Origin of the sequence: Pseudomonas sp. Mn2068, assembly GCF_049319725.1 — a bacterium.
Classification (GTDB): domain Bacteria; phylum Pseudomonadota; class Gammaproteobacteria; order Pseudomonadales; family Pseudomonadaceae; genus Aquipseudomonas; species Aquipseudomonas gingeri.
Genome location: NZ_JBMOUG010000018.1, coordinates 56,499 through 138,973, shown reverse-complemented (window position 1 = coordinate 138,973; position 82,475 = coordinate 56,499). Strand labels below are relative to the sequence as shown.

The following is an 82,475-nucleotide window of genomic DNA, read 5'->3' as shown; positions in this document are numbered from 1 at the left end:
GTAGTGTTTGGTGTGGTGCTGGTTTGTTTACGGTGTGTTTTCCCCACGATCGGCCCCACCACCCTCCCGCGTTTCCATCCCCCCCCCCCGCTCCCACAAAAGCGCCTCATAAAGGCTTACATAGCAAACAAGCCCATTCCTACATACGAACAGCTCAATTCAATCGAGGGTGGAACCGCTGACCACGGGCGATCCGCGCTCCGGGAAGAACAGTCGCTGCAGCTCGTCGCCCGGGCTTTCCGCGCGCATGAACGCTTCGCCAACCAGGAACGAGTACACCTCGCTGATTTCCATCAGCTCGACGTCGGCACGATTGAGGATACCGCTCTCGGTAATCACCAGGCGGTCGCGCGGCACGATCGGCAGCAGGTCGAGGGTAGTTTCGAGGCTGACTTCGAAGGTATGCAGGTTACGGTTGTTGATACCGATCAGCGGCGTATCGAGGTGCTTCAGCGCCCGTTCCAGTTCGGCGGCGTCATGGGACTCCACCAGCACATCGAGGCCGACGCCCTTGGCGACCGCGGCCAACTCGGCCATCAACCCGTCGTCCAGTGCCGCGACGATCAGCAGAATACAGTCGGCGCCCATCGCCCGGGCCTCGACGATCTGGTACGGATCGACCATGAAGTCCTTGCGGATCACCGGCAACTTGCAGGCCCCGCGGGCCTGTTGCAGGTACAGGTCCGAACCCTGGAAGTAATCGACGTCGGTGAGTACCGAAAGACAGGTCGCCCCACCCTTCTCGTAGCTCCTGGCGATATCGGCAGGGATGAAGTTCTCGCGAATGACGCCCTTGCTCGGCGAGGCCTTCTTGATTTCGGCAATCACCGCCGGCTGCTTCAGCCGAGCCTGCTCGATCAGCGCCTTGGCGAAGCCACGCGGTGCGTCAGCGGCCCGGGCCAGGTTCTCCAGCTCGGCCAGGCTCACGCGAGCGCGACGCTCAGCCACTTCCTCGGCCTTGCGGGCGAGGATCTTCTCCAGAACGGTCGGCACACTCATGCTTCATTCTCCTGCTTGAACACGGCGGTGAACGCGCCCAGCTCTTCGAGCTTCTCACGGGCCAGGCCGGTGTGAAGTGCGTCGTGAGCCAGGGCAACGCCCTCTTTCAGGCTGCTGGCATGATCGGCGGCATACAGCGCGGCACCGGCATTGAGCACGATCATTTCCGCAGCTTTCTGGCCATTCTCGGTTTTGCGGCGACCCAGCGCATCGCGGATCAACTCCAGGGACGCCGCCGGACTATCCACCACCAGGCCGAACAGACTCTGGCTTTTTATACCCAAGTCTTCGGGCTGAACCCAATATTCTGTTATTGCATCGTTTTTCAGCTCGGCCACATAGGTCGGCGCCGCCAGGCTGAATTCGTCCAGGCCGTCCTGGGAGTGCACCACCAGCACATGCTTGCTGCCCAGGCGTTGCAGGACTTCAGCCAATGGACGGCAGAGCGCCTGGGTGAAAACGCCCACCACCTGATGCTTCACGCCGGCCGGATTCGTAAGCGGGCCGAGCATGTTGAACAAGGTGCGCAGGCCGAGATCACGGCGCGGACCGGCCGCGTGCTTCATCGCACGGTGATGGGTCTGGGCAAACATGAAGCCGATGCCGACATTGTCGATGCAGCGTGCCACCTGGACCGGTGTCAGGTTCAGGTAGATGCCGGCCGCCTCGAGCAGGTCGGCGCTGCCGCTCTTGCCTGAAACCGCGCGGTTGCCGTGCTTGGCGACGGTACAGCCGGCCGCCGAGACCACGAAGGCCGAGGCGGTGGACACGTTGAAGATATTCGCGCCATCGCCGCCGGTGCCGACCACGTCGACCACGCCGTCGAGGCTCTTGAGCTCGACCTTGTCCGCCAGTTCGCGCATGACCGATACCGCGCCGACGATCTCGTCGATGCTTTCGCTCTTCATGCGCATGGCCATCATGAAGGCGCCGATCTGCGCCTCGGTGCATTGCCCGGTCATGATTTCACGCATGACATCGCGCATTTCTTCGGTACTCAGGTCCAGATGGCCGACGATACGGCTCAGGGCAGTCTTGATATCCATGAAAAGTCCTTAGCGCGTGCCGCCGGTCTGCTTGAGAAAGTTGGCGAACAGCTGGTGGCCCTGCTCGGAAAGAATCGACTCGGGGTGGAATTGCACCCCTTCGATGTTCAGTGTCTTGTGGCGCAAGCCCATGATCTCGTCGACCGAGCCGTCTTCCAGTTGCGTCCAGGCGGTCAGCTCCAGGCACTCGGGCAGGGTTTCGCGCTTGACGATCAGGGAATGATAGCGGGTGACGGTCAACGGCAGGTTGAGACCTTCGAACACACCCTTGCCTTCGTGGAACAACGGGCTGGTCTTGCCGTGCATGACCTGGCGGGCACGCACCACATCGCCGCCAAAGGCCTGGCCGATGGATTGGTGCCCCAGGCAGACGCCGAGAATCGGCAGCTTGCCGGCGAAATGCCTGATCGCCTCCAGGGAAATACCGGCTTCGGTCGGCGTGCAGGGCCCCGGCGAGACCACGATGCGCTCAGGCTTGAGGGCTTCGATTTCGGCCACGGTCAGTTCGTCGTTACGCACGACCTTGACGTCCGCGCCCAGCTCGCCGAGGTATTGCACGACGTTGTAGGTAAACGAGTCGTAGTTATCGATCATCAGCAACATGACAAAAAGCTCCTCAGGCGTCGGACGCGGGGGTTTGTTCAGCGAGGGCGACCGCACGGAACATCGCGCGACGCTTGTTCAGCGTTTCTTCCCACTCCAGCGCCGGCACCGAGTCGGCGACGATACCGCCACCGGCCTGCACATGCAGCTCGCCGTCCTTGATCACCGCGGTACGAATGGCAATAGCGGTGTCCATGTTGCCGTTCCAGGCGTAGTAACCGACCGCGCCGCCGTATACGCCGCGCTTGACCGGTTCGAGTTCGTCGATGATTTCCATGGCGCGGATCTTCGGCGCACCGGACAAGGTGCCCGCCGGCAGGATCGCCCGCAATGCATCCATGGACGTCAGGCCGCTTTTCAGCTGGCCGGTGACGTTGGACACGATGTGCATGACGTTGGAATAGCGCTCGATCACCATCTTCTCGGTGAGTTTCACCGAGCCGATCTCGGACACCCGCCCGGTATCGTTGCGGCCCAGGTCGATCAGCATCAGGTGCTCGGCGATTTCCTTGTCATCCGACAGCAGGTCCTCTTCCAGCGCCCGGTCGGCTTCTTCGGTGGCGCCCCGCGGGCGGGTACCGGCGATCGGCCGCACGGTGATCAGGTTGTCCTCGACCCGCACCAGCACTTCCGGCGAACTGCCGACGACATGGAAATCGCCGAAGTTGAAGAAGTACATGTACGGCGTCGGGTTGAAGCAGCGCAGCGCCCGGTACAGGTCGATGGGCGCGGCCTTGAAGTCGATGGACATGCGCTGGGACGGCACCACCTGCATGCAGTCGCCGGCCAGGATATATTCCTTGATGGTATCGACCGCACGCTCGTAGTCGCCCTGGGTAAAGCTCGAGCGGAATACCGGGTCGGCGGCCGGCGGCCGGTCGAGTTCCAGCCCGCGGCGTGGCGTGATCGGCTGGCGCAATTGCCCCAGCAACTCCTGCAGGCGAGCCTGGCCCTGTTCGTAGGCATTGTCCTGGGAAGGGTCGGCCAGGACGATGGCGTGCATCTTGCCGGCCAGGTTGTCGAAGACCACCACGGCGTCGGAGACCATCAACAGGATATCCGGCACGCCCAGCGGATCCGGATTCGGGCATTTGCCCAGGCGCTTCTCGACGTAGCGCACGCAGTCATAACCGAAGTAGCCCACCAGGCCGCCGTTGAAACGCGGCAGGCCGGCGATGGTCGGTACGTTGTAGCGGGCTTTGAATTCCTCGACGAAGGCCAGGGGATCCTCGGCTTCGCAGCTTTCGATCTCGACGCCGTCATGGGTCACGCTGATGCGGTGGTCATGCACCCGCAGCACGGTGCGGCACGGCAGGCCGATGATCGAGTAGCGGCCCCATTTCTCACCGCCCTGCACCGACTCCAGCAGATAGGAATTGGGCTGGTCGGCCAGTTTCAGGTAGATCGACAACGGCGTATCGAAGTCGGCCAGGGTTTCGCAGGCAAGCGGGATGCGGTTATAGCCGGCAGCGGCCAAACGCAGGAATTCTTCGCGGGTCATGATATGCCTCGTGGCTTGAGGTTCAAACAGTCAGGTATGCAAACGCGCCGCACAGGCGGCCAGGATCATGTCAGGCGCGCCAACGCCAACGGGCCAGGGCCTTGATGACTTTCATCCAGAGTTTGCGAGTGACCACCACGATGGCGTTTCCAGGAGGGGATTGAAGACAGTCCGCCGACATTAGCTCAGCGCCAGCTTCCAGGCAACCGGGAATCAGTGCCCGCAGGTCGTCGATGACCAGCGCCGGCTGTTCTTCGGCGATCGGCCGGCCATGGTTGTAGCCATAGCTGAGGGCCACGCAGATGACACCCGCCGCCTTGGCGGCCTGCACATCGTTGCGTGAATCGCCGACGAACAGGCACTGCGATGCCGGAATCCCGGCCATTTTCATCACATGGAACAGCGCCGCGGGGTCGGGCTTGCGCTGCGGCAGGGTATCGCCGCCGATGATCCAGCGGAAAAACCGCCCCAGCTTCATTTCATCGAGCAGCGGCGCGACAAAGCGTTCGGGCTTGTTGGTGATCAGGGCCATTTCCACGCCCTGCTTCTGCATCCACTTCAGGGTTTCGCGCACGCCGGGGTAGACCGTGGTCAGGTCATGGCCGCCGTCATAGGCGTCCATGAAGATTTCCAGCGCATGCTCGGCTTCGCTGTCGGCCACCGCCGCATGATCGAGACCGCCGGCCAGTGCCCGGCGCACCAGCACCAGGGCACCGTTGCCGACCCATTCGCGCACGGCCTCGAGGCCGGCGGCGGGACGTCCCAGGGTGAGCAGCATCTTGTCCACCGCCGTCGCCAGGTCCGGCACCGAATCGATCAACGTGCCATCCAGATCGAACATCACCAGTTTGGGCAGACGGCCCGGAAAGAGCTGCTCGAAGCCGCTCATGGACGAGCCAGCGCCAGTTCGGCGCGCATCTTCTCGATCACTTCCCGGTAGTCCGGGGCGTTGAAGATCGCCGAACCGGCGACAAAGGTATCGGCTCCGGCGGCGGCGATTTCGCGGATGTTGTTCACATTCACGCCACCGTCGATTTCCAGGCGGATATCCCGGCCCGAGGCGTCGATCAGCGCCCGCGCTTCACGCAGCTTGTCGAGGGTGCCGGGAATGAACTTCTGTCCGCCGAAGCCCGGGTTGACGCTCATCAGCAGGACCATGTCGACCTTGTCCATCACGTACTTGAGCACGTCGAGCGGCGTCGCCGGGTTGAACACCAGGCCGGCCTTGCAACCGCCTTCGCGGATCATCTGCAGGGAGCGGTCGACGTGCAGCGTGGCTTCCGGGTGGAAGGTGATGTAGGTCGCGCCGGCTTCGATGAAGTCGCCGATGATGCGGTCTACCGGGCTGACCATCAGGTGCGCGTCGATCGGCGCGGTAATGCCGTATTTGCGCAACGCCGCACAGACCATCGGGCCGATGGTCAGGTTGGGGACGTAATGGTTGTCCATGACATCGAAGTGAACGATGTCGGCGCCGGCGGCGAGAACATTGTCCACTTCCTGGCCCAGGCGGGCGAAGTCGGCGGAGAGAATCGACGGAGCAATTGCGAAGGGCTGCATGACGCACCTTTTTTGAGCAGAATCACGGTGGCGCGCATTGTATACCTCCTGCTTCGCCACGCGCACCGTGACCGCGATGATTGGCCGCACCGTCGCCAGGCAGCCTTGCTGCGACTTCAGTAGGCGGCGCGGTAGATCTTCTCGATATCCATCGCACTCAACCGCCGCGGGTTGTTGCGCATCAGCCGCTCGATGCCCGCCGCCTCCACGGCCATGGCCGGGATCGCGTCCATGGGTACGCCGAAGCTGTTCAGGCCGACCGGAATCTCCACCGCGCGACACAGTTCACTCATCGCGGCGACCGCCTTGTCCGCCGCCTCGATGGTACTCAGGCCGGCAATATTCACGCCCATGGCAATGGCGATGTCCTGCATGCGCTCGACACAGGCCAGCTTGTTCCACTGCATGACATACGGCAGCAACAGTGCATTGCTCACCCCGTGGGCGATATTGAAGCGCCCGCCGAGAGGATAGGCCAGGGCATGCACCGCGCCGACGCCGGCATTGCCGAAGGCCATGCCGGCCATCAGGCTGGCCGTGGCCATGTCTTCGCGGGCCGGCAGGTTGGCCGGGTTGGCATATGCCTTGGGCAAGGCCCTGGCAATCAGCTTGATGGCGCCAATGGCCAGGGCGTCGGTGATCGGCGAGGCGTTGAGCGACAGGTAGGCCTCGACCGCGTGCACCAGCGCATCGACACCGCTGGCGGCGGTCACGCCACGGGGGCAGGTCAGGGTCATCTGCGGGCTGACCAGGGCCACGTCCGGCAGCAGGTAGTCACTGACAATGCCTTTCTTCAGTTGCGCCTGCTTGTCGGAAAGGATCGCCACATTGGTCACTTCGGAACCAGTGCCGGCGGTGGTCGGGATGGCAATCAGCGGCGGGCCTTTGCGCGGTACCTGATCGACGCCGAACAGGTCCTCGAGGGCGCCGTGATAACCGGCGTAGGCGGCGACACTCTTGGCGATATCGATAGCGCTGCCGCCACCCAGGCCGATCAGGCCGTCGTGCCCACCTTCGCGGTAGACCTGCATGCAGTCTTCGACAATGGCGATTTCCGGGTCGGGCATTACCCGATCGTAGATCTCGTAGCTGCGTCCGCCCAGATGGGCAAGGGCCAGTTCGACAGTACCGGAGGTGACCAGCGCGGCATCGGTCACGATCAACGGGTTGTCGACATCCAGCCGGGTCAGTTCATCGGCCAGTTGCTCGATGGCGCCGGAGCCGGTGATCAGTTTATGGGCGATCTTGAATGCGGAAATGCTCATGGTCGCAGCCTTCTTGTCGTGATGATCAGGGCACGAGCAAGAATAGCCGGGGATTGGCCTTTTTCAGCCTATTCAAACGATGAATGGCAAGCCGATCGTTCCCCCGCAGACGCGAGGGAACAATCGGACAGCTTGTTCATACCTGGGTGGTACGTAGTTTCTCGCTGCGTCCGCGCAACCACTCCAGGGTCAGCAACAGGATCACCGAGAAGACGATCAGCAGCGTGGCGGCGGCGGCAATGGTCGGGCTGAGGTTCTCGCGGATGCCGCTGAACATCTGCCGCGGCAGCGTCGCCTGCTCGGGACCTGCCAGGAACAGCGTCACCACCACTTCATCGAACGAGGTGGCAAAGGCGAACAGCGCCCCGGAAATCACCCCCGGCGCGATCAGTGGCAAGGTCACCCGGCGGAACGTTGTCAGCGGCGAAGCGCCGAGGCTGGCCGCGGCCCGCACCAGATTGTGGTTGAAGCCCTGCAACGTCGCCGAGACGGTAATGATCACAAAGGGCACGCCCAGCACCGCATGCACCACGATCAGGGAAAAGAAGCTGTTGCCCAATCCCAGCGGGGCGAAGAACAGGTAGCTCGCCACGCCGATGATCACCACCGGCACCACCATCGGTGAAATCACCAGGGCCATGACCAGCGACTTGCCCGGGAAGTCGCCGCGGGTCAGGCCGATCGCCGCCAGCGTGCCGAAGACCATCGCCAGCACGGTCGCCGCCGGCGCCACGATGATGCTGTTCTTCAAGGCACGCATCCACTCGGCCGAGCCGAAGAAGTCCTGGTACCAGTGCAGGGAAAAGCCTTGCAGCGGATAGACCAGGAAGCTGCCAGAGTTGAACGACAGGGGAATGATCACCAGCACCGGCAGGATCAGGAACAGCAGGATCAGCCCGCACAGAATGCGCAAGCTGTAGAACCAGACCCGCTCGACGGGCGACATGTACGGACTCAGCATTTCGATTCTCTCCTTAGCTCAGGCGCAGGCGGCTTGCACCGACCAGCCGGCTGTAGATCAGGTACAGCAGCACGGTGGCCAGCAGCAGCAAGCCACCCAGTGCCGTCGCCATGCCCCAGTTGATGCTGGTGTTGGTGTAGAAGGCGACGAAATAGCTGACCATCTGGTCGTTCGGGCTGCCCAGCAGTGCCGGGGTGATGTAGTAACCAATCGCCAGGATGAACACCAAGAGACAGCCCGCGCCAACCCCGGCATAGGTCTGCGGGAAGTACACCCGCCAGAAACTGGCGAACGGATGGCAGCCCAGGGAAATCGCCGCCCGCATATAGGTCGGCGAGATACCCTTCATCACGCTGTAGATCGGCAGGATCATGAACGGCAGCAGGATGTGCACCATGGAGATGTAGACCCCGGTGCGGTTGAAGACCAGTTCCAGCGGCTTGTCGATCACGCCCATGGCCAGCAGGGCGCTGTTGATCAGGCCGCCCGACTGCAGCAGCACGATCCAGGCCGCGACCCGAACCAGGATCGATGTCCAGAACGGCAGCAGCACCAGGATCATCAGCAGGTTGCTCTTGCGCGCCGGCAGGTTCGCCAGCAGGTAGGCCAGCGGATACGCCAGGACCAGGCAGATCGCGGTGATGACCAGGCCCATCCAGAACGTGCGGGCAAAGATATCCAGGTAAATCGCCTGGTCCGGAGTGGCCGGGGCCAGTTCGCCGAGGTCGTCGATCCGATGATCGACGGCCGCCAGCAGGTAATAGGGGGTCATGCTACTGGTGTTGCGGCGGATCGCCTGCCAGTACGCCGGGTCGCCCCAACGCTCATCGAGGGCTTCCAGGGCTTCTTTATAAGAGGCCGGCTCGGTCTTGAACGGCAAGGCGCGGGCGGTCTTGGTCAGCAGGCTGCGGTAGCCGGCCAGTTCCATGTTCAGGCGCTTGGACAGATCGCCCAGGGTCTGGTTCTTGCGCGCTTCGCCCAGGTCTTCGCTGAGGGCCTTGTACACCGGCTCGCCGGGCAGGCTCTTGCCGTCCCAGGCAGCGACGGCAGCCACGGTCCGTGGCATGGCACCGACCACCTCCGGGTTGCCGACGCTTTTATAGAGCAGCGCCACGATGGGGACCAGGAACACCAGCAACAGAAACAGCACCAGCGGCGCGATCAAGGCCTGGGCCTTCCAGCGGTTGACCCGCTCGGCACGCGCCAGGCGCTGCTTCAGGGTGGGACTGGTCCCCTCGTTCAGAGGAACGGTGATGGCCATGGCGAACTCCGGAATACTTTATTGTGACAACGGCCGGTATCCCGTTACGGGACACCGCCTGCTGTTCTTCTGAAACACACAAACCCAACGGGTTGAACAGAGTCCCTGTGGGAGCCGGCTTGCTGGCGATGAGGCCCGTAAGGCTTGCATCGCCTGATCGGTCGTCATCGCCGGCAAGCCGGCTCCTACAGGGTTATGCAGCGTCTGCGAGACCGTGTTCCGTTACTTCGCGGCCCAGGCGTTGAAGCGCTGCTCCAGTTGCTCGCCGTTGTCAGCCCAGAAACTGACGTCGATCTGCACTTGGTTGGCGATGTTTTCCGGAGTGGTCGGCATATCCTTCAGGATGTCCTTGGCCAGCAGCGGTACTGCCTGGGTATTGGCCGGGCCGTAGGCGATGTTTTCCGAGTAGGTCTTCTGCTGCTGCGGCATGACCGAGAAAGCGATGAACTTCTTCGCCGCATCGGCACGCGCCTTGTCCAACCCCTTTGGAATGGCCCAGGCGTCAAAATCGTAGATCCCGCCGTTCCACACCACTTTCAGGTTGCTTTCCTTCTGCACGGCAGCAATCCGGCCGTTGTAGGCCGAGCTCATGACCACGTCGCCGGAAGCGAGGTACTGCGGCGGCTGGGCACCGGCTTCCCACCACTGGATGTAGGGCTTGAGCTCATCGAGCTTCTTGAATGCGCGGTCCTGGCCATCCTTGCCGGCCAGTTCCTTGTAGACGTCCTTCGGTGCGACACCGTCGGCCATCAAGGCGAATTCCAGGGTGTACTTGGCGCCTTTGCGCAGGCCGCGCTTGCCCGGGAATTTCTTGGTATCCCAGAAATCGGCCCAGCTGGCGGGTGCCGAAGACAGCTTGTCGGCGTTGTAGGCGAGCACGGTCGACCAGACGAAGAAGCCGACGCCGCAAGGCTGGATGGCGCCCTTGACGTAGTCTTCGGACTTGCCGAACAGGGCCGGATCCAGTTGCTCGAACATGTCTTCATCGCAACCACGGGACAGTTCCGGCGATTCAACTTCCACCAGGTCCCAGGACACGCTCTTGGTGTCGACCATGGCCTTCACCTTGGCCATCTCGCCGTTGTATTCGCCGGCAACGATCTTGCCGTTGCCCGCCTGGGCTTCCCAAGGGGTGTAGAAGGCCTTGACCTGGGCCGCCTTGTTCGCGCCACCAAAGGACACCACGGTCAGGTCGGTCGCCGCCATGGCATTTGCCGCGCACATCAGCCCTAACGCGAGGGCACTGAATTTCAGGGATTTGAGCATTTATTCTTCTCTCCACGAGTGCAGGTTGGTGAAGCACGGGGCGATTGATTCGCCTCTTGGGTTACAGCGCTCAGCCAGCGTCGAGCAACGGGTCCAGCGCGCGAACGTGCTCGACCTGCCAGCCAATGGGTACGACATCGCCGACCGCCAGTGCCGGATCCAGCTCGGCAATGGGTTGTTTCACGAAGAAGTCGGTCTTGCCGCAGACTTCCAGGCGCACACGAACGTGGTCGCCCAGGTAGATGAATTCGGCCACGCGGCCCGAGAAGCGGTTGACGCAGGATTCGCTGGAGCCGTTGAGGCTGATGCGCTCCGGCCTGATCGACAGGGTGACCGGCTCGCCGGCCTTGCCGACATTCACCGCCAGCGCCTCGACCTTTTCCCCGCGCCCCAGCTCGACCACGCAGCGATCGCCGGTGTGGCTGTGCAGGCGACCGTTGAGGCGGTTGTTCTCGCCGATGAAGTTGGCGACGAAGGTGTTCTTCGGCTCTTCATAGAGGGTGCGCGGCGGGGCGATCTGCTGGATTTCCCCCTGATGGAACACCGCCACGCGGTCGGACATGGTCAGGGCTTCGCCCTGGTCGTGGGTCACATAGACCACGGTCACGCCCAGGCGCTGGTGCAGGTGCTTGATCTCCATCTGCATGTGTTCACGCAATTGCTTGTCCAGCGCCCCCAGCGGTTCGTCCATCAGTACCAGTTGCGGCTCGAACACCAGGGCCCGGGCCAGTGCCACGCGCTGTTGCTGGCCGCCGGACAGTTGAGCCGGATAACGCTGGGCGAACTTGTCGAGCTGGACCATGCCCAGGACACGCTTGACCCGCTCGCTGACGTCGGTCTTGCTCAGGCCGCGCACGGTCAGCGGGAACGCCAGGTTCTCGGCAACGGTCATGTGGGGGAACAAGGCATAGTTCTGGAACACCATGCCGATATCGCGCTTGTGCGGCGGCACGTTGTTGATGGAGCGTCCGGCCAGTTGGATCTCGCCGGCGGTCGGGGTTTCGAACCCGGCCAGCATCATCAGGCTGGTGGTCTTGCCGGAACCGGAAGGCCCGAGCAGGGTAAGGAATTCGCCCTTGCGAATGTCCAGGTTGAGGTCCTTGACGATCAGGTTCTCGCCATCGTAGCTCTTCTGCACACCACGAAAGCTGACCAGAATGTCCTTCGCCCCAGCGCTTGAATCGACCTCGCTCATACCCACACCTTTTGTTTTTGACTGCCGTGGTCTAAGCCTAGTGAACCCTTGCGGCAGCGCAAATCGGGGGGTGTGAGAGATTGTCCTCAGCAGTGTGGAAGAATTGGGGTAGGGATTGCCCTACAAGGATGGCGTTATTGGATAAGCGGGAAAGCCCTGCCCGGCGAAAGGGCCCGAAGCACCGTTGGACGCACGCGCCAGCCTGTCGTTAATGAGCATGTACCGCTCCTCTGTCTGTCGGAACCGCGGGCGTCGATCCCTACAACAGCTTGTGCTCCATCGCGTATTTCACCAGCTCGGCAAGGGAAGTGATGTTGAGCTTCTGCATCAACCTGGCCTTGTGGGTACTGATGGTCTTGCTGCTCAAGGCCAGTTGCTGGGCGATATCGTTCACATTGGCGCCCTGGGCGAGGCGCTCGAACACCGAGAACTCCCGCTCCGACAGCAGGGCGTGCAAGGGGCGCGAATCGGTCAGGCCGACTTCGAAGACCATCCGGTCGGCCAGGTCCGGGTCGATATAACGACCGCCGGCCGCCACCTTGCGAATGGCCGTCAACAGCAGTGCCGGATCGCTGTCCTTGGTGGCGTAGCCGGCGGCACCGACCTTGAGCGCGCGGGCAGCCATCTGAGCTTCGTCATGCATCGACAACACCAGGATCGCCGGCGGATTGTTCAACGCCCGGATCCGCGGAATCGCTTCCAGGCCGTTGACGCCAGGCATCGAGATGTCCAGCAGCACGACCTCGCAGGGCGTGTGCCGCAGGGCTTCGAGCAACTGCTCGCCATGGCTCGCCTCTCCCACGACCTGGAGATCCTTGGCCAGGCCGATCAATTGCTTGATGCCTTCGCGGACAATGGTGTGGTCTTCGGCTACCAGTACACGGATCACGCGCTACTCCTGCTCGATCAAAGGGGGATCATCTATCCTGGGGCCGATCCAACGGCACACGGACGCTCAGGGTCGTGCCCTCGCCGACATGGCTTTCCAGCGAGAGGCTGCCGCCAAGCATCAGCACCCGCTCGCGCATGCCCACCACCCCGAAGGATGTCGGCCGGCCACTGGGGGCGACAAAACCCACGCCATCGTCGCTGATACTCAGGCACAGGTCCTGGCCATCAATCGCCAATGTCAGTTCGACAGTATGCGCCTGAGCGTGGCGCATGACATTGGTCAACGCCTCCTGGAGGATCCGGAACAGGCCGATGGCCTTGGCGTCGCTGAGTCTCGGCAGGTTTTCCGGGACCTGCACCAGGCACGGGATCTGTGTGCGCGCTTCAAAGCGCCGGGCCTGCCACTCGATCGCCGAGGCGATACCGGCATCGAGAATCGGCGGACGCAGCGCCGTCGCCACATCGCGCACCAACTGGAACAACTGGGCGATCAGCTTTTTCATGCTGTTGAGGCGTTCATTCAGCCCGGGGTCCAGTTGAGCGTAGGCCAACTCGCACATGGAGGTTTCCAGCTTGAGCACCGTCAGCATCTGACCCAGTTCGTCATGGACCTCACGGGCGATACGGGCCTTTTCCTCTTCGCGGACACTCTCCAGGTGCGCCGACAGCTCGCGCAACTGCTCGCGGGAACTGGCCAGCTCCAGTTCGATGCGCTTGCTTTCACTGATATCCCAGACGATACCGTCCCAGACCACCGTACCGTCCTCGAGGCGGCGGGTGATGGCCTTGATCTCCGCCCACCGCTGCCGGCCTTCGCGGGTCATGATCCGGCCCTGCCAGGACCAGTCGCTCCCGGAGTCCACGGCCAGGTCCTGGATGCGGTGATAATCGGCCCGGTCGTGCGCATGCACCAGGCTGCGCAGGCCGATATCCGGCTGGCGCAGGGTGGCCGGGGGATAACCCACCAGGCTCTCGCTGCCTTCGCTGATATAGGGGAAATACAGTTCGCCGGTCTGCGGCACGCGCTCCAGGCGAAACACCAGGCCGGGGACGTTCGCCGCGATCCCCTTGAGCCGCGCCTCGCTTTCCTGCAAGGCCGCCAGGGCACGGCGGCGCTCCGTGACGTCGTTGATATAGACCACCAGGTACTCACCGTCGCGAAAGCGCAGGAAGCTGAGGGACACATCCGCGGGCAGGATGCTGCCATCGGCGCGCAGGCAGCGGGTCTCGAAACTTTGCGGTGCCTCGTCACTGGCCCGGGCGCGTTTCCACAGGTTCAGCCAGCGGTCCATATGCAGGTTCGGCTCGAAGTCGATCAGCGGCCGATCGAACAGGGCACCGGGCGGGTAACCCAGCATGGCTTCCGCCGCCCGGTTGGCATAGCGTACATGGCTGTCCCAGTTGACCCAGAGGATCCCCACCGTGCTCTGGTCGATGGAGAACTGGGTCAGGCGCAGGGCCTCTTCACTGGCTTCGCGCAAAGCGAGATCTTCACGAGAGGCCAGCAGGGCCTGTTCGAGGCTGCGTTGCTGACGACGCAACCAGAACACGATCGCCAGGCTCGCCAGCAACATCACCGCCAGCAGCAGGCAGAGGTTCTGCCAGAACCCCGGCGAGGCGGAAAGTCGCGGATACTTGGGCTGCAACCAGCGCATATGCAACTGGTCGAGGTCCCGGGCCGGCACCGCATGCAGGGCTTTCTCGACGATCCCGGCCAGTTCCGGCCAGTCGCGCCGGGTCGCCACCCGCAGCAGTTGCGGCAGGCCGATATCCCCCACCACCGCCAATCCGGCAAACTCTTCCTCGGCGGACAAACGACTGAGCTGGGCCTCGTCGACCACCGCGTAACGGGCCTGCTGGCTCAGCAGCAATTGCAGTGCCTGGCGTTCCAGCGGAACGCCCTGCAGATTGAGGTTGGCATAGGTGCTACGCAGGTAATCGGCAATGGCACTGGGCATGCGCACGGCGACACGGGTCTGGCTGTCGAGCTTTTCCAGCTCGACGGCCCCGGCACCGTTGCGTTCGCCCACCACCAGCTGCGGCACGCGCATGTAGGGATCGGAGAACAACCACAGGCGCAGGCCGGCCGGCGTCTGGGTCAGGCCCGGGGCGAGGTCGATCTCGCCTTCGCCCAGGGCTTTTTCAAGTTGGGCCTGATCGGGAAAGTTACGCCAGGTCAGCTCCACATTCATGGCCTTCGCCAACCAGTTCATCAGCTCGACATTGGCCCCCGATAGCCGTTGCAAGCGTCGGTCGTACTGGGCATAGGGTGCCTGCAGCACCAGGCCGACACGCAATTCCCGATGCGCGTCGAGCCACTGCTGCTGCGCGCCGGACAACGGCAGGCCGGTCCCGTGAGGCGCAGGCGCAGCCCAGGCCCCCGAGGGAAAAGCCATCAAGGGAAAACACAAACAGCCGATAACCCACAGGCAGCAAAAACGCATGATACGACTCATCCACACTGACAAATACTGACCAACCCATTAGGCTGCCAGGATTACTTCTGGCCTGGAAAATCCGATGCCCCCTGTCTACCGCTCGGCACTCCCCGCGCTGTGCCTGTCGTTGATACTACCGCTTGCCGCGCCGGTCCTGGCGGCCGATCCGGCACCCGCAGCAGCACCAGCCCCCGCCGAAAAACCGGTCGAGCGCCAGCCCTTGCCCGAGCGCAGCCAGGAAGACGCGACCGCGCTGGAGCGACAACTGCCGCAGCAGGAGCAGCAACAACTGCAAGCCGCGGGCGACAACTTCCTCGCCCTGTGGAAACCGGCCAACACGCCCTCGCCCACCGGGGCGGTGATCATCATCCCGGGCGCCGGCGAAACCGCTGACTGGCCCCAGGCCGTCGGGCCCTTGCGACGCAAGCTGCCGGACGCCCAGTGGAGCAGCCTGAGTCTGACACTCCCGGACCTGCAAAGCGAAGCCAGCCTGCCGCGGGTCGTCGAAGCCGCCAAACCGGCCGAGCCGGCATCCACCAACAGCAAGGACGCCAGTACCACCGCCAAACCCATCGAGCAGGCGGCCAGCGCCGAAGCCGACAGCCCCGACCCGGCCGTGGTGGAGAATAGCGAAGACCCGCTCAAGGCCGATGCCGAACGGATCTTTGCCCGATTCGATGCCGCCATTGCCTATGCGCAACAGCAGAATGCCCGCAGCATCGTTCTGCTCGGCCATGGCACCGGTGCCTACTGGGCGACCCGCTACATGACCGAAAAGGCCTCGCCGCAGGTGCAGAAGCTGGTGCTCGTGGCGGCGCAGACGCCGATCAGCGCCAAGCCGGCCCTGGGGCAACTGACGCCGGGGCTGAAACTGCCGATCGCCGACTTCTTCTACCAGGACAACCCGCTGGATCGCAAAGCCGCCTTGCAGCGTCTGCAGGCCAGCAAGCGCCAGAAGACCTCCAGCTACACCCAGGTGTCACTGAAGGCGCTGCCGGGCAATCCGGGCCAGGAACAGTTGTTCCGTCGTATTCGTGGTTATCTGAATCCCCAGGACGACAGCCAGTAGTTTCCTGGCTGTTGTTCCTGGCTGTTCATGGGCAAACGCCCTAGCGAAAATCCCGCCGCTCGCGGATCAGCGCATAGGCCTGGTGCAGCTCGCGGGTTTTCTCGGTGGCGTCCTGCACTTCGGCGGGTGTCGCCCCGCCGCCCGCCACCTTGTCCGGATGATGGCGACTCAACAGGCGCCGATACGCCCGCTTGATCTGCGCCGGTTCGCTGGTGGGCGCTACCCCCAGGATCCGCAGGGCGTCCTGATAGCTTCCGGCACTGCTCATCAGCGGCCTGCGCGCGGGTTCGTAGTCGCTGGCCAGGGCCTGGATCTGCTGCGATGTCCAGCCCAGCCACTTGCCCCAGAGCAGAATCAGTTCACGCTCCTCGCGCCCGGCCCGGCCATCGGCCCAGACCATCCGCCAGCAGGCCCGCAGCACACCTTCCGCGGCGTGGGGTTGAGCCTTGAGGTGGCGCAGATAGCCACGCAGGCGGTCACTCCCCGACTTGCCGCGATTGAACGCGGCAATCGCCCGGCGCTGCGCGGCTTCGCCCATATCCAGCTGGCGCATTTCCTGGCGTGCCTGCTGGATATGCCCATCCACTACCCGCCCATCGCTCTTGGCAAGGCGTCCGAGCAGGACAAACAACAACTCGTCGTTGCGCAATGCCGGCTTGCCGCCCAGGCGCTCGCGCAGATGCGCCAGGCTGTGCAGTTGCAGGCGCCGATCCAGCGCCTGCCCCAGCAATGCGCCGAGCATGGCCCCCGGAATGCTGGCAATGGCAAAGCCCGCCCCGGCTCCAATCAGAGTCCCTGGCCACAACATATCAGTGTCTCTCTTCCAGCAATTGCTCGACCTGGGCCAGGCGCTCGACAGTGCCGACGTCCACCCAGTGCCCCTTCATATGTTCTCCGCTGACCTGCCGCCGGGCCATCGCCTGACGCAGCAGCGGTGCGAGCTTGAACGCCCCCGCGACGCAACCGGCAAACAACCCGGGATGCAGCACCGAGATGCCGCTATAGGTCAGCCTGGCCGCATCCGGCTCATCATCACGCACCTGACCGTCATCCAGGACAAAGTCTCCGCCCGCCGGATGATGAGGCGGATTGTCGACCATCACCAGGTGCGCCAGCCCGGCCAGCGGACGACGCAGTGCCGAAAAGTCGTAGTCGGTCCAGATATCGCCGTTGACCACCAGGAAGGGCTCGTCTCCCAACAACGGCAGCGCCCGGAAGATTCCACCACCGGTTTCCAGCGGCTCACCTTCCGGCGAATAGGCGATGCTCAAGCCATAACGCGAGCCATCGCCAAGGTAGTCTTCGATCTGCTGCCCCAGCCAGGCATGGTTGATGACAATCTCCTTGAAGCCCGCCGCCGCCAGAGCCCTCAGGTGATAGTCGATCAACGGGACGCCCCTGGCACGAATCAGCGGCTTTGGCGTGTGCAGGGTCAGCGGGCGCATGCGCTCGCCCTTCCCCGCCGCCAGGATCATCGCTTTCATACGACAGCACCCGCTGGCTGGCGCAGGCTGGCCAACAGCTCGCCCAGCTCGGCCAGTTCCGGACGGCGCGCCAGTACCGCTTCTATATAAGCAAAGAAGCGCGGTACATCCGCCAGGTAGCGCGGCTTGCCATCGCGGTGGCAGATACGGGCGAAGATCCCGATCACCTTCAAGTGACGCTGCACGCCCATCAGGTCGCTGGCCCGGCGAAATTCCTCGAAGTCCGGCTGGACCGGAATGCCCAGGCGCCCGGCTTGCTGCCAGTAGCTGTGCAACCAGTCACCGACCCGGGCTTCGGGCCAACTGAGGAAGGCGTCCTTGAACAGACAGGTGATGTCATAGGTCACCGGCCCATAGACCGCATCCTGGAAATCCAGCACGCCCGGATTGGGCTCGCTCAGCATCAGGTTGCGCGGCATGTAGTCGCGGTGCACCAGCACTTTCGGCTGCGCCAGCGCGCTGTCGATCAACAGCGTACTGACCCGTTGCCAGCGCTCGAGCTGTGCCTGGCTGAAATCGATGCCCAGCTCACGCCCCACATACCACTCGGGAAAGAGTTCCAGCTCGCGGCGCAACAGCGCGACATCGTAGCTCGGCAGTCCGGCGTCCATCGGCAGTTGCTGAAAAGCCAGCAAGGCATCGATGGCATCGGCGAACAGGGCATCGGCGTTTTCGGCGTCGATCACATCCAGATAGGTCCGGTTGCCCAGGTCGTTGAGCAAAAGAAATCCGTTCTGCAGATCCTGCGCATGAATTTTTGGCACGTTGATGCCGGATTTCGCCAGCAAATGGGCGATATCCACGAAGGGTTTGCAGTTTTCCCGGGGGGGCGGAGCGTCCATCACGATAAAGCTGCGGCCCTCGCCTTCCCAACGGAAATATCGGCGGAAACTCGCGTCGCTGCTGGCCGCGGTCAATGTGGCCGCGGGCACGGCACCCCAGCCTTCAGTCAGGAACAACGTGGTCAACTGCTTATCCAGCCAAACTTTCAGGTGTTGCAAGCGTAGATCTTGGTCAGGCATTACAAGGGTCTCCGACGGCGCTAGCCGTCAAGCGGGTCATGCTTTATTATCCAGCATCTTTTTCAGACCATCGATAGGCGTGCGGCCCTTTACCGCGGGCAGATGGCACGCAGGAAGCCCGGACTAATAAGATGGCATTGAAATCCCCCGCGTTTCGTAGAAAGTTTCCGTTGCTGGTCACCGGCGGTTTGCTGGCCCTGCAACCTTTAGCCACTTCGTTCGTCGTCGCTGCTGAACAGTATGACTGTTCGGCCTCAGCTTCGGGCGCCTGGAGCTGTGCGCCCAAGGCGACCACCGCCCAGTTGCCACCACGTCCCGTGCATGAAGCGGGCTCGGTCGGCGGCAGCACCGAGGCCACGGCTGACAGCGGTTCCGGCGGCGATTCCGCACCGGCAACCAAGCTGGTCACCGAAGCCAAGGGCCGCGGCCTGAAATCGCGCAGTGCCGACTACAGCCACCTCGACTGGGTCCCACGCGAGAAGCTGACGCCTGCGCAATTGGCCGAAACCGGTCCTTACTGCTCTGGTTCCTATATCGAACCGATTCGTCCTGGCATGAATGACAAGACGAATAAAAGTGACGCGCCGACCTTTATCGGTGCCAAGGCTTCCCGTTACGAGCAGGACCAGCAGGTCGCCAGCCTGGCCGGCGACGTGGTCATGCGCCAGGGCAGCATGCAGGTCGAGGCCGACGAGGCAAGCCTGTACCAGGCGGAAAACCGTGGTGAGCTGAACGGCAACGTGCGTGTCCGCGACAACGGCGCCCTGCTGGTCGGCGATCACGCCGACGTGCAACTGGACACTGGCGAAGCCAAGGTCGACAACGCCGAATACGTTCTGCACAAGTCGCGTATCCGCGGTAGCGCGCTGTATGCCAAGCGTGCCGAAAACGCGATCATCCGTCTCAAGGACGGTACGTACACGACGTGCGAACCGAACAGCAACGCCTGGCAGCTCAAGGGCAACAACATCACCTTGAACCCGGCGACCGGTTTCGGCACCGCGACCAACGTGACACTGCGGGTCAAGGACATTCCGGTCCTGTACACGCCGTACATCTACTTCCCGATCGACGACCGTCGCCAGTCCGGCTTCCTGCCGCCGAGCTTCAGCTCGGGTGGCGATAGCGGCTTCACGTTTGTCACCCCGTACTACTTCAACCTGGCGCCGAACTACGACGCCACGTTGTACCCACGCTACATGACCAAGCGCGGCTTGTTGATGGAAGGCGAGTTCCGCTACCTGACCAAGTCCAGCGAAGGCCAGTTCGGCGGCGCGTACCTGAACGACGACAGCAATGATCGCTCGAAGCAGACCGACTCCGAAAAAACCCGCTACATGATCAACTGGCAGCACAAGGGTGGCCTGGATTCGCGTGTACTGACCGAGGTCGACTACACCAAGATCAGCGATCCCTACTACTTCCAGGACCTGACAAGCGACCAGATCGGCGTCAAGGACTCCAGCTCCTACGTCAACCAGCAAGGCGCCGTCAGCTACCGGGGCGACGACTACACCGCCCGACTCAATGTGCAGGCCTACCAGTTGGCCAGCGTGTCGAACATCACGCCTTACAACCGGCTGCCACAGATCACCTTCAACGGCACATTGCCTTATCACCCTGAAGGTCTCAATTTCGACTATGAGACTGAAGCAGTGCGCTTCGAGCGTAGCCTGGAAAACGGCAACTTCTTCGACAAGGATGGCGGACCGTTCGATGCCAATGGAAACTCTGTAGGCACTCCGCGCCTGGACACCAACGTTGTTGGCCTGGCACGTGCCAACGGCACTCGCCTGAACCTCAAGCCGGGTGTCAGCCTGCCGATGAACTGGACCTATGGCTATATCACGCCATCGCTCAAGTATCAGTACACCAAGTATGACCTGGACCTGGGCTCCCAAGGCCGGGCCGACCTGGTCACCAACCCACTCGCGACTCCGCTCGGCGAGTCTTTCGATAGCTCGCAAAGCCGTAGCGTTCCGATCGCCAGCATCGACAGTGGCCTGTATTTCGACCGCAACACCAGCCTGTTTGGCACCAACTATCGCCAGACCCTGGAACCGCGCCTGTTCTATCTCTATGTTCCGGAGAAAGACCAGAAAAACATTCCGGTCTTTGATACCGGCGAATACAGCTTCAACTATGCCTCGTTGTTCCGCGACAACCGTTTCTCCGGTTCGGACCGCGTCGGCGACGAGAACAAGCTGTCCCTGGGCCTCACCAGCCGCTGGATCGAAGACAATGGCTTCGAGCGTCAACGCGTGAGTATCGGCCAGGCGCTGTACTTCAAGGACCGTACCGTCCAGTTGCCAGGTGTCGATTACCGGACACGCTCCGACGCCACCTCCAACGTTTCGCCCTACGCCCTGGAATACGCCTATCGCTTCAACCACGACTGGCGTGCGACGGCCGACTACAACTGGGACCCGGACAGCCACAGCCCGCGTTCCGGCAGTGCGATGTTCCACTACCAGCCTGAAGACAACCCGAACAAGGTCTTCAACGCCGGCTACCGCTATCGCAACGACCAGGTGATCTACAACCAGAACACCGGCCAATGGCAACTTGGTGGCGACTACGGCACCCCGGGCACACCAGGCTTCGTGAAGGACTACTACAAGATCCAGCAACACGACTTCTCGGTGATCTGGCCGATCGTGCCGCAGTGGAACGTCATCAGCCGCTGGCAGTACGACTACAACCGCAACCGTACGCTGGAAGCCTTCGGTGGTTTCGAGTACGACAACTGCTGCTGGAAACTGCGCCTGATCAACCGTTACTGGGTCAAGTATGACGAGTTCAGCCAGGACGCCCCGCAAAACGAGAAAGGCGACCATGGCATCTTCCTCCAAATTGTCCTGAAGGGACTCGGCGGCGTTACCGGCGCCAAGCTAGAGAGCTTCCTCGACAAAGGCATCCAAGGTTATCGTGAACGTGAAGATCAAGCTTTCTGATTGTCTGCGCCCGCTGATGCTGGGCGCGCTGGTCCTGAGCGCGGCGGTTCACGCCGCCGTGCAGCCCCTCGACAACGTCGTGGCGATCGTCGACAACGACGTGATCATGCAGAGCCAACTGGACCAGCGCGTCCACGAAGTCCAGCAGAGCATCGCCAAGCGTGGCGGCGGCGTACCACCGACCAGCGTCCTGGACCAGCAGGTCCTCGAGCGCCTGATCGTCGAAAACCTGCAACTGCAGATCGGCGAACGCTCCGGCATTCGCATCTCCGACGAGGAACTGAACCAGGCCATCGGCACCATTGCCCAGCGCAATAACATGTCGGTGGACCAGTTCAAGGCCGCGCTGGCCCACGACGGCCTCTCCTATGAGGACGCACGGGATCAGGTCCGCCGCGAAATGGTCATCAGCCGCGTGCGCCAGCGCCGCGTTGCCGAACGCATCCAGGTCTCCGAGCAGGAAGTGAAGAACTTCCTCGCCTCCGACCTGGGCAAGATGCAGCTCTCCGAAGAACTGCACCTGGCCAACATCCTTATCTCCACGCCGGACAGCGCCAGTTCGCAGGCGATCCAGGCCGCAGCGGCCCAGGCCCAGGACGTCTACCGGCAGCTCAAGCAGGGTGCCGACTTCGCCCAGCTGGCCATTGCCAAATCCGGTAGCGACAACGCCCTCGAAGGCGGCGACATGGGCTGGCGCAAGCCGGCGCAACTGCCACCACCGTTCGACCATTTGCTGAGCAGCATGCCAGTCGGTGACATCACCGAACCGGCGCGTACTCCGGGCGGTTTCATCATCCTGAAGGTGCTGGAGAAGCGCGGCGGCGAAACCCAGATGCGCGACGAAGTCCATGTTCGTCACATCCTGATAAAGCCGAACGCCATTCGCAGCGAAGCCGAGACCCAGGCCCTGGCCCAGAAACTCTACGAGCGCATCCAGAATGGCGAAGACTTCGCCACCCTGGCCAAGAGCTTCTCGGAAGATCCGGGTTCGGCCCTCAACGGCGGCGACCTGAACTGGATCGACCCGAAGGTACTGGTTCCGGAGTTCCAGGAAGTGATGGCAAAAACGCCACAAGGCGTGCTGTCCAAGCCGTTCAAGACCCAATACGGCTGGCACGTGCTGGAAGTCCTTGGCCGTCGCGCCACCGACAGCACCACGCAGGCACGCGAACAGCAGGCCATGACCGTGCTGCGTAACCGTAAGTACGATGAAGAGCTGCAAACCTGGCTGCGCCAGATCCGCGACGAAGCCTACGTTGAAATCAAGCTCCCTGGCGCAGACCAGGCGGCCCAGTGAAACCCAAGCGTTTCGCGTTGACACCCGGCGAGCCGGCGGGCATAGGTCCAGACCTTTGCCTGCTGCTCGCCTCGCAACCCCAGCCTCATCCCCTGATTGCCATTACCAGTCGTGACCTGCTCGCCGAGCGGGCCGCGCAACTGGCCGTGGCCGTCGACCTGCTGGCGGTGGGGCCGGGCAACTGGCCCGAACGACCGGCCCCGGCAGGCAGCCTGTATGTATGGGATACGCCGCTGGCGACCCAGGTCGTCGCCGGCAAGCTGGACAAGGCCAATGCGGCCTTTGTGCTGGAAACCCTGACCCGCGCCGGCCAGAGCTGCCTGGACGGCGATTTCGCCGGCATGATCACCGCCCCGGTCCACAAGGGCGTGATCAACGATTCCGGCATCGCGTTCTCCGGCCACACGGAGTTCCTCGCGGACCTGACCCACACGAGCCAGGTCGTCATGATGCTGGCCACCCGCGGATTGCGGGTGGCGCTGGTCACCACTCACCTGCCCTTGCGCCAGGTGGCGGACGCGATCACTCCCGAACGCCTGGAGCGCGTCACACGTATCCTGCATGCCGATCTCAAGGAAAAATTCGGCATTGCCCAACCGCGCATCCTGGTCTGCGGGCTCAACCCCCATGCCGGCGAAGGCGGCCATCTGGGCCACGAAGAGATCGACATCATCGAACCCACCCTGGAGCGTCTGCGCATCGAAGGCATGGATCTGCGTGGCCCGCTGCCCGCCGACACTCTGTTTACCCCCAAATATCTGGAGCACTGCGATGCAGTGCTGGCGATGTACCACGACCAGGGCCTGCCCGTACTGAAATACAAAGGTTTCGGCGCGGCAGTCAATGTGACCCTGGGCTTGCCGATCATCCGCACCTCGGTCGACCATGGCACCGCCCTGGATCTGGCCGGCAGCGGCAAAATCGACACCGGCAGCCTGCAAGTCGCCCTGGAAACCGCCTACCAGATGGCCGAGACCCGTTTATGAGCGAGCAATACCAACACCGGGCGCGCAAGCGTTTCGGGCAGAACTTCCTGCACGACGCCGGCGTGATCGACCGCATCCTGCGCGCCATCCATGCCAAGTCCGAGGACCGCCTGCTGGAGATCGGCCCGGGCCAGGGCGCCTTGACCGAAGGCTTGCTGGGCAGCGGTGCACAGCTGGACGTGGTTGAACTGGACAAGGACCTGATCCCGATCCTGAACCAGCAGTTCGCCGGCAAGGCGAATTTCAACCTGCATCAGGGCGATGCGCTGAAATTCGACTTCACCAGCCTGAATGCCGCGCCGAACAGCCTGCGAGTGGTCGGCAACCTGCCGTACAACATCTCCACGCCGCTGATTTTCCACCTGCTGCACAACGCCAGCCTGATCCGCGACATGCACTTCATGCTGCAAAAGGAAGTCGTCGAGCGCCTGGCCGCCGGCCCGGGTGGCGGCGACTGGGGTCGCCTGTCGATCATGGTCCAGTACCATTGCCGCGTGGAACACCTGTTCAATGTCGGCCCCGGCGCGTTCAATCCGCCACCGAAGGTCGATTCGGCGATTGTCCGCCTGGTGCCCCACGCCGTGCTGCCGCACCCGGCCAAGGACCATCGCCTGCTTGAGCGGGTCGTTCGCGAAGCCTTCAACCAGCGTCGCAAGACCCTGCGCAACACGCTCAAGGCCCTGCTCGGCAGCGCCGAGATCGAAGCCGCCGGTGTCGATGGCAGCCTGCGTCCGGAACAACTGGATCTCGCCGCTTTCGTGCGCCTGGCCGACAAGCTCAGCGAACAGTCCGACACGGCAGCCGTCGCCGACTGACATAGCCTCATCGCGCCCGGGTACGCCGCCGGATTCCATATCTGGCCTACTGCCCGGCACTTGGCCTAGACTGAGCACCACCAGTCGTGTCTTCCGCTTTTGCTTCCAAGGCCTTTCGCATGTCCGATCCCCGCTACCAGGTCGACGTCAGCGTCGTCACCCGCTTCCTCGCTGAACAATCACAGCCCGAGCAGAACCGTTTCGCCTTTGCCTACACCATTACCGTGCAGAACAACGGCCAGCTCCCGGCCCGACTGCTCTCACGGCACTGGGTGATCACCGATGGCGACGGCCATGTCGAGGAAGTCCGTGGTGCCGGCGTGGTCGGCCAGCAGCCGCTGATCGAAGCCGGCGACAGCCACACCTACAGCAGCGGCACGGTGATGACGACCAAGGTCGGCAACATGCAGGGCAGCTACCAGATGCTCGCCGAGGACGGCCAGCACTTCGATGCGATCATCGCACCGTTCCGCCTGGCCGTACCCGGAGCCCTGCACTGATGGCGGTATACGCCGTTGGCGATCTGCAAGGCTGCCTGGAACCGCTCAAATGCCTGCTGGAGCGGGTCAGCTTCGACCCTGCACAGGATCGCCTGTGGCTGGTGGGCGACCTGGTCAATCGCGGCCCGCAATCCCTGGAAACCCTGCGCTTCCTTTATGGAATGCGTGAATCCCTGGTCTGCGTGCTCGGCAACCACGACCTGCACCTGCTGGCTGCCGCGCGGAACATCGAGCGCCTGAAGAAAAGCGACACCCTGCGCGAGATCCTCGACGCTGCCGATGGTCCGGAACTGCTCGACTGGTTGCGCCGGCAAAAACTGCTGCACCATGATCCGGAGCGCAACGTGGCCCTGGTCCATGCTGGCATTCCACCGCAATGGACGCTCAAGAAAGCCCTGAAGCTCGCCGCCGAGGTCGAAGAAGCCCTGCGCGACGACAATCTGTTCGCGCCGTTCCTGGACGGCATGTACGGCAACGAGCCGAACAAGTGGGACGGCGATCTGCAAGGTGTCGCACGCCTGCGGGTGATCACCAACTACTTCACCCGCATGCGCTTCTGCACCGCCGAAGGCAAGCTCGACCTCAAGGGCAAGGAAGGCGCCGACACCGCGCCGGCCGGCTATGCCCCGTGGTTCAGCTACAAGGAACGCAAGACCCAGGGCCTGAAAATCATCTTCGGCCATTGGGCGGCCCTCGAAGGCCAGTGCGACGAGCCGGGGATCTTTGCCCTCGATACCGGTTGCGTCTGGGGCGGCGCCATGACCCTGATGAACGTCGATACCGACGAACGCCTGACCTGCAAATGTGACACCCAGGGCGGCGTCGCGCCGCCCCCGACCCTGGCCGAGCGATTCAGGGCCTGGCTCTATCGCTAAACTGTACGACCTACTCGCCCCAGACGGAGCCCATGATGAGCGAATTCAAACGCATTCCCCCCGAACAAGCCCAGGCCCTGCGCGAGCAAGGTGCCGTGGTCGTCGACGTCCGCGATCCGCAGGCGTTTGCCCAGAACCACATCAGCGGTTCCAAGCACCTGGACAATCACTCCCTGCACGATTTCATCGCCAAGGCCGACCTCGACCAACCCCTGGTGGTGTGCTGCTACCACGGCAATTCCAGCCAGGGGGCGGCGGCCTATCTGGTCAGCCAGGGCTTCTCTGAGGTCTACAGCCTGGACGGCGGCTTCGAACTGTGGCGTACGACCTTTCCGTCGGAAACAGCCCAGGATAATTCCGAATAATTTTTTTCTTTCGCTCCAGCCCGCGCCAATAGCGGGCTAGAGCGTTTGCTGACGAACGGTCAGGCGCAACTAATTGCGCATCTCACCTTGATCTCCCGGATTCCGAACTATCCTTAAGCCCAGGCCATCCAAATCAGGGGAGAGCCGGTACACCGGCGTACGGGTCATCGGTAGTAATTTTCAAGGCTATCGTCGCCTTGGAGGTGTTCTGGGGGGTAAACAGCAACTGTTCCGCGGTTGCATGCCAGCACTTGACTGACTGATCCGGCACCGGCTCCAAGTATCGAGCGAGGTGACGTCATGAGCATATTCAGCCATTTCCAACAACGCTTCGAATCCACACGGCAAGAAGAACTCACGCTGCAGGAGTATCTCGAGCTGTGCAAAAAGGATCGCAGCGCCTACGCGTCGGCAGCCGAAAGGCTGCTACTGGCAATCGGCGAACCCGAACTGCTGGACACGTCCACCAACTCACGGTTGTCGCGCATCTTCTCCAACAAGGTGATCCGTCGCTATCCGGCCTTTGAAGACTTCCACGGGATGGAAGAATGCATCGACCAGATCGTTTCGTATTTCCGCCACGCCGCCCAGGGCCTGGAAGAGAAGAAACAGATCCTCTACCTGCTCGGTCCCGTTGGGGGCGGCAAGTCATCCCTGGCCGAGAAACTGAAACAGCTGATCGAGAAAGTCCCCTTCTATGCCATCAAGGGCTCGCCGGTCTTCGAGTCGCCGCTGGGTCTGTTCAACGCCACGGAAGATGGCGCGATCCTCGAGGAAGACTTCGGTATCCCCCGCCGCTACCTGAACACCATCATGTCGCCGTGGGCCACCAAGCGCCTGGCCGAATTCGGCGGCGACATCAGTCAGTTCCGCGTGGTCAAGCTCTACCCTTCGATCCTCAACCAGATCGGCGTGGCCAAGACCGAGCCGGGCGACGAGAACAACCAGGACATCTCCGCGCTCGTGGGCAAGGTCGATATCCGCAAGCTGGAAGAGTTCCCGCAGAACGACGCCGATGCCTACAGCTATTCGGGCGCACTGTGCCGGGCCAACCAGGGCCTGATGGAATTCGTGGAAATGTTCAAGGCACCGATCAAGGTGCTCCACCCGCTGCTGACCGCGACCCAGGAAGGCAACTACAACAGTACCGAAGGCCTCGGCGCGATCCCGTTCACCGGGATCCTGCTGGCCCACTCCAACGAATCGGAGTGGCACACCTTCCGCAACAACAAGAACAACGAAGCCTTCATCGACCGGATCTACATCGTCAAGGTGCCGTACTGCCTGCGGGTCAGCGACGAAGTGAAGATCTACGACAAGCTGCTGTTCAACAGCTCCCTGGCCAAGGCCCATTGCGCCCCCGACACCCTGAAGATGCTCGCCCAGTTCACCGTGCTTTCGCGCCTCAAGGAGCCGGAAAACTCGAACATCTACTCGAAAATGCGGGTCTACGACGGCGAAAATCTCAAGGACACCGATCCGAAGGCCAAGTCGATCCAGGAATACCGCGACAGCGCGGGCGTCGACGAAGGCATGAACGGCCTGTCGACCCGCTTCGCCTTCAAGATCCTGTCGAAGGTCTTCAACTTCGATCCCCATGAAATCGCCGCCAACCCGGTACACCTGCTGTACGTACTGGAGCAGCAGATCGAACAGGAACAGTTCCAGGCCGAAACCCGCGAGCGCTACCTGCGCTTCCTCAAGGAATACCTGGCGCCACGCTATATCGAGTTCATCGGCAAGGAAATCCAGACCGCGTACCTGGAGTCCTACAGCGAGTACGGCCAGAACATCTTCGATCGTTATGTGCTGTACGCCGACTTCTGGATCCAGGACCAGGAATACCGCGACCCGGAAACCGGCGAAATCCTCAATCGCGTCGCCCTGAACGAGGAACTGGAAAAAATCGAAAAACCGGCCGGCATCAGCAATCCGAAGGATTTCCGCAACGAGATCGTCAACTTCGTCCTGCGCGCCCGAGCCAACAACAATGGCAAGAACCCGACCTGGCTCAGCTACGAGAAGCTGCGGGTGGTGATCGAGAAGAAAATGTTCTCCAACACCGAGGACCTGCTGCCGGTCATCAGCTTCAACGCCAAGGCCAGCAAGGAGGACCAGCAGAAACACAACGACTTCGTCACACGCATGGTCGAACGCGGCTACACCGACAAACAGGTACGCCTGCTCTCCGAGTGGTACCTGCGGGTCAGGAAGTCGCAGTAAAGGCAGCTGCAAGCGCCAGGCTGCAGGTCCCGGGCACGTTGCCGAACGTGCCTGCGACCGTCGCGGCCGACCGCTTGTCTTTAAGCTTCCAGCCTGCCGCTGGAAGCTTGTAACTTGAAGCTGCCCGGAGGGCTCCCCATGAGCTATGTGATCGACCGACGTCTCAATGGCAAGAACAAGAGCACGGTGAACCGTCAGCGCTTCCTGCGGCGTTATCGTGACCATATCAAAAAGGCGGTCGAGGAAGCCGTGAGCCGCCGTTCCATCACCGATATGGAACACGGCGAGCAGATCAGCATTCCCGGTCGCGATATCGATGAGCCGGTACTGCACCATGGTCGTGGCGGCAAACAGACCGTGGTCCATCCCGGCAACAAGGAATTCACCAGCGGCGAACATATCCCCCGGCCGCCGGGCGGAGGCGGTGGGCGCGGTCCCGGCAAGGCCGGCAACTCCGGCGAAGGGATGGACGAGTTCGTCTTCCAGATCACCCAGGAAGAATTCCTCGAATTCATGTTCGAAGACCTGGAGCTGCCGAACCTGGTCAAACGCAATCTCACCGGCACCGACACCTTCAAGACCGTCCGCGCCGGGATCAGCAACGAAGGCAACCCTTCGCGCATCAATATCATCCGGACCCTGCGCTCGGCCCATGCGCGGCGGATCGCCCTGTCCGGCAGCAGTCGCGCGAAACTCAAGGAGGCCAAGGCCGAACTTGAGCGACTGAGACGCGAAGAACCGGACAATTTCGGCGATATCCAGGAAATCGAGGCAGAAATCGAGAAACTCAGCGCACGCATTCATCGCGTGCCGTTCCTCGATACCTTCGACCTGAAATACAACCTGCTGGTCAAGCAACCCAACCCCAGCTCCAAGGCCGTGATGTTCTGCCTGATGGACGTCTCCGGCTCCATGACCCAAGCCACCAAGGATATCGCCAAGCGCTTCTTCATCCTGCTGTACCTGTTCCTCAAGCGGAACTACGACAAGATCGAAGTGGTGTTCATCCGCCATCACACCAGCGCCCGGGAAGTGGACGAGGAGGAGTTCTTCTATTCGCGGGAAACCGGCGGCACCATCGTCTCCAGCGCCCTGAAGCTGATGCAGGAGATCATGGCCGAGCGCTACCCGACCAATGAATGGAACATCTACGCGGCCCAAGCCTCCGACGGCGACAACTGGAACGACGACTCGCCGATCTGCCGCGATATCCTGATCAACCAGATCATGCCGTTCGTGCAGTACTACACTTACGTAGAGATCACCCCCCGCGAACACCAGGCCCTGTGGTACGAATACGAGCGCATCAGCGAGGCGTTCAGCGATACGTTTGCCCAGCAGCAGCTGGTGTCGGCCGGCGATATCTATCCGGTCTTCCGTGAACTCTTCCAGCGCAGGTTAGTGACATGACCGCCAGAGAGCAGAAACAACAGAGGCGCCAACCCATTTCCACCGGTTCGGAATGGACGTTCGAGCTGATCCAGGCCTACGACCGCGAAATCAGCCGTATCGCGGAACGTTATGCCCTGGACACCTACCCCAACCAGATCGAAGTGATCACCGCCGAGCAGATGATGGATGCCTATGCCTCGGTGGGCATGCCCCTGGGCTACCACCACTGGTCCTACGGCAAGCACTTCCTCAGCACGGAAAAGTCCTACAGCCGGGGCCAGATGGGCCTGGCCTACGAAATCGTGATCAACTCCGACCCCTGCATCGCCTACCTGATGGAGGAAAACACCATCTGCATGCAGGCACTGGTGGTGGCCCATGCCTGTTACGGCCATAACAGCTTCTTCAAGGGCAACTACCTGTTCCGGACCTGGACCGATGCCAGCTCGATCATCGATTACCTGGTCTTCGCCAAGCAGTACATCATGCAATGCGAGGAACGCCACGGCATCGATGCGGTGGAGGACCTGCTCGACTCCTGCCACGCCCTGATGAACTACGGCGTCGACCGCTACAAACGGCCTTACCCGATCTCCGCGGAAGAAGAACGGCGGCGGCAGAAGGATCGTGAAGAGCACCTGCAAAAGCAGATCAACGACCTGTGGCGCACCATTCCCAAGGGCGCGGACAAGTTCAGCGACAAGGACAATGCGCGCTTCCCCGCCGAACCCCAGGAAAACATCCTCTACTTCATCGAAAAACACGCGCCGCTGCTGGAGCCGTGGCAACGGGAAATCGTGCGGATCGTGCGCAAGATCGCCCAGTACTTCTATCCGCAGCGCCAGACCCAGGTGATGAACGAGGGCTGGGCGACGTTCTGGCACTACACCCTGATGAACGACCTCTACGACGAAGGGCTGGTCACCGAGGGCTTCATGATGGAGTTCCTCACCTCCCACACCAGCGTGGTCTTCCAGCCCGGCTTCGACAGCCCCTACTACAGCGGGATCAACCCCTACGCCCTGGGCTTCGCCATGTACCGGGATATCCGGCGGATGTGCGAGGAACCGACGGAGGAGGATCGTCGCTGGTTCCCGGACCTGGCCGGCAGCGACTGGCTGTCCAGCATCAAGTTCGCCATGAGCAGCTTCAAGGACGAGAGTTTTATCCTGCAGTACCTGTCGCCCAAGGTGATCCGCGACCTCAAGCTGTTCAGCATCCTCGACGACGACCAGCGCGACGACCTGCTGGTCCCGGCCATCCATGACGAAGGCGGCTACAGGACCATTCGGGAAACCCTTGCCGCGCAATACAACCTCGGTAACCGCGAACCCAACGTGCAGATCTGGAGCATCGACCGTCGTGGCGACCGCTCCCTGACCCTGCGCCACCAACAGCACGACCGCAAACCCCTGGGCGACTCGACGGAGGAAGTACTCAAGCACCTGCACCGCCTCTGGGGCTTCGACATCCACCTGGAAACCCTGCAGGGCGACCAGATCATGAAGACCCACCACGTCCCGCCCAGAGGCGAGCACAGCGAAGGCGAATACGGTCGACTGGACCTGGCCGTCATTCACCTCTGAGCACACACGATGCCTCCGTTGGCCGGACACACAGGTTATCCTGTCGCGCTAACGGAGGTTTTTCATGCAGATCTATAAAGTCGGCGGCGCGGTTCGCGATCGCCTGCTGGGCCAACCCGTCACCGATATCGACTGGGTCGTGGTCGGTGCAACCACTGAAGAGATGCTCGCCCAGGGTTTTCGCCCGGTCGGCGCCGATTTCCCAGTCTTTCTCCACCCCAGGAGCGGCGAGGAATATGCCCTGGCCCGCACCGAACGCAAAAGCGGACGCGGCTACGGCGGCTTTACTTTCCATGCCAGCCCCGAGGTCACCCTCGAAGAAGACCTGATCCGCCGCGACCTGACGATCAATGCCATGGCCGAGGACGACCATGGCAAGCTGACCGATCCCTATCATGGCCAGCAGGATCTCGAAGCCCGCATACTCCGTCACGTTTCCCCCGCGTTCGCCGAAGATCCCCTGCGAGTCCTGCGCGTGGCCCGCTTTGCCGCACGCTACGCCGGCCTGGGCTTCAAGGTCGCACCGCAGACCCTGGCCCTGATGCGCCAACTGGCTGAATCCGGCGAACTCCAGGCCCTGACACCCGAACGCAGCTGGAAGGAAATTTCCCGCGCCCTGATGGAAGACCAGCCCCAGGTGTTTCTCGAGGTACTGCGCGAGTGTGGTGCGTTGGCGGTACTGTTTCCCGAAGTCGATGCCCTGTTCGGTGTACCGCAACCCGAGGCTCACCACCCCGAAATCGACAGCGGCATCCACACCCTGAGCGTGCTGGAGCAGGCCGCCCGCCATCGGCAGCCATTGACCGTGCGCTGGGCCTGCCTGCTGCATGACCTGGGGAAAGGCCTCACGCCCGAGAGCGAATGGCCACGACACATCGCCCATGAGTTCAAGGGACTGAAACTGATCAAGGCGGTCAATGAACGCTACAAGGCCCCTCGCGACTGCCAGGAACTGGCCTTGCTGGTGGGCGAATACCACACCCACGGTCATCGCGCCCTGGAGCTGAAGCCCTCGACCTTGCTGGAACTGTTGCAGAGCTTCGACGTTTATCGCCGCCCGCAGCGTTTCGAGGAATTTATCGCCGCCTGCGAGATGGATGCCCGGGGTCGCCAGGGCCTCGAACAGCGGGATTATCCGCAGGCCGATTATTTACGCGGTGCGGCGGCGGTCGCCAAGGCCGTCGCGGTTCAGCCGTTGCTGGAAAAAGGCTTCAAAGGGCCTGAATTGGGTGAAGCCCTCAAGCGCGAGCGGCTGAAAGCCATCAAGGCCTACAAAGAAAAGGGCATTGGCTGATCGCGAATCCGGTGGGAGCCGGCTTGCTGGCGATGGCGACCAAATAGGCATCACAAGGCTCTAGGCCCTCATCGCTGGCAAGCCAGCTCCTACAAGGACCGCGCGGGCCGTGATGACGAGGTCAAGCCGGCCCTTGCAACAGATCCGTGGGGGTCAACCGGGTACCACGCCACTCGAACGCAACCGGCGCCAACACCTGATCGATACCCGCTTCCTGCCATAGCGCGGCAAAGCTCCTGCCCACTTCAGGATGCAGCTTTGTCGGCGCGATCAACGACAATGGCCACAAGACAAAGGCATTTTTCAGAATTTCCGCACGGGGCAGGATCAACCCATCGAAATTCCCCACCTGCTCGCCATACAGCAAGACATCGATATCCAGCGGCAGGCCCTTGCGGTCCGGCGCATACCGGCCGTTGTCGGCCTCGATGAACTTCAACCGACGATCCAGCTCCAGCAACGGCAGGTCGGTCACTGCCGACACCACCAGATTGAAGAACGGCCCGCTCTTGATCCCCACCGGCTGGCTTTCGAACACCGGCGAGCAACGAATATCCAGCAGAAAGCCGGACAGCGCATCAAGGCCGGCGCACAAGTGGGTTTCGCGCTCGATATTGCTGCCGAGCCCGAGATAAACCTGAGTTAGCGACATCCGCGCTCGATCTCCACGCCCACGCCCCTGGCGGCCGCGACGGCCCCCGGCTTGGTCAGCTTGAGGTGCAACCAGGGGATCTGGAACTCGCTCATCAGCACTTCGGCCAGGCGCTCGGCGAAGGTTTCCACCAGCTGGAACTGCGATTGCCCGGCAAAGGCCTGGATACGCGCCGATACGCTGGCATAGTCGAGCGCCAGGGTCAGGTCGTCACCCGCGGCCGCCGGACGGTTGTCCCAGGCGAAACTGAGGTCAAGACGCAGGCACTGCTTGATGCCGCGCTCCCAGTCATAGGCACCGATCACGGTGTCGACTTCCAGGCCCTCGATAAACACTCTGTCCAAGCGCTCTTCTCCACAGCACGACAAGGGCGCAATGCGCCGTTAGAATCAGGGCGTCCTCGCCCGGAATAGTTAGCATGTTTTGGTTACTGGCGATCCTCGCCTACCTGCTCGGCTCTCTGTCCTTTGCCATTTTGCTCAGCCGCCTGACCGGAAACCCCGATCCGCGAATGAGTGGCTCGGGCAATGCCGGCGCAACCAACATGCTGCGCCTGGCCGGCAAGAAGCTGGCGATCCTGACGCTGCTCGGCGACCTGCTCAAGGGCCTGCTGCCCGTGCTGATCGCCGGGCTCGCCGGGCTGTCACTGCAACAACAGGCCTGGGTCGGACTCTGCGCCGTCCTCGGCCATCTGTTCCCGCTCTACTTCCGCTTTCGCGGAGGCAAAGGCGTCGCGACGGCCGCCGGCATGCTGCTGGGGCTTTACCCACCTGCCGCCCTGCTGGCCATCGCCGCCTGGATCCTGACCTTCTACCTCACCCGCACCAGCTCGCTCGCGGCCTTGATCGCGACACCGCTGACCCTGCCGCTGCTGGCCTGGCAGGAACCGGCGGCGCTGTTGCCGATGAGCGTGCTGACCGGCCTGATCGTCTGGCGCCACCGTGGCAATCTACGCGACCTCTTTGCCGGTCGCGAACGACATTTCTGATCGTCGAGCGTGAAAACACTTCAACCCGGTCGCTGGCCAGCCATCAAAGCGGCGACAGCTGCTCCATCGGCCAACGCGCCTGCACGCTGATCGCCAGGGTCTCCTGCTGCCCTGCCTGCAACCGCTGGCAACCGGCAAAGGCGATCATCGCGCCGTTATCGGTACAGAACTCAGGACGGGCGTAGAACACATTGCCCTGCATCTCACCGAGCATTTTCTCCAGCGACGCGCGCAAGGCCTTGTTGGCGCTGACGCCGCCGGCGATCACCAGGCGCTTCATGCCCGTCTGCTTCAATGCCCGCTTGCACTTGATGGTCAAAGTCTCCACCACTGCCTGCTGGAAGGCCAGCGAGATGTCGCAACGGGTTTGCTCACCGTCGTCCCCAGTGCTGACACACTGCTGCCAGGTGTTGAGCGCGAAGGTCTTCAGGCCGCTGAAGCTGAACGCCAGGCCCGGTCGGTCGCACATCGGCCGCGGAAAGACGAAACGTCCGGACACGCCCCGCTCCGCCAGGCGGGCAATTTCCGGCCCGCCCGGATAATTGAGGCCGATCATCTTCGCCGTCTTGTCGAAGGCCTCGCCGGCGGCATCGTCCAGGCTCTCGCCCAGCAGCTCGTACTGACCGATGCCATCGACACGAACCAGCTGCGTATGACCGCCCGAGACCAGCAAGGCGACGAACGGGAACTCCGGCGGCTGCGCTTCCAGCATCGGCGCCAACAGATGGCCTTCCATGTGATGCACGCCCAGGGCCGGAATCCCCCAGGCAAAGGCCAGCGCCTGGGCACACGAAGCGCCGACCAGCAAGGCGCCGACCAGGCCCGGGCCGGCGGTATAGGCGATCGCATCGATCTCGGTCGGCACGCAGTCGGCCTCGGCCAGCACCTGGCGAATCAGCGGCAGCATGCGCTTGACGTGATCACGGGAGGCCAGCTCCGGCACCACGCCGCCGTAGGCCCGATGCAGGTCGATCTGACTGAACAGCGCATCGGCCAGGAGTCCGCGTTCACTGTCGTACAGCGCGACACCGGTTTCGTCGCAGGAAGTTTCCAATCCCAGTACTAGCATGGGTTTACGCCCTGAGGCTGAATTCGAAGGCGCGCATAATAGTCGCCACTCAGGGCCCCGACCAGCGGTTTTCGATCAGAGGCTTTGCATTCCTGACGTTGAGGGGTTAACATCCGCAACCCTTAAAAACCGACGATCTCCAGTGCGCTTTTGCCTGAGGACGTTGACCCCGGTAATGAATGAAGGTAGCTCTGGATGCCAGCCGTCAAAGTTAAAGAGAACGAACCCTTCGACGTAGCTCTGCGTCGTTTCAAGCGCTCCTGCGAAAAAGCCGGTGTTCTGGCTGAAGTTCGTAGCCGCGAATTTTACGAGAAGCCGACTTCCGAGCGTAAGCGCAAAGCAGCAGCTGCTGTCAAGCGTCACGCCAAGAAAGTTCAGCGCGAACAGCGCCGCGCCGTTCGTCTGTACTAATACACAGACGTTCGTTGCAAGCTTCTGCCAAGCCCGGCCCTCAGCCGGGCTAATGGCATTTGCGGATATCGCTTGATGCTTCACCGTCAAAGCCGCCGATGCGACCCAGACGAACCCGCTTCATCACGTCAGAACTGGCTTCTTGCCAGTGGTGCGCGTCTTTACTGACGAGCCTGCCAAGGCTACCGACGAGCACACCCTTTCCAGCTTGCGGCATTGCGTGGTCACCTTGACCTGCGGCGCGCCCGACAGCGACAGTTATAAATCGAAACCTGAAAGGCTGATTGAAATTAAGGTCAGTGAGTTTTCGGCAGATACACTTCCCGACGATGATTGAGCAGACGACGAATGATCGAGCAGCGCATATGCCTGCACGCCCCGACGACGTCCAGCCCCTTTCGGGATCTCCTTGCAGCGCAGCAACGACGAGAACGCCATGGCCGGGTTGATTCCCCAGAGCTTCATTGACGACCTTCTGAACCGCACCGACATTGTCGACGTGGTCAGCTCGCGCGTGCAAATGAAAAAGGCCGGCAAGAACTACACCGCCTGCTGCCCGTTCCACAAGGAAAAGACCCCGTCCTTCAGCGTCAGCCCGGACAAGCAGTTCTACTACTGCTTTGGCTGCGGCGCGGGAGGCAACGCCCTCGGCTTCATCATGGACCACGACAACCTGGACTTCCCCCAGGCCGTCGAGGAACTGGCGAAAGCCGCCGGCATGGAGATCCCCCGCGAGGAAAGCGGCCGGCCACACAAGCCGCGCCAGCCGACCGACTCGCCGCTCTACCCGCTGCTGACCGCGGCCGCCGACTTCTATCGCCAGGCACTGAAAAGCCACCCGGCGCGCAAGGCCGCCGTGGACTACCTCAAGGGCCGCGGCCTGACCGGGGAAATCGCCCGCGACTTCGGCCTGGGTTTTGCCCCGCCAGGCTGGGACAACCTGTTCAAGCACCTGTCCAGCGACACGCTGCAACAGAAAGCCATGATCGACGCCGGCCTGCTGATCGAGAACGCCGAAACGGGCAAACGCTATGACCGCTTCCGCGATCGCGTAATGTTCCCGATCCGCGACAGCCGCGGCCGCATCATCGCCTTCGGCGGCCGGGTGCTCGGCGACGACAAGCCCAAGTACCTGAACTCGCCGGAAACCCCGGTGTTTCACAAGGGCCAGGAGCTCTACGGCCTGTTCGAGGCCCGCAAGAACAACCGCAACCTCGACGAGATCATCGTCGTCGAGGGCTACATGGACGTCATCGCCCTGGCCCAGCAAGGCCTGCGCAACGCCGTGGCGACGCTCGGCACCGCGACCAGCGAAGACCACATGAAGAAGCTGTTCCGCATCGTGCCCAACGTGCTGTTCTGCTTTGACGGCGACCAGGCCGGCCGCAATGCCGCCTGGCGCGCACTCGAGGCGACCCTGACCAGCCTGCAGGACGGACGGCGCGCGCGCTTCCTGTTCCTGCCCGAGGGCGAAGACCCGGACACCCTGGTCCGCGCCGAAGGCACCGACGCCTTCCGCGCGCGGATCAACCAGCACGCGCAACCGCTGGCCGACTACTTCTTCCAGCAACTGACCGAAGAAGCCGATCCGCGCTCGCTGGAAGGCAAGGCGCACATGGCCACCCTCGCCGCACCCCTGATCGACAAGATTCCCGGGGCGAACCTGAAGATCCTGATGCGCCAGCGCCTCACGGAAATCACCGGCCTGACCAACGAAACCGTCAGCCAACTGGCCCACAGCGCCCCGCTGGACGCCCCGCCGCCGGCCTATGATCCCGGCATCGACTACGATGCCATCCCGGACTATTCGGACTACCACCAACCGCAGGAGGCCTATGCGCCCCAGCAGGAATGGACGCCGAAGAAACCGGGCGCCGGCGGCAAGAAATGGGACAAGAAACCCTGGGACAAGAACGGCAAGCGTGGCGGCGATCGCGACCAGCCACGTGCCCCGAGAGTCCCGGCCGCCGTCGAACCACCGACCCTGACCGCCTTGCGGACCCTGGTCCACCATCCGCAACTGGCCGAGAAGGTCGAGACCGCCGGTCACTTCGCGGATGAAGACAACACCAATACACAGCTTCTGGTGGCCTTGCTCGAAGCCGTGCAAAAGAATCCTAAGCTAAGCTCATTTCAGTTGATCTCACGTTGGCACGGCACCGAACAGGGCCGATTGCTGACCCGCCTGGCGGAAAAGGAGTGGCTGATCGAGGGAGAAAACCTTGAACAACAGTTTTTCGACACCATAACTAGCTTGTCAGCCCGCCAGCGCGAGCGAAAGCTGGAACAACTTCTCAGGAAATCGCGGCAAAGCGAGTTGAGCGCCGAAGAGAAATCTTTGTTGCTTGACCTGCTAAAACGCAATCTTCCTGCATCAAACCCGACCTCAACTGGCGCGTGAGGTCATAGCTCGGGTATAATCCTCGGCTTGTTTTTTGCCCGCCAAGACCTTCAGTGGATAGGGTGTTATGTCCGGAAAAGCGCAACAGCAGTCTCGCCTCAAAGAGTTGATCAGCCGTGGTCGTGAGCAGGGTTACCTGACTTACGCGGAGGTCAACGACCACCTGCCGGAGGATATTTCAGATCCGGAACAGGTGGAAGACATCATCCGCATGATCAACGACATGGGGATCAACGTATTCGAGAGTGCTCCGGATGCGGATGCCCTTTTGTTGGCCGAAGCCGACACCGACGAAGCAGCGGCCGAAGAAGCAGCTGCGGCGTTGGCGGCCGTGGAAACCGACATTGGTCGCACTACCGACCCAGTGCGCATGTACATGCGCGAAATGGGCACGGTGGAGCTGCTCACACGTGAAGGCGAAATCGAAATCGCCAAGCGTATCGAAGAGGGCATCCGTGAAGTGATGGGCGCAATCGCGCACTTCCCCGGCACGGTTGAACACATCCTCTCCGAGTACACTCGCGTCACCACCGAAGGTGGCCGCCTGTCCGACGTCCTCAGCGGTTATATCGACCCGGACGACGGCATTGCGCCGCCTGCTGCCGAAGTTCCACCGCCGATCGATGCCAAGGCCGCGAAAGCGGACGATGACAGCGACGACGATGAAGCCGAAGCCAGTGACGACGAAGAAGAAGCCGAAAGCGGTCCGGATCCGGTCATCGCCGCACAGCGCTTCGGCGCCGTGGCCGATCAGATGGAGATCACCCGCAAGGCCCTGAAAAAGCACGGTCGCCACAACAAGGCGGCAATCGCCGAACTGTTGGCCCTGGCCGACCTGTTCATGCCGATCAAACTGGTGCCGAAGCAATTCGAAGGCCTGGTCGAGCGTGTCCGCAGCGCCCTGGATCGCCTGCGTCAGCAAGAGCGCGCCATCATGCAGCTGTGCGTGCGTGATGCCCGCATGCCGCGTGCCGATTTCCTGCGCCAGTTCCCGGGCAACGAAATCGACGAAAGCTGGACCGATGCCCTGGCCAAAGGCAAGAGCAAGTACGCCGAAGCCATCGGCCGCCTGCAGCCGGACATCGTCCGTTGCCAGCAGAAGCTGACCGCACTCGAGGCCGAGACCGGCCTGACGATTGCCGAGATCAAGGACATCAACCGTCGCATGTCGATCGGTGAGGCCAAGGCCCGCCGCGCGAAGAAAGAGATGGTCGAAGCCAACTTGCGTCTGGTGATCTCCATCGCCAAGAAGTACACCAACCGTGGCCTGCAGTTCCTCGACCTGATCCAGGAAGGCAACATCGGCTTGATGAAAGCGGTGGACAAGTTCGAATACCGTCGTGGCTACAAGTTCTCGACCTATGCCACCTGGTGGATCCGTCAGGCGATCACTCGCTCGATCGCCGACCAGGCCCGCACCATCCGTATTCCGGTGCACATGATCGAGACGATCAACAAGCTCAACCGTATTTCCCGGCAGATGCTGCAGGAAATGGGTCGCGAACCGACGCCGGAAGAGCTGGGCGAACGCATGGAAATGCCTGAGGACAAGATCCGCAAGGTATTGAAGATCGCCAAAGAGCCGATCTCCATGGAAACCCCGATCGGTGATGACGAAGACTCTCATCTGGGTGACTTCATCGAAGACTCGACCATGCAGTCGCCAATCGATGTCGCCACTGTCGAGAGCCTCAAGGAAGCGACCCGCGAAGTCCTTTCCGGCCTCACTGCCCGTGAAGCCAAGGTCCTGCGCATGCGCTTCGGCATCGACATGAATACCGACCACACCCTCGAGGAAGTCGGCAAGCAGTTCGATGTCACCCGCGAGCGGATTCGTCAGATCGAAGCCAAGGCGCTGCGCAAGCTGCGCCACCCGACGAGAAGCGAGCATCTGCGCTCCTTCCTCGACGAGTAACACCAAAACCCCCGGCCCGCCGGGGGTTTTGCTTTCTGTACAGAGACAAAAGCGTCCTCCCCTCCCCGAATAGCCCGTCTACACTCGAATGATTCCCCGTGCCATAACGAGACCGTTACGTTATGCCCAGACTGCCGGCCCTGCTTCTGCTGATGCTGCTCACCTGGACCGCAACGGCTGGCGCGCTGACTCTGACCGATGATGAACGTAGCTGGCTGGCGAACCACCCGGACCTGCGCCTGGGTGTCGATGCGTCCTGGCCGCCCTTCGAGTTCCGCGACGAAGAAGGCCATTACCAGGGCCTGGCCGCCGACTACATGGCGCTGGTCGAGAAGCGCCTGGGCGTCAAGCTCAACCCCATCGAACCCATGAGCTGGACGGCCGTGCTGCAACTGGCCAGGAACAACCAGGTCAATCTGCTGCCCGGCGTCATGTCCACGCCGGAACGCCAGAGCTACCTGGCCTTCACCCGCCCCTACCTGGACTTTCCGATTGTCATCCTCGCCCACGAGGGCGGCGCCCAGCCACACAACCTGAAGGAACTCTACGGTCTGAAGATCGCCGTAGTGGAGAACTATGCCCCCCATGAGCTGCTGCGTACCCACCATCCGGACCTGAACCTGGTGGCCCTGCCCAATGTCAGCTCGGCCCTGCAGGCATTGGCCACCGACGAGGTGGATGCCGTGGTGGGCGACCTTGCCTCCAGCGTCTGGAGCCTGCGCCAGCTCAAGCTCGAAGGGCTGTATGTCAGCGGCGAAACACCCTACCGCTACCAGCTGGCAATGGGCGTGCCGCAGGAGCAGAAGATCCTGGTGGGCATCCTCGACAAGGTCCTGGCCGACATGAGCCCCAGCGAAGTCGACGCCATCCAGAAGCGCTGGGTCGGCAATGTGCTGGTCAATCCCTCGTTCTGGCCCGATGTCCTGGTCTACGGCCTGCCGGGCATCCTGCTGCTGATCACCATGCTGGCGGTGGTGATCCGCATCAACCGGCGCCTGAGCTCGGAAATCTCCCGGCGGGTGGCCCTCGAACAGGAACTGCGCAGCAGCGAATACCACTACCGCGGCCTGGTGGAGAGCCTGTCGGCGATCGCCTGGGAATCGCGCATGAGCGATTACACCTACACCTATGTTTCACCCCACGCCGAGGCCCTGCTCGGTTATCCGCTGTCTCACTGGCTGGTGCCCGGCTTCTGGCGCAGCATCGCCCACCCCGCCGACCTGATCCGGGCCCAGTCCTTCTGCGACCATGAGACCCTGGCCGGGCGCGACCACAGCCTCGACTACCGGGTGATCACCGCCGATGGCCGGGTACTCTGGGTACGTGACATCGTCAGCCTGATCGAACACGGCCACGAGCCGGTCATGCGCGGGCTGATGATCGACATCAGCGAAACCAAGCGCACCGAAGAGGCCCTGCGCCTGTCGGAACAGAAATTCGCCTCGGTGTTCCAACAATGCCCGGACATCCTGGTGATCGCCCGCCTGTCCGACGGTTGCCTGCTGGAGGTCAACGAAGCCTTCGAGGAACAGATCGGCCTGAGCGCGCAAGACGTCGTCGGTCGCACCGCCACCTCACTGAACATCTGGGGTATCGAGGGCGTCGGCCCGGAGCTTCTGCAGCGTCTGCAGGCCGGCAGCATCCGTAACCTGGAGATGCCCTTCCGGCGCAGCAATGGCCAACTGTTCACAGGCCTGATTTCCGCCGAGCCCTTTGATCTCGATACCACGCCCGCCCTGGTGGTCGTGGTGCGGGATATCAGCCAGCTCAAGGAAACCCAGCAGCAACTGCAAACCTCCGAGGAGAAGTTTGCCAAGGCTTTCCACGCCTCTCCCGACGGCTTGTTGCTGAGCCGTCAGCGCGACGGCCTGCTGATGGAGGTCAACGAGGGCTTCAGCCGTCTCACCGGCTACAACAGCGCCAGCTCGCTGGACCGCTCGACCCTGGACCTGGGCATCTGGGTCAACCTGAACGAACGCAAGCACATGCTCGAACTGATGCTGCGTGACGGTTTTGTCCGCGACTTCAGTTGCCATATCCGCCGCAGCGACGGGCAGATCCGCCTTTGCGAAGTCTCCAGCCGGCCCCTGCCCATCGGCGGCGAAGACTGCATGCTGACCATCGCCCGGGACATCACCGAACGCCACCTCATGCAGGAAAAACTGCAACAGGCCGCCACGGTGTTCGAAAGCACGGCCGAAGGCGTGTTGATCACCGACACCCAGCAGCACATCAGCGCGGTCAACCGCGCCTTCACCGAAATCACCGGCTACAGCGAAACCGAAGCCCTCGGCCACACCCCGCGCCTGCTTGCTTCCGGCCAGCATGACAGCGCCTTCTATGCCGCCATGTGGCACCAGTTGAGCGCCGAAGGCCACTGGCAGGGCGAGATCTACAACCGACGCAAGAACGGCGAGCTCTATCCTAGCTGGTTGACCATCAGCGCCGTACGCAATCGCGACAAGTTCATCACCCACTTCGTTGCCGTGTTCGCCGATATCTCCAGCCTGAAACACGCCCAGGCGCGGCTCGACTACCAGGCCCACCACGACCCGCTGACCGGGCTGCCCAACCGCACCCTGTTCGAAAGCCGGTTGCTGGCCGCCCTCAACAGCCAACAGGAAAATGGCGGCCAGGGCGCGGTGCTGTTCCTCGATCTCGACCGCTTCAAGCACATCAACGACAGCCTCGGCCATCCGGTCGGCGACCTGCTGCTCAAGGGCATCGCCCTGCGCCTGAAGGAGCAGTTGCGGGATATCGACACCGTCGCCCGCCTCGGCGGCGACGAATTCATCATCCTGCTGCCCGGCCTGCAACAGCCCAGCGACGCCGAGTACCTGGCCGAAAAACTGTTGAACTGCTTCGGTGCACCGTTCCAGGCCGGCGAGCACGAGTTCTTTATCAGCGCCAGCATCGGCACCAGCCTCTATCCCAAGGATGGCAACGACGTCGCCACCCTGATCAAGAATGCCGATGCGGCCATGTATCGCTCCAAGGCCAAGGGGCGCAACCGCGTCGAAAGCTATACCCGCGACCTCACTGCCCAGGCCAGCGAGCGCGTGGCCCTGGAGCACGAACTGCGGCGGGCCATCGAGCGCCAGGAACTGTTCCTCTACTACCAGCCCAAGGTCAGCCTCGATAGCGGCGCCCTGGTCGGTGCCGAAGCCCTGATCCGCTGGCATCACCCGACCTTCGGCGACGTGCCGCCCGAGCACTTCATCCCGCTGGCGGAAGAGAACGGCATGATCCTCCAGCTCGGCGATTGGGTGCTGGAGCGCGCCTGCCGCCAGATGCAGCGCTGGACGACGCGCTATGGCGACTTCGGCCCCCTGTCGGTCAACCTCGCCGGCGCCCAACTGCGCCAGCCGAACCTGCTGCCGCGCATCGAGCAGTTGCTCAAGGACAACCACCTGCGACCCGGCTGCCTGCAACTGGAGATCACTGAAAACTTCATCATGAGCCAGGCCGAAGAAGCCCTGGAAGTACTGCACCAGCTCAAGCGCCTCGGCGTGCAACTGGCCATCGACGACTTCGGCACCGGCTACTCATCCCTCAGCTATCTCAAGCGCCTGCCACTGGATATCCTGAAAATCGACCAATCGTTCGTCCGCGGCCTGCCGGACGATCCCCATGACGCCGCCATCGTGCGCGCCATCATCGCCCTGGGTCGCAGCATGCAGTTCACGGTGATTGCCGAGGGCGTGGAAAACCTGGCGCAACAGGCATTCCTGGCAGCCGAAGGCTGCGAACAGATCCAGGGCTACATCGTCAGCCTGCCGCTGGCGGCCGAGGAATTCGCCGCGACTTTTCTTCATATAACGCTTTCGGAGTTTTCGGATAGCACAGGCGAGAAACCGTCGCTATAATTCGCGGCCTACTGAGGGCCTATAGCTCAGTTGGTTAGAGCAGAGGACTCATAATCCTTTGGTCCACGGTTCGAGTCCGTGTGGGCCCACCAACCTTGAAGCCGCGTATTACGCGGCTTTCGGCTTTTTGGGTTTGTGGCAGCCGGATCAGTCCTATGGTCCGAAGGTACAAATTAGGTACAGTGCGGCTTCGCTTGCACGCCTTTGGAGTCCTTCAGATGGCCACAATCGTCAAAACCCCTGCCGGCACCTGGAAGGCCGTCATCCGCAAGACCGGATGGCCGACCAACGCCAAAACCTTCCGCACCAAACGCGACGCCGAAGATTGGTCACGACGCACCGAAGATGAAATGGTGCGGGGTGTGTATATCCAGCGCAGCGGGTCCGAGCGACTGACACTCGAAAATGCGCTGCAGCGATATCTGCGCGAAGTCAGCCCTACCAAAAAGCCCACCACGCAGAAGGCCGAGGCGACCAAGGCTCAGCAGCTGATCCAGCACCTGGGAAAGTATTCGCTTGCAGCTCTGTCATCCGAGGTGATCGCCAACTATCGCGATACACGTCTGGGCTCGCTGACCAACCGCGGCCAACCCACGAGTAATAACACTGTGCGGCTGGAGCTTGCCCTACTCAGCCACCTGTTCACAGTCGCAATTCAGGAGTGGGGACTTGGCCTCACCTTTAACCCCGTGCTCAACATTCGAAAACCGAGCCCCGGTGAAGGTCGTAACAGGCGCCTGATGGCTGATGAGGAAAAGCGCCTTATGGCCGCTGTGGGCAAGCACAGCAATCCAATGCTGGGCTGGATCGTCCAGATAGCCTTGGCAACGGGTATGCGCGCATCAGAGATCGCAGGCCTGCGGCGATCACAGGTGGATGTCCAAAAACGGATCGTCCGGCTGTCGGATACAAAAAATGATAGTGCTCGCACGGTTCCGTTGACGAAGCTCGCTACCGAGGTTTTCCGCGTCGCCTTGGCGAATCCCGTGCGGCCAATTGACTGCGATCTGGTTTTTTTCGGTGAGCCTGGGCGTGATGGAAAGCGTCGCCCCTATGCGTTCACCAAGATCTGGGCCGCCATCAAGAAAAAGGCTGGCGTGCCGGACTTCCGTTTTCACGATCTGCGGCACGAAGCCGTGAGTAGACTGGTTGAGGGCGGCCTTTCAGATCAAGAAGTCTCGGCAATCAGCGGGCATAAATCGATGCAGATGCTCAAGCGTTACACTCATCTGCGGGCTGAAGAGTTAGTTCACAAGCTAGACAAACTAGGAACCAAATAACCTCCACTTCGTTTTCCTATTGTTTTCTTTCTGTTGCCACACTGTTGTCAACGTGTTTTCAAATTGTTTTCCGAGTTGTTTTCCAGAGGACCTAAACTCGAAATTGGTGACAGTAGCCCTAGAAATCTGCATCTTTACTGTCACCAAAATATACTGATAGCTTCAACCGTACTTACAACGAGACGTTAATCAACGTAAGCACGGAGAAGCCCATGACTGCAGAAGAATACCTCCTCGACCGATTTGGCCCGCTGATGAGTCTAGCCCAGGTAGCAAGCTTGCTCGGCAAGTCTCCAGCCGGGTTCAGAGTCGCCATGTACAACAATTCGGATCTGGCACAAAAGCTAAAGCCAACTGTAGTTCGCGTTGGGCGACGAGTGTTTTTCCGAACCATACAAGTTAACGATGTACTGGAGTTAGATGGTGCTCTGGGATGAGCATCAAAGCCTCAAACTGGGCATGGGATCAGCACCTTCCGCCATCGTCAAAAATTGTTTTAATGGCCTTGGCGGATGCCGCTGACGACCTAGGTGTTTGCTGGCCGAGAATCAGCATCATAGCGAGAAAATGCTGTACTTCGGAGCGAACTGTACAAAGGGTACTAAAGGAGCTCGAAGCAAAGAAATTCGTGACAGTGAGCAAGCAGTTCAGAAGTGATGGCGGACAGAGCTCGAATAGATACACGCTCGAAATTTTCACCCCCCTGACAAAATGTGACCCTCCCCCCGCCAGGAAGACACCGGCCACCGACCAGAGCGTCTCTCCCCCGGTGCCACATATGTCACCGGGGGATGACAAGATGTTGTCACCCCATAAACCTACAGAGAATCCAAATAAAGAATCACTACAACAACTACCGAAGGGCAATCTACACGGCGACTCTGATCCCGTGAATTACAGCGAACATGGGGAAACTACCGAAAGTCAACTAATCTGGCCTCACATGCTCACCTCCCGCTCAGAGAAGAAGGTAATCATGGAAATGATGGAAAGTTTCGAACACACGACAGCACAAATGCTGTTGGACGAGCTGCAAGGTGCACTGGCTACGCACAGCATCAAAACCAGCCCAAGCAGATGGGTGAGGGGGATAATTAGTAAGTTCAGAAAAGGCACATTCGTAGCGAATGCAGGCTTAGCTGTGGCAGAAAAACGCAATCGACGAAGACTAGACATCAACACGCCCAAGCCAAATGATCAGTTGGATCAACCAACCTCGACCATTTCAGATGCAGAAAAAAGAGCACGGTGGCAGCACATTAAACACGGAGTTACTTCAGGATCGAAAATCAGTTTTTAGATACGCCATGCATCCAGATGCTCCGCGCTTCGCTTGGGCAACCCCTTCGGTTGCATCCCGCGTCCTATCCTTGCCGGACGGGCGGCAGGGGCAGGTCCGGCGGCTTCGCCTTGTTCCTCCCCCTGTCGCTAGGCTTGGTCGCTTACAGCTGCATCAAGGGTACGGCTACGCCCATCATCCTCACCCGTTCGGTGCTCGCCCTCCGGGCTGCGCTCCGCTGCGGCTTGCGGTGATGCCCTTGACCCAGCTTCCAGCTATTCGTGGCTGCTGGCTGAAACAAATTCGGTCAAGGTGAGCTTCCCGTCCACAAAAGCTTGAGTGCGGCGCTTTTCTTCAGCGCTCAATACAAAGCCCTCGAGCCCGATTGAGGCGCAAGCATACTCGACAGCCTTCCGACGCCGCTCCCGCTCAGCACTCGTGATGATGATGCTCTCCGAAGTATTCACGGGCCTTCCCCTCGTGTCGGTGACTAAAGCAAGACAATTTCAGCGCTAAATAAATAAACGAGGGTCAAGGGCGTCACCGGAGGCCGCAGCCCGTGAAACGGGACCGGGCGAGGATGACGGCGAAGCGAACCCTTGACGCTGTGCACCTCCAATCCTATGTGCGGGGGCTGCTGGATGCCTTTCCCAGCGGCCCCTGCTACCGTCGAGGGCGGGAAGTCCAGAGGGGCAGAGCCCCTTTGGGCAAGCCCGCCAGGGCGCGCAGCATGGTCCACGACACGCATACCTAACCGTTAACTGCCAACCTTCCCTCCTCTCGCCCTACCCCAGTTCTTGCCCAGGTTCTGCATGACATGCTGCCGGTAGGCGGGATTCCAAACGCTGTTCCCTGCGATCACATGATTCAAACCTCTTGCAGTGGTCATCATGCCCGACTGCAGGTCACGGCGCGTTGACATCGGATTAACTGTGTTGAAGACCGCCTTGGCTGGGTTTATCGCAGCCTGAGCCATCTGCCGCAATGTGATCGCACTGGACGACAAACCACCTGCAAGCTGGCCTCCTAAAGAGTAAGCCTGATAAACCATGTAGAGCACGATCCCGCTCAGCGCGAGGATCTCCAGCATGTCGGTCGCTGGGCCGTTTCCAGCAGTGGGCTGCACATCTGCCATCATTACCGAAAAGAATTTCATTCCAAGCGTCAGCACTGACGTGACAGCAGCACACTGAATGACATAGGTCATCACCTGGGCGAACCATTGATCGAACCACTTGCTGGTCATTTGGCCGAAAAGCAGCATTGCAATGAACAACGGGCCGCACCCAAGCAAAAACGCTAAAAGTACCTTAGCTGTAATGATCATCGCTCCAGCGGGTAGCGTGATCAGGAATGTTGCAAAGAGCATCGTCCCAGCGATGAGCCAGTCATAAAGAATCATGCCTATCTCGGTCATCCCACGCCTTCCTGCGCGAGCAATGAGATCGGAAAAGATATCTAAGCCGTCGGTCATAGCTCTATCAATCACCTGATAGACCGATGTCGCAGCTACACCGTCGCCGCTTGGCGAAAATGCATCTGCCAAGCCAGCCTCCAGGCCGCGAATCGCTTCCACCACCCAACCAAGGTACGTATCAGCATTGAGTGCCAGTGCGCCGATAAATACCCACTTCAGCATCAGCTTGAAGAGATGTGGAAGGGGATGCTCGATGAACCCACCGACCGACAGAAGGCCCAGGGTCATGAAAAACAGGCCACCGCCAACAACGAACAAGCCCGAGAAGTCATCAATGACACTATGTGCCATCAGCTGAACGTAGCTGTTCAACACCGCGTCGACTGAGCCACCTATCCATTCGTAGATATTGGACCCCATGGTCATTGCCCCTCCAGATTCAGCATCTCACGCTTCCGATAGCCGCGCTGATCAAGCTGCTGCTCATTCCTGGCTTGCTTGGCGTTAACACAGTTTGGCGTGAGAGCCAGAGTCCCGGCATGTCGCTCGCACTCCGATATACGGACATCCCTTTCCGAGCTGTGGGCTTTGTACCAATCGACAGAATGGACAGGTTCATCTGCCCCGCAGCCCGTGAGCAGAAACAAAACGACAATTGAGAAACGAGAGACTGTCATTTCCGGCCCTCCCGATTCTGATCCGCCCCATTCACTTCACGAGGCAGCACATACTCCGCCTCCGTGCGGAATTCCCCAGCAAATTTCAGCGAATAGGCCAGCTCAGCAGCGTTGATAATCTGAAGTGCTGCAAGCGTTCTCAACGCGCTTTCCCTTGTCCCTGCCCAACTACCCGCGACGCGGTATTCGGACCTCGAAATCAATAGCGACGAACCCAGTGCACATGCGAACGAGATCAAAACGGCGAGCGTTGAGGAGATTGGCCCAGTTGCTCGGGGCGGCACTATCTGCAACCAATCGGCAAGCGCCAGTACGAAAGGCATGATCGCGGCCGACGCCGCCAGGAGATCGCTCTGGATCAACTCAGGTGCACGTCGTGACACCTCTTTCAAAGCCCCGAACCGACCAATGCAAATCCAGAATCGCCGTAAGGAAGTGAGGATGAAGAAGCACACGACCAAGGGGAGAATATGAGCGTACGAGATCATTTCAGTTGTCCCCCAGGTTCAGCAATTCGCGATTCTTGTAGCCTCTCTTGTCGAGCACCTGGGCATTCAGTTCCCGTTGCCGCTGCTCCTGAATCTTGCCCTCAGCCTCAGCGACCATTTGGAACATCTGCAATTTGGTCTGCTCGTTCTGGATCATCGCTTGCTCTGCAGCGATGCGACCCTGCAGCTCTGCGATCCCTTTGGGATCTTGCGTTTGATTGATCTGCCCCATGAGCTGGTCAATCTGACGCAGTCGGGCTTCGGCCTGGTCATAGGCCTCCAGAGCAAACGCTTTATCTTGCGACGGCTTCACCGCCTGTGCTCGGCAAGCATCGCGCTGCTGATCCTGAACCAGGCTTTCGCAGGCATCGAACACCTTGTTGTCCGAATAGATCGAACCGGCACGGCTATTCAAACCTGAATAGCCGCCACGCTTCACTGCGTCATACACAGCCTGCCAATCTTGGGGCAGATACTCTCGCAGCTGCGGGTCATCAAATACTCGACCGAGCCCACGCGACCCCGTGAGCGCGCCGTACTGCTGCTTCATCTGATCAATCTGGGATGTCATCTGCTGAACCTGTTGAGCCCAGCGAGTCGTGTTAGATGCGAACTCTGCGACTGTCATGGGGGAGTCCGTCACTTGGGTAGTAACGGTTACAGGAATTTGAGCGTACCCCTGCTGGGAAGCCAGCATCGACGTGAGCATCGTCGCGAAACTAGATGATCGGAAGCTTTTGAACAAAAAACGCTTGAACGGACCCATAGTCACCTCTCCATTTGACATGGTGAGCACTGGGCCGTCTATTCCAGCCTGTCGATCTGTTTAGGAATCGCACCCGGCACGGTTAAACCGTCCTTGGAGTGACTATGCGCCAGTCTTACCCGGTGTAGGCCCCGTCTTTTAAGGGCCGCGCCCATAATGCAGTAAGCATCAGCGAGGCGGTTACAGCACTCATCGAACTAACCAAAACACTACGTTTCGGCAGGGCAGATTATCTCAGTTTGGCTCTATATTTTGAAGCACCATATATCAGAATATCTTCGTCATGACGAAATTCCAATTGCTACAAGTGACTACTGCAGGATAGGCTAACCGCCGTTAAACTACGCGCGTACTCGCTTGTTTGCTCGCCTTATTGGGGCGTCGCTAGTGTTGTTGGAGGGTTATGTGGAGAAGAAGAACGCTTACTTGAACGTGTACTTGGGGTCGATTAAGGAACCTTGGGCTGACTACTGCGAGACGCTTGGGAAGAAGCCCGGTGCCGCTATTAAAGAAGCCATCGAGCAGCAGCTATCCAAAGCACAAGCTAACCCCCAGCCGAAGACCTACCGACAAACAGAGACCGTTAAGGAGCCGAAGGAGCGTTTTGAAATCCTTCTGACCATTTCAGAAAAAGCGGCAGTCAAAGAGCGGGCGAATATTGAGCGCTGTTCAATGCGGCGCTGGATCGTTGATGCCATCCGTACCGGGTTGACCCATGAGCCTCAATTCGGCATGTCAGAAATCGACGCCTTGGGTGAATCCAACTATCAGTTACTTGCGCTTGGGAGAAACCTTAACCAGATTGCGCGTCGCTTGAATGAAGGCCATTACGAGCCGATCACCGTGCAGCGGATTGTGGCGCTAAGCCGTCTTATCGACAAGCACACGGATGTCGTGAGCGATGCGATTCGCGCAAGCTTGGAACGTTGGAGCATTACTCACAGGAAGTAGAACAAACTTTTGAAAAGGAGGATTCAAAAACATGCTACGCCCACTGGCAAACTCAATAGCTTCAGCTTGGTCGCGCGCCGCCAATCATCCTGAGAGGCTAATATCTCTAGCCGCGCTTATTGTGGCAAGCGGTGCCCTCTGCGTGTCGTTATGGCAAATCAATATAGGTAAGCAACACAATGTTCTTTCCGTGCGACCATTCCTTATGGTCACCCCCCACTTAGCAGGGACAGGGGGTAAGAATGGATTGTATCTAAGCAATGAAGGTATCGGACTCGGAATACTTACCTCATTAAGCGTTTCAGTGTCAGGAAAGACTTACAACGGGTTAGGTGTCAATAAATGGCCTAATATCCTGCGTGACATTGGCTTGGATCCGCTCTGTTTCTCTATTGCATGGCCGGCAAGGCTCGCCGCCCTGAGACCCGGTGCAGAAATAGAGATTTTGGGCCTATCGAAAAACACATAACCGGGATGTGAAGCCGCACTGGTTAGCTTTCTTACACGAAAGGACATCGCAATTGAGCTGCGCTACACCTCATTATACGGAGATGAGCATGTACTTTCCGGAGATGCTTCCATGAATTTATGAGCACCGCCACGGGCGAACGTCGACCTAGCCATTGGGATTACGATTATCAACCGGGAAGAAGCAATTCCTTCCCGGTAACATATGTTGCAGCCTTATACTTTTGCCTGCTCGCTATCAGCAGCAGCCTTCTGCGTGGGTTTTTCAATTTCTTCTTGAGTAGCTAACCCGCTCTCGACCTTTTGGGTCTGAGCGCTTAGAAGCTCGTCAGTCTTGGCAGACAATTTCTTTGCAAGCGCAGAAAAACCTGGCAATTTAGACAAGCTCTCAATAGAGTCAGAAAGCTTTGCACTATTCTCCAACGCATCCATCAATGGATGATCAGTCTTATTGTAATCTGTAATTAGCTTCCCTGGATTTTCCGAACTAACCTGAAGCATATTAAACAGAAGCTTGGTCCTCAATTCATCACGTACAATACTCTCACGGGGCAGCGACTCGATCTGATTTGATAGTCCTGAGAATGTCCTTCCAAGAACCGCCTTGTGGGTGTACTCCTCGATCAAACGCTTGGAAAGATTTAGCTTCTTACTTGACGAGTACGCGAACCATAAGACCGGAAAATACAAAGGCAAAATTGAGACAATTAAATTTGGAGTCCCTTTAATTACCTCAACAAGGTCATTACCCTTCCAGCCCAACAAAAAGACATCAACACCAAACGGGATTAAAGAAACAGCAACCATGAGCCCTATGGCAACCAAGAACTTAAACTCGTGCCCCGACAACGACTTTATTTCATCATCTTTCTTTTTCTCGTAGGCGGCGCTCAAGCCTGCAGCCATAGCACCTGGCAACAACCCTGAAATCTCATCATTTATCGCCGCATACCTTTTATTTGAAACGTCCAAGAGCTGCTCAAACTTATCCTTTTCACTAGCCAAGGCTAGTTCATGCTTTTCAAGCAACTCCTTAACCGTCCCATCAACCTTACCTTCCATATCTTCCGTTTTCGATTTGATTGAGTCATACGAGTTTTGCAGCTCATCAAGAAGCCCATCGATCCTCTCGACGCTCCCGTCAGCAGCCTTTACTTCCGCACCTAAAATAGACTTGTGCAAATCATCTATATCTGACTTCTTCTTCATCGAATGAGTCAGCAGACTATCCATGTCCTTACTAACAGCAGCGGCCCCTTCCAAAAGCTTCTTACCATTTTCAACCTGCCCTGGAAGATTTTGAACTTCCTGAAGCGCAGCCTTAATCACAGCTAGATCGGCGCTCGCTGCCTTGAATACTTCTGACATTGAACTCTGCTGCTGAACTATGGCTGAGCGAGCCTCTTCTCCAGCCTTCGCAACATCTGAAACTTCTGCCAGCAGGGCTTTGGATTGCTTACCAATATCAGTGATACCAATAAGCTCGCCACTTGCAGTATCCTTATACGATATAAGGGCGGTAAGAGCTTGCTCTATCTGCCCTTCTATTGACTTTACACTTGCTAAAGCCTTAGAAGCGTTACTCGCTGACTCAAGTGCTGAGGCCTCAGAGTCCGAAGCTTTCCTTTTTATTTCTTCAGTCAGCTGCCTGAACCTGACGTCAACTTCAGACTTATATTTATCAAACTCAGCTGGATCAACACCCTTGTCAAAAAAAGACATATTTTAGTACCAGTCCTTATGCGCGCACACAAATATTCATTAAGACAAACTCCTGAAAATCAGGTCGACAACATCGCCTTTCTCAATAATATAATACCGAACATAGCAAAATGCCATCCGTCCTCCTCTCTAACTGCCGTGAGTCTAACTGAAGGGTTGTCTCGCGCCTCATCAGTTCATTAGCGCATGTACCTGGCAATCGGAAGTGTCTGGAGCAAGAAGTCTAAACGGGGCAGATTGAGCTGGTGATGCCTGGCCCGCAGCGCAGGCAGGTCCTCAGGTCCAGATTAAGCCACTCGCCCAGGGTCGCTCTGGCCCTGACGCCAGCAATAGAAACTGCTACGGCTGATCCCGCTAACGACAAAGCCCCCTTTCGGGGGCTTCTCTTAGGTCATCTGCATCACATTCGCCAAACTCTAGGACGAATACACACGCATGATCATAATATTTGGTAGAAATGGATGTTTAAGCCTCCAGGTAGTCAGCGAGGTAGCACGTACTTCCCACTGGTATCCGCCTCAAGGGAGCGCATATAGCTTAGAAGCGCCTCGACTACAGACTCTAACGGATTTTCCGCCGTTCGACCGAAAGCAATGCTTACAGAAGTATCGACGTCCGGTCGAGCACGAACCTTTGCCGAGACCAGCTGAAACTCCGCGCTTCCCAGGATTAGATACAAGGCTTCTTCCAGACAAATCAGTCGAGCCCACAGAGCGTCAACCACTGGCATGCCCTCAACCTTGGAAAGCGCCACATATGCCCGCTTGTCACCACTCAGGAGCTCCGCACCCTCGTTACCATAGAGTGCCGCAAATAGAGTTGCCTCACCGCTATCAATATCAGGTCGATTGAGCAGGAGCAGGGGATTCGCAGACTCCACCAAAACCTCTACTTCAGAGGCTGACGCCACGAGCTGTCGCGCAAGGTCGACCGCTTCCAAAGAACCGAGTTTGGCGAAAGCCTTATCGTCCTTGATCAGCTTCAGCTGAAACTTAAGCTGCGGAAGCACTGCAAAATCGCCTAAGCCACAGCCCAACGCGCCGGCCAACTCATGGAGAAGGCTGTATTGGCATATTTTTTTTGCGGCATCGCTATCGAGCAAATACAAGACTGAGCTACCTCGCAAATCCTTGCATGGAAAGAAGATGCTCGGCACTCTCTTCGGAAATCGCTGAAAGATCAGTATTCCTTGTGAATCGATCCCGCAGTAACTCGACCGCTCCGACCTCTTGCGGAACAAACCTCAATGCCTGATTAGCCCAAATCCAGTCATCATGTTCTTTGGCATAAGACAGGATAAGGTGCCCCTGATCTATACCATTCTCCCGACTAGCCCTAAGCGCGGCAGCCGCCAAAGTGGTAGCCGATGTCTGGCGAGGTATCCGTCGAACAATGTCCATCTGTCCATGCCGTATGAGGCTGAGGGCGAAAGTATCTGCCTCCCGTTCTTGCTCGTCCCTTCGGACCTGCACACGACCTTCAAGTCCTTCGCTCACATCAGCGATGTCCTCATCAATCAGAGCTCCATTGTCCTGGACGTGACCACACAAAATGTGGGCAAGCTCATGGGCCAAAACGAACAATTGTTTAGAATGATGCGTGTGATTGAAACCTAGAAGGATTGCTGGACGGCCGTCTACAATGACTGCCATACCGGTCATGCGCTTAGTGTTCCTGGGCATCTCTTTGAGAAATAGAACCGGAATGCCATTCATCCAGCAGAGATCCAGCAACCCCTGAAAGTCAACGCATGCCCGCCCAGTGGAGTGACGCACTAGCTCATAAATCTCAAGGGGATTAGCAGGCAACTGATGATAGGGCGCTCGACTAGCAAAGACCGCCAGGCGAGCCAAAGCGATGCCGAGTCCTGCCGCGACATTGAGCTCGTCAACGCGAGTATCCGCCCTATGTTTAAAACTGGCACGCGCGGCACGCGGCTCGATTGCCAGATCACCGTCTTGCCCAAAGCTCACGTCTAGGCCCAACCGCTGCTTAAGGATCAGAGCAAATTGGAACGCCCCCGCACTGGTTTTCAACAGGCTGTTGTCCCACCAATCAGGAAGGAGCTTCGTGACATACGTTCGCGGATAACCCGCTGCCTGAAGGCTCTCAAAGGCAGATTTAACGGTTATAGGAGTCTTTGCGTCATGCATATGCAACCTCCTCTAACGCTCTTCCAGTTCTCATGTTCTCATGCCCGCCCGACTGTGCGCAAAAAGCAGCTCAGCTAGCCGACGAGCGTGCTCCTCAGATCCGTCCCAAACGGAGGCGAGAGCGTTCATCAAAATCTCGCTGGACCGGGGGTCGGACGCGTCACGGCCCACATTAATATTTGCATATTCGCATAACCTGAGATGAGTCTTAGTGAACCGCTTAGGAGCTGCGAAAAGGTTTCGATAGATCTGTGACTGATTTATCCCTGTATCTCTTGCGATAGCTGAGCTAGTGACCATTCCCCTTGCAGCAAAATGCTCCAATAGCTCGGCAACAACATGGGATAACAGCTTTTGCTGATTCATGCAAATATCTTAGCATATTTGCATAGCTCTCTCTACCAGCTAAGCTTGTCCATCAGGTCGGAAAGTCACGCAAAAAAGCTCCATTTGCGGCATCATTGGCGCCTACCTGAGATTTTCCTCCATGCGCGAAACTGATATCAAAATTGCCTTAACACATCACCTAGCAGCAGGCATGCCTAACGTTTCGTCTCACTTCCTAGAGGAGGTTGAGCTGAATGGCGGAGAGATCCGTGCGGACCTGGTGCAGGTTTTAGACATGCACTGCTATGAGATCAAAAGCGCAGCGGACTCTCTAACACGCCTTGTTGGGCAGGGTTCACGCTATGCTCGCGCATTCGATCAGGTAACGCTTGTCACTGCGGAATGCCACCTCAAGAAAGCGATGCCAATGCTGCCTCCTTGGTGGGGGGTTATGGTTGTGCCAGACGAGGCCGGCAAAACCTTCAAGCAGGTACGAAAGGCCAAACCTAACAAAAGACATGAACCCGACGTCTTGGTCACCCTGCTGAAGCGTGAAGAGGCCCTGCAGATTCTCGAAGAGCTTGGGATCACTCGCGGCTTCAAGAGCAAGAGCCTCTACGTTATTCAAGCCAAGGTCGCTGAGATGCTTTCTCTGGAGGACCTTAAAGCGAAAGTTCGTCTACGCCTGATCGAGCGGGCTAGACGCGCTATCAGTACTGCTCCTTGAGCACGTATGCAATGTGGTGACTCCACCCTTCGGTGATGTGATAGTGCCCACAACGCTTCTTCTTCACTGGAAAATTGGGATCAGCTCGCTCAGCCAAGATCTCGTCCCCGAATGAATATCCAGCTCCTTTGAAATCCTGAGGGTAGGTGCTTACCAAGATTTCGGAAATCGCAATGGAGTCATTGGTGGTTTTCCCATCCGCTCGCAGGATCAACCAATCGTTGCCTCGGGTGTAGCGGATCGCGATACGATTGCTACGAAGCTCCAGGATGTCCTCCGTCCAACCTGGAGAAAGGGTTCCATAATCGCCAAACCCGACTTTCAAGTCCGGCACACTAGCGTTTACGTCGCTCCAAAATGCCCAATCCGAACGCTTGAATGTAGCCGAACCGGTTTTGACAGATGCCAAACTAGCAGGGTATGCGCCCGAAACGACATGCACCGACTTATAACCAATGGCGCTAAGCGACCGTAGATCTTGACTGAAACTGGCGATCTGGACTGGCAACCACTCCTTCGGACTGACCCCTAGATCGACAATCAATGCCGAGTCGATCCCTGCAGACTTCAGATAGGTGTAAGCCCCTTGCACCAATTGCAGCTTATCGTTGGGAACGGCAAGGGCATCCAAACGCAGCCGGATGACTACTGAAGGAAGTGAGGTAGCCAATTTCATAAATTTGGCACCCATGCTCGCAACGTACGCAGGTCCTAAGACCGGCGAGGCTGGAATTTTTTGCTGAACCGCATGCTGCATGAAATCTAAAAGCTCATTCTGGCGGACATGGGTCAATTGCCCGCTAGGATTTGCATAATCTACCAAGACGTCATGAGGCCATACGGCCTGGAGCTTTCCAAGAAGGTTCAGATGCTGCTTGGAAGTACGCACCTCAATGCATGGCTGCATGCGGTGAACGTGCGCTGCTTCGACCTTTTCGAGAGCACGCTGCTCCCACGACTGCCACTTGATGATGGGAACGTAACGCGGATGCTGCGGAAACTTAGCCATGGCCCCTCCTTGGCTCAAAAATTAGACTATAGCACTCTGCCACCACTCGATACGCAATACTACTTGTGTCTAATAAATAACAGGAAATCGGAGGAAAAGCTGGTGAGGTCTGGACACCAGCACCAGCAGGGACGGACTAAGCAAGTCATTGCCACAGGCAGCTGCTTCGTTTGTGTGCTCGCAGCGGTAGCTACTGTGACCTGCCCTCTTTCTCGATCGAGTTTGGTGGTCGGTAGCTAGGCCGATCGACGCTCACGTTTCGACAACTTCCCGAGCAAGTACGCTGAGATAGTTCCAACGATCTCAATAGCGGCTTTAGCCTCCTCTGACGAAAGAGTGGCCACCCAAGGTCTTCCATGGCCAGCACCCTGCTTGTTGCGAACTCGATTGACGCCAAGAGCTGCGGTGAACAGGCCACGCTCCATCGACTTAATCGCTGGCTCACCAGGCTGCTCGGGAATCTCTGGCACTGCTAACTCAAGAGCAATGAACGCCATCCCCAAAAGGCCTTGGAAATTCGCCCTTTCTGGGTAGCGCCCCTCAAGAGTCATAAGCACGTGGGCTGCGGTGGCCTCTAACAAATCCTTTCCTGTACCCGCTATGAGAGCCGCATCTTCCGCTCCCTTTTGAGCACGGAGGGCATAGGCCCACAAAGCATCAGTCAATTCCGCTCCGGCAAGGGCGGTCAAGACTTTGGGAGATACCGTCCCATCGTTCGCTAGGTTAAAGCCCTCTGCGTTGAAGGCTGCCTTAGCGTTATCCACGGCCTCAAGGCCGACGTAGTTCGCAGACGTCTGGCGAAAACCACCACAGGCTCGGACTTTAGATAGAAGCCCAGCGACTAACCGAGAACCCGCCTCAGGCTGTAGTTCCATCGCACTGTAGAGCACCGCACGAACTCGCTTCGCTTTGCCGATGGTCTGCCCCTGTTGCTTTGGATCATGCCTGGAAAGACCAGCGGTGTTTACTTGGAACTCAATATCAGAATGAGATGGCTCCCGATAGCTTCCATTATTTCCAGAGTCGTCTACTAACTGAGCCAATGCATGGATGATCGTATCTGTAAGCGGGAGAGTATTCATAAGCCTCACACTAATCTTTTCAGCAGACCTGCAATTCCTAGCCGCCCTTAACGCTTCCCTAGCATAGATTCCTTCATTGCCTGCAAGAGCGGAATAAGAGTGTAGATGTGAATCTTATCCGCTTCGACACCTGAAATGAAACCTTCAAACTCATAGCGCTTATCTACAAAAAAACAGTTTATTAAGCCTAAAAACTCTACCATATCCTTTTTAGATTTAATCTTAGGAACACTCCCTGAAATAAACCCTACAATCTTATCTTGAATCTCATCACTGAGATTGACAAAAAGCTCAACCAGCTCATGAGTTCTATATTTTTTTGGAACCTGAAGACGACTGTGCAGAATAGAAACCACAGAAGGTTTTGTCTGCTCAATATATTGTTTTTCGGTCGCTGGCCGCTGATTACCGTCTGGTGTAATTTCAAAATAGGCTGGATCGAAAACCCGCTCAACCACCTGCGCCTTAAAATACAACTCCAGGGCAAGCGCACCGTTAGTAAACACCACATTCAATCTTGGGTCACTGTATGGACTCAGACTTTTAGCCAGTTCAATGGCGACATCACCAAAAGCTGCAGCGCTCTCAAGAATGTGGCTCTCATCTATCCAGATTGTAGATTCAAACCCTGGATTTTTCGGAGCTTCTTTCTTCGACTTCGACATAAATACATCCTGTAATTGTGTACAGCCCCTTGCACATTGGGACTAGACTTTTGCCCTGGCAAATCATTTGATAAATTTAGAGAAGGAATTCGAAGTCAGAAAGCAGCTTCACCGTCTCTGGAAGCTTCTGCTGCAGAAGTTTATCAAGGTATTCTCGAACACTATGCGGCGGATTTTTCAAAGCGGCTCGCTGACGTCGAGCGGCCTCTAGGACAGCCGCTTGATCAAGATCCCATAGATCAGCAATAAAATCGTCCGGGTGTAGCGCTTCTATACCGAATGGCTCAAGAGAAGCTTTAGGAAAATCCTTGAGATTGAAAGTCACAATAGCGGAAGCGTTACATTTGATTGCAACGGCAAGCACATGACGATCATCTTGGTCTGGCAGCTCAAGCCCAGCAACAATGGCTTCGTAATCGGTAACCAGCGCGTCGGGTATCGCTTGATCCATCAGTTCGGAGGTGCGATTCAGCTGTTCTGCAGTTAAATCTGTTCGATTCAATAGCAGATTGCGCTTCCATTCATCATGGATCAAAGCTGACCAGCGCGCTCGATACGCACCAGTCAGCGCAAGACGCATTAAAAAATCACGCAATGGTGCAGGGTACAAGACATTCGCATCATAAACTGCCGTATAAGGAGAATGCCTCATTCGTACCCCATCCCCAGCTCCTGAGCCTGGGCAGCGAGATCATCTAGGGCAGAGTGGCTAGCGAGTTCTCGTTGCTCTTTGTATTCCATCAGATCGGCGAATTTGACCCGACGATGACGCCCTGTCTTTGTGTGCGGAATCCTACCTTCATCCAGCAGCTTCACTAAGTGAGGCCGCGAGACGTTAAGCAAATCAGCACCCTCCTGAGTGGTCAGTTCAGTATGAATCGGGACAACCTTGACGGCATTTCCCAATGCAAGCTCACTGAGAATCTCGCCAAGCAGGCGAAAGGCAAACGTCGGCAGTTCAACTACCTGACGTTGTTGCTCTCCGTCCACCAGCTCAATGCGCTGGGTTTCCAGCTTAGTCGAGAGGAAGGCGGCTAACTGTCGGCTTGACTCCACGGCCGCAGCAATTTCCTTCTCATCAGGAAGCACGGTGCGAGTGAGGTCGGCGGTGGTCATGGTTTTCTCCAAAAACTCAGTGATATAGCAGTGAACGTGGGGCATGACTGCAGCCACGTAGAGCATTTATATTCGAAAAAAACGAAAAACGCAATAAACGAAACAACCGTATGCGACCGAAGGCAGATCCTCTTGGCGCGCTTCCTGGACGGGAATTCTGTTGAAAGGTAGAAAACTCGTGCAGGGATCACGCTGCTCCAAGCTGGTGAGGCATGGATGCCGAGCCAGGCCCCGGGCGGCTTTTTGCCCGGGGCCTGGACACCAACGCCGGCAGGGACGCCGGATCGACGGTACAAAACAAGCCACTCTCCCAGGTACACTAGCGGTACAGCACGAAGGTCCTCACCTGTAACGTACCGTTCGCTAACGTACTGATTGCCCTGCACTTTCGCGTACTGTACCGTTTCCTCGTGTAACCCAATGAAACCTAGCGCAACGGTGTCATTGGCGAACTCATAATCCTTTGGTCCACGGTTCAAGTCCGTGTGGGCCCACCACCTTTGAAAGCCGCGCATTGCGCGGCTTTTGCGTTTCTGAAGGGTCAATTACCCACCCGCGAGGGCAAGAAAATGATACTTCGGCTCCTTGAGAGTACGCTCCGCCCGATTCATGATGCCGAGACGGCAGATTGAACTCTCCAGTTAAGGCTCGCCCGCTGCCAGCAGCGAGTCCACCACCGCTCGCGAAAGCTCAAGCGAATGCATCACGCCTATGAACAGATCGCGCTCGACACTGCCGAGGCGCGGGCCGATTTCGTCGGCATTCAGTTCGGCGACTCTGAGCAGATCCGACACATGGGTCAGTGCCACCCTGGCGGTGATGCCCGGTTGGACGGCAAATAACGGTGACTTATCAGCGGAGTCGGAGTAGGCGGGCTTGAAAGCGGTTGTTTCGAGGGTATCGAGCGAAAGAGGCGGCGGGTCTGAATTTATCTGATCTAAAGCGCTGTGCAGGATGCCGCGCAGAAAGACGCTCTTTTCAGAAAGACTTGAAGTGCGGCAAGGCGGTGGATCAGGCGTGATTTTTTTCATCGTCGGTAAACCCTTGTTTCAGAGACACCTTGAGGAAGCCCGCCATCTTTCGTGTCCAAGCGAAAGGGTGGCGAACCGTGCGCAGGTTGGACAACCGGGGAAACAAGTAAACCCGGCACACCCATTACAAGTGTCCCGCGCACAGTCCGCCATAAAGCAGACACAAGAATACCGCTTACGCGGCATTGTGCGCTTGTTTCCAAAAACACGGGTGTCCAAGCCCGGTCGCTGAATTGGCAGCGACGCCTCAACACTAGTCGCCGACCGAAACCGAATCAACGCGATAGACGTGGGAACCACCCGCTAAAAGGTGCTCTTCTTTCCCAATCTGATGACAGAAAAATAACCACTGAGAAAGCGGCATCCCATCACCATCACTTTGCCTCTCGACTGGACGCTGAGCCGAATAACTCGCGTAATCGGCTCACCAAATGAGCCGAATAGCATTCCTATTCGGCTCAGGTACATGCCGAGATATCAACCTTGTCCTTGTCGTCATGGCATTTGAAACTCAATGCCGAGATACCGAAAGGCGAACACACAGGAACGAAAAGGCCCGGTGGCAAACCGGGCCTTTAACGTTACCAGTACAGCGCTGTCGCGCTGATTCAACCGGCAAAGTTCTCGATCTTGACCTTCCCCTCAGGAAAGGTCGCGATGATCTCCAGTTCCCCCCCCATGGCACGGATGTAATTGCGCAACGTGCTGATGTACATGTCCGTACGCCGCTCCATCTTGGAAACAGCGGCTTGATTGATGTGCAATGTCTTGGCCAAGGCATCCTGGCTCAACTGTTGCGCCTGGCGAAGCTCATGCAACGGCATCTCGGCACGCAATTGCTGATACAGGGCATCGGTACGCACTCGCGCTTCGGGCGAGCGGCGCGCCACCAGATCGGCGAATTTCTTAGCCATTGTCAAAACCCTCTTCTCTCAAGGTGTCCAGGTGCTCGTCATACAGGCGTTCAGCCTTGGGGATGTTTTCTTCGTACCAGCGGTCCTGACCGGTCTTGTCACCCCCCAGGAGCAAAATGGCACACCGACGCGGATCGAATACATACAACACGCGATAAGGCCTGCCCCCATGCTGTATTCGCAACTCGCGAAGATGCCCATGACGTGAGCCTTTGATATGACTGCTATGAGGGAAGCCAAGATGTGGACCGAAATCCCCCAGCAACATGACCGTCGCCTCGACCGAGTCTTGCTCGGATTCGGTTAGACGATCCCACCAGTGCTCAAACTCATCGGTGTATTCAACTTCCCAATTTGCGCTCAAAGTATGCCATCCAAGGAATATAACCCCAAAGGAATTTTTCATATTTCGAAAGCCGGGACAATAGAAGCAAACAATGAGAAACAATAAGGTCGGGGCAAGCTCTGCCCGACACAGCTCGTCACACCCGGTGCCTACCGAATGGGGTCTTCGAGCCCTACCGTGCATTCGAATCTGTAAGATGTAATGCCCCCCATCCACCCGGAGCCCCACCTTGCCCGACACCCGCCCTCCCGCTCTCGACGAAATCGACCGCCAGCTGATCGCCGCCCTGCAGATCAATGCCCGTGAAAGCGTGGCGATGCTCGCCCGGCAGCTGGGAATCGCGCGCACCACGGTCACCTCGCGACTGGCGCGCCTGGAGAAAGCCAGGGTAATTACCGGCTATGGCGTGCGCCTGGGCCAACGGGTGGTGGATGGCGGCCTGCAGGCCTATGTCGGGATCACCGTGCAGCCACGCTCCGGCAAGGATGTGGTGCGCCGCCTCAGCGCCATGGCGCAGGTCCAGCAGTTGTGCGCGGTGAGCGGCGAGTTCGACTACGTTGCCTGGCTGCGCAGCGATTCGCCGGAGCAACTGGACCAACTGCTCGACCAGATCGGCAGCGTCGAAGGCGTGGAGAAAACCACCACCTCGATCATCCTCAGCAGCAAGGTCGACCGCGGCCAACCGGTCTGACACTCGGGTTTACCGGCTGAACGCAGCACCTGCAGGAGCCGGCTTGCCGGCGATTGCGATGCGCCATCCACCCTCGTCATCGCTGATAAAACGCCGCGCTGTGGGCGCGGCGATCAACGCGGATAGCCCTCATATGCTCCAGCGTTCTTACCGAGGCGATCGCCAGCAAGCCGGCTCCCACAAGACTTCGTCATTCCGAGCAACGATATCGTCATAAAGCATCAATACCTTTCAAAACGACGACACTTTGCGTCTTATTTACGTACTCCCCCCTCCCTACAATGGCGCCAGTCTTTTCCTATCTATACTCCAGCCGGGTAAAAACCGGCCCGAGTCGCCAGCAAGGTCAGCCATGAACAAGAACAATCGCCATCCTGCCGACGGTAAAAAACCGATCACCATCTTCGGTCCGGACTTTCCCTTTGCCTTCGACGACTGGATCGAGCACCCGGCCGGGCTGGGCAGTATTCCCGCGCACAACCACGGTGCCGAAGTCGCGATTGTCGGGGCCGGTATCGCCGGCCTCGTCGCCGCCTACGAACTGATGAAGCTGGGCCTCAAGCCGGTGGTGTACGAGGCTTCGAAAATGGGCGGGCGCCTGCGCTCCCAGGCCTTCGAAGGGGCCGAGGGCATCATTGCCGAGTTGGGCGGCATGCGTTTTCCGGTGTCCTCCACCGCGTTCTATCACTATGTCGACAAGCTCGGCCTGGAAACCAAACCCTTCCCCAACCCGCTGACCCCGGCTTCCGGCAGCACGGTGATCGACCTCGAAGGCCAGACCCATTACGCGGAAAAACTCGCCGATCTGCCGGCGCTGTTCCAGGAAGTCGCCGACGCCTGGGCCGATGCCCTGGAAGACGGCTCGCGCTTCGGCGATATCCAGCAGGCCATCCGCGACCGCGATGTGCCGCGCCTGAAAGAGTTGTGGAACACCCTGGTGCCGCTGTGGGACGACCGTACCTTCTACGACTTCGTCGCCACCTCGAAGGCCTTCGCCAAACTATCGTTCCACCACCGTGAAGTGTTCGGCCAGGTCGGTTTCGGCACCGGCGGCTGGGACTCCGATTTCCCCAACTCGATGCTGGAAATCTTCCGCGTGGTCATGACCAACTGCGACGACCACCAGCACTTGGTGGTTGGCGGCGTGGAACAGGTGCCGCTGGGTATCTGGCGCCATGTGCCGGAGCGCTGCGCCCATTGGCCGGCCGGCACCAGCCTCAGTTCCCTGCACCACGGCGCGCCGCGTACCGGCGTGAAACGTATCGCCCGCGCCGCCGACGGCCAGTTCGCCGTGACCGACAACTGGGGCGACACCCGTCATTACGCCGCCGTGCTGACTACCTGCCAGAGCTGGCTGCTGACCACCCAGATCGAATGCGAGGAATCGCTGTTCTCGCAGAAAATGTGGATGGCCCTGGACCGCACGCGCTACATGCAGTCGTCGAAGACCTTCGTCATGGTCGACCGACCATTCTGGAAGGACAAGGACCCGGAAACCGGACGCGACCTGATGAGCATGACCCTGACCGATCGCCTGACCCGTGGCACCTACCTGTTTGATAACGGTGACGACAAGCCCGGCGTGATCTGCCTGTCGTACTCGTGGATGAGCGATGCGCTGAAAATGCTCCCGCAGCCCATCGACAAGCGGGTCAAGCTGGCGCTGGATGCACTGAAGAAGATCTATCCGAAGGTGGACATCGCCGCGCGTATCATCGGCGACCCGATCACCGTCTCGTGGGAAGCCGACCCGCACTTCCTCGGCGCCTTCAAGGGCGCGCTGCCGGGCCACTACCGCTACAACCAGCGGATGTATGCGCACTTCATGCAGGCCGACATGCCGGTCGAACAACGCGGGATCTTCATTGCCGGCGACGATGTGTCCTGGACTCCGGCCTGGGTCGAAGGCGCGGTGCAGACCTCGCTCAACGCCGTGTGGGGCATCATGAATCACTTCGGCGGCAGTTCCCACGCCGAGAACCCCGGACCGGGCGACGTGTTCGCCGAGATCGGCCCGATCGCCCTGGCCGACTGAACGGAAGCGACTCCATGCGCGTAGCCCTTTACCAATGCCCACCGCTGCCCCTGGACGTGGCGGGCAACCTGCAACGCTTGCAGCAACTGACCGTCGAAGCGCGCGGTGCCGATGTGCTGGTGGTGCCGGAGATGTTCCTGACCGGCTACAACATCGGCGCCGAAGCGGCGGCGGCACTGGCAGAGGCCCGTGACGGCGCGGCGGCGCAACATATCGCCGCGCTCGCCAGAGCCTCGAATATCGCCATTGTGTATGGCTACCCGGAACGGGCCGAGGACGGACGGATCTACAACGCCGTGCAGTTGATCGACGCCCACGGCCGCAGCCTGTGCAACTACCGCAAGACGCACCTGTTCGGCGACCTCGATCACTCGATGTTCAGTGCCGGACCGGACGACTTCCCGGTGGTCGAGCTCAACGGCTGGAAGCTCGGGCTGCTGATCTGCTACGACGTGGAGTTCCCGGAAAACACCCGGCGCCTGGCCCTGGCCGGCGCCGAGCTGATCCTGGTGCCCACGGCGAACATGGTGCCCTTCGACTTTGTCGCCGACGTGACCATCCGCGCCCGGGCCTTCGAGAACCAGTGCTATGTGGCCTACGCCAACTACTGCGGCCATGAAGGCGAGATCCAGTACTGCGGCCAGAGCAGCATTGCGGCCCCGGACGGCAGCCGGATCGCCCGGGCCGGCCTGGACGAGGCCCTGATCATCGGCACCCTGGATCGCCCGCTGATGCAGCAGTCGCGAGCCAGCAACCGCTATCTGTTGGACCGCCGCCCCGAACTCTACGGCGACCTCGGCCAGGACTGACCCGCCGTTATCCGCTAGCATGAGCGCTTCTCTGTCACGGAAGTGCTCATGTCTGCGCCGATCTCCCCCGCCCCTGAATGGACAACCCTGGCCAACGGCCTGCGCGTCTCGCTACGCCATGTGCCCCAGCTCAAGCGCTGCGCGGTAGTACTGCGGGTAACGGCGGGCAGTCATGACGCGCCGCCAGCCTGGCCGGGCCTGGCGCACTTCCTCGAACATCTGTTTTTTCTTGGCACCGAGCGTTTTCCTGCCGCCGAAGGGCTGATGGCCTACGTGCAGCGTCAGGGTGGCCAGCTCAACGCCCGGACCAGCGAACGGACCACCGACTTCTTCTTCGAGCTGCCGCCCCAGGCCTTTGCCGGCGGACTTGAACGTCTGTGCGACATGCTCGCCCACCCGCGCCTGGCGCTGGAGGACCAACAGCGCGAACGCGAGGTGCTGGAAGCGGAGTTTATCGCCTGGTCCCGGGACGCCGTGGCGCAACGGCAGTTCCGGCTCTACGACAGACTGTCCGCCGATCACCCGTTGCGTGGCGTGCACGCCGGCAATCGCTCCAGCCTGAAGGTCGAAGACCCGGCCTTTCAGCAGGCGCTGCACAGCTTTTACCGGGACTTCTACCAGACCGGGCAAATGACCCTGAGCCTGGTCGGCCCGCAGTCGCCGGACGAACTGAAGGCCCTGGCCCAGGCGCTGACGACAGATCTGCGCCCTGGGCCGGCCACCGTACAAGCTTCCCCGCCGGCGCTGCTCGATGCCAGCGGGCAGACTTATCCACAGCCCGCCCACCAGCGGCTCGACCTGCTCCTGGCCTATGAAGCCTTGCCCGACGGATCACGGCAGGCCCTGGACTTTCTCTGCACCTGGCTGAACGACAGCCAACCGGGCGGTCTCTGCGCCGAGTTGCGCGCACGCCTGTGGATAGATTCGCTGAACGCCGCGCCGATCTACCAGTTCAGTGGACAGGCCTTGCTGCATATCGAGTTCAGGCTGACGCCCGAGGGTGCCAACCACGCCGCCTCGATCCAGGCGCTGCTCGGCGACTGGCTGGCGTTTTTCCGCGGCCATGCCGACTGGCCGGCGTTGCGCCGGGAATACCGTTTGTTGCAAGCGCGCAAGGCACGCGGCGGCAGCGCCCTGGAACGGGCCCGGCGGGACAGCGAGCAATGGCCGCTGGAGCTCAGCGAAGCCGGTCTGGTCGCCCTCGGGGAACTGCTCCGGCAGACCGCCTGCGCACCTGTGGATAACCTGGCCGTGTCCTGGCAACTGCCTGCCGCCAATCCGTTCCTGCGCTCCACGGCGCCGGCCGAACATCCCGGCCTGATCCGCGGGCAGAGCAGCGCCCATCGAGGCCTGCGGACCTTCGCCCAGGACCGACTGCGCGGCCGCCAGACCGCCGTGATCACCTACCACCAGACAACGGACGAGAGCGCAGAGGCGGTGATGTACCTGCGTTGGCAGCTGGACAGCAGCGCCGACACCCGCCCCCTGCACGCACGGCTGGAGCACAGCCTGCGAACCCTGGGAGCCCAGGCACGCCAGGCGGGCGTGGAACTGTCTTTCACGATTCACCGCGGAGCCTGGCAACTCAAGCTGAGCGGTTTGCGCGAACCGATGCCGGCCATCCTCGAACAAGCCCTGCGCACGCTGGCCCAACCTGCCGACAGTCTCTGGCAGAGCGCTGCCGACCTGCCCGAACGGGAGCCGCTGATCCCCATCCGCGAACTGCTCAGGCAACTGTCCGAACGCGCAGGCCTCGACCAGGCTACCGCGCCGCTCCACGGTGCCGAGGCTCTGCGGGCACTCTGGTCCGGCGCCAGCTGGCACGGCCTGGCGCTTGGTTTCCCGCCAGCGGCACAACCGGCGCTCAACAGCGCACTGAGCCGGGTTCCCGGGCGCATCGGCCGGCAGCAGACCCCGTCACCCTTCACAACAGGCGAAAAGCACTGGCAGACCGTCCCCTGCGACAACCGCGAACAGGCCCTGCTGCTGTTCTGCCCAAGCCCCACGCAAGCCCCCGTCGATGAGGCCTGCTGGCGATTGCTCGGCCACTTGCTGCAGGCGCCCTTCTACCAGCGCCTGCGCGTCGAGTTGCAATTGGGTTATGCCGTCTTCAGCGCCGTCCGCCAGATCGATGGCCGCACCGGTCTGCTGCTGGGCGTGCAATCCCCCGATACCACGCTCGCTGAATTGCTCGGCCACGTCGAAAGCTTCCTGTCGCAGCTTCCCGACCTGATCAACGCCCTCGATGACGACACCTGGAACACCCGGCGCGATGCCCTGGCCGAGCACTTCATACTCGACGACCGGCCCCTGGACGAGGCCGCCGAACTGCTCTGGCAGGCGCAACTGGCTGACCGTTCGTCGGATCACTTCGAACAACTCGGTCCGGTCATTCGCAGCCTTGGTCGCGAACAACTGCTGAGGGCCGCCCGACAGCTCGAACAGGCCGCGGGCGGCTGGTTGTGCCTGGCAAACGGGCCCGGGCCGACCTCTGGCTGGCAGGTCACAGGGTGATCGTTACCGGTACTGCAATGAGCTTTCTCCGGCAACGCGGTCTATCCTCAGTGTCAGATTTAGTAACATTAGCTGCCTAAGCATCTGAACATCTCCGGCCGGAGGTGGACTATATGTATAGACACCCACCGCCCACCCACCCGAAGGAGTCATTCATGTCCTGGACCAAACCCGCCTACACCGACCTGCGCATCGGCTTCGAAGTCACCATGTACTTCGCCAACCGTTGAGCCGCGTTTTTATCCCGCTGCATGCAGTGCAACGCCTCGGCTCGCCGGGGCGTTTTTATTTTCAGGGCTTTATTTCCAGCACTTTATTTCCAAGAACCTTTTTCAGAAAACTCAGAGAGCGAGTGCCACCGCCATGTTCGTCCAGATCCTAGGTTCCGCCGCCGGCGGCGGTTTCCCCCAGTGGAACTGCAACTGCGCCAACTGCGCGGGATTTCGTGATGGCAGCCTGCGCGCCACGGCGCGTACCCAGTCGTCCATTGCCCTCTCCGACGATGGCGTGAACTGGGTGCTGTGCAATGCCTCGCCGGATATCCGCGCCCAACTCCAGGGCTTCGCGCCGATGCAACCGGGCCGCGCCCTGCGTGACACCGGTATCCGTGCGATCATCCTGATGGACAGCCAGATCGACCACACCACCGGCCTGCTCAGCCTGCGCGAGGGCTGCCCGCATCAGGTCTGGTGCACCGACATGGTCAAGGAAGACCTGAGCACCGGCTTCCCGCTGTTTCCCATGCTGACCCACTGGAACGGCGGCCTCGACTGGCAGCGCATCGAGCTGGCTGGCAGCTTCACCATTGCCGCCTGCCCCAACCTGCGCTTCACCCCGCTGCCGTTGCGCAGCGCCGCACCGCCCTACTCGCCGCATCGCTTCGACCCGCACCCCGGCGACAATATCGGCCTGGTCGTCGAGGACCTGCGCACGGGCGGCAAACTCTTCTACGCACCGGGCCTGGGCAAGGTCGACGAGCCCCTGCTGGAGATCATGGCCGGCAGCGACTGCCTGCTGGTGGACGGCACCCTGTGGGACGACGATGAAATGCAGCGGCGCGGCGTCGGCACCCGCACCGGGCGGGAAATGGGTCACCTGGCCCAGAACGGCCCCGGCGGCATGCTCGAAGTGCTGGAGCAACTCCCGGCCCCGCGCAAGGTCCTTATCCATATCAACAACACCAACCCGATCCTCGATGAGGATTCGCCGGAACGGGCGGAGCTTGACCGGCGCCAAGTTGAAGTGGCGTATGACGGCATGAGTATTGTGCTGTAGCCGAGGGCCCTTTCGCAGGCAAGCCCGCTCCCACAGTGATCGCGTAAACCTGTGGGAGCGGGCTTGCCCGCGAAGGCGTCCGACCAGACACCAAAGACTTCAACGGTTGTACACCGGAGAACCGCAATGACCGACACCCCGATGTCCCCTGCCGAGTTCGAGCAGGCCCTGCGCGCCAAGGGCGCCTACTACCACATTCATCACCCTTACCACGTCGCGATGTATGAGGGCCGCGCCAGCCGCGAACAGATCCAGGGCTGGGTCGCCAATCGCTTCTATTACCAGGTGAACATTCCCCTCAAGGACGCCGCGATCCTGGCCAACTGCCCGGACCGGGAAATCCGCCGCGAGTGGATCCAGCGCCTGCTCGACCATGACGGCGCGCCAGGCGAAGACGGCGGCATCGAAGCCTGGCTGCGCCTGGGCCAGGCGGTCGGCCTCGACCCGGATCAACTGCGCTCCCAGGAACTGGTGCTGCCGGGCGTGCGTTTCGCGGTGGACGCCTACGTCAACTTCGCCCGCCGCGCCAGTTGGCAGGAAGCCGCCAGCAGTTCGCTGACCGAACTGTTCGCGCCGCAGATCCACCAGTCGCGCCTGGACAGCTGGCCCCGGCACTACCCGTGGATCGATCCCGCCGGCTACGAATACTTCCGCACCCGCCTGGGCCAGGCCCGGCGCGATGTCGAGCACGGGCTGGCGATCACCCTGCAGCACTACACCAGCCACGAAGGCCAGCAGCGCATGCTGGAAATTCTCCAGTTCAAACTGGACATACTCTGGAGCATGCTCGATGCCATGAGCATGGCCTACGAACTGAATCGTCCGCCGTACCACAGCGTGACCGACCAGCGTGTCTGGCACAAAGGAATCGCCCTATGAGCTTCGATCGCAACAAGATCCCGAAATGGCGCCCCGGTTACCGTTTCCAGTACGAACCGGCGCAGAAAGGCCATGTGCTGCTGTACCCGGAAGGCATGATCAAGCTCAACGAAAGTGCCGCCCTGATCGGCGGCCTGATCGACGGTGAACGCCAGGTGACGGCGATCATTGCCGAGCTGGAGCAACAGTTCCCCGGCGTGCCCGAGCTTGGCGAGGATATCGAGCAATTCATGGAGGTCGCCCGTGCAGAGCACTGGATCGAACTTGTCTGAGTCATCCGGCCTGCCACCCAAACCGGAAATCGGCCTGCCGCTGTGGTTGCTCGCCGAGCTGACCTACCGCTGCCCGCTGCAATGCCCGTATTGCTCCAATCCACTGGATTTCGCCGGGCAAGGCAAGGAGCTGAGCACCGACCAATGGCTCAAGGTGTTCAGTGAGGCCAGGGAAATGGGCGCCGCCCAACTGGGCTTTTCCGGCGGCGAACCGCTGGTGCGCCAGGACCTTGCCGAACTGATCGCCGGGGCACGCCAACTGGGGTTCTACACCAACCTGATCACCTCCGGCATCGGCCTCACCGAACAGAAGATCAGCGATTTCAAGGAAGCCGGGCTGGACCATATCCAGATCAGCTTCCAGGCCAGCGACGAGCAGGTGAACAACCTGCTGGCCGGCTCGAAAAAGGCCTTTGCGCAGAAGCTGGAGATGGCCCGGGCGGTAAAGGCCCATGGTTATCCGATGGTGCTCAACTTCGTGACCCATCGGCACAACATCGACAAGATCGACCGCATCATCGAGTTGTGCATTGCCCTCGAAGCCGACTTCGTCGAACTCGCCACCTGCCAGTTCTACGGCTGGGCGCAGCTCAACCGGGCGGGGCTGCTGCCGACCCGCGAGCAACTGGTGCGCGCCGAGCGCATCACCAACGAATACCGCGCCCGACTCGAAGCCCAGGGACATCCGTGCAAGCTGATCTTCGTCACCCCGGACTACTACGAGGAACGGCCGAAAGCCTGCATGAACGGCTGGGGCAGCCTGTTTCTCACCGTCACGCCGGACGGCACCGCGCTACCCTGCCACGGCGCGCGGCAGATGCCGGTGCAGTTTCCCAACGTGCGCGATCACAGCCTGCAACATATCTGGTACGACTCGTTCGGCTTCAACCGCTTTCGCGGCTACGACTGGATGCCCGAGCCATGCCGTTCCTGCGATGAAAAGGAAAAGGACTTCGGCGGCTGTCGCTGCCAGGCCTTCATGCTCACCGGAGATGCCAGCAACGCGGACCCGGTCTGCAGCAAGTCAGCCCACCACGGCGTTATTCTCCAGGCCCGCGAGGACGCCGAACACGCCACCCAGACCATCGGGCAACTGGCCTTTCGCAATGAACGAAACTCACGCCTCATCGCCAAAGGCTGAAACACCCCGGTGATCAGGCGAGTATCTGCAAGCCGTGCTTGTGCACGATGCTCAACAGCTTGAGCGCCATGCCGCCGGGTTGCTTGTCCCCGGCCTCCCACTGCTTGACCGTCGAGGCACTGGTATTCAGGTAGCGGGCGAACACGGGCTGGCTGACATGATTGCGCTCGCGCAGCGATTTGATCTGCTCGGGAGCCATTTCGTCAGGCACCCGCGCCAGGCAGGATTGGTCGAACTCGCGCATGGTCGCCTTGCTGATCGCGCCAATGGCATGCAGGGCACTGGCCGATTCATGGATCGATTCGAGTGCCCCGGTTTTGAATTTCTTGCTCATAAGCTATCTCCACAAACTCTCTCATATCCAGCAGTTGCTGAATCTGCCGGCTGCTCAGGCCTTCATAGGCCTTGGCCAATGCCTTGAACGCCCGAAGCTCCTGCTGACTGATATTGCCCTGGTCGCTCTTGGCGAACAGGAACTGGAAGATCCAGTAGCAACGTCCCCGCGCCAGGACAATGGATCGATGGCGGTTTTCATTCAGGCGTTTTTTCCAGACCCCTCCTCCCAGGTCACTGCCCTGCCCCCTGATCACATCGCCCATCGCCATCACCAACTCGGCATCGTCAATCTGTGCCTTTCTGGCACTCGTGGCGAAACCCCGGGTTTTGAAGACCCTGTATCGCATGGAAATCCCTCTCCATAAAACATACCACTCAGTGGTATATAAATTCAAACCCATTCGCGATGCCGCCCGCCAAAAGGCAGTAGCAAACCCGGACCAGCGGGCTGTCCCATGACCCGGCTGAATGCCGCCGACAAAAAAACACCCCGTGCCAAAAGAGTCAGGCACAGGGCGACGCGTTATACCGCGAGACGGTTCGGGAACAGGTTCAGGAAAGGGCGCCGCAATCTGTCAGACGGCAATACCCTTGCGGCATTGCACCTGGGCGGTACGCACCCGCGAGAAGGCTCGCGCCAGTCGCAGCAGCATCTCGTCGATGGCGCCCTGGCTGACGGTCAGGGCCGGAGAAAAGCGCAGGGAGTCCGGGGTCGGCGCATCCAGCAGCAAACCTTCGTGGCGGGCGGCCTTGACCACCGCGTCCGCCGAATCGTCGCTCAAGGTCAGTCCCCAGAGCAGTCCGGCGCCCCGCAGTTCGCCATGGGCATAACGCCGGGCCAGGCGTTCGAGGCCTTGTTGCAGGTACGCGCCCCGATCGGCCACCTCGGCGAGGAAATCGCCCGCCAGCAGCGTATCGATCACCGCCAGGCCCGCCGCACTCATCAAGGCATTGCCGTGATGGCTGCCGCCGATCTCACCGGATTCGAAACAGCAGGCCTTGCCACGGGCCAGCAAGGCGGACAACGGCGTGCCACCGCCCAGCCCCTTGCCCAGCACGATGATGTCGGCCCGCACGTCATAGCGTTGTTCGGCCAGCAGGCTGGCGCAGCGCCCCATCCCGGTCTGGACCTCATCGAAGATCAACAGGATGCCCAGTTCCCGGCACAGGCGCTCCACGCCCTTGAGATACGCCTGCGTCGCCGGCGTGACACCGGCTGCGCTCTGGATCGGTTCGAGCATGATCGCCACGGTCTTGGCATCGACCGCCGCGTGCAGCGCCGGCAGGTCATTGAACGGCACCTGGCTGAATCCCGGTAGCTGGGGTTCGAAGCGGTTGCCGAAGACGTCCTGGCCGGACGCCGACAGCGCCCCGAAACTGCGGCCATGACAAGCATTGCTCGCCGTGATGATCCGGCAGGCACCGCCGCGATGCAGCTGGCCCCACTTGCGGGCCAGCTTGATCGCCGCCTCGCACGCCTCGGAGCCGCTGTTGAGAAAGTACACCTGGTCACTGTGGGTGGCACGGCACAGGCGATCAGCCAGTTTCGATTGTGTCGGGTTATGAAAACCCGCGCCGGCATTGATCAGGCCGTGGGCCTGGTCCGCCAGGGCACGGGCCAGCACGCCAGGGCTGTGACCGAGGCTGTTGGCCCCGCCACCCTGGCTGAAATCCAGGTAGGCGCGTTCCTCGCTGTCCCACAACCACGAGCCCTGGCCACGGACAAATACCGGACATGGTCGCTCGGCAGCGGGCATAAGGTACTCACTGGCCGCCTGGTCATGTCGCGGGGAAGGCCGGAAGTCGGCGGTCAGGTCATCCAGGCTCGGCTGCGGCCGACGCAGTTTGAACAGATTCATGCGCTGCTCTCCGGCCCTGTGAGCCGTGTGAATTGGGGTTAGACTAGGCCTCCCCGGCGTTCACGGCCATTTCGATTTTCGAGCATTTTCGATAAGTACAGCTTATGGATTTCAAGCAACTGCGTTATTTCGTCGCGGTGTATGAAGAGGGCCATGTCGGACGCGCCGCCGAACGACTGTCAATCTCCCAGCCGGCCCTGTCGCAACAGATACGCCATCTGGAACACCACCTGGATGTCAGCCTGTTCGAACGCAGCAGCAAGCGCCTGTTGCCCACCCTGGCGGCCCATACCCTGTACAACCACGCCTTGCCGTTGCTGGACGGCATGCAACGCGCCCGCGATGCCTTGCGCAACTTCCAGGGCCAGGCCCTGCGGACCATCGCCATCGGCGTGTTGCAGACCGTGCATACCAGCCTGGTGCCGCAGATGCTCGAACGGGTGCGCAAGGCCCAGCCCCACCTGGTGGTGCAGATCTACGAATTGACCGGCATGGAGATCGAACGGCGCCTGTTGAACGGCTCGCTGGATATCGGCATCAGTTATCTGCCACCGCGCCAGCCGGGGCTGCACGGCCTGCCGTTGTACGAAGACGAACTGCAACTGGTCATCCCCGCCGACCACCCGTTGCGTGAATTCAAGAAAGTCTCCGTCAGCCAGGCAGCGGAACTGCCCATGCTGTTACTCGGCGAAGAGTTCCAGATCCGGCAGATCTGGCAGGCGCAACTGTCCAACCTGGGTCGTCGGCCGCAGGTGCAGGCGGAATTGAACACGATGGCGGGGATTCTCGACAGCCTGCCGCACACCCGCCTGGCGACCGTCCTGCCCGGCCGCTCGCGGGACGAACACGACGATCAGGCACTGCTCTGGAAACCGCTGACCGAGCCACGGGTGCCGCTGAAAGTCGGCCTGGTCTGCCGGGATGTACAACGACAGCAAGCGACGCTGGGGCTGCTGCGCAATTTGCTGGAGGACGTGACGCACGGCCCGGGCGGGCACCTGCCGGGGACGGCGGGGCTCGAAGGCCTGGGCTGAGGAAAACTTTTTCGCGCGCAAAAGAAAACCCCGCCGAAGCGGGGCTTTGCAGACTGTTTCCCTGACATCCATTTCTCTCCACCATCCTGGCGGAATCCTACGTGTCCCTGTTGTTGCTTTTGAGCTTCCTGCTCGACGTCCTTGATTTGTAGGTTAACCCTGGATCCAATCCGGCGATATGGGTAAACAGCAGCACGTTATGTAAGCAAATGCTTACGCGAAAAACGCAGCATCAGAACTGCTCGGCATCCAGTAGGAAGAGCGATTCGCTGCCCGCTTTCACCGAGGCGGTCAGCGAGTGAATACGCGGCAACAGGCGTGCGAAATAGAACCGCGCAGTGCCCATTTTGCTCGCGTAGAACGCCTCCTGTTTCTCCTTGCCCGAGGCTGCCTTGGCCATCAGCGCCCACATGTAGGCATAGGCGGTATAGCCAAAGGCTTGCAGGTATTCGACTGATGCCGCACCGATCTCGTCCGGGTTGGTCCTGGAGCGATCCAGTACCCAGGCCGTCAGTTCGTCGAGGTTATCCACCGCCGCCGCGAGGGGCTGGGTGAACTCGTTCAGGTCGGCGCTCGCCGTGTCGATGAAATGGCGTATTTCCTCGGCAAACAGCCGGTAGTAGGCACCACCGCTGCCGACGATCTTGCGCCCCACCAAGTCCAGGGCCTGGATACCGTTGGTGCCCTCGTAGATCTGGGTGATGCGCACATCACGCACCAGTTGCTCCTGGCCCCACTCGCGGATATAGCCGTGACCGCCAAAGATCTGCTGGCCGTGCACCGTGGTTTCCAGGCCCAGGTCGGTCAGGAACGCCTTGGCCACCGGGGTCAGCAAGGCCACCAGTTCATCGGCACGCTTGCGGGTCGCCGCGTCTTCGCTGAACTTGGCGGTGTCCAGTTGCATCGCCACATAGGTGGAGAACGCCCGGCCGCCTTCGTTCGCCGCCTTCATGGTCAACAACATGCGGCGTACATCAGGATGGACGATGATCGGGTCGGCCACTTTATCCTTGGCCTTGGGCCCGGTCGGCGAACGGCTTTGCAGGCGATCGCGGGCATACTCGACGGCGTTCTGGTACGAACGCTCACCCGAGGCCAGGCCCTGGATGCCGACGCCCAGGCGTTCGTAGTTCATCATGGTGAACATCGCGGCCAGGCCCTTGTTCGGCTCGCCGATCAGATAGCCCACGGCATCGTCGAAGTTCATCACGCAGGTGGCGGAAGCCTGGATGCCCATCTTGTGCTCGATGGAGCCGCAGTTCGCCGGGTTGCGCGCACCGAGGCTGCCATCGGCATTGACCAGGAACTTCGGCACCAGGAACAGCGAGATGCCTTTCGGACCGGCCGGCGCGTCCGGCAGCTTGGCCAGGACCAGGTGAATGATGTTTTCGGTCAGGTCATGCTCACCGCCGGTGATGAAGATCTTGGTGCCGCTGACCTTGTATGAACCGTCGGCCTGCGGTTCGGCCTTGGTACGGATGATCCCCAGGTCGGTGCCGGCATGGGGTTCGGTCAGGCACATCGACCCGGCCCAGACACCGGCATACATGTTCGGCAGGTAGGCCGCCTTGAGCTCTTCGCTGGCGTGGGTGTTGATCGACACGCAGGCGCCGGCCGTCAGCATCGGGTACAGGCCGAAGGCGAGGCTGGAGGAGTTGATCATTTCCTCGACCTGGGCCGAAACGGCCTTGGGCATGCCCATGCCACCGAAGGCCGGATCGCCGCCGACACCCACCCAGCCGCCTTCGGCATAGGTCTGGTAGGCCTGGGGGAAACCGGCGGGCGTGGTGACCGCGCCGTTGTCCCAGCGGCAGCCTTCTTCGTCGCCACTGCGGCTCAGCGGTGCAATGCTCTTGGCGGTGACCTTGCCGGCTTCTTCGAGAATCGCCTCGACGGTTTCCGCGTCCACGCTCTCGGCCAGGGCAGGCAGTTGGGCCCAGAGATTGGCGACCTCGAAAACTTCATTGAGGACGAAGCGCATATCGCGCAGGGGCGCTTTGTAGTCAGCCATGGCAAACCTCGCAAGATCTAAAACGATACGGCCGCGCAGGGCCGATTTCCGAAGGTTTGAGTGTACCCGAACAACTTTTGCGACACATAGGGTCGGGATGTGACGTTTTTGTTATTTTTGGTCACTGGCAAGCCCTGAGGGTAGGCGGCGCCTGTTCTGGCGCCTTCGCGGGCAAGCCCGGCTCCTACAAGGCAGGAGCCGATTTTGGATGTCGTGCACAAGCGCAAACCTGTAGGAGCCGGGCTTGCCCGCGAAGAGGCCCTCAAGGCCAGCAACCCGACTACAGGGCAAACACCTGCGCCGGTAAACGCATCAGGCACTCGCTCCCCGCCTCCACCGCCGCCCGATGAGCGGCAGTGCGTGGCAGCAACCGCTTGAAGTAGAACTCGCAGGTCGCCAGCTTGCCCTGGCAATACTCCGCGTCGCCGCTACCGTCCTCCAGTTGTGCCTGGGCCACCAGCGCCATGCGCAGCCACAGGTAGGAGAGGATGATGTAGCCGCTGTACATCAGGTAATCCAGGGCCGCCGCGCCCACTTCGTCGGGGTTCTTCATGGCGGCCATGCCGACCTGCATCGTCAGGTCGCCCCATTGCCGGTTCAGTTCATCGAGTTGTGCCACATAGGCCTTGAGCTGGGGATGCCCGGCATTCGTCGCGCAGAACTTGTGCACGATCCGGGTGAAGCCGCGCAGCAGCTTGCCCTGGCTGCCGAGCACCTTGCGTCCCAGCAGGTCGAGCGCCTGGATGCCATTGGTGCCTTCGTAGATCGGCGCAATCCGGCAATCGCGCACCAGTTGCTCCATGCCCCATTCGCGAATGAAACCGTGGCCGCCAAATACCTGCATGCCGTGGTTGGTCACCTCCAGCCCGGTCTCGGTCATGAAGGCCTTGCAGATCGGCGTGAGGAACGCCAGCAGGTCCTCGGCTTCCTGGCGCTGTTCGGCCTGCGCGCCGAGGTGGGCGATGTCGAGCCACTGCGCGGTGAAATAGGTCAGCGCCCGGTTACCCTCGTTGAAGGCCTTCATGGTCAGCAGCATGCGTCGTACATCGGGGTGCACGATGATCGGATCAGCCACCTTGTCGGGGGCTTTCGGTCCGCTCAAGGCACGCATCTGCAAGCGGTCGTTGGCATATTTCACCGCGCCCTGGAAGCTTGCTTCCCCAAGGCACAGGCCCTGCATCCCGGTACCGAGGCGCGCATGGTTCATCATGGTGAACATGCAGTTGAGCCCCTTGTTCGCCTCACCGATGAGGAAGCCCTGCGCTTCATCGAAGTTCAGCACGCAGGTGGCCGAAGCCTTGATGCCCATCTTGTGTTCGATCGAGCCGCAGCTCACGCCGTTGCGCGGACCGGCATCACCCGCGGCATCCGGCAGGAACTTGGGCACGATGAACAGCGAGATGCCCTTGGTGCCCGCCGGCGCATCCGGCAGCTTGGCCAGTACCAGGTGCACGATGTTCTCGCTCATGTCGTGCTCGCCGGCGGAGATGAAGATCTTGCTCCCGGACAACGCATAACTGCCATCAGCCCGAGGCACGGCGCGGGTCTTGATCAACCCCAGGTCGGTGCCGCAATGGGCTTCGGTCAGGCACATGGTGCCGGTCCAGACGCCCGCCGTGAGCTTGCTCAGGTAAGTGTCTTTCTGCTCATCGGTGCCATGGGCATGGATCGCCGACATGGCGCCGTGGGTCAGTCCGGGGTACATGCCCCAGGACGTGTTGCTGGAGCCGATCATCTCGCTGATCACCAGCCCCAGCGAATGCGGCAGGCCCTGGCCGCCGTACCGTGGATCGGCGGCCAGCCCATGCCAGCCACCTTCGACGTACTGGGCAAAGGCCTGCTTGAATCCCTGCGGCGTCGTCACCACGCCATTGTCGAAGTGACAGCCCTCTTCGTCGCCGGAGCGATTCAGCGGCGCGAGCACCTGTTCACAAAACTTCGCGCCTTCCTCGAGGATGGCCCCGACCATGTCGGGGCTGGCATCGCTGGCACCCAGGCGGTCGTAATGGGCGTGGAAATCGAAAACATGGTCGAGCAGAAAGCGCATGTCGCGTAGCGGGGCTTTGTATTCAGGCATGGTCGTTTCTCCGGCAGCAGATCACTCAACCTACTGCCGTGTCCCGCCCCCGGACAATCACAGTCCAGTCGCTGAATGCGCCGCCATAACTCAGCCGACAGCTTCGCCCGTGCGTACCGCGCCACGGCGCGAGGTCTGCCCGGCGGCCATCACACAGTTGCGTCCGGCGCCCTTGGCGGCGTAGAGCGCCTGGTCGGCGGACTTGAGCACTTCTTCCGGGGTGCGCTGGTCCTGCTGGCGCTCGGCGACGCCGATACTGACCGTCACCGAGACGCTCGACGCCGCGCTGCCGGCCCGGCGCTGGCGGCCTTGCTGGTCATCCTGCGGGCGATTCTCCGGATTGCGCAGATGGATGTTGTAGTTGGCGATGACTTCACGAATCACCTCCAGGTGCGGCAGGCATTCCTCCAGGCTCTTGCCGGCGAATACCACCGCGAACTCCTCGCCCCCGTAACGGTAGGCGCGGCCACCGCCGCTGACCTTCGCCAGCTTGCTAGCCACCAGGCGCAGCACCTGGTCACCAACGTCATGGCCGTGGGTGTCGTTGAATTTCTTGAAGTGGTCGACGTCGGTCATCGCCAGCACATAGTTACGCCCCAGGCGTTGCATCCGCTCGTTGAGCGCACGGCGTCCCGGCAGGCCGGTCAGCTCGTCGCGGAACGCCATCTGATAGGCCTCGTGGGCCACCGCCGCGGCGATCATCAGCATCACCTGGCTGCACATGATGTTCAGGGTGAACGGCAGGATAAAGGTCATGGGCAACATCCAGAACAGCCCCAGGAGGCCGATCAACTGGGCCGCATGCAAGGGCCGCGGACTGCGCCAGTACTGCACCGCCAGCAGCAGGAACGCCCCCAGGAAGACCGGGTAGGACAACTGGATCAGGCTCATCCAGGCGCCGTGCAACGCGGGCCAGCGGATCTCCGCCAGCCAGCCGAGCAGCGCATCCGGATAGCTTTGCTCCAGCCCCAGGGCGACGCTGCCCACCGCCAGCAGCACGGCAAAACGCGCCACCATGTCCTGGAACAGGTGCGTGCGCTCCTGCCAGGCACCGAACACACCGAACAGCAGCGGCAGCAGCAGGCAGACCAGGTGGAAAACCACCGCGGCGTCTTCGCGGACCTTGCCGTGGTCGCGGTAGTAATCGGCCTGCGTCGACAGCAGGAAGTAGGCGATATACACCGTGAGCATCAGAAACAGTTCGCGCTGGCGCCGGTACACCGCGCAATAGGCCCCGCCCAGCAACAGCACCAGGGTCGGCAGGACGTTGAACAGCGAGGTGAAGAAAACGTTGAGGTCCTTGACGTAGGCAGCCGCCAGCCCCGCAAGCAACAACAGTAAAGAGGGTAGGAAATGACTGAAATGTACAGCGGAAGAACGCGGCAAGGGTAAAGCTCCGACCGGCTGAATCAAGAGGTGGCATTGTGCCTTTATTTGTGCGAGTAAAGCACAAGGAATGTGACATGGATCACGAATGCTCTCTCTTTAACGGCAGGAAACGGCTTCTTCTTAGTGTTTTGCTCAGGAATATTTGTTGTCGCAAGCGACACCGTCGCGGTACTGGAAAAGCGCCCATGAAAAAGCCGCTTCCCCCGGAGGAGAAGCGGCTTGTCAGAGGTCAACCCGGCGGGAATCAGTAGCCCAGGCTGAAGTTCTCTTCCTTCATGTCCATCAGGTTGTTGGCACCCGACAGCATGGTTGCAACGTGGGCCCGGGTACGCGGCAGGATGCGCTGGAAGTAGAAGCGCGCGGTCTGCAGCTTGGCGGTGTAGAAACCTTCCTCGGTGGTGCCGGCGGCCAGTTTCTCGGCAGCCAGGCGCGCCATGTCGGCCCAGAAGTAGGCCAGGCAGGCGTAACCGGAGTACATCAGGTAGTCCACCGAAGCGGCACCGACTTCTTCACGATCCTTCATCGCGGCCATGCCCACTTTCATGGTCAGCTCGCCCCACTCCTTGTTCAACGCGGCCAGCGGAGCGACGAACTCGCTGACGGCCTCGTTGCCTTCGTTGTTCTGGCAGAACTTGTGGACGATCTTGGTGAAGCCCTTCAGCGCTTCGCCCTGGGTCATCAGCACCTTGCGACCCAGCAGGTCGAGGGCCTGGATACCGGTGGTGCCTTCGTACAGCATCGAAATACGGCTGTCGCGAACGTTCTGCTCCATGCCCCACTCGGCGATGAAGCCGTGGCCGCCGTAGATCTGCACGCCGTGGTTGGCGGCCTCGAAGCCGACTTCGGTCATGAACGCCTTGGCGATCGGCGTCATGAACGCCAGCAGCGCGTCAGCCTTCTTCTTCTCTTCTTCATCCTGGCCGTACTTGACGATGTCGACCTGCTTGGCGGTGAAGTAGACCATCGCCCGGTTACCTTCGGCGAAGGCCTTCATGGTCAGCAGCATGCGACGCACGTCAGGGTGCACGATGATCGGGTCGGCGGCCTTGTCCGGCGCTTTCGGACCGGTCAGGGAACGCATCTGCAGACGCTCGCGAGCGTACTTCAGGCCACCCTGGAAACCGATCTCGGCGTGGGACAGGCCTTGCAGCGCGGTACCCAGGCGAGCGGTGTTCATGAAGGTGAACATGCAGTTCAGGCCCTTGTTCGGCGGGCCGATCAGGAAGCCGGTGGCCGCGTCGAAGTTCATCACGCAGGTGGCGTTGCCGTGGATGCCCATCTTGTGTTCGATGGAGCCGCAGGAAACCGCATTGCGCTCACCGACCGAACCGTCGGCGTTCGGCAGGAACTTGGGCACGATGAACAGCGAGATACCCTTGGTGCCGGCCGGTGCATCCGGCAGGCGTGCCAGGACGATATGGACGATGTTGTCGGCCATGTCGTGTTCACCGGCCGAAATGAAGATCTTGGTGCCGCTGACCTTGTAGGAACCGTCGGCCTGAGGCTCGGCCTTGGTGCGCAGCATGCCCAGGTCGGTGCCGCAGTGCGGTTCGGTCAGGCACATGGTGCCGGTCCACTCGCCGGA

75 protein-coding genes and 1 tRNA gene (1 of these 76 only partly in view) are annotated in these 82,475 nt (G+C 60.4%); 34 read left to right on the top strand and 42 right to left on the bottom strand.

The genetic code is table 11. The features are described 5' to 3' along the window. Positions 1–159 precede the first annotated feature (159 nt). The 13 genes from trpC to ACL9RJ_RS29305 form a co-directional block, all read right to left on the bottom strand. Positions 160–999, bottom strand: coding sequence for an indole-3-glycerol phosphate synthase TrpC (trpC, locus tag ACL9RJ_RS29365; RefSeq protein WP_017128665.1), 840 nt, complete (start codon positions 997–999; stop codon positions 160–162). After that, positions 996–2,045: an anthranilate phosphoribosyltransferase gene (gene trpD / locus ACL9RJ_RS29360; protein WP_177084610.1), complete on the bottom strand. Its 1,050-nt coding sequence runs from the start codon at positions 2,043–2,045 to the stop codon at positions 996–998. The genes trpC and trpD overlap by 4 nt, the downstream gene beginning before the upstream one ends. A 9-nt stretch (positions 2,046–2,054) precedes the next feature. After that, positions 2,055–2,648 (bottom strand): aminodeoxychorismate/anthranilate synthase component II, encoded by a 594-nt coding sequence (locus tag ACL9RJ_RS29355; protein ID WP_017128667.1) that lies wholly within the window; start codon positions 2,646–2,648, stop codon positions 2,055–2,057. A gap of 13 nt (positions 2,649–2,661) precedes the next feature. Further along, positions 2,662–4,149, bottom strand: coding sequence for an anthranilate synthase component I (trpE, locus tag ACL9RJ_RS29350; protein ID WP_177117679.1), 1,488 nt, complete (start codon positions 4,147–4,149; stop codon positions 2,662–2,664). A gap of 70 nt (positions 4,150–4,219) precedes the next feature. Further along, positions 4,220–5,038 carry a phosphoglycolate phosphatase gene (locus ACL9RJ_RS29345; RefSeq protein WP_422765905.1) on the bottom strand — a complete coding sequence of 273 codons (819 nt, stop codon included), beginning with the start codon at positions 5,036–5,038 and terminating at the stop codon, positions 4,220–4,222. Further along, the gene (gene rpe, locus ACL9RJ_RS29340; RefSeq protein WP_177063045.1) at positions 5,035–5,709 is read right to left on the bottom strand and encodes a ribulose-phosphate 3-epimerase; all 675 of its coding nucleotides are present in this window, start codon (positions 5,707–5,709) and stop codon (positions 5,035–5,037) included. The genes ACL9RJ_RS29345 and rpe overlap by 4 nt, the downstream gene beginning before the upstream one ends. Before the next feature lie 116 nt (positions 5,710–5,825). After that, positions 5,826–6,974: an iron-containing alcohol dehydrogenase gene (locus ACL9RJ_RS29335; RefSeq protein ID WP_177084614.1), complete on the bottom strand. Its 1,149-nt coding sequence runs from the start codon at positions 6,972–6,974 to the stop codon at positions 5,826–5,828. A gap of 136 nt (positions 6,975–7,110) precedes the next feature. Then, positions 7,111–7,935: an ABC transporter permease gene (locus ACL9RJ_RS29330; protein ID WP_017128672.1), complete on the bottom strand. Its 825-nt coding sequence runs from the start codon at positions 7,933–7,935 to the stop codon at positions 7,111–7,113. 13 nt (positions 7,936–7,948) lie between these two features. Continuing rightward, a complete protein-coding gene (locus tag ACL9RJ_RS29325) occupies positions 7,949–9,196 on the bottom strand; it encodes an ABC transporter permease (protein WP_017128673.1) in 1,248 nt (415 codons plus the stop codon). 222 nt (positions 9,197–9,418) lie between these two features. Further along, on the bottom strand, positions 9,419–10,462 hold the full coding sequence (locus ACL9RJ_RS29320; protein WP_422765904.1) for an ABC transporter substrate-binding protein: 1,044 nt from the start codon (positions 10,460–10,462) through the stop codon (positions 9,419–9,421). 70 nt (positions 10,463–10,532) lie between these two features. Beyond that, entirely contained in the window at positions 10,533–11,657 is a 1,125-nt protein-coding gene (locus ACL9RJ_RS29315; protein WP_017128675.1) for an ABC transporter ATP-binding protein, read from the bottom strand. A gap of 259 nt (positions 11,658–11,916) precedes the next feature. Then, positions 11,917–12,546, bottom strand: a complete 630-nt coding sequence (locus tag ACL9RJ_RS29310) for a response regulator (protein ID WP_017128676.1) — start codon at positions 12,544–12,546, stop codon at positions 11,917–11,919. Between the two features lie 28 nt (positions 12,547–12,574). Beyond that, positions 12,575–14,995: a PAS domain-containing sensor histidine kinase gene (locus ACL9RJ_RS29305; protein ID WP_422765906.1), complete on the bottom strand. Its 2,421-nt coding sequence runs from the start codon at positions 14,993–14,995 to the stop codon at positions 12,575–12,577. A 73-nt stretch (positions 14,996–15,068) separates the two neighbouring features. On the opposite strand from ACL9RJ_RS29305, the gene ACL9RJ_RS29300 reads away from it, so the two are divergent. Then, entirely contained in the window at positions 15,069–16,055 is a 987-nt protein-coding gene (locus tag ACL9RJ_RS29300; RefSeq protein ID WP_422765903.1) for an alpha/beta hydrolase family protein, read from the top strand. Between the two features lie 40 nt (positions 16,056–16,095). Here ACL9RJ_RS29300 and ACL9RJ_RS29295 read toward each other — a convergent pair whose 3' ends face one another. Genes ACL9RJ_RS29295 through ACL9RJ_RS29285 form a run of 3 tightly spaced genes read right to left on the bottom strand, consistent with a single transcriptional unit; the run spans position 16,096 to position 18,561 of the window. After that, the gene (locus ACL9RJ_RS29295) at positions 16,096–16,863 is read right to left on the bottom strand and encodes a TerB family tellurite resistance protein (RefSeq protein WP_177084622.1); all 768 of its coding nucleotides are present in this window, start codon (positions 16,861–16,863) and stop codon (positions 16,096–16,098) included. A 1-nt stretch (position 16,864) separates the two neighbouring features. After that, complete coding sequence (murU, locus tag ACL9RJ_RS29290; RefSeq protein ID WP_422765902.1) at positions 16,865–17,539, bottom strand: N-acetylmuramate alpha-1-phosphate uridylyltransferase MurU; 675 nt, start codon at positions 17,537–17,539, stop codon at positions 16,865–16,867. After that, the gene (locus ACL9RJ_RS29285; RefSeq protein WP_177084626.1) at positions 17,536–18,561 is read right to left on the bottom strand and encodes an aminoglycoside phosphotransferase family protein; all 1,026 of its coding nucleotides are present in this window, start codon (positions 18,559–18,561) and stop codon (positions 17,536–17,538) included. Before ACL9RJ_RS29285 ends, murU begins: the two co-directional genes overlap by 4 nt. A 131-nt stretch (positions 18,562–18,692) precedes the next feature. Between ACL9RJ_RS29285 and ACL9RJ_RS29280 the strand changes: the two genes are divergently transcribed. The 11 genes from ACL9RJ_RS29280 to ACL9RJ_RS29230 all read left to right on the top strand — a co-directional run bounded on the left by ACL9RJ_RS29280 (position 18,693) and on the right by ACL9RJ_RS29230 (position 32,848). Further along, a complete protein-coding gene (locus ACL9RJ_RS29280) occupies positions 18,693–21,515 on the top strand; it encodes an LPS-assembly protein LptD (RefSeq protein WP_042936628.1) in 2,823 nt (940 codons plus the stop codon). Next, positions 21,496–22,812, top strand: a complete 1,317-nt coding sequence (locus tag ACL9RJ_RS29275) for a peptidylprolyl isomerase (RefSeq protein ID WP_042936631.1) — start codon at positions 21,496–21,498, stop codon at positions 22,810–22,812. The genes ACL9RJ_RS29280 and ACL9RJ_RS29275 overlap by 20 nt, the downstream gene beginning before the upstream one ends. Then, the gene (gene pdxA / locus ACL9RJ_RS29270) at positions 22,809–23,798 is read left to right on the top strand and encodes a 4-hydroxythreonine-4-phosphate dehydrogenase PdxA (RefSeq protein ID WP_017128684.1); all 990 of its coding nucleotides are present in this window, start codon (positions 22,809–22,811) and stop codon (positions 23,796–23,798) included. Before ACL9RJ_RS29275 ends, pdxA begins: the two co-directional genes overlap by 4 nt. Further along, positions 23,795–24,613, top strand: a complete 819-nt coding sequence (rsmA, locus tag ACL9RJ_RS29265; RefSeq protein ID WP_017128685.1) for a 16S rRNA (adenine(1518)-N(6)/adenine(1519)-N(6))-dimethyltransferase RsmA — start codon at positions 23,795–23,797, stop codon at positions 24,611–24,613. The genes pdxA and rsmA overlap by 4 nt, the downstream gene beginning before the upstream one ends. A gap of 119 nt (positions 24,614–24,732) precedes the next feature. After that, a complete protein-coding gene (gene apaG / locus ACL9RJ_RS29260) occupies positions 24,733–25,113 on the top strand; it encodes a Co2+/Mg2+ efflux protein ApaG (RefSeq protein ID WP_017128686.1) in 381 nt (126 codons plus the stop codon). Beyond that, positions 25,113–25,988 carry a symmetrical bis(5'-nucleosyl)-tetraphosphatase gene (locus ACL9RJ_RS29255; RefSeq protein WP_017128687.1) on the top strand — a complete coding sequence of 292 codons (876 nt, stop codon included), beginning with the start codon at positions 25,113–25,115 and terminating at the stop codon, positions 25,986–25,988. The genes apaG and ACL9RJ_RS29255 overlap by 1 nt, the downstream gene beginning before the upstream one ends. 35 nt (positions 25,989–26,023) lie before the next feature. After that, positions 26,024–26,353: a thiosulfate sulfurtransferase GlpE gene (gene glpE / locus ACL9RJ_RS29250; RefSeq protein WP_017128688.1), complete on the top strand. Its 330-nt coding sequence runs from the start codon at positions 26,024–26,026 to the stop codon at positions 26,351–26,353. Positions 26,354–26,653: 300 nt separating this feature from the next. After that, positions 26,654–28,576 (top strand): PrkA family serine protein kinase, encoded by a 1,923-nt coding sequence (locus ACL9RJ_RS29245; RefSeq protein ID WP_017128689.1) that lies wholly within the window; start codon positions 26,654–26,656, stop codon positions 28,574–28,576. A 138-nt stretch (positions 28,577–28,714) separates the two neighbouring features. After that, positions 28,715–29,986, top strand: coding sequence for a YeaH/YhbH family protein (locus ACL9RJ_RS29240; protein ID WP_017128690.1), 1,272 nt, complete (start codon positions 28,715–28,717; stop codon positions 29,984–29,986). Further along, positions 29,983–31,554 carry a SpoVR family protein gene (locus ACL9RJ_RS29235; protein WP_017128691.1) on the top strand — a complete coding sequence of 524 codons (1,572 nt, stop codon included), beginning with the start codon at positions 29,983–29,985 and terminating at the stop codon, positions 31,552–31,554. The genes ACL9RJ_RS29240 and ACL9RJ_RS29235 overlap by 4 nt, the downstream gene beginning before the upstream one ends. A gap of 64 nt (positions 31,555–31,618) precedes the next feature. Next, a complete protein-coding gene (locus ACL9RJ_RS29230; protein WP_017128692.1) occupies positions 31,619–32,848 on the top strand; it encodes a multifunctional CCA addition/repair protein in 1,230 nt (409 codons plus the stop codon). Between the two features lie 121 nt (positions 32,849–32,969). On the opposite strand, the gene folK is transcribed toward ACL9RJ_RS29230, so the two are convergent. After that, positions 32,970–33,500 (bottom strand): 2-amino-4-hydroxy-6-hydroxymethyldihydropteridine diphosphokinase, encoded by a 531-nt coding sequence (gene folK / locus ACL9RJ_RS29225; RefSeq protein ID WP_017128693.1) that lies wholly within the window; start codon positions 33,498–33,500, stop codon positions 32,970–32,972. Beyond that, positions 33,491–33,844, bottom strand: coding sequence for a dihydroneopterin aldolase (gene folB / locus ACL9RJ_RS29220; RefSeq protein ID WP_017128694.1), 354 nt, complete (start codon positions 33,842–33,844; stop codon positions 33,491–33,493). Before folB ends, folK begins: the two co-directional genes overlap by 10 nt. 74 nt (positions 33,845–33,918) lie before the next feature. Between folB and plsY the strand changes: the two genes are divergently transcribed. Continuing rightward, positions 33,919–34,488: a glycerol-3-phosphate 1-O-acyltransferase PlsY gene (gene plsY / locus ACL9RJ_RS29215; RefSeq protein ID WP_017128695.1), complete on the top strand. Its 570-nt coding sequence runs from the start codon at positions 33,919–33,921 to the stop codon at positions 34,486–34,488. Between the two features lie 43 nt (positions 34,489–34,531). Here the strand turns inward: plsY and tsaD are convergent, their stop codons facing one another. After that, positions 34,532–35,557 carry a tRNA (adenosine(37)-N6)-threonylcarbamoyltransferase complex transferase subunit TsaD gene (gene tsaD, locus ACL9RJ_RS29210; RefSeq protein ID WP_042936633.1) on the bottom strand — a complete coding sequence of 342 codons (1,026 nt, stop codon included), beginning with the start codon at positions 35,555–35,557 and terminating at the stop codon, positions 34,532–34,534. Between the two features lie 195 nt (positions 35,558–35,752). Here tsaD and rpsU point away from each other — a divergent pair, with 195 nt between their 5' ends. From rpsU to ACL9RJ_RS29165, 9 genes are all read left to right on the top strand, one after another. After that, positions 35,753–35,968 (top strand): 30S ribosomal protein S21, encoded by a 216-nt coding sequence (gene rpsU, locus ACL9RJ_RS29205; protein ID WP_002551877.1) that lies wholly within the window; start codon positions 35,753–35,755, stop codon positions 35,966–35,968. Between the two features lie 142 nt (positions 35,969–36,110). Further along, positions 36,111–36,305 carry a hypothetical protein gene (locus tag ACL9RJ_RS29200; protein ID WP_146049139.1) on the top strand — a complete coding sequence of 65 codons (195 nt, stop codon included), beginning with the start codon at positions 36,111–36,113 and terminating at the stop codon, positions 36,303–36,305. A gap of 99 nt (positions 36,306–36,404) precedes the next feature. Further along, positions 36,405–38,369 (top strand): DNA primase, encoded by a 1,965-nt coding sequence (dnaG, locus tag ACL9RJ_RS29195; RefSeq protein ID WP_177084770.1) that lies wholly within the window; start codon positions 36,405–36,407, stop codon positions 38,367–38,369. Positions 38,370–38,436: 67 nt separating this feature from the next. Beyond that, the gene (gene rpoD / locus ACL9RJ_RS29190; protein WP_017128699.1) at positions 38,437–40,284 is read left to right on the top strand and encodes an RNA polymerase sigma factor RpoD; all 1,848 of its coding nucleotides are present in this window, start codon (positions 38,437–38,439) and stop codon (positions 40,282–40,284) included. Between the two features lie 122 nt (positions 40,285–40,406). Beyond that, a complete protein-coding gene (locus tag ACL9RJ_RS29185) occupies positions 40,407–44,150 on the top strand; it encodes an EAL domain-containing protein (protein ID WP_422765901.1) in 3,744 nt (1,247 codons plus the stop codon). 15 nt (positions 44,151–44,165) lie between these two features. Then, a tRNA-Ile gene (locus ACL9RJ_RS29180) sits at positions 44,166–44,242 on the top strand. A gap of 126 nt (positions 44,243–44,368) precedes the next feature. Then, the gene (locus tag ACL9RJ_RS29175) at positions 44,369–45,430 is read left to right on the top strand and encodes a site-specific integrase (protein ID WP_422765900.1); all 1,062 of its coding nucleotides are present in this window, start codon (positions 44,369–44,371) and stop codon (positions 45,428–45,430) included. 212 nt (positions 45,431–45,642) lie between these two features. Then, positions 45,643–45,867 (top strand): DNA-binding protein, encoded by a 225-nt coding sequence (locus ACL9RJ_RS29170; RefSeq protein ID WP_186690163.1) that lies wholly within the window; start codon positions 45,643–45,645, stop codon positions 45,865–45,867. After that, positions 45,864–46,730, top strand: a complete 867-nt coding sequence (locus ACL9RJ_RS29165) for a helix-turn-helix domain-containing protein (RefSeq protein WP_422765899.1) — start codon at positions 45,864–45,866, stop codon at positions 46,728–46,730. The genes ACL9RJ_RS29170 and ACL9RJ_RS29165 overlap by 4 nt, the downstream gene beginning before the upstream one ends. A gap of 254 nt (positions 46,731–46,984) precedes the next feature. Here the strand turns inward: ACL9RJ_RS29165 and ACL9RJ_RS29160 are convergent, their stop codons facing one another. The 5 genes from ACL9RJ_RS29160 to virB5 form a co-directional block, all read right to left on the bottom strand. Beyond that, positions 46,985–47,176, bottom strand: coding sequence for an antitoxin VbhA family protein (locus ACL9RJ_RS29160; protein ID WP_422765898.1), 192 nt, complete (start codon positions 47,174–47,176; stop codon positions 46,985–46,987). 290 nt (positions 47,177–47,466) lie between these two features. Next, positions 47,467–48,552, bottom strand: a complete 1,086-nt coding sequence (locus tag ACL9RJ_RS29155) for a type IV secretion system protein (RefSeq protein ID WP_422765897.1) — start codon at positions 48,550–48,552, stop codon at positions 47,467–47,469. Further along, the gene (locus ACL9RJ_RS29150) at positions 48,549–48,803 is read right to left on the bottom strand and encodes an EexN family lipoprotein (protein WP_422765896.1); all 255 of its coding nucleotides are present in this window, start codon (positions 48,801–48,803) and stop codon (positions 48,549–48,551) included. The genes ACL9RJ_RS29155 and ACL9RJ_RS29150 overlap by 4 nt, the downstream gene beginning before the upstream one ends. Beyond that, on the bottom strand, positions 48,800–49,291 hold the full coding sequence (locus ACL9RJ_RS29145) for a hypothetical protein (protein WP_422765895.1): 492 nt from the start codon (positions 49,289–49,291) through the stop codon (positions 48,800–48,802). The genes ACL9RJ_RS29150 and ACL9RJ_RS29145 overlap by 4 nt, the downstream gene beginning before the upstream one ends. 1 nt (position 49,292) lies before the next feature. Beyond that, positions 49,293–50,057 (bottom strand): P-type DNA transfer protein VirB5, encoded by a 765-nt coding sequence (gene virB5, locus ACL9RJ_RS29140; RefSeq protein ID WP_422765894.1) that lies wholly within the window; start codon positions 50,055–50,057, stop codon positions 49,293–49,295. A gap of 405 nt (positions 50,058–50,462) precedes the next feature. On the opposite strand from virB5, the gene mobC reads away from it, so the two are divergent. Continuing rightward, complete coding sequence (gene mobC / locus ACL9RJ_RS29135) at positions 50,463–51,008, top strand: plasmid mobilization relaxosome protein MobC (RefSeq protein WP_422765893.1); 546 nt, start codon at positions 50,463–50,465, stop codon at positions 51,006–51,008. A 684-nt stretch (positions 51,009–51,692) separates the two neighbouring features. Here mobC and ACL9RJ_RS29130 read toward each other — a convergent pair. From ACL9RJ_RS29130 to ACL9RJ_RS29120, 3 genes are all read right to left on the bottom strand, one after another. Beyond that, positions 51,693–53,198, bottom strand: a complete 1,506-nt coding sequence (locus tag ACL9RJ_RS29130; RefSeq protein ID WP_422765892.1) for a hypothetical protein — start codon at positions 53,196–53,198, stop codon at positions 51,693–51,695. A 481-nt stretch (positions 53,199–53,679) separates the two neighbouring features. Further along, positions 53,680–54,306: a hypothetical protein gene (locus ACL9RJ_RS29125; protein ID WP_422765891.1), complete on the bottom strand. Its 627-nt coding sequence runs from the start codon at positions 54,304–54,306 to the stop codon at positions 53,680–53,682. Positions 54,307–54,313: 7 nt separating this feature from the next. Continuing rightward, positions 54,314–55,351 carry an ImmA/IrrE family metallo-endopeptidase gene (locus ACL9RJ_RS29120; RefSeq protein WP_422765890.1) on the bottom strand — a complete coding sequence of 346 codons (1,038 nt, stop codon included), beginning with the start codon at positions 55,349–55,351 and terminating at the stop codon, positions 54,314–54,316. Between the two features lie 487 nt (positions 55,352–55,838). On the opposite strand from ACL9RJ_RS29120, the gene ACL9RJ_RS29115 reads away from it, so the two are divergent. Continuing rightward, positions 55,839–56,405 (top strand): sce7726 family protein, encoded by a 567-nt coding sequence (locus ACL9RJ_RS29115; protein ID WP_338460003.1) that lies wholly within the window; start codon positions 55,839–55,841, stop codon positions 56,403–56,405. Here ACL9RJ_RS29115 and ACL9RJ_RS29110 read toward each other — a convergent pair. From ACL9RJ_RS29110 to ACL9RJ_RS29075, 8 genes are all read right to left on the bottom strand, one after another. After that, positions 56,389–57,414 (bottom strand): beta family protein, encoded by a 1,026-nt coding sequence (locus ACL9RJ_RS29110; protein WP_422765889.1) that lies wholly within the window; start codon positions 57,412–57,414, stop codon positions 56,389–56,391. The genes ACL9RJ_RS29115 and ACL9RJ_RS29110 overlap by 17 nt on opposite strands. Positions 57,415–57,650: 236 nt before the next feature. Beyond that, positions 57,651–58,496 (bottom strand): abortive infection family protein, encoded by an 846-nt coding sequence (locus ACL9RJ_RS29105; protein ID WP_422765888.1) that lies wholly within the window; start codon positions 58,494–58,496, stop codon positions 57,651–57,653. 47 nt (positions 58,497–58,543) lie between these two features. After that, complete coding sequence (locus ACL9RJ_RS29100; protein WP_422765887.1) at positions 58,544–59,161, bottom strand: hypothetical protein; 618 nt, start codon at positions 59,159–59,161, stop codon at positions 58,544–58,546. 76 nt (positions 59,162–59,237) lie between these two features. Further along, positions 59,238–59,813, bottom strand: a complete 576-nt coding sequence (locus ACL9RJ_RS29095) for a PIN domain-containing protein (protein ID WP_317871342.1) — start codon at positions 59,811–59,813, stop codon at positions 59,238–59,240. Then, a complete protein-coding gene (locus ACL9RJ_RS29090) occupies positions 59,810–60,277 on the bottom strand; it encodes a helix-turn-helix domain-containing protein (RefSeq protein WP_422765886.1) in 468 nt (155 codons plus the stop codon). The genes ACL9RJ_RS29095 and ACL9RJ_RS29090 overlap by 4 nt, the downstream gene beginning before the upstream one ends. Positions 60,278–60,918: 641 nt before the next feature. After that, entirely contained in the window at positions 60,919–61,308 is a 390-nt protein-coding gene (locus tag ACL9RJ_RS29085; RefSeq protein WP_422765885.1) for a hypothetical protein, read from the bottom strand. Positions 61,309–61,916: 608 nt separating this feature from the next. After that, positions 61,917–62,222: an XRE family transcriptional regulator gene (locus ACL9RJ_RS29080; protein ID WP_017128711.1), complete on the bottom strand. Its 306-nt coding sequence runs from the start codon at positions 62,220–62,222 to the stop codon at positions 61,917–61,919. Further along, the gene (locus ACL9RJ_RS29075) at positions 62,215–62,628 is read right to left on the bottom strand and encodes a type II toxin-antitoxin system RelE/ParE family toxin (protein WP_212810195.1); all 414 of its coding nucleotides are present in this window, start codon (positions 62,626–62,628) and stop codon (positions 62,215–62,217) included. The genes ACL9RJ_RS29080 and ACL9RJ_RS29075 overlap by 8 nt, the downstream gene beginning before the upstream one ends. Before the next feature lie 169 nt (positions 62,629–62,797). Between ACL9RJ_RS29075 and ACL9RJ_RS29070 the strand changes: the two genes are divergently transcribed. The 9 genes from ACL9RJ_RS29070 (at position 62,798) to pqqE (ending at position 72,184) form a co-directional block, all read left to right on the top strand. After that, on the top strand, positions 62,798–63,259 hold the full coding sequence (locus ACL9RJ_RS29070; RefSeq protein ID WP_177063064.1) for an Lrp/AsnC family transcriptional regulator: 462 nt from the start codon (positions 62,798–62,800) through the stop codon (positions 63,257–63,259). Positions 63,260–63,611: 352 nt separating this feature from the next. After that, positions 63,612–65,294 carry a flavin monoamine oxidase family protein gene (locus ACL9RJ_RS29065; RefSeq protein ID WP_017128714.1) on the top strand — a complete coding sequence of 561 codons (1,683 nt, stop codon included), beginning with the start codon at positions 63,612–63,614 and terminating at the stop codon, positions 65,292–65,294. 14 nt (positions 65,295–65,308) lie between these two features. After that, positions 65,309–66,103 (top strand): carbon-nitrogen hydrolase family protein, encoded by a 795-nt coding sequence (locus ACL9RJ_RS29060; protein ID WP_177084644.1) that lies wholly within the window; start codon positions 65,309–65,311, stop codon positions 66,101–66,103. 48 nt (positions 66,104–66,151) lie between these two features. Beyond that, positions 66,152–68,617, top strand: a complete 2,466-nt coding sequence (pqqF, locus tag ACL9RJ_RS29055) for a pyrroloquinoline quinone biosynthesis protein PqqF (RefSeq protein ID WP_422765884.1) — start codon at positions 66,152–66,154, stop codon at positions 68,615–68,617. A 155-nt stretch (positions 68,618–68,772) separates the two neighbouring features. Then, positions 68,773–68,847 (top strand): pyrroloquinoline quinone precursor peptide PqqA, encoded by a 75-nt coding sequence (pqqA, locus tag ACL9RJ_RS29050; RefSeq protein ID WP_010444206.1) that lies wholly within the window; start codon positions 68,773–68,775, stop codon positions 68,845–68,847. Positions 68,848–68,980: 133 nt separating this feature from the next. After that, a complete protein-coding gene (gene pqqB, locus ACL9RJ_RS29045; RefSeq protein WP_177107701.1) occupies positions 68,981–69,892 on the top strand; it encodes a pyrroloquinoline quinone biosynthesis protein PqqB in 912 nt (303 codons plus the stop codon). Positions 69,893–70,018: 126 nt separating this feature from the next. Beyond that, positions 70,019–70,771: a pyrroloquinoline-quinone synthase PqqC gene (gene pqqC, locus ACL9RJ_RS29040; RefSeq protein WP_177084650.1), complete on the top strand. Its 753-nt coding sequence runs from the start codon at positions 70,019–70,021 to the stop codon at positions 70,769–70,771. Then, positions 70,768–71,043: a pyrroloquinoline quinone biosynthesis peptide chaperone PqqD gene (gene pqqD, locus ACL9RJ_RS29035; protein ID WP_177107703.1), complete on the top strand. Its 276-nt coding sequence runs from the start codon at positions 70,768–70,770 to the stop codon at positions 71,041–71,043. The genes pqqC and pqqD overlap by 4 nt, the downstream gene beginning before the upstream one ends. Continuing rightward, on the top strand, positions 71,015–72,184 hold the full coding sequence (gene pqqE / locus ACL9RJ_RS29030; protein ID WP_422765883.1) for a pyrroloquinoline quinone biosynthesis protein PqqE: 1,170 nt from the start codon (positions 71,015–71,017) through the stop codon (positions 72,182–72,184). Before pqqD ends, pqqE begins: the two co-directional genes overlap by 29 nt. A gap of 13 nt (positions 72,185–72,197) precedes the next feature. On the opposite strand, the gene ACL9RJ_RS29025 is transcribed toward pqqE, so the two are convergent. From ACL9RJ_RS29025 to ACL9RJ_RS29015, 3 genes are all read right to left on the bottom strand, one after another. Next, on the bottom strand, positions 72,198–72,518 hold the full coding sequence (locus ACL9RJ_RS29025) for a helix-turn-helix domain-containing protein (RefSeq protein ID WP_017128722.1): 321 nt from the start codon (positions 72,516–72,518) through the stop codon (positions 72,198–72,200). Continuing rightward, positions 72,475–72,867 (bottom strand): type II toxin-antitoxin system RelE/ParE family toxin, encoded by a 393-nt coding sequence (locus ACL9RJ_RS29020; protein ID WP_017128723.1) that lies wholly within the window; start codon positions 72,865–72,867, stop codon positions 72,475–72,477. The genes ACL9RJ_RS29025 and ACL9RJ_RS29020 overlap by 44 nt, the downstream gene beginning before the upstream one ends. A gap of 228 nt (positions 72,868–73,095) precedes the next feature. Next, positions 73,096–74,379, bottom strand: coding sequence for an aspartate aminotransferase family protein (locus tag ACL9RJ_RS29015; protein ID WP_422765882.1), 1,284 nt, complete (start codon positions 74,377–74,379; stop codon positions 73,096–73,098). Positions 74,380–74,483: 104 nt separating this feature from the next. Between ACL9RJ_RS29015 and ACL9RJ_RS29010 the strand changes: the two genes are divergently transcribed. After that, a complete protein-coding gene (locus ACL9RJ_RS29010; RefSeq protein ID WP_017128725.1) occupies positions 74,484–75,413 on the top strand; it encodes a LysR family transcriptional regulator in 930 nt (309 codons plus the stop codon). Positions 75,414–75,645: 232 nt separating this feature from the next. On the opposite strand, the gene ACL9RJ_RS29005 is transcribed toward ACL9RJ_RS29010, so the two are convergent. The 4 genes from ACL9RJ_RS29005 to ACL9RJ_RS28990 form a co-directional block, all read right to left on the bottom strand. Next, positions 75,646–77,424: an acyl-CoA dehydrogenase C-terminal domain-containing protein gene (locus ACL9RJ_RS29005; protein ID WP_178989588.1), complete on the bottom strand. Its 1,779-nt coding sequence runs from the start codon at positions 77,422–77,424 to the stop codon at positions 75,646–75,648. Between the two features lie 280 nt (positions 77,425–77,704). Beyond that, entirely contained in the window at positions 77,705–79,501 is a 1,797-nt protein-coding gene (locus ACL9RJ_RS29000; RefSeq protein ID WP_422765881.1) for an acyl-CoA dehydrogenase C-terminal domain-containing protein, read from the bottom strand. Positions 79,502–79,591: 90 nt separating this feature from the next. Then, a complete protein-coding gene (locus ACL9RJ_RS28995) occupies positions 79,592–80,887 on the bottom strand; it encodes a GGDEF domain-containing protein (RefSeq protein ID WP_177107709.1) in 1,296 nt (431 codons plus the stop codon). 247 nt (positions 80,888–81,134) lie between these two features. Beyond that, positions 81,135–82,475, bottom strand: partial view of a phenylacyl-CoA dehydrogenase gene (locus ACL9RJ_RS28990; RefSeq protein ID WP_103032643.1) — the 3' portion only. It continues 465 nt past the right edge of the window; only the last 1,341 of its 1,806 coding nucleotides appear in the window; its start codon lies off the right edge, out of view; its stop codon occupies positions 81,135–81,137.

Excerpts from the sequence above, each read along its gene's own strand:
- trpC (WP_017128665.1), bottom strand. The coding sequence starts at position 999 with ATGAGTGTGCCGACCGTTCTGGAGAAGATCCTCGCCCGCAAGGCCGAG.
- trpD (WP_177084610.1), bottom strand. The coding sequence starts at position 2,045 with ATGGATATCAAGACTGCCCTGAGCCGTATCGTCGGCCATCTGGACCTG.
- ACL9RJ_RS29355 (WP_017128667.1), bottom strand. The coding sequence starts at position 2,648 with ATGTTGCTGATGATCGATAACTACGACTCGTTTACCTACAACGTCGTG.
- trpE (WP_177117679.1), bottom strand. The coding sequence starts at position 4,149 with ATGACCCGCGAAGAATTCCTGCGTTTGGCCGCTGCCGGCTATAACCGC.
- ACL9RJ_RS29345 (WP_422765905.1), bottom strand. The coding sequence starts at position 5,038 with ATGAGCGGCTTCGAGCAGCTCTTTCCGGGCCGTCTGCCCAAACTGGTG.
- rpe (WP_177063045.1), bottom strand. The coding sequence starts at position 5,709 with ATGCAGCCCTTCGCAATTGCTCCGTCGATTCTCTCCGCCGACTTCGCC.
- ACL9RJ_RS29335 (WP_177084614.1), bottom strand. The coding sequence starts at position 6,974 with ATGAGCATTTCCGCATTCAAGATCGCCCATAAACTGATCACCGGCTCC.
- ACL9RJ_RS29330 (WP_017128672.1), bottom strand. The coding sequence starts at position 7,935 with ATGCTGAGTCCGTACATGTCGCCCGTCGAGCGGGTCTGGTTCTACAGC.
- ACL9RJ_RS29325 (WP_017128673.1), bottom strand. The coding sequence starts at position 9,196 with ATGGCCATCACCGTTCCTCTGAACGAGGGGACCAGTCCCACCCTGAAG.
- ACL9RJ_RS29320 (WP_422765904.1), bottom strand. The coding sequence starts at position 10,462 with ATGCTCAAATCCCTGAAATTCAGTGCCCTCGCGTTAGGGCTGATGTGC.
- ACL9RJ_RS29315 (WP_017128675.1), bottom strand. The coding sequence starts at position 11,657 with ATGAGCGAGGTCGATTCAAGCGCTGGGGCGAAGGACATTCTGGTCAGC.
- ACL9RJ_RS29300 (WP_422765903.1), top strand. The coding sequence starts at position 15,069 with ATGCCCCCTGTCTACCGCTCGGCACTCCCCGCGCTGTGCCTGTCGTTG.
- ACL9RJ_RS29295 (WP_177084622.1), bottom strand. The coding sequence starts at position 16,863 with ATGTTGTGGCCAGGGACTCTGATTGGAGCCGGGGCGGGCTTTGCCATT.
- murU (WP_422765902.1), bottom strand. The coding sequence starts at position 17,539 with ATGAAAGCGATGATCCTGGCGGCGGGGAAGGGCGAGCGCATGCGCCCG.
- ACL9RJ_RS29285 (WP_177084626.1), bottom strand. The coding sequence starts at position 18,561 with ATGCCTGACCAAGATCTACGCTTGCAACACCTGAAAGTTTGGCTGGAT.
- ACL9RJ_RS29280 (WP_042936628.1), top strand. The coding sequence starts at position 18,693 with ATGGCATTGAAATCCCCCGCGTTTCGTAGAAAGTTTCCGTTGCTGGTC.
- rsmA (WP_017128685.1), top strand. The coding sequence starts at position 23,795 with ATGAGCGAGCAATACCAACACCGGGCGCGCAAGCGTTTCGGGCAGAAC.
- apaG (WP_017128686.1), top strand. The coding sequence starts at position 24,733 with ATGTCCGATCCCCGCTACCAGGTCGACGTCAGCGTCGTCACCCGCTTC.
- ACL9RJ_RS29255 (WP_017128687.1), top strand. The coding sequence starts at position 25,113 with ATGGCGGTATACGCCGTTGGCGATCTGCAAGGCTGCCTGGAACCGCTC.
- glpE (WP_017128688.1), top strand. The coding sequence starts at position 26,024 with ATGAGCGAATTCAAACGCATTCCCCCCGAACAAGCCCAGGCCCTGCGC.
- ACL9RJ_RS29245 (WP_017128689.1), top strand. The coding sequence starts at position 26,654 with ATGAGCATATTCAGCCATTTCCAACAACGCTTCGAATCCACACGGCAA.
- ACL9RJ_RS29240 (WP_017128690.1), top strand. The coding sequence starts at position 28,715 with ATGAGCTATGTGATCGACCGACGTCTCAATGGCAAGAACAAGAGCACG.
- ACL9RJ_RS29235 (WP_017128691.1), top strand. The coding sequence starts at position 29,983 with ATGACCGCCAGAGAGCAGAAACAACAGAGGCGCCAACCCATTTCCACC.
- ACL9RJ_RS29230 (WP_017128692.1), top strand. The coding sequence starts at position 31,619 with ATGCAGATCTATAAAGTCGGCGGCGCGGTTCGCGATCGCCTGCTGGGC.
- folK (WP_017128693.1), bottom strand. The coding sequence starts at position 33,500 with ATGTCGCTAACTCAGGTTTATCTCGGGCTCGGCAGCAATATCGAGCGC.
- plsY (WP_017128695.1), top strand. The coding sequence starts at position 33,919 with ATGTTTTGGTTACTGGCGATCCTCGCCTACCTGCTCGGCTCTCTGTCC.
- tsaD (WP_042936633.1), bottom strand. The coding sequence starts at position 35,557 with ATGCTAGTACTGGGATTGGAAACTTCCTGCGACGAAACCGGTGTCGCG.
- rpsU (WP_002551877.1), top strand. The coding sequence starts at position 35,753 with ATGCCAGCCGTCAAAGTTAAAGAGAACGAACCCTTCGACGTAGCTCTG.
- dnaG (WP_177084770.1), top strand. The coding sequence starts at position 36,405 with ATGGCCGGGTTGATTCCCCAGAGCTTCATTGACGACCTTCTGAACCGC.
- rpoD (WP_017128699.1), top strand. The coding sequence starts at position 38,437 with ATGTCCGGAAAAGCGCAACAGCAGTCTCGCCTCAAAGAGTTGATCAGC.
- ACL9RJ_RS29185 (WP_422765901.1), top strand. The coding sequence starts at position 40,407 with ATGCCCAGACTGCCGGCCCTGCTTCTGCTGATGCTGCTCACCTGGACC.
- ACL9RJ_RS29175 (WP_422765900.1), top strand. The coding sequence starts at position 44,369 with ATGGCCACAATCGTCAAAACCCCTGCCGGCACCTGGAAGGCCGTCATC.
- ACL9RJ_RS29170 (WP_186690163.1), top strand. The coding sequence starts at position 45,643 with ATGACTGCAGAAGAATACCTCCTCGACCGATTTGGCCCGCTGATGAGT.
- ACL9RJ_RS29165 (WP_422765899.1), top strand. The coding sequence starts at position 45,864 with ATGAGCATCAAAGCCTCAAACTGGGCATGGGATCAGCACCTTCCGCCA.
- ACL9RJ_RS29155 (WP_422765897.1), bottom strand. The coding sequence starts at position 48,552 with ATGACCATGGGGTCCAATATCTACGAATGGATAGGTGGCTCAGTCGAC.
- ACL9RJ_RS29150 (WP_422765896.1), bottom strand. The coding sequence starts at position 48,803 with ATGACAGTCTCTCGTTTCTCAATTGTCGTTTTGTTTCTGCTCACGGGC.
- ACL9RJ_RS29145 (WP_422765895.1), bottom strand. The coding sequence starts at position 49,291 with ATGATCTCGTACGCTCATATTCTCCCCTTGGTCGTGTGCTTCTTCATC.
- virB5 (WP_422765894.1), bottom strand. The coding sequence starts at position 50,057 with ATGGGTCCGTTCAAGCGTTTTTTGTTCAAAAGCTTCCGATCATCTAGT.
- ACL9RJ_RS29130 (WP_422765892.1), bottom strand. The coding sequence starts at position 53,198 with ATGTCTTTTTTTGACAAGGGTGTTGATCCAGCTGAGTTTGATAAATAT.
- ACL9RJ_RS29120 (WP_422765890.1), bottom strand. The coding sequence starts at position 55,351 with ATGCATGACGCAAAGACTCCTATAACCGTTAAATCTGCCTTTGAGAGC.
- ACL9RJ_RS29115 (WP_338460003.1), top strand. The coding sequence starts at position 55,839 with ATGCGCGAAACTGATATCAAAATTGCCTTAACACATCACCTAGCAGCA.
- ACL9RJ_RS29110 (WP_422765889.1), bottom strand. The coding sequence starts at position 57,414 with ATGGCTAAGTTTCCGCAGCATCCGCGTTACGTTCCCATCATCAAGTGG.
- ACL9RJ_RS29105 (WP_422765888.1), bottom strand. The coding sequence starts at position 58,496 with ATGAATACTCTCCCGCTTACAGATACGATCATCCATGCATTGGCTCAG.
- ACL9RJ_RS29100 (WP_422765887.1), bottom strand. The coding sequence starts at position 59,161 with ATGTCGAAGTCGAAGAAAGAAGCTCCGAAAAATCCAGGGTTTGAATCT.
- ACL9RJ_RS29095 (WP_317871342.1), bottom strand. The coding sequence starts at position 59,813 with ATGAGGCATTCTCCTTATACGGCAGTTTATGATGCGAATGTCTTGTAC.
- ACL9RJ_RS29090 (WP_422765886.1), bottom strand. The coding sequence starts at position 60,277 with ATGACCACCGCCGACCTCACTCGCACCGTGCTTCCTGATGAGAAGGAA.
- ACL9RJ_RS29085 (WP_422765885.1), bottom strand. The coding sequence starts at position 61,308 with ATGAAAAAAATCACGCCTGATCCACCGCCTTGCCGCACTTCAAGTCTT.
- ACL9RJ_RS29080 (WP_017128711.1), bottom strand. The coding sequence starts at position 62,222 with ATGGCTAAGAAATTCGCCGATCTGGTGGCGCGCCGCTCGCCCGAAGCG.
- ACL9RJ_RS29075 (WP_212810195.1), bottom strand. The coding sequence starts at position 62,628 with ATGAAAAATTCCTTTGGGGTTATATTCCTTGGATGGCATACTTTGAGC.
- ACL9RJ_RS29065 (WP_017128714.1), top strand. The coding sequence starts at position 63,612 with ATGAACAAGAACAATCGCCATCCTGCCGACGGTAAAAAACCGATCACC.
- ACL9RJ_RS29060 (WP_177084644.1), top strand. The coding sequence starts at position 65,309 with ATGCGCGTAGCCCTTTACCAATGCCCACCGCTGCCCCTGGACGTGGCG.
- pqqF (WP_422765884.1), top strand. The coding sequence starts at position 66,152 with ATGTCTGCGCCGATCTCCCCCGCCCCTGAATGGACAACCCTGGCCAAC.
- pqqB (WP_177107701.1), top strand. The coding sequence starts at position 68,981 with ATGTTCGTCCAGATCCTAGGTTCCGCCGCCGGCGGCGGTTTCCCCCAG.
- pqqC (WP_177084650.1), top strand. The coding sequence starts at position 70,019 with ATGACCGACACCCCGATGTCCCCTGCCGAGTTCGAGCAGGCCCTGCGC.
- pqqD (WP_177107703.1), top strand. The coding sequence starts at position 70,768 with ATGAGCTTCGATCGCAACAAGATCCCGAAATGGCGCCCCGGTTACCGT.
- ACL9RJ_RS29025 (WP_017128722.1), bottom strand. The coding sequence starts at position 72,518 with ATGAGCAAGAAATTCAAAACCGGGGCACTCGAATCGATCCATGAATCG.
- ACL9RJ_RS29020 (WP_017128723.1), bottom strand. The coding sequence starts at position 72,867 with ATGCGATACAGGGTCTTCAAAACCCGGGGTTTCGCCACGAGTGCCAGA.
- ACL9RJ_RS29015 (WP_422765882.1), bottom strand. The coding sequence starts at position 74,379 with ATGAATCTGTTCAAACTGCGTCGGCCGCAGCCGAGCCTGGATGACCTG.
- ACL9RJ_RS29010 (WP_017128725.1), top strand. The coding sequence starts at position 74,484 with ATGGATTTCAAGCAACTGCGTTATTTCGTCGCGGTGTATGAAGAGGGC.
- ACL9RJ_RS29005 (WP_178989588.1), bottom strand. The coding sequence starts at position 77,424 with ATGGCTGACTACAAAGCGCCCCTGCGCGATATGCGCTTCGTCCTCAAT.
- ACL9RJ_RS29000 (WP_422765881.1), bottom strand. The coding sequence starts at position 79,501 with ATGCCTGAATACAAAGCCCCGCTACGCGACATGCGCTTTCTGCTCGAC.